Annotated in this window: 116 protein-coding genes, 1 tRNA gene, 2 pseudogenes and 1 riboswitch (2 of these 120 cut by a window edge); of the genes and pseudogenes, 75 read left to right on the top strand and 44 right to left on the bottom strand. The window is 39.6% G+C overall.

Features of this window, described 5'->3' with window-relative positions; all coding sequences use genetic code 11:
- Positions 1-679: the 5' portion of a vanadium-dependent haloperoxidase gene (locus tag HPC67_RS02405; protein WP_246569582.1), read on the bottom strand. 206 nt of this gene lie to the left of the window's left edge; only the first 679 of its 885 coding nucleotides appear in the window; the start codon lies at positions 677-679; its stop codon lies off the left edge, out of view.
- A 184-nt stretch (positions 680-863) separates the two neighbouring features.
- Here HPC67_RS02405 and HPC67_RS02400 point away from each other — a divergent pair, with 184 nt between their 5' ends.
- The 4 genes from HPC67_RS02400 (at position 864) to HPC67_RS02385 (ending at position 4,031) form a co-directional block, all read left to right on the top strand.
- Positions 864-1,397 carry a P-loop NTPase family protein gene (locus HPC67_RS02400; RefSeq protein WP_217585833.1) on the top strand — a complete coding sequence of 178 codons (534 nt, stop codon included), beginning with the start codon at positions 864-866 and terminating at the stop codon, positions 1,395-1,397.
- A 249-nt stretch (positions 1,398-1,646) separates the two neighbouring features.
- Positions 1,647-2,414, top strand: coding sequence for a 2,4-dienoyl-CoA reductase (fadH, locus tag HPC67_RS02395; RefSeq protein ID WP_217585832.1), 768 nt, complete (start codon positions 1,647-1,649; stop codon positions 2,412-2,414).
- Between the two features lie 214 nt (positions 2,415-2,628).
- Positions 2,629-3,189, top strand: a complete 561-nt coding sequence (locus HPC67_RS02390) for a hypothetical protein (RefSeq protein ID WP_217585831.1) — start codon at positions 2,629-2,631, stop codon at positions 3,187-3,189.
- Positions 3,190-3,320: 131 nt separating this feature from the next.
- Entirely contained in the window at positions 3,321-4,031 is a 711-nt protein-coding gene (locus HPC67_RS02385) for a metallophosphoesterase family protein (protein WP_217585830.1), read from the top strand.
- A gap of 132 nt (positions 4,032-4,163) precedes the next feature.
- Here HPC67_RS02385 and HPC67_RS02380 read toward each other — a convergent pair whose 3' ends face one another.
- Positions 4,164-4,772: an alpha/beta hydrolase gene (locus HPC67_RS02380; protein ID WP_217585829.1), complete on the bottom strand. Its 609-nt coding sequence runs from the start codon at positions 4,770-4,772 to the stop codon at positions 4,164-4,166.
- Positions 4,773-4,884: 112 nt separating this feature from the next.
- Between HPC67_RS02380 and HPC67_RS02375 the strand changes: the two genes are divergently transcribed.
- The 3 genes from HPC67_RS02375 to HPC67_RS02365 all read left to right on the top strand — a co-directional run bounded on the left by HPC67_RS02375 (position 4,885) and on the right by HPC67_RS02365 (position 6,820).
- Positions 4,885-5,343 carry a MarR family winged helix-turn-helix transcriptional regulator gene (locus tag HPC67_RS02375; protein ID WP_217585828.1) on the top strand — a complete coding sequence of 153 codons (459 nt, stop codon included), beginning with the start codon at positions 4,885-4,887 and terminating at the stop codon, positions 5,341-5,343.
- A gap of 5 nt (positions 5,344-5,348) precedes the next feature.
- A complete protein-coding gene (locus HPC67_RS02370) occupies positions 5,349-6,314 on the top strand; it encodes a ring-cleaving dioxygenase (protein WP_217586237.1) in 966 nt (321 codons plus the stop codon).
- Between the two features lie 89 nt (positions 6,315-6,403).
- Positions 6,404-6,820 carry a YuzC family spore coat inner layer protein gene (locus HPC67_RS02365; RefSeq protein ID WP_217585827.1) on the top strand — a complete coding sequence of 139 codons (417 nt, stop codon included), beginning with the start codon at positions 6,404-6,406 and terminating at the stop codon, positions 6,818-6,820.
- A 61-nt stretch (positions 6,821-6,881) separates the two neighbouring features.
- On the opposite strand, the gene HPC67_RS02360 is transcribed toward HPC67_RS02365, so the two are convergent.
- The gene (locus HPC67_RS02360; RefSeq protein WP_217585826.1) at positions 6,882-7,502 is read right to left on the bottom strand and encodes a DUF3298 and DUF4163 domain-containing protein; all 621 of its coding nucleotides are present in this window, start codon (positions 7,500-7,502) and stop codon (positions 6,882-6,884) included.
- Positions 7,503-7,580: 78 nt separating this feature from the next.
- Complete coding sequence (locus HPC67_RS02355) at positions 7,581-8,930, bottom strand: MATE family efflux transporter (RefSeq protein WP_217585825.1); 1,350 nt, start codon at positions 8,928-8,930, stop codon at positions 7,581-7,583.
- A gap of 197 nt (positions 8,931-9,127) precedes the next feature.
- Between HPC67_RS02355 and HPC67_RS02350 the strand changes: the two genes are divergently transcribed.
- Both HPC67_RS02350 and HPC67_RS02345 read left to right on the top strand, forming a co-directional pair.
- Positions 9,128-9,817, top strand: coding sequence for an NAD(P)H-dependent oxidoreductase (locus HPC67_RS02350; protein ID WP_217585824.1), 690 nt, complete (start codon positions 9,128-9,130; stop codon positions 9,815-9,817).
- A 79-nt stretch (positions 9,818-9,896) separates the two neighbouring features.
- Positions 9,897-10,079, top strand: a complete 183-nt coding sequence (locus HPC67_RS02345; protein ID WP_217585823.1) for a hypothetical protein — start codon at positions 9,897-9,899, stop codon at positions 10,077-10,079.
- Between the two features lie 149 nt (positions 10,080-10,228).
- Here HPC67_RS02345 and HPC67_RS02340 read toward each other — a convergent pair whose 3' ends face one another.
- Complete coding sequence (locus HPC67_RS02340) at positions 10,229-10,801, bottom strand: hypothetical protein (protein WP_217585822.1); 573 nt, start codon at positions 10,799-10,801, stop codon at positions 10,229-10,231.
- A 48-nt stretch (positions 10,802-10,849) separates the two neighbouring features.
- Positions 10,850-11,053 (bottom strand): annotated as a pseudogene (locus HPC67_RS15710) (IS1595 family transposase); the annotation flags it as partial.
- A 192-nt stretch (positions 11,054-11,245) separates the two neighbouring features.
- Here HPC67_RS15710 and HPC67_RS02335 point away from each other — a divergent pair.
- Complete coding sequence (locus HPC67_RS02335) at positions 11,246-11,650, top strand: VOC family protein (RefSeq protein WP_217585821.1); 405 nt, start codon at positions 11,246-11,248, stop codon at positions 11,648-11,650.
- Positions 11,651-11,829: 179 nt separating this feature from the next.
- Positions 11,830-13,029 (top strand): DUF4317 domain-containing protein, encoded by a 1,200-nt coding sequence (locus HPC67_RS02330; RefSeq protein ID WP_217585820.1) that lies wholly within the window; start codon positions 11,830-11,832, stop codon positions 13,027-13,029.
- Positions 13,030-13,124: 95 nt separating this feature from the next.
- Here HPC67_RS02330 and nagE read toward each other — a convergent pair whose 3' ends face one another.
- From nagE to HPC67_RS02315, 3 genes are all read right to left on the bottom strand, one after another.
- On the bottom strand, positions 13,125-14,582 hold the full coding sequence (nagE, locus tag HPC67_RS02325) for an N-acetylglucosamine-specific PTS transporter subunit IIBC (protein ID WP_217585819.1): 1,458 nt from the start codon (positions 14,580-14,582) through the stop codon (positions 13,125-13,127).
- A 92-nt stretch (positions 14,583-14,674) separates the two neighbouring features.
- Positions 14,675-15,496 (bottom strand): PRD domain-containing protein, encoded by an 822-nt coding sequence (locus tag HPC67_RS02320; protein WP_217585818.1) that lies wholly within the window; start codon positions 15,494-15,496, stop codon positions 14,675-14,677.
- A 28-nt stretch (positions 15,497-15,524) separates the two neighbouring features.
- The gene (locus HPC67_RS02315) at positions 15,525-16,025 is read right to left on the bottom strand and encodes a PTS sugar transporter subunit IIA (RefSeq protein WP_217585817.1); all 501 of its coding nucleotides are present in this window, start codon (positions 16,023-16,025) and stop codon (positions 15,525-15,527) included.
- 299 nt (positions 16,026-16,324) lie between these two features.
- Here HPC67_RS02315 and HPC67_RS02310 point away from each other — a divergent pair, with 299 nt between their 5' ends.
- Positions 16,325-17,155 carry a metallophosphoesterase gene (locus tag HPC67_RS02310; RefSeq protein ID WP_217585816.1) on the top strand — a complete coding sequence of 277 codons (831 nt, stop codon included), beginning with the start codon at positions 16,325-16,327 and terminating at the stop codon, positions 17,153-17,155.
- Between the two features lie 385 nt (positions 17,156-17,540).
- Here the strand turns inward: HPC67_RS02310 and HPC67_RS02305 are convergent, their stop codons facing one another.
- Positions 17,541-17,963 carry a S1 domain-containing RNA-binding protein gene (locus HPC67_RS02305; protein WP_217585815.1) on the bottom strand — a complete coding sequence of 141 codons (423 nt, stop codon included), beginning with the start codon at positions 17,961-17,963 and terminating at the stop codon, positions 17,541-17,543.
- 220 nt (positions 17,964-18,183) lie between these two features.
- Between HPC67_RS02305 and HPC67_RS02300 the strand changes: the two genes are divergently transcribed.
- Positions 18,184-20,370 carry an MMPL family transporter gene (locus tag HPC67_RS02300; RefSeq protein WP_217585814.1) on the top strand — a complete coding sequence of 729 codons (2,187 nt, stop codon included), beginning with the start codon at positions 18,184-18,186 and terminating at the stop codon, positions 20,368-20,370.
- A 39-nt stretch (positions 20,371-20,409) separates the two neighbouring features.
- A complete protein-coding gene (locus HPC67_RS15835; protein ID WP_281417488.1) occupies positions 20,410-20,532 on the top strand; it encodes a hypothetical protein in 123 nt (40 codons plus the stop codon).
- A gap of 144 nt (positions 20,533-20,676) precedes the next feature.
- Here the strand turns inward: HPC67_RS15835 and HPC67_RS02295 are convergent, their stop codons facing one another.
- The gene (locus HPC67_RS02295) at positions 20,677-21,282 is read right to left on the bottom strand and encodes a C39 family peptidase (protein ID WP_217585813.1); all 606 of its coding nucleotides are present in this window, start codon (positions 21,280-21,282) and stop codon (positions 20,677-20,679) included.
- A 134-nt stretch (positions 21,283-21,416) separates the two neighbouring features.
- Here HPC67_RS02295 and HPC67_RS02290 point away from each other — a divergent pair, with 134 nt between their 5' ends.
- From HPC67_RS02290 to HPC67_RS02230, 13 genes are all read left to right on the top strand, one after another.
- Complete coding sequence (locus HPC67_RS02290) at positions 21,417-21,860, top strand: hypothetical protein (protein WP_217585812.1); 444 nt, start codon at positions 21,417-21,419, stop codon at positions 21,858-21,860.
- Between the two features lie 528 nt (positions 21,861-22,388).
- Entirely contained in the window at positions 22,389-23,795 is a 1,407-nt protein-coding gene (locus HPC67_RS02285) for a cytochrome ubiquinol oxidase subunit I (RefSeq protein ID WP_217585811.1), read from the top strand.
- Positions 23,779-24,795 (top strand): cytochrome d ubiquinol oxidase subunit II, encoded by a 1,017-nt coding sequence (gene cydB / locus HPC67_RS02280; protein ID WP_217586236.1) that lies wholly within the window; start codon positions 23,779-23,781, stop codon positions 24,793-24,795. The genes HPC67_RS02285 and cydB overlap by 17 nt, the downstream gene beginning before the upstream one ends.
- On the top strand, positions 24,795-26,543 hold the full coding sequence (cydD, locus tag HPC67_RS02275; protein ID WP_217585810.1) for a thiol reductant ABC exporter subunit CydD: 1,749 nt from the start codon (positions 24,795-24,797) through the stop codon (positions 26,541-26,543). Before cydB ends, cydD begins: the two co-directional genes overlap by 1 nt.
- A complete protein-coding gene (gene cydC / locus HPC67_RS02270) occupies positions 26,540-28,261 on the top strand; it encodes a thiol reductant ABC exporter subunit CydC (protein WP_217585809.1) in 1,722 nt (573 codons plus the stop codon). Before cydD ends, cydC begins: the two co-directional genes overlap by 4 nt.
- A 76-nt stretch (positions 28,262-28,337) precedes the next feature.
- Complete coding sequence (locus tag HPC67_RS02265; protein WP_217586235.1) at positions 28,338-29,246, top strand: EamA family transporter; 909 nt, start codon at positions 28,338-28,340, stop codon at positions 29,244-29,246.
- 222 nt (positions 29,247-29,468) lie between these two features.
- The gene (locus HPC67_RS02260; protein ID WP_217585808.1) at positions 29,469-30,905 is read left to right on the top strand and encodes a DUF5667 domain-containing protein; all 1,437 of its coding nucleotides are present in this window, start codon (positions 29,469-29,471) and stop codon (positions 30,903-30,905) included.
- A gap of 157 nt (positions 30,906-31,062) precedes the next feature.
- Positions 31,063-31,791: a sigma factor gene (locus tag HPC67_RS02255; protein WP_217585807.1), complete on the top strand. Its 729-nt coding sequence runs from the start codon at positions 31,063-31,065 to the stop codon at positions 31,789-31,791.
- A complete protein-coding gene (locus HPC67_RS02250; protein ID WP_217585806.1) occupies positions 31,788-32,954 on the top strand; it encodes an anti-sigma-I factor RsgI family protein in 1,167 nt (388 codons plus the stop codon). Before HPC67_RS02255 ends, HPC67_RS02250 begins: the two co-directional genes overlap by 4 nt.
- A gap of 146 nt (positions 32,955-33,100) precedes the next feature.
- Positions 33,101-33,829: a DUF421 domain-containing protein gene (locus tag HPC67_RS02245; RefSeq protein ID WP_217586234.1), complete on the top strand. Its 729-nt coding sequence runs from the start codon at positions 33,101-33,103 to the stop codon at positions 33,827-33,829.
- Positions 33,830-33,846: 17 nt separating this feature from the next.
- The gene (locus HPC67_RS02240; protein WP_217585805.1) at positions 33,847-34,212 is read left to right on the top strand and encodes a DUF4363 family protein; all 366 of its coding nucleotides are present in this window, start codon (positions 33,847-33,849) and stop codon (positions 34,210-34,212) included.
- A 158-nt stretch (positions 34,213-34,370) separates the two neighbouring features.
- Complete coding sequence (locus HPC67_RS02235) at positions 34,371-35,627, top strand: MFS transporter (protein ID WP_217585804.1); 1,257 nt, start codon at positions 34,371-34,373, stop codon at positions 35,625-35,627.
- Between the two features lie 62 nt (positions 35,628-35,689).
- Positions 35,690-36,115, top strand: a complete 426-nt coding sequence (locus tag HPC67_RS02230) for an OsmC family protein (protein WP_217585803.1) — start codon at positions 35,690-35,692, stop codon at positions 36,113-36,115.
- 83 nt (positions 36,116-36,198) lie between these two features.
- On the opposite strand, the gene HPC67_RS02225 is transcribed toward HPC67_RS02230, so the two are convergent.
- Complete coding sequence (locus tag HPC67_RS02225; protein WP_217585802.1) at positions 36,199-36,576, bottom strand: carboxymuconolactone decarboxylase family protein; 378 nt, start codon at positions 36,574-36,576, stop codon at positions 36,199-36,201.
- Positions 36,577-36,771: 195 nt separating this feature from the next.
- On the opposite strand from HPC67_RS02225, the gene HPC67_RS02220 reads away from it, so the two are divergent.
- Positions 36,772-37,959 carry an exonuclease SbcCD subunit D gene (locus HPC67_RS02220; protein WP_217585801.1) on the top strand — a complete coding sequence of 396 codons (1,188 nt, stop codon included), beginning with the start codon at positions 36,772-36,774 and terminating at the stop codon, positions 37,957-37,959.
- 18 nt (positions 37,960-37,977) lie between these two features.
- Positions 37,978-41,070: an AAA family ATPase gene (locus HPC67_RS02215; RefSeq protein ID WP_217585800.1), complete on the top strand. Its 3,093-nt coding sequence runs from the start codon at positions 37,978-37,980 to the stop codon at positions 41,068-41,070.
- A gap of 49 nt (positions 41,071-41,119) precedes the next feature.
- On the opposite strand, the gene HPC67_RS02210 is transcribed toward HPC67_RS02215, so the two are convergent.
- Positions 41,120-41,278 carry a hypothetical protein gene (locus HPC67_RS02210; protein WP_217585799.1) on the bottom strand — a complete coding sequence of 53 codons (159 nt, stop codon included), beginning with the start codon at positions 41,276-41,278 and terminating at the stop codon, positions 41,120-41,122.
- Between the two features lie 243 nt (positions 41,279-41,521).
- Between HPC67_RS02210 and HPC67_RS02205 the strand changes: the two genes are divergently transcribed.
- Positions 41,522-42,361: a glycine betaine ABC transporter substrate-binding protein gene (locus HPC67_RS02205; RefSeq protein WP_217585798.1), complete on the top strand. Its 840-nt coding sequence runs from the start codon at positions 41,522-41,524 to the stop codon at positions 42,359-42,361.
- Positions 42,362-42,581: 220 nt separating this feature from the next.
- Complete coding sequence (locus HPC67_RS02200; protein ID WP_217585797.1) at positions 42,582-42,905, top strand: DUF4870 domain-containing protein; 324 nt, start codon at positions 42,582-42,584, stop codon at positions 42,903-42,905.
- A gap of 55 nt (positions 42,906-42,960) precedes the next feature.
- On the opposite strand, the gene HPC67_RS02195 is transcribed toward HPC67_RS02200, so the two are convergent.
- From HPC67_RS02195 to HPC67_RS02180, 4 genes are all read right to left on the bottom strand, one after another.
- On the bottom strand, positions 42,961-44,547 hold the full coding sequence (locus tag HPC67_RS02195; protein ID WP_217585796.1) for a peptide chain release factor 3: 1,587 nt from the start codon (positions 44,545-44,547) through the stop codon (positions 42,961-42,963).
- 232 nt (positions 44,548-44,779) lie between these two features.
- A complete protein-coding gene (locus tag HPC67_RS02190; RefSeq protein ID WP_217585795.1) occupies positions 44,780-45,994 on the bottom strand; it encodes an NAD(P)/FAD-dependent oxidoreductase in 1,215 nt (404 codons plus the stop codon).
- Positions 45,987-46,400 (bottom strand): (2Fe-2S)-binding protein, encoded by a 414-nt coding sequence (locus HPC67_RS02185; RefSeq protein WP_217585794.1) that lies wholly within the window; start codon positions 46,398-46,400, stop codon positions 45,987-45,989. The genes HPC67_RS02190 and HPC67_RS02185 overlap by 8 nt, the downstream gene beginning before the upstream one ends.
- On the bottom strand, positions 46,390-46,662 hold the full coding sequence (locus HPC67_RS02180; protein WP_217585793.1) for a (2Fe-2S)-binding protein: 273 nt from the start codon (positions 46,660-46,662) through the stop codon (positions 46,390-46,392). The genes HPC67_RS02185 and HPC67_RS02180 overlap by 11 nt, the downstream gene beginning before the upstream one ends.
- A 208-nt stretch (positions 46,663-46,870) precedes the next feature.
- On the opposite strand from HPC67_RS02180, the gene HPC67_RS02175 reads away from it, so the two are divergent.
- Both HPC67_RS02175 and HPC67_RS02170 read left to right on the top strand, forming a co-directional pair.
- Positions 46,871-48,046, top strand: a complete 1,176-nt coding sequence (locus HPC67_RS02175) for an NAD(P)/FAD-dependent oxidoreductase (RefSeq protein ID WP_217585792.1) — start codon at positions 46,871-46,873, stop codon at positions 48,044-48,046.
- A gap of 131 nt (positions 48,047-48,177) precedes the next feature.
- Positions 48,178-49,083, top strand: a complete 906-nt coding sequence (locus tag HPC67_RS02170; protein WP_217585791.1) for a DoxX-like family protein — start codon at positions 48,178-48,180, stop codon at positions 49,081-49,083.
- Positions 49,084-49,110: 27 nt separating this feature from the next.
- On the opposite strand, the gene HPC67_RS02165 is transcribed toward HPC67_RS02170, so the two are convergent.
- The 5 genes and pseudogenes from HPC67_RS02165 to HPC67_RS02145 form a co-directional block, all read right to left on the bottom strand.
- Entirely contained in the window at positions 49,111-49,317 is a 207-nt protein-coding gene (locus tag HPC67_RS02165; RefSeq protein WP_217585790.1) for a capping complex subunit for YIEGIA, read from the bottom strand.
- Complete coding sequence (locus tag HPC67_RS02160) at positions 49,317-50,228, bottom strand: YIEGIA domain-containing protein (RefSeq protein WP_217585789.1); 912 nt, start codon at positions 50,226-50,228, stop codon at positions 49,317-49,319. The genes HPC67_RS02165 and HPC67_RS02160 overlap by 1 nt, the downstream gene beginning before the upstream one ends.
- Positions 50,229-50,397: 169 nt before the next feature.
- Positions 50,398-50,478 (bottom strand): annotated as a pseudogene (locus tag HPC67_RS15970) (YjcZ family sporulation protein); the annotation flags it as partial.
- Between the two features lie 90 nt (positions 50,479-50,568).
- On the bottom strand, positions 50,569-50,676 hold the full coding sequence (locus HPC67_RS02150; RefSeq protein ID WP_217585788.1) for a YjcZ family sporulation protein: 108 nt from the start codon (positions 50,674-50,676) through the stop codon (positions 50,569-50,571).
- A gap of 120 nt (positions 50,677-50,796) precedes the next feature.
- Positions 50,797-50,901, bottom strand: coding sequence for a YjcZ family sporulation protein (locus HPC67_RS02145; protein WP_217585787.1), 105 nt, complete (start codon positions 50,899-50,901; stop codon positions 50,797-50,799).
- 178 nt (positions 50,902-51,079) lie between these two features.
- On the opposite strand from HPC67_RS02145, the gene HPC67_RS02140 reads away from it, so the two are divergent.
- Positions 51,080-51,373 (top strand): tudor domain-containing protein, encoded by a 294-nt coding sequence (locus HPC67_RS02140; RefSeq protein ID WP_217585786.1) that lies wholly within the window; start codon positions 51,080-51,082, stop codon positions 51,371-51,373.
- A gap of 52 nt (positions 51,374-51,425) precedes the next feature.
- Here the strand turns inward: HPC67_RS02140 and HPC67_RS02135 are convergent, their stop codons facing one another.
- Positions 51,426-52,205 carry a DUF2268 domain-containing putative Zn-dependent protease gene (locus HPC67_RS02135; RefSeq protein WP_217585785.1) on the bottom strand — a complete coding sequence of 260 codons (780 nt, stop codon included), beginning with the start codon at positions 52,203-52,205 and terminating at the stop codon, positions 51,426-51,428.
- A gap of 174 nt (positions 52,206-52,379) precedes the next feature.
- Here HPC67_RS02135 and HPC67_RS02130 point away from each other — a divergent pair, with 174 nt between their 5' ends.
- The 4 genes from HPC67_RS02130 to HPC67_RS02115 all read left to right on the top strand — a co-directional run bounded on the left by HPC67_RS02130 (position 52,380) and on the right by HPC67_RS02115 (position 55,760).
- Complete coding sequence (locus tag HPC67_RS02130; protein ID WP_217585784.1) at positions 52,380-52,733, top strand: YppG family protein; 354 nt, start codon at positions 52,380-52,382, stop codon at positions 52,731-52,733.
- A gap of 182 nt (positions 52,734-52,915) precedes the next feature.
- Complete coding sequence (gene desA / locus HPC67_RS02125; protein WP_217585783.1) at positions 52,916-53,968, top strand: Delta(5) desaturase DesA; 1,053 nt, start codon at positions 52,916-52,918, stop codon at positions 53,966-53,968.
- A gap of 50 nt (positions 53,969-54,018) precedes the next feature.
- Complete coding sequence (locus tag HPC67_RS02120) at positions 54,019-55,146, top strand: sensor histidine kinase (RefSeq protein ID WP_217585782.1); 1,128 nt, start codon at positions 54,019-54,021, stop codon at positions 55,144-55,146.
- Positions 55,147-55,157: 11 nt separating this feature from the next.
- Complete coding sequence (locus HPC67_RS02115; RefSeq protein WP_217585781.1) at positions 55,158-55,760, top strand: response regulator transcription factor; 603 nt, start codon at positions 55,158-55,160, stop codon at positions 55,758-55,760.
- A 131-nt stretch (positions 55,761-55,891) separates the two neighbouring features.
- Here HPC67_RS02115 and HPC67_RS02110 read toward each other — a convergent pair whose 3' ends face one another.
- Positions 55,892-56,572 (bottom strand): peptidylprolyl isomerase, encoded by a 681-nt coding sequence (locus tag HPC67_RS02110; protein ID WP_217585780.1) that lies wholly within the window; start codon positions 56,570-56,572, stop codon positions 55,892-55,894.
- Positions 56,573-56,831: 259 nt separating this feature from the next.
- Here HPC67_RS02110 and dsrO point away from each other — a divergent pair, with 259 nt between their 5' ends.
- The 5 genes from dsrO to tatA all read left to right on the top strand — a co-directional run bounded on the left by dsrO (position 56,832) and on the right by tatA (position 63,017).
- Positions 56,832-57,716, top strand: a complete 885-nt coding sequence (gene dsrO / locus HPC67_RS02105; RefSeq protein WP_217585779.1) for a sulfate reduction electron transfer complex DsrMKJOP subunit DsrO — start codon at positions 56,832-56,834, stop codon at positions 57,714-57,716.
- A 13-nt stretch (positions 57,717-57,729) separates the two neighbouring features.
- Entirely contained in the window at positions 57,730-59,001 is a 1,272-nt protein-coding gene (gene nrfD, locus HPC67_RS02100) for an NrfD/PsrC family molybdoenzyme membrane anchor subunit (protein WP_217585778.1), read from the top strand.
- Entirely contained in the window at positions 59,001-62,102 is a 3,102-nt protein-coding gene (locus HPC67_RS02095) for a molybdopterin-dependent oxidoreductase (RefSeq protein WP_217585777.1), read from the top strand. Before nrfD ends, HPC67_RS02095 begins: the two co-directional genes overlap by 1 nt.
- 99 nt (positions 62,103-62,201) lie before the next feature.
- Positions 62,202-62,792 (top strand): molecular chaperone TorD family protein, encoded by a 591-nt coding sequence (locus tag HPC67_RS02090; RefSeq protein WP_217585776.1) that lies wholly within the window; start codon positions 62,202-62,204, stop codon positions 62,790-62,792.
- Between the two features lie 33 nt (positions 62,793-62,825).
- Positions 62,826-63,017, top strand: coding sequence for a twin-arginine translocase TatA/TatE family subunit (gene tatA, locus HPC67_RS02085; RefSeq protein ID WP_217585775.1), 192 nt, complete (start codon positions 62,826-62,828; stop codon positions 63,015-63,017).
- 51 nt (positions 63,018-63,068) lie between these two features.
- Here tatA and HPC67_RS02080 read toward each other — a convergent pair whose 3' ends face one another.
- On the bottom strand, positions 63,069-63,755 hold the full coding sequence (locus HPC67_RS02080) for a Crp/Fnr family transcriptional regulator (protein WP_246569576.1): 687 nt from the start codon (positions 63,753-63,755) through the stop codon (positions 63,069-63,071).
- A gap of 235 nt (positions 63,756-63,990) precedes the next feature.
- Between HPC67_RS02080 and HPC67_RS02075 the strand changes: the two genes are divergently transcribed.
- Positions 63,991-65,811: a MotA/TolQ/ExbB proton channel family protein gene (locus tag HPC67_RS02075; protein WP_217585773.1), complete on the top strand. Its 1,821-nt coding sequence runs from the start codon at positions 63,991-63,993 to the stop codon at positions 65,809-65,811.
- A complete protein-coding gene (locus HPC67_RS02070) occupies positions 65,801-66,490 on the top strand; it encodes an OmpA family protein (protein WP_217585772.1) in 690 nt (229 codons plus the stop codon). The genes HPC67_RS02075 and HPC67_RS02070 overlap by 11 nt, the downstream gene beginning before the upstream one ends.
- A 21-nt stretch (positions 66,491-66,511) precedes the next feature.
- Here HPC67_RS02070 and HPC67_RS02065 read toward each other — a convergent pair whose 3' ends face one another.
- Positions 66,512-67,300 (bottom strand): helical backbone metal receptor, encoded by a 789-nt coding sequence (locus HPC67_RS02065; RefSeq protein ID WP_217585771.1) that lies wholly within the window; start codon positions 67,298-67,300, stop codon positions 66,512-66,514.
- A 184-nt stretch (positions 67,301-67,484) separates the two neighbouring features.
- Here HPC67_RS02065 and HPC67_RS02060 point away from each other — a divergent pair.
- The 11 genes from HPC67_RS02060 (at position 67,485) to HPC67_RS02010 (ending at position 80,997) form a co-directional block, all read left to right on the top strand.
- Positions 67,485-67,558: transfer RNA gene (locus HPC67_RS02060), tRNA-Pro, on the top strand.
- A 174-nt stretch (positions 67,559-67,732) separates the two neighbouring features.
- Complete coding sequence (locus HPC67_RS02055; RefSeq protein ID WP_217585770.1) at positions 67,733-69,127, top strand: DHA2 family efflux MFS transporter permease subunit; 1,395 nt, start codon at positions 67,733-67,735, stop codon at positions 69,125-69,127.
- 169 nt (positions 69,128-69,296) lie between these two features.
- Complete coding sequence (locus HPC67_RS02050; protein ID WP_217585769.1) at positions 69,297-70,442, top strand: MFS transporter; 1,146 nt, start codon at positions 69,297-69,299, stop codon at positions 70,440-70,442.
- Positions 70,443-70,674: 232 nt separating this feature from the next.
- A complete protein-coding gene (dacB, locus tag HPC67_RS02045; protein ID WP_343327791.1) occupies positions 70,675-72,204 on the top strand; it encodes a D-alanyl-D-alanine carboxypeptidase/D-alanyl-D-alanine endopeptidase in 1,530 nt (509 codons plus the stop codon).
- Positions 72,205-72,375: 171 nt separating this feature from the next.
- Positions 72,376-73,785, top strand: a complete 1,410-nt coding sequence (locus tag HPC67_RS02040) for a vWA domain-containing protein (RefSeq protein ID WP_217585768.1) — start codon at positions 72,376-72,378, stop codon at positions 73,783-73,785.
- Between the two features lie 221 nt (positions 73,786-74,006).
- Positions 74,007-75,221: an NAD(P)/FAD-dependent oxidoreductase gene (locus HPC67_RS02035; RefSeq protein ID WP_217585767.1), complete on the top strand. Its 1,215-nt coding sequence runs from the start codon at positions 74,007-74,009 to the stop codon at positions 75,219-75,221.
- Positions 75,222-75,449: 228 nt separating this feature from the next.
- The gene (locus HPC67_RS02030) at positions 75,450-75,701 is read left to right on the top strand and encodes a hypothetical protein (protein ID WP_217585766.1); all 252 of its coding nucleotides are present in this window, start codon (positions 75,450-75,452) and stop codon (positions 75,699-75,701) included.
- A 77-nt stretch (positions 75,702-75,778) separates the two neighbouring features.
- Positions 75,779-76,654, top strand: coding sequence for a VanW family protein (locus tag HPC67_RS02025; RefSeq protein ID WP_246569575.1), 876 nt, complete (start codon positions 75,779-75,781; stop codon positions 76,652-76,654).
- 138 nt (positions 76,655-76,792) lie between these two features.
- Positions 76,793-78,571 (top strand): M3 family oligoendopeptidase, encoded by a 1,779-nt coding sequence (locus HPC67_RS02020; protein ID WP_217585765.1) that lies wholly within the window; start codon positions 76,793-76,795, stop codon positions 78,569-78,571.
- An 86-nt stretch (positions 78,572-78,657) separates the two neighbouring features.
- A riboswitch (TPP riboswitch) is annotated at positions 78,658-78,761 on the top strand.
- 107 nt (positions 78,762-78,868) lie between these two features.
- On the top strand, positions 78,869-79,441 hold the full coding sequence (gene thiT / locus HPC67_RS02015) for an energy-coupled thiamine transporter ThiT (protein WP_217585764.1): 573 nt from the start codon (positions 78,869-78,871) through the stop codon (positions 79,439-79,441).
- Positions 79,442-79,575: 134 nt separating this feature from the next.
- A complete protein-coding gene (locus HPC67_RS02010; RefSeq protein ID WP_217585763.1) occupies positions 79,576-80,997 on the top strand; it encodes a hypothetical protein in 1,422 nt (473 codons plus the stop codon).
- An 82-nt stretch (positions 80,998-81,079) separates the two neighbouring features.
- Here HPC67_RS02010 and HPC67_RS02005 read toward each other — a convergent pair whose 3' ends face one another.
- The 7 genes from HPC67_RS02005 to HPC67_RS01975 all read right to left on the bottom strand — a co-directional run bounded on the left by HPC67_RS02005 (position 81,080) and on the right by HPC67_RS01975 (position 84,796).
- A complete protein-coding gene (locus HPC67_RS02005; protein WP_217585762.1) occupies positions 81,080-81,937 on the bottom strand; it encodes a DUF421 domain-containing protein in 858 nt (285 codons plus the stop codon).
- 14 nt (positions 81,938-81,951) lie between these two features.
- Positions 81,952-82,155, bottom strand: a complete 204-nt coding sequence (locus HPC67_RS02000) for a DUF1657 domain-containing protein (protein WP_217585761.1) — start codon at positions 82,153-82,155, stop codon at positions 81,952-81,954.
- Positions 82,156-82,163: 8 nt separating this feature from the next.
- Positions 82,164-82,514, bottom strand: coding sequence for a stage V sporulation protein AE (spoVAE, locus tag HPC67_RS01995; protein ID WP_217585760.1), 351 nt, complete (start codon positions 82,512-82,514; stop codon positions 82,164-82,166).
- Complete coding sequence (spoVAD, locus tag HPC67_RS01990; RefSeq protein WP_217585759.1) at positions 82,511-83,527, bottom strand: stage V sporulation protein AD; 1,017 nt, start codon at positions 83,525-83,527, stop codon at positions 82,511-82,513. The genes spoVAE and spoVAD overlap by 4 nt, the downstream gene beginning before the upstream one ends.
- The gene (gene spoVAC / locus HPC67_RS01985; RefSeq protein WP_217585758.1) at positions 83,527-84,006 is read right to left on the bottom strand and encodes a stage V sporulation protein AC; all 480 of its coding nucleotides are present in this window, start codon (positions 84,004-84,006) and stop codon (positions 83,527-83,529) included. Before spoVAC ends, spoVAD begins: the two co-directional genes overlap by 1 nt.
- Positions 84,007-84,023: 17 nt before the next feature.
- Positions 84,024-84,482, bottom strand: a complete 459-nt coding sequence (locus HPC67_RS01980) for a YhcN/YlaJ family sporulation lipoprotein (protein ID WP_217585757.1) — start codon at positions 84,480-84,482, stop codon at positions 84,024-84,026.
- A gap of 107 nt (positions 84,483-84,589) precedes the next feature.
- Positions 84,590-84,796, bottom strand: a complete 207-nt coding sequence (locus tag HPC67_RS01975) for a DUF1657 domain-containing protein (protein ID WP_217585756.1) — start codon at positions 84,794-84,796, stop codon at positions 84,590-84,592.
- 222 nt (positions 84,797-85,018) lie between these two features.
- On the opposite strand from HPC67_RS01975, the gene HPC67_RS01970 reads away from it, so the two are divergent.
- The 5 genes from HPC67_RS01970 to HPC67_RS01950 all read left to right on the top strand — a co-directional run bounded on the left by HPC67_RS01970 (position 85,019) and on the right by HPC67_RS01950 (position 91,441).
- Positions 85,019-86,299, top strand: a complete 1,281-nt coding sequence (locus tag HPC67_RS01970) for a molybdopterin molybdotransferase MoeA (protein WP_217585755.1) — start codon at positions 85,019-85,021, stop codon at positions 86,297-86,299.
- Positions 86,300-86,303: 4 nt separating this feature from the next.
- Positions 86,304-87,326 (top strand): GTP 3',8-cyclase MoaA, encoded by a 1,023-nt coding sequence (gene moaA / locus HPC67_RS01965; protein WP_217585754.1) that lies wholly within the window; start codon positions 86,304-86,306, stop codon positions 87,324-87,326.
- Positions 87,327-87,340: 14 nt separating this feature from the next.
- On the top strand, positions 87,341-87,751 hold the full coding sequence (locus tag HPC67_RS01960; protein WP_217585753.1) for a YwpF family protein: 411 nt from the start codon (positions 87,341-87,343) through the stop codon (positions 87,749-87,751).
- A 324-nt stretch (positions 87,752-88,075) separates the two neighbouring features.
- Positions 88,076-89,437 carry a TrkH family potassium uptake protein gene (locus HPC67_RS01955; protein ID WP_217586230.1) on the top strand — a complete coding sequence of 454 codons (1,362 nt, stop codon included), beginning with the start codon at positions 88,076-88,078 and terminating at the stop codon, positions 89,435-89,437.
- 18 nt (positions 89,438-89,455) lie between these two features.
- The gene (locus HPC67_RS01950; protein WP_217585752.1) at positions 89,456-91,441 is read left to right on the top strand and encodes a sensor domain-containing protein; all 1,986 of its coding nucleotides are present in this window, start codon (positions 89,456-89,458) and stop codon (positions 91,439-91,441) included.
- 81 nt (positions 91,442-91,522) lie between these two features.
- Here HPC67_RS01950 and HPC67_RS01945 read toward each other — a convergent pair whose 3' ends face one another.
- From HPC67_RS01945 to lepB, 3 genes are all read right to left on the bottom strand, one after another.
- On the bottom strand, positions 91,523-92,671 hold the full coding sequence (locus HPC67_RS01945; protein WP_217585751.1) for a S1C family serine protease: 1,149 nt from the start codon (positions 92,669-92,671) through the stop codon (positions 91,523-91,525).
- Between the two features lie 18 nt (positions 92,672-92,689).
- Positions 92,690-93,847, bottom strand: a complete 1,158-nt coding sequence (locus tag HPC67_RS01940) for a zinc ribbon domain-containing protein (protein ID WP_217585750.1) — start codon at positions 93,845-93,847, stop codon at positions 92,690-92,692.
- 308 nt (positions 93,848-94,155) lie between these two features.
- Positions 94,156-94,686, bottom strand: coding sequence for a signal peptidase I (gene lepB / locus HPC67_RS01935; protein WP_217585749.1), 531 nt, complete (start codon positions 94,684-94,686; stop codon positions 94,156-94,158).
- Between the two features lie 247 nt (positions 94,687-94,933).
- Here lepB and HPC67_RS01930 point away from each other — a divergent pair, with 247 nt between their 5' ends.
- From HPC67_RS01930 to HPC67_RS01920, 3 genes are all read left to right on the top strand, one after another.
- A complete protein-coding gene (locus HPC67_RS01930) occupies positions 94,934-95,119 on the top strand; it encodes an aspartyl-phosphate phosphatase Spo0E family protein (RefSeq protein ID WP_217585748.1) in 186 nt (61 codons plus the stop codon).
- Positions 95,120-95,296: 177 nt separating this feature from the next.
- Positions 95,297-95,431 carry an FbpB family small basic protein gene (locus tag HPC67_RS01925; protein ID WP_343327790.1) on the top strand — a complete coding sequence of 45 codons (135 nt, stop codon included), beginning with the start codon at positions 95,297-95,299 and terminating at the stop codon, positions 95,429-95,431.
- Positions 95,432-95,661: 230 nt separating this feature from the next.
- Positions 95,662-95,982 (top strand): hypothetical protein, encoded by a 321-nt coding sequence (locus HPC67_RS01920; protein WP_217585746.1) that lies wholly within the window; start codon positions 95,662-95,664, stop codon positions 95,980-95,982.
- An 18-nt stretch (positions 95,983-96,000) separates the two neighbouring features.
- Here the strand turns inward: HPC67_RS01920 and HPC67_RS01915 are convergent, their stop codons facing one another.
- The 4 genes from HPC67_RS01915 to HPC67_RS01900 all read right to left on the bottom strand — a co-directional run bounded on the left by HPC67_RS01915 (position 96,001) and on the right by HPC67_RS01900 (position 99,000).
- On the bottom strand, positions 96,001-96,480 hold the full coding sequence (locus HPC67_RS01915; protein WP_217585745.1) for a YkyB family protein: 480 nt from the start codon (positions 96,478-96,480) through the stop codon (positions 96,001-96,003).
- An 88-nt stretch (positions 96,481-96,568) separates the two neighbouring features.
- Entirely contained in the window at positions 96,569-97,447 is an 879-nt protein-coding gene (locus HPC67_RS01910) for a metallophosphoesterase (RefSeq protein ID WP_217585744.1), read from the bottom strand.
- A 343-nt stretch (positions 97,448-97,790) separates the two neighbouring features.
- Positions 97,791-98,690: a cation diffusion facilitator family transporter gene (locus tag HPC67_RS01905; protein ID WP_217585743.1), complete on the bottom strand. Its 900-nt coding sequence runs from the start codon at positions 98,688-98,690 to the stop codon at positions 97,791-97,793.
- Between the two features lie 10 nt (positions 98,691-98,700).
- Positions 98,701-99,000 (bottom strand): ArsR/SmtB family transcription factor, encoded by a 300-nt coding sequence (locus tag HPC67_RS01900; protein ID WP_217585742.1) that lies wholly within the window; start codon positions 98,998-99,000, stop codon positions 98,701-98,703.
- Positions 99,001-99,201: 201 nt separating this feature from the next.
- Here HPC67_RS01900 and cbpB point away from each other — a divergent pair, with 201 nt between their 5' ends.
- Positions 99,202-99,651 carry a cyclic-di-AMP-binding protein CbpB gene (gene cbpB, locus HPC67_RS01895; RefSeq protein ID WP_217585741.1) on the top strand — a complete coding sequence of 150 codons (450 nt, stop codon included), beginning with the start codon at positions 99,202-99,204 and terminating at the stop codon, positions 99,649-99,651.
- Between the two features lie 90 nt (positions 99,652-99,741).
- Here the strand turns inward: cbpB and HPC67_RS01890 are convergent, their stop codons facing one another.
- Positions 99,742-100,581: a mechanosensitive ion channel family protein gene (locus tag HPC67_RS01890; RefSeq protein ID WP_217585740.1), complete on the bottom strand. Its 840-nt coding sequence runs from the start codon at positions 100,579-100,581 to the stop codon at positions 99,742-99,744.
- Between the two features lie 224 nt (positions 100,582-100,805).
- Between HPC67_RS01890 and HPC67_RS01885 the strand changes: the two genes are divergently transcribed.
- The 5 genes from HPC67_RS01885 (at position 100,806) to HPC67_RS01865 (ending at position 106,481) form a co-directional block, all read left to right on the top strand.
- A complete protein-coding gene (locus HPC67_RS01885; protein ID WP_217585739.1) occupies positions 100,806-101,348 on the top strand; it encodes a peroxiredoxin in 543 nt (180 codons plus the stop codon).
- A 97-nt stretch (positions 101,349-101,445) separates the two neighbouring features.
- Positions 101,446-101,898 carry a TlpA family protein disulfide reductase gene (locus HPC67_RS01880; protein WP_217585738.1) on the top strand — a complete coding sequence of 151 codons (453 nt, stop codon included), beginning with the start codon at positions 101,446-101,448 and terminating at the stop codon, positions 101,896-101,898.
- A gap of 173 nt (positions 101,899-102,071) precedes the next feature.
- Entirely contained in the window at positions 102,072-103,820 is a 1,749-nt protein-coding gene (locus HPC67_RS01875) for an ABC transporter ATP-binding protein (protein WP_217585737.1), read from the top strand.
- Between the two features lie 15 nt (positions 103,821-103,835).
- Positions 103,836-105,677 carry an ABC transporter ATP-binding protein gene (locus HPC67_RS01870; RefSeq protein ID WP_217585736.1) on the top strand — a complete coding sequence of 614 codons (1,842 nt, stop codon included), beginning with the start codon at positions 103,836-103,838 and terminating at the stop codon, positions 105,675-105,677.
- Positions 105,678-105,815: 138 nt separating this feature from the next.
- Positions 105,816-106,481 (top strand): potassium channel family protein, encoded by a 666-nt coding sequence (locus HPC67_RS01865; protein WP_217585735.1) that lies wholly within the window; start codon positions 105,816-105,818, stop codon positions 106,479-106,481.
- 54 nt (positions 106,482-106,535) lie between these two features.
- On the opposite strand, the gene rnjA is transcribed toward HPC67_RS01865, so the two are convergent.
- The 3 genes from rnjA to def form a co-directional block, all read right to left on the bottom strand.
- Complete coding sequence (gene rnjA / locus HPC67_RS01860) at positions 106,536-108,203, bottom strand: ribonuclease J1 (protein WP_217585734.1); 1,668 nt, start codon at positions 108,201-108,203, stop codon at positions 106,536-106,538.
- A 3-nt stretch (positions 108,204-108,206) separates the two neighbouring features.
- Positions 108,207-108,416, bottom strand: a complete 210-nt coding sequence (locus HPC67_RS01855; RefSeq protein ID WP_217585733.1) for a DNA-dependent RNA polymerase subunit epsilon — start codon at positions 108,414-108,416, stop codon at positions 108,207-108,209.
- Positions 108,417-108,929: 513 nt separating this feature from the next.
- Positions 108,930-109,481: a peptide deformylase gene (def, locus tag HPC67_RS01850; RefSeq protein WP_217585732.1), complete on the bottom strand. Its 552-nt coding sequence runs from the start codon at positions 109,479-109,481 to the stop codon at positions 108,930-108,932.
- Positions 109,482-109,800: 319 nt separating this feature from the next.
- Between def and HPC67_RS01845 the strand changes: the two genes are divergently transcribed.
- The 5 genes from HPC67_RS01845 to lpdA form a co-directional block, all read left to right on the top strand.
- A complete protein-coding gene (locus HPC67_RS01845) occupies positions 109,801-110,475 on the top strand; it encodes a YkyA family protein (protein WP_343327789.1) in 675 nt (224 codons plus the stop codon).
- Positions 110,476-110,897: 422 nt separating this feature from the next.
- The gene (pdhA, locus tag HPC67_RS01840) at positions 110,898-111,941 is read left to right on the top strand and encodes a pyruvate dehydrogenase (acetyl-transferring) E1 component subunit alpha (protein WP_217586228.1); all 1,044 of its coding nucleotides are present in this window, start codon (positions 110,898-110,900) and stop codon (positions 111,939-111,941) included.
- A gap of 3 nt (positions 111,942-111,944) precedes the next feature.
- Positions 111,945-112,922: an alpha-ketoacid dehydrogenase subunit beta gene (locus HPC67_RS01835; RefSeq protein WP_217585731.1), complete on the top strand. Its 978-nt coding sequence runs from the start codon at positions 111,945-111,947 to the stop codon at positions 112,920-112,922.
- 17 nt (positions 112,923-112,939) lie between these two features.
- On the top strand, positions 112,940-114,232 hold the full coding sequence (locus tag HPC67_RS01830; RefSeq protein ID WP_217585730.1) for a dihydrolipoamide acetyltransferase family protein: 1,293 nt from the start codon (positions 112,940-112,942) through the stop codon (positions 114,230-114,232).
- Between the two features lie 6 nt (positions 114,233-114,238).
- Positions 114,239-115,343: the 5' portion of a dihydrolipoyl dehydrogenase gene (gene lpdA / locus HPC67_RS01825; RefSeq protein ID WP_217585729.1), read on the top strand. The gene runs 305 nt beyond the window's last position; only the first 1,105 of its 1,410 coding nucleotides appear in the window; it begins with the start codon at positions 114,239-114,241; its stop codon lies beyond the right edge, outside the window.

Here is a 115,343-nt window from a genome sequence, read left to right as displayed (position 1 = left end):
TAATGAAATGTCCTATTTGTCGTCCCAAACTGAGCCCTTCGTCATTATCAATCGGAAAGTGAACCCCCGCATACAATCTTGACTTTGCGTTTTCTTCAGCAAGTTGTTTTAAATGACGCGCTTCACCTGGGAAGAAATAACTGAGTATCGTTTCTACATAACCAGCGACAGCCGCATGCCCCGAAATATATGTTGGAAACCGCGGTGTACATACAACCGTTTCTATGCTTTGATCATACTGTATTGGTCTTGCGACATTCCATAAATATTTGTAATGCCATACGATGACAAAAGTATCGTTAATACCGGTATGAACAGCAGCTAAAACACGTGCAGCCCTTGTAGGTGTTAAATTATAAGTGTCAATTAATCGATCGACAACAGGTGTCCATTGCTTTGTTGCAGCGCCAGTTCCCCAATAAATGGCAATATCCCTTTGATGTGGTGTTAAATGCTTCAATGTACGATTGACGGCTCTAAGCTGACGGTACCAATCAATTGTATCGGGAGATTGGATATCAAAGTGGACTGGACGGCCATCAGGGCCATTAAATGTATCTTCGTCCTTAGTGAAGTAATACATCGGCCAAGAACCCGCGAGAGGATCAACAGGATCGTTAGGCGGCTGCTTTTCCCCACCATAAACGGTTTCGGACCATTTTAAATACTCATGACTCATGATTACGCACCCCTTATTTTAATGTATATAACTATTGAATGCAGAAAGTAGGACATTCGTAATAGACAAACGTCTAAAAAAGACCTATTCATAAAAAGCATCTAAATAAAGGTTCGAAGGGTGATCATGTTGTTGTGTAAACAAATAGAATGTGGTTTTTAATCTATTGGAAGTGGGTGTAGAAATGAAAAAAATCATGGTAATTGGTGTGTCAGCTGGGGCAGGCAAGTCAACGTTTGCGATGAAATTAGGTGAAAAGCTCGGAATTCATGTTTACCATCTCGATGCGTTATTTTGGAAGCCTGGTTGGGTTCAGACGATGGACGAAGAATTTGCAGAAGCCCAAACACACATTATAAAAAATGAACAGAAGTGGATTATTGAAGGAAATTATAGCAGCACATACTCTATAAGGGAAGAACAGGCCGATACGATCATTTATCTTGAATTACCGTTGTGGCTTTGTTTGTATCGCGTTGTAAAAAGGTTTATCACGTATAGAGGTCAGACACGGCCGGACATGGCGGTAGGGTGTTCAGAAAAGCTCGATTGGACATTTATTAAGTTCATCGTTACGACATACAGACGGCGTAAGAAGAATATGGCTGAAAGGTGTGTTGCCTTTGAGAAAATGGGAAACGAAAGAAGGGCGTACAGACTCAAAGGTAGAAAAGAAGTTCAGGAATTCATTCAAACGATAGATGGTCTGATTGAATAGAAGAACAAAAACGATCGTAACAGACAATTTTTTATGTTACAATAACGAATGAATACTCATTCATTATTAGTTTGGAAGACGGTTGCCAATATCGGTGGCGAGTCTATCTCACTTCAGTGATCAGTCTACGAAGCTACCGATTTACATCACGATATGACTCATATGACAATCTAGCAGGGAAACGATCACTCATGACTTAAACACAATGCTATTAAATGATGTTTATTTAATCAAAGGGGGATCTTGAGTATGAAAAATGAAGTCGTTATTGTAACAGGTGGTTCAAGTGGAATGGGAAAGGCGATGGCTAAACGATTCGCTGAAGAAGGTGCAAATGTTGTTATCACTGGACGAGATGAAGGACGGCTACATGAAGCGAAGCATGAAATGGATCAAACTGCAACGGGTCAGATCATAACCGTTCAAATGGATGTTCGAAAGCCTGAGGACGTTGACCGAATGGTGCAAACAACAATCGAACAGTTTGGGACAATTGATCATCTTGTCAACAATGCTGCTGGTAATTTTGTTGTAGCTGCTGAAGATTTATCCATTAATGGTTGGAATTCAGTTATTGATATTGTCTTGAATGGGACATTTTATTGTAGTCGTGCGGTCGGTCATTATTGGATCGAAGCGAAAAAGCAGGGTCATATTTTAAATATGGTGGCAACGTATGCTTGGGATGCTGGAGCAGGAGTCATCCATAATGCTGCCGCTAAAGCAGGCGTATTAAGCATGACGCGAACGCTCGCTGTTGAGTGGGGCGGGAAATACGGAATTCGTGTCAATGCGATCGCTCCCGGTCCAATTGAACGGACAGGTGGTGCGGAAAAATTAGCGCTTTCGAAAGAGATGGCGGAGCGAACACGCTTGTCTGTTCCACTGAAACGTTATGGCACACCAGAAGAGATTGCGGGACTGGCATCTTTTCTAATGTCTAAAGACGCAGCATACATTAATGGTGAAGTGGTCACAATGGATGGGGGCCAATGGCTTAATCAATTTCCATTTTAAATCAGATACTAGTAAATCGTCATCGCATCTCTGTAGCTTAATCAGAGATGCGGTGTTTTTTTTATTCACTTGCAAAGGTAAAGCCATTTCCATCAGACTCATAAAGTGTTAGAATAATATTTAAATATGCTCATTTTAAAGCAATTGACACCTATAAGAATACACATAATTAAAACAGATGATCTAATGTATTTTTGTAAAAAGGGGTGTTCCAATGCTAAAATTATTTAAATATGCCTGTCTTATTTCCCTTTTATTGATTGTTGGTTGTACGAATGATATTGGGCATGACGATGATGCCATTGCTGCTGTTGTAAGAGGGGAAGAGATTACAATCGGCGACTTACGTTTTTTGTATCCTGATGAAAAAGTTCTTGAAATGATTGAAGGAACGGTTAAAGTGGAGTTGGTTACCCAGGAAGCAAAACGATTGGACCTTGATATTTCTGACCAAACAAAGAATCGAGTTGAACAATTTGGCTTTTTACCGCCAGGGGATGTAGAGACACCGTGGGCAAATGACGTCCGTCAATTTGCTGAAGCGCAGGCGGAAAAGTTGGACATGGACCCTGACGCTTATTATGAGCAGTACGTGGAAATAACGTCAGAGCAGAGTGCATATATGACGGCTTATATTGAAGGTAAACTCGACATCTCAAATATAGATGTGGACAACTCAGACGCATTCAATGAAAAAGCCAATCAACTATTAGATGATTTGATGAAGCAATATGAGGATGAGATCGACATTCGAATAAAGCAGTCTAAAGATTAGACGTTTAATAAGGCGATCATTAACACTTCACAATCATTCACGAAATACAATCGATGTGTTTTGAATTATAAAAACAACAAAAATATCGTCTTGTTAAATTTTGCAAGCAAGACCATAAGGGGATTTTTTCAATGGACAAAAAGAGAATACTTGTAATGAGTGACATTCACGGTGCGTTAAAGCAACTTAATGCTCTTTTGGACAAGGTGTCATACGACCCTAATGTCGATCAGTTAATTCTATTAGGCGATTACGTTGATCGTGGGCCGGATTCATGTGGCGTATTAAACAAAGTAATGTCATTAAAAGATGAGGGTGCAATCGTTTTACGGGGCAATCATGATGACATGCTTGTGGCGGCTGTAGATGGAGAGCCAAGTGCATGGGACAGATGGATGAGAAACGGTGCAGAAAAAACCCTCTTAAGCTATGACGCTACAATGACGGACGAGCTAAGTCTGCCTAAGTCAGACGCATTTCAAGCACATGTTGAATTCATAAAAGGGCTTGACTACTATTATGAAACAGACAGTCATATTTTTGTTCATGCAGGGGTAGATCCAGAGCTCCCGATTGATGAGACGGATTCCCACGAGCTTGTCTGGATTCGTTCAAAATTTCACGATGGCTATCATGGTCAAAAAACAGTTGTATTTGGTCATACGCCTACGCCAAATTTACATGACGACAGTGAAAAATATGATGTTTATTTTGGTGAGAACAATATCATCGGTGTTGATGGTGGTGCAGTTTACGGTGGCCAGCTCAATTGTCTCGAGCTGTCAGGAAATAAGATGTATTCCGTAAAGTCAAATCAGAATGAAACGTCTACTGTAGGATAACGAAAGAAAGAGTGATACTAGATTTTTTATCCCTATACCTAAAATCGCCCAGGCTTTAAGTTAGAACTGCCCCCAATTGTTAGACACAATCTAATCAATAGGGGGCAGTTTTTTAGTCTAGAGCTTTCAAATTCAATTACTTAAACCATTGTACCATAGAGTCGCCGCTTGAATGTCTTCCTGAGTCAGTTGGTGTCCATGATAAGACCAGTGAATGTCAACTTGAGCACCAGCCTGTCTTAGCAGTTGAGCAAGTTCATCTGTTTCTTCTGGCGGACAGAGGGGGTCGTTCTTTCCTGCGCCAATAAAAACAGAGATTCCCGTTAAATCAGGCAGCTGAACATCTCTTAATGGTACCATTGGACGAAATAGGATGGCACCATGTAAAGCATTGGGTTTCAAAAAGAGCAGACTTGCGGCGATATTCGCGCCGTTAGAATAACCGAGGGCAATAACATGTTCTCGATCGAACTGATGCTCACTTGCTTTGTGATTTATAAAATCATACAATTCCTCTGTGTGTTGCTTGAGGTCGGCTTCATCAAATACACCTTCTGCCAGCCGCTTAAAAAAGCGTGGCATCCCATTTTCTAGAACATTGCCGCGCACACCTAGTACAGCTGCGTCTGGATCGATTTTCTCGGAGATGGGAAGAAGATCTGTTTCTGTACCACCTGTTCCATGTAAAAGGAGCATTGTTGATTTATTTGAATCAGTACCTTTGTAATAAATGTATTTCATGTTTTTAGGACCTCCTATAATTGAATGTGTCTTAACGTAAAAACAAGATTGTTGACGTTCTATCGGTTTAGTTATAAACTAATACTAACATAAAGCTTAAAGAGGTGGCAAGATGGTAGATCAACACATTAACAGACTGTCAACACGAGAAAAACGACTTGGCCTCATGCTATGGTTTCGTCTGTCACGATTTTACAATCGCAGTATCCGACAGACGAACGACTTTTTGAAGGATGTTCAGCTGAGTGCTGCCCAATTCGATGTACTCGCTCAGGTTGGTGTTCATAAAGAAATCACACAACAAGAATTGTCACACAAATTATTCGTGACAAAAGGTAATATTACGCAGTTATTGGTCAAAATGGAGAAGGCAGGATTGATTCAAAGGAAGAAAGAGTGGCGTACGAATTATGTCTCACTAACCAAACAGGGGAAGGTACTTTACGATGAGGTCGTTCCACGCCAAGAAATGTTTCAGGCGGAACAATTTTCTGGACTATCAGAAGCAGAACAGGTTCAGCTTCTTAATCTATTAAAGAAATTACAAAAAACACCAGAAGGGAATGGGTGATGAGGATGGAACTAAAGGGAATTCATCACGTGTCAGCATTAACAGGTGATGCACGAAAAAATTATGATTTCTATACGAATGTTCTTGGCATGCGGCTCATTAAGAAGACGGTCAATCAGGATGATATATCTGTTTATCATCTCTTTTATGGCGATGAGGTTGGTCATCCGGGAACTGAACTCACGTTTTTCGAAATTCCGATGAGTGCACCTAATTATGACGGAAACAACAGCATATCGAATATCGCTTTGCGCGTAGCAGATGATGGTGTTTTAGAATATTGGACACAACGTTTGGATCATTTTGGGATTAAGCATGAAAGAATTAAGAAAATAGCTGGCCATAAAACATTGGCATTCCGTGACCCAGAAGGACAGCGACTTTCACTTGTGTCGGATGAATATAATTTAGGTGTAGAAGGTGGGATGCCATGGGATAAGAGTGTCGTCCCTGTTAATCAAGGGATACTCGGACTTGGACCAATTAAATTGACGGTACCAAACAGTAAACCAACTTCCGACATCTTAGAAAATCTTCTCGGATTTAGAAAAGTGAATAATGATCAAGCTGAAAAACAGGGGATTACGATATATGAAACCGGGAAAGGTGGACATGGTGCGCAGGTTCATTTAGAAGAACGGACAGATTTATCGAGTGAACGTCTAGGCAAAGGTGGCGTCCATCATGTTGCTTTTCGTGCTGCAGACGAACTGGAGTTAAAGCAATGGATTACAAAGCTTCAGGACGCAAGAATTCCGAACTCTGGCTTTGTCGATCGCTTCTACTTCCGCTCACTCTATTTTAGAGAACCGAATGGCATTTTGTTTGAAATTGCCACGGATGGTCCTGGCTTTGCGACAGATGAGCACATCGAACATCTTGGTGAAAGTTTGGCTTTACCGCCTTTTCTAGAAACTAAGCGTGAACAAATTGAACAAAAGCTAAAACCACTTCATACGAAACGCAGTTAATGTAAAGTGCTAGATAATTGTTGGACTAAGCACGCTGAACATCTTTACACATACATTGTATAAAAGCTTCAACATGGAGGTTTAGCGTGATGTATGGTTCATTTTACGATGGTTATATGCCGGATCAGGACTCACATCATTGGTTGCCACATAGGTATTTAATGCCTGAATTGTATCAACCACATTTCTCTAATCCGCTTCATCGAACGCCCTATCCCGAGGTTGATGCCAGTTTGTTTCATGAATCAGCTGTTGCCTTTAAAGGCCTCATGTCTGATGCATCTAAACTGATGAATGCATTGGCAACGAATGACACGTTGGCATATAACATAATGGATGCTGCACAAAGAAGTGATATGGAAACTGTAAAGACATTAATTCAATCAACAGGCGTTAAAAAGGACGTGGAAGTAGATTTTAATCCTGATGGTATAAATATGGAAATGGTCTCTACCATTTCCGGAGTCAACTGCTGTAAACTCAATATGGTGTTGAGATGGCGTTGATGGAAATGTTCTTATGAAACAGGCACCCTTAATGAAAAGTAGGGTGCCTTTGCCTTTTGACTTAATTTGCTGCCATACGTTCAAGCAGTCCATTCGGAGGAATGAGCGATTCTAGTTTATAAATTGGAATTGGAAACGTCGGTGCTCCGACATACCGTGGTGAAATCGTAATCGGTTGAAAAAAGATCACGAGTGCTTGATCAACGATGTAAAATTCCTGATCAGGCCCAATTCCGGTAAAAGGTTCAATGACTGGAATTTGGCGCTCGATAATTTGTTCTTGAACGAGCTCCGACAGCTGGCTGATATAATCGGTTCCAGGCTTAAACAATTCTTTTAACTCATAGTGTTTGCCTGTTTCCAAGTCAAAGGTGAGTGGCATTAAAATGGTAAGCCCATTTGCGTAATAAGGTGCAATGGCATAATTCGTAAGCACGAGGCTGAGCACATTACGTTCATTTGCTTTTACTTCAAACGTGCCAATCATCTCAGCAAACATTTGCACATTTTGTCTCGAATACTGCTCTTGAATCAGGTTAATCGTTTCCTGATAAATGCGTTGATTAACCGTGTCTTCAATCATTTTATTTGTCAATCCACTCACTTGAGGAAAGTAGATCGTCATGCCTTGTTGTGAAAACACTCTTGTCTTGATAACAGCCGGTAGAGGTGGTGTGGTCATATGATCCCTCACTTTAAACGATAGTCCTATTATCGTATGCAAAAATGAGGAATATGTCCTTGACGTTAATTCTCTGTATTATAATTGACGAGACAAGGTGTTCCTTTGCATAATGTTCTTTCGAGCAAAAACGATTAATAAGATAGCTACAATTCCTTCAGCAGCTGGAAGTGATAACCAAATACCATTGATCCCAAATAGAAATGGTAACACAAGTAACATAATAATCAGCAACAGGAATCCGCGAGAGAGAGTAATCCAATTCGCCGGTGTAGTTGAGCCGATCGACTGATAATACGTCATATAAATAAAGTTAATGCCCATAAACAGATAGCCAACGAAAAACAATTTGATCCCTGTCGTGGCTAAATTTGCGATGTCTTCGTTTGCGACACCAAATATATCTACAAGCATATCTGCTCCTAAATAACCGATAGCGATGAATAATAATCCGAGGGCTAACGCTGTCGCCTCAGACAGTCTGATGGTCGTTTTGATTTTGTCTATTGCCTTTGCGCCGTAATAATAGCTGATCATCGGTTGAATCGTTGAGCCGATGCTGAGGAATGCGAGAAACATAAAGACGTGTAAATAGTTAATGACAGAAAAGGCTGCCAGTCCATTTGTCCCTACATGGTAAGCAAGCGCCACATTGTACCCCATTACAAAAACCCCCATACCAGCCTCAGATAGAAAGCCTGGAAAGCCAATTTTAAGGATGGACGTCATGCTTTGCTGATCCCATGTCAATCGTACCAGCTTTAAACCAGAATCCTTTTTGAAAAAATGAATCGTATAAATGAGTAAACCGATCCCTGTCGCAATTGTCGTTGCCAACGCCGCACCAGTCACTTCAAGGTGGAGGATGAAAATCATCCAATAATTAAGACCAATATTAATAACCGCTGTCGCTACTAAGCCGATCATCGCCAATTTTGGAGCGCCATCATTTCGGATGAAGATGCTAACGACAACCTCAAGGGCAAATATAAGCCCGGAGAAAAGGAGTACTGTCATATAATCGAGTACATATGGAAGTGTCTCAGCATTCGCACCGAAGAGTAAGGCTAAGCGCTCGATATTTAAAATGGATATCCCTGTCGTTGTAATGGTAATTAAGAAAACGAGTAGTATCGATAATGTGAAAATATGCTTGGCGCGTTGTTCGTTTCCCTCTCCCATTGCCATAGAATAAAGCGTGCCACCGCCTAGACCAATCAATAAAGCAATGCTAATAATGATTGAAAAAACAGGCACAGCAATGTTAACACTGGCGAGTGCCGTTGATCCGATGCCATTACCTACAAAGATGCCGTCAATGACGATGTTCACTGACATGAGCATCATGCCGATTAACGTGGGAATAAAATATTGAAAAAAGCTTTTTGCAGCTGATTGTGTTCCTAACTTCTCATTGACGTTTGCCATTTTAATTCTCTCCAATAGATTAAAAGTATGTTTCTAAATTATAACAGGTTTGAAAGGGTTACGTTGTAAAGTAGAAGACAATTTTAAACAGTGATGGCCGTCCGGCGATTCGTTTGCTTGCTCACGGACATATGAATGTTTTATGATGGTGTTGGAATTAAAATTTTTAAAAAATAGTATAGAAAGTGTGTTCATATATGAAAACGTTAGTGATTATATCACACCCAGATATTCTTGAATCAGGTAGCCAGCAGTTTTTACTGAACGCTGTTCCAAAAGAAGGCGTCACTGTGCACCATCTAGAAACGGCTTATCCAGACGGCAAGATTAATGTGGAAAAGGAGCATCAGCTTTTAGAGACGCATGATCGCATCATATTTCAATTTCCTTTTTATTGGTACTCGTCACCGGCATTTTTAAAGCAGTGGCAGGATGAGGTGCTCGTTGAAGGGTTTGCACATGGTAAAGCAGGCGGTCGACTCGTCGGCAAAGAGTTCGGGCTTATTTTTATGCTCGGTGTCCATGAACGTGAATATCAGGCAGGGGGAAGGGAACTGTTTACCATCAGTGAATTAACACGTCCTTTCCAAGCTGTCGCACATAAGACGGGGATGATCTATCTTCGTCCACTTACCGTATATCAATTCGCTTATATGAATGATGAGGAAAAGATGGACTTGTACATACAGTATCAACAGAAATTGACCAATAAAAATGATAGTAGCTTGGCAGCTCGAGAAGACTGGATGGTCGAGCAAATTAATAAACTTGATACAAAAGATCTTGAGCCAGAAGCAGCAGATATTTTAAAGCATGCGGCTGAATTAATGACGACTAACCGGACAACGATTGATGAACTCCAAGTCGTCATGGATCAGATGTGGTAAGTGAATGTTTAACTTTCCGTCTTATTAAGAGATGTTAGAAAGCAGTTTTAGGTATTATAAAAAAGGCAGGCGTTAATAAATGGAAAAGAATGAATGGATACTTGGCGAGCTCGATCGTTTGTTTATCGAACAAAAAGATTTTCGTCACCTAGCGTTAATCAAGGCAGCTCGCGATATTATAAAAGAACAAGACAAACGCATCTGGCAAATGGAAGGCGAGCTTGACGGCACACTGTGGAGCCCTAAGAGATGGGATGAGTAGAAAGTGTGGCTTTACGGGAAAATGGAATGTAATGCAACAAGATCCCCCCTGTTATTTAATGAGGTGGTCTTGTTTGTTTTGGCACTGTTAAAGTTTAATGTAGGTAAATTGCTTATAAAATAGGCTTCCATTTTTAGGAAGCCTGTTAATTATATTGAATTAGCTATTTTAACTAATTCTGTTTTTAATTTCTCTTTATCCTCACTAAAATACAATAGTTCTAAATTATATTCCTTTTCTTCATTGAACCAATGTAATTTTGCGCCGTTCATTTCCTCGATATATTTAATTAAACCTAAAATATCGTCCGTTATTTGAATTTCCTTGTAATCATTCATATCAGAATACCTGCTATAATATCTATCGAAATTTGCCACTGTATAATTCACATTTGGAATTGCTGGCTGAGTGATAGAACCTTCTTGCCATTTAGCATCTTCCTCTACTGAGGGATAGCTGATTGATACTGAAATTCTTTCCTTACTTTTTTCCCAACCAGTTATAACCACTTTTGTTTCTTCGTTATCAAATGGAAAATATGAAGGATATTCCATTTCAAAAGGTATTGCTTTTTCCGCAATTTCCTTTTCTACTTGTACATAAATTGTATTTATATCTTCTTGTTCCACTTTTAAGTTTTCAGTATCCAATTTCGTTTCATTAGATGTACAAGCACTCAAAAAGAAGAAAATGAATAGAGCCAAAGCACATTTTTTATACAAGTTTACACCCCTCTATACCATAAAATTGTTACTTTGTTAAATTCACCTCTATGTGGCGAATCTTGATAACCTAAGTGTATCATAGGTTGCTGTATTTGGTATAAATTTCCTTTTGTAATCAGCTCATTCATTTGTGACTTCGTTTTTTTGATGTTGAATAGTTTTTAATACTTGAAACCAAGCAAGGTCATTGATTAAGTATTTGGTTGCAACTCCGTTAAATTGTTGTATCCATCCTTTAAGTCTTTGATGTCGAAATTAAATTATCAACAACTAACTTTAACAGAGCCTTTATTTAAGAAAAAACGCAAAGTATTGATGAAACATATATGTTCATATATTATGAAAATTATAATGGTACCATATTCAACTATGAACTAATACGAAGTCCCACACTGACATTAAAGTCGATAAAAAATAATAATGAGAGGGCGTAAAGGACTCATGAAATTTCCAGACTTTTCAGCGGTACAAGTTAGAGTTGCACGGCCAACCGATCAATTAAATGAGGTCGTTAAATTTTATGAACAAGGTTTTGGATTAAAAAGGTTAGCGGAATTTTCAGGACATGATGGATATGATGGTGTTATTCTAGGCATACCTGATGTTCAGTACCATCTTGAATTTACCCAACACATAGAAGGAAGTCCTTGTCCAGCGCCTACAACTGACAACCTTTTAGTATTTTATATGCCAGACGGAAATAAAGTAGACAAAATTGCGGATCGATTAAGACGAATGGGGTATGGAGAAGTAGAACCAGAAAATGGTTACTGGAAGGAAAAGGGAAAGACAATAGAAGATCCTGATGGTTGGAGAATTGTATTAATGAATACGGAGGGGATTTAGATTGGAATATGATTTTTTTGATAGGTGCTTGATTAGCAGGAGGCTTAGCAGCATTGGGCTATTTTATTGGTGATGGCCTAAAGAACTTTCGAAGCCTAAACCATTCACCTCTCTAATTATGATAGAATAAAAGAATGTGCACAAAAGCATCTATTTAAGAATTAGAGGTGGAATGAGCGTTGAACAAGAAGGATATTGCCAATATTCGTAAGCAATTCAAAGTGAATAACGATCTCTTAAAAGTGAATGACATATTTAACGTATACATCATGAAGGAATCCAGTGAGATATACCATCAGCAAACCTCGTCCTTCGAATTGCTGGAGGATGAACAGAAAGAGCTGTTTATGAGCAATTTTAAAAAAGTGTTGACGGGTCAGTTGGATCAAAAGTTATTTGATTTAAAGTTTCAACGTGATGTCGAAAATAGCAGTCAATTAATCTTGCATCAAGGGCTCCTAAGTGATGATACAGAAGAATGGACAGGACATATGCTGCGTCTTGTTGAAAAAATGCTGCATGAAAAGCAGTATGAAATGGATATTGTTGTGACCTTTATCCGAGGTGAGTACATGAAGCCGATGAAGCGTCGCAATGAAGAAACAGAACAAAGCGAGCGAGATGCTGTTTATTCACATCCGTTTATATTATGTAGTATGAATCGAACGCAGGATCCGAAAAAAGAATTATTATTTGACTATATTGAAAAAGAATTCAAGTATAATTTTGTCGTTGATCCTGTTATTAATTTGAAAGCACCGATATCAGGATTTCTGTTTCCGACAATAAGGGACCATGCAGCAGATGTCAATCATGTTCTTTATTCGGCAGGCAAAGCGAATGAACTGAATTATCATTTTATAGAGGATGTCTTAAATGCATCAGATATTATGACGGCTGAAGAGGACAAGTTTGTATTTGAGGAAATTGTGAAGAATGTTGCCGGCGATCAAATGAATACGGCAACACTATCGAACGTGTACGATGAGATTCATCGAGTGATAGAAGAGCATGAAGAGGATGAAACAGATGATGTATCTAAGCTCGATTACAGGGATGTCGAACAGGTCTTAAAACATAGTGGCATAGAAGATGTTGACACAGAAAAGGTTGAAAAGGCTTTTAAGACAGTGATTGATGATGAAAATTATGAGTTAAAAGCAGAAAATATCGTACCGAAATATACGTCCAAGTCGATTAAAATACAGACGAAGGTAGCCGATATTAAGGTGAGTCCGCAAGACTTAAGATACGTCCGTCAGGTTCATTTAAATGGAAAGCTATGCTTGATGATCGAAGTGGAAGAAAACACGGTCATTGAAGGGTTTGAGATGATTCCAGAGGCTCTATTTGAAAAGGCGAAGAACGATGATGTATAACGCTTAAAACTGGCATAAATCGTAGAACACAGACAAACAAGCAGCTCACCCAATTTGGGAGAAGCTGCTTGTTTTTATGAAGCCATCTGTTAATCCTATTCTTTGCGGATTTTCATAATTTCATCGGCAACGAATTGGACTTGTGTGCCAACAATAACTTGGATACTTGTTTTACCGACAATATGGACGCCTGGGACGCCGGTTGCTTTTATCCGTTGTTCATCGACAGCATCCATATCCTTTACCTCAAGACGGAGGCGTGATACGCAGTTGTCAACAGATACGACGTTATCATCACCACCAAGGCCAGCATAAATTTCAGCAGCCATTGTGGAGAAATTATTTTGACCGTTTTGTTGCTGAGCGTCAGATTTTGAATCTTGTGTCTCATCATCATCGATATCATCGTCACGCCCTGGTGTTTTTAGGTTGAATTTGACGATGAGGAAGCGGAATAGGACATAATATATAACGGCAAATACGAGCCCTTGTAGGAGGAGCATATATGGCGCATTTGCGATAGGATTTGTAAAGCTGAGTGTATAGTCAACAAAGCCAGCGCTAAAGCCAAAGCCTGATGTCCATTGGAATGTAGCAGCGATAAACACTGACAACCCAGTTAAGAGTGCGTGAACAACATAAAGTGCTGGGGCAAGGAACATAAATGAGAATTCAAGTGGTTCGGTAACCCCAGTGAAGAATGAAGCAAAGGCAGCGGCCAACATAAGCGATGCGGCTTGCTTCTTACGCTTCGTTTGAGCAGTGTGGTACATAGCGAGTGCAGCGGCAGGCAAGCCGAACATCATAATTGGGAAAAATCCAGCCTGATAGCGTCCAGTGATTCCTTTTGTACCTTCTCCGGCAAGGAAGTTACCAATATCATTAATTCCAATTGTATCAAACCAAAATACGGAATTCAGTGCATGGTGTAAGCCAGTCGGAATTAATAGTCTGTTGAAAAAGCCGTATAGACCGGCGCCAGCTGCGCCTAAATCACTAATGAATGTACCAAATGAAACGAGTCCAGAATAAATGATTGGCCAGACGAAAAATAAGACACCTGCACCAACAACCATTGCAGCTCCAGACATAATTGGCGCGAGTCGTTTGCCGCTAAAGAAGGCGAGTGCGTCAGGGAGTTTTACTGTACTGAATCGATTGTACATCATTGCGGAAACAACACCGGTAATAATTCCGATAAAGACGTTTTCGCTTTTACTAAAGGCAGCATTCACACTTTCAGGATCAATGCCTTTTAATGCGGCTACTGTATCGATAGAAATTAAATTCGTTACGACGAGATAACCGACAAGTCCACTAAGCGCAGCCGCACCGTGCTTGTCTCGAGAAAGGCCAATTGCAACACCGACAGCGAATAACAAACCGAGCGCTCCGAGTATTGATGTTCCTGCATTTAATAAGAATGAGCCGACAACATTTCCCTCGGAAAAGCCAAGTATCCAGTTACCAAGTCCTGCGAGAATGGCAGCCGCAGGTAGAACAGCAACAGGTAGCATCAAGGCGCGGCCGAGCTTTTGTAACGATTTCATCAATTTGATCTCCTCCTTTTTTATGAACAAATGTAATGGATAACCGATGGTGTATGCGGTTTCAATGTGATATAAGGGCAATTATCATGAATCGGTTAACCTTGTCTCAAGCGTTCGATATGAAGCGTAATATAGCCAAGTTCTTCTTCTGGAAAATCAATCTCGTAAGCTGCGAAAATCTCATTTGCCATCGTTCGCGCACATTGATGCGATGTTTGATATTTGGATTGAATCATCTGTAGCATATCTTCATCCATGACATGATTGTGAAACTGCTTTGTACGGGTAAGCGCAAAATGCAGATGCATAATAAGTCGCTCATACGCAATGTCATCCTCGTGAACAGAAATGCCTAAGCACGTTTCAATGCGCTCTACCATTTCACTAACGATCGTCGTTTGTCTGACGGTTTGCCGGAGATCACCTCCTTTAAGCTTCATCATATGGATGTGAAGAGCAATGAATGCAGCTTCGTCAATGGGCATTTTAATCTGTGTTTGTTCTTCGATATGCTTGATTGCCCATTGGCCAATCGCGAATTCTTGCTTGTATAATATTTTAATTTCTTGAAGCAGCTTGTTTTTAACATGAATACCTTCTTTTAAACGTTCAATGGCGAAAGAGACGTGGTCAGTGAGCATAATGAGAATATGTTCGTTGATTCTCGTACCCAATTCTTTCTCTGCATGTCGGATAATATCCTCAGAAAGCATAAAATGCTTTTCAGGAATACGTTCTAACAGCTGTTGCAGCTTTTCGTGTTCTTTTAAAACGAATAGCTTTTCTACAGTTGATCTGACGACAATATCCTGTTTTTGTTTATTAAACCCAACCCCAGGCCCGAGTGCAATTTTCTCTTGATCGTTGTCCATAACGATGACAGCATTATTATTTAAGATCTTTCGAATTCTCAACATAAGCACACCCTTATTGATACACGTTAGTTTACTTGAAGTTGACAGACATGATGATCGTGTCTTGATTCTGGCTATTCGATTCATCTGCATGCGTAATGTCAGCGTTGATGTCTTTGCTGTTCGTAATAATGATTGGTGTTATGACATCGGCTGCATGCTTTTGAATATAATCTAGGTCAAAGTTGATAAGCAGATCGCCGGTTTTAACGTGATCACCTGTATGAACCAATACGTCAAAGCCTTCTCCATTCAATGCGACGGTTTCTAAGCCGATGTGGATTAAAATTTCAATCCCGTCGTCAGTTTTTATTCCGATGGCATGTTTCGTGGTCGGGATTTGAATTACCTCACCATTAACAGGTGCTCGCACTTGCCCATCAGAAGGGATGATCGCAATGCCGTCCCCCATCATTTTTTCACTAAAAACTGGATCGGGGACCTTTTCTAGTGGAACAATTTGACCATTCATTGGTGCATATATATTCGTGCTCTCTTTTTTGTTATGCTTGGAAAATAGATGTTTAAACATGGTGGTGCCTCCTTTATGACATGTATAATTGTGTTATTATGATCCAAATTTCGTTTTTAATGAGAGGGTATATTTTGTCCTATATTAATACCGTTATTAAAGATAAAAAAACATGGCAAATGCAAAAATACATACGAGATGAATTTTCGATTTACCATGCCTGATCGCGTCAGTCACATGACGACGTTTATTTAATTGTCTAACCACAATTTACCATATGAAAGTCCGGTTTGCAAGTTCCTTAGTTAGAAACATTATATGAGAACATTCATGTATAATGAAACAAATGAGGTGAGTATATGAAAAAAGGGACCATATATGGGAGGCTGTTTGCGCTTTCTATCGCCAGTAGCCTATTGAAAGTTGTGCATGATACATGCTTTTTTAAAACAAACCATCTAAAATTCACAACGAATAAGATGCCATATTCTTCTTCAATACGAATCGTGCAAATCAGTGATCTGCATAACCGGATGTTCGGCCATAATCATGAACGATTGCTTGAGGCAATTCATAAAAGCCATCCAGATGTTATCGTCCTCACGGGGGATTTGATCGATAGAAAAACGCGATTATTAAATCCAATTTATCGAATGATAAGGCAGTTAACAAACGCATATGAGCACGTTTATTTTGTGACGGGAAATCATGAATGGGAGCATTTTGCATATGAAACGTTTTTAAACGGGCTAAAAGAGCGGGGGGTAAGGGTTCTTGACGGTAAGTATGTTCAATTGACGAAAGATGGTGTCACAATAAATGTTGTCGGTGCGGGGTATGAGCTAGAGAGCATGGATGATGTTGGTCACCTTGATACCCCTAGTATGCATTCTATGTACACGATTGTATTAGCACATATGCCAGATGGACTTCGGATAGCAGATTGTCTAAAGGCTGATTTAATGTTATGTGGACATACACATGGTGGGCAAATTCGTTTTCCGTTAATTGGTGCAATGGTAGCACCTGGTCAAGGGTTGTTTCCAAAACAAGCGAAAGGTGTCTTTCCGCTTGAGCATGATCGTTTTATGTATATCGACAGTGGACTTGGCACAACTCATCTGCCCATTCGTTTTATGAATCAAAGTCAGTTCAGCGTCATTGATATTCATGGCGATCGTTTAGATTGATGTAAAAACCATTATATGCGTTTCTACGATCAATCTCATAAAAATTAGCGTGACTTTTATTTGTCCTTAATGGTATAATGAAACGGCGATGAGCTGATTCACATAAGACGCGGGACAAATGCTTTTGATGTGATGTGAACACATCGTCCTCCGCCGTGAATTTCAAAAAAAAGAGCATCCTAACCAATTTTTATTGGCGGATGCTCTTTTTGATGTGCATAAAGCCCCTGCTAAAAGAAAATAAATATAAAAATGCTAAATGGGCGCTTAATGCAGCACCATCACCACGCTCATGTTTTGATCATAATAAGAGAGCACGTCTCTAACACCATGAAGCAACATGAGAGCGTATGACATTTGTTAATAGGCTTATGGCAAGACATGTTTAGCCGCGTCTACCGCCTCGTCCACCACGTTTACCTTCTGTATTGCGCTTTAGTGATGACAAGTTCTCTTCGCTTGATTTTAAAAACTTAGCCATTTTATCTTCAAAGCTCTCTTTTGGCTTGAACTGTCCTTTTGGTCGATAATTACCGCCTTGTTTACTACGGCGCTCTGGGCGCGGCCGCTCAGGACGATCAACCGTTTTCTTTATAGAAAGCGCAATCTTACCTTCTTTTTCACTTAAAATCTTGACCTCAATTTGATCTCCAACTGTGAGATGATCATTGACATCCTTTACAAAACTATCCGCAACTTCACTAATATGCACGAGCCCTGTTTGGCCATCAGGCAATTCTACGAAAGCGCCGAAGTTTGTAATCCCAGTTACTTTACCTTGTACTTTGCTGCCGATTTCTATTGACAAAAAAGTTCCTCCTCAAAAATATTGACGACTTATTATAGCAAGTAAACGCGAAAAATACAATGCAATGGCATTATGAGTCATTATTTTTTGGGAAAATGTATATGCCTACCTTCATGATATTAAAATCCATCATTGACTTAATTGACATTAGGTGTTCATCTTCCGTTCATATTCATCAGCTAACCTTTGGGTATCAGAATATAAAAAGGTGATGAATGTGATGCTTAATTTAATTCGACAGTTTGTCAAACATACGAGCAGTAGGAGAGGGGTTAAAATTACACTCACTTTATGGGTGCTTGCTGTTGTCGCTTTGAGTGTTTTGGCCCCTTCCGCAAAAGAATATGAGCAAAATAGTGAAGAAGTGAGTGTTTCTGCTGACAGACCTTCAGAAATTGCTGAACACCTAAAAGAACAGGAATTTCCGAGTGATGATGGCTTAACGGCTTTGCTTGTATTTCATAAGGATGATGAATGGTCCACAGAGGATCGCTTGAAACTAGAACAACTTAGTGAATGGTTAGCTTCTAATAATCGACCAGAACACATAGCCAGTGCCCTTATGTTTCATCAATTTCCAGATCATGTACAGAATCAAATGTTTTCAGAAGACATGACAACACTATTATTTAATGTGACGTTAAAGCAGGACCTTAGTACAGAACAAGTCCACGTAACGTTAGGACACATCTCAGATAAAGTAAACGAATTGAATATTGATAACGTTGAATTTGATATTACAGGTCCAGCAGGAATTACGGCTGATACGAAGTCTTTATTTCAAAATGGTGATTTTGTTTTAATGATTGGTACGATTGTGCTCATATTTGTGCTCTTAATCGTTATATATCGGTCACCAATACTTGCGGTCACACCATTGATCATTGCAGGGCTTGTGTATGGTGTTGTTGATCGATTATTAGGTCTTGCTGGTAAATATGGATGGTTTGCCGTTGACGGTGCAGCGGTTTCAATTATGCTTGTATTATTATTTGCGGTTGTGACTGATTACAGCTTGTTTATATTTTCAAGGTATCGAGAAGCACTTCAAAAAAATGAGTCGAAATATACAGCGATGTCAGAGGCGATTTATCACGTATCTGAACCGATTTATTTTAGTGGTGGAACGATTCTTCTAGCAATGCTGACATTGTTTGCGACGGTTTTTGAACCGTATCGTGCGTTTGCACCTGTTTTTTCCATTGCGGTGATCGTCATTTTGGTTGCAGGTCTTACGTTGATACCAAGCGTATTTGCGCTGATGGGAAGGCGAGCGTTTTGGCCGTCAATTCCTAAGATTGAAAAGCATGATAAAGAGGGGCGTCATACATTTTGGGGAGCAGTTAGTAGAATTGTTAAAAAGCGCCCCGTATTCATAGCGACTGGTTTAATTATATTGATGGGTATTGGTGTGTTCAATGTCACGAAGATTGATTTTTCCTTTAATCTATTAAAATCATTTCCAGAAGAGATGTCATCACGACAAGGGTTTGAACGACTTGAAGCGCATTATCCAGCAGGACAGTTAGCGCCTGTTGATGTGCTTATACAATCTGAGGAAGATCTCAGGGAAGATCCTTCCTATTTAAAAAATGTCGCTTCTTTAATTGGTAACTTAGAAGCACGTCGTGCGGTTAGCTCCGTTTCTCCCCAGTTATCTGAAGATGTCATAAATGGTAGTACGGATGTTCCACAGGCATTTTTGTCGGATGATGGACATGTGATAAAGCTTCGATTAACGCTGAATTCAAATCCTTATGAAGCAAAGGCTTTGGACTTTGTGAAAAAGATGCGTGATACAGAAGGGGATATTTTAACAGCGAGTGGCTTTTCGACTGAGCATGTTCAGCTTCACTTTGGTGGTCAAACGGCACAGCAGCTTGATGTACGAGAGTTGAATGAGCGAGATATGATCGTCTTATTTGTACTCGTTATCGTTCTGATTACACTTGTGCTCGGATTTCAGACACGTTCTATTTTACTCCCTACATTAATGGTAGGAACAATTCTTCTATCATATGGGGCGACACTTGGTTTTAGTTGGTGGATAATAGAACACTTTATGGGCTACGATTCAATCAGCTATCGGATTCCAGTTTATACATTTGTGTTTATGGTAGCACTTGGCGTTGATTACAACATCATGCTCGTTTCTCGAATTAGAGAATATGCCCATACATTGTCTTGGAAAGATGCTGTTAGTGAAGGTGTCAAGAAGACGGGCGGTGTCATTTCATCAGCAGGTCTGATACTAGCTGCAACATTCGCTGTTTTAATGACACAACCTTTGCAGGAATTGTTTTTGTTCGGGTTTATGATGGCATTTGGAATATTGCTTGATACATTTATTATTCGTGGTTTCCTCATGCCATCACTACTGCTCATTACCCATAGAAGCAGTAAATAAACGAATACAAACGAGGTTGGGACAAAAAGGTTTGATCAAATGAAAATTGAACAATACGACCGCTCCGGAAATATACTTCTCTACCGACAACCAGGACGGTTTAGTGTCGATGTTGGTGCAGGACGCACCGTATTTAATCGACCGACAAACACGATGTTTTAGTGGCGACGTTGATCATGAAGGCGTGGCGATTGTCGTCGCGGTTTTGGCCTTCCTACCGCAGGAGTCTACGTATATTTCCGGAGCTAATGTTAAACGATGATTCGTCTTGCGTTAAATTTTAGTATTGTCCCAACCCCGTTCTTGTTATCGCTGAAGTGTGACGGCGCGTTTTCCTAAAGAGGCCCAATTTTGAATGAATAGATCGCGATCATAATGCTCACATTTACCAGTGTCTGGATCATGGACGATCACGTCATCGTTGCTATAACCTACAATGACGACAGCGTGCTCATTGTTGTACCAATCAATTGTTTGACCATGAGGATCTTCCCAGGATTGAGCGTAATATGTCTCACGTTGTTTTAAAGTCGTCCAGACCAGGATTGGAGTGCCGCCTTGAACAATGGTAAGCAGGTCTTGAAATTCTTTTCCTGTTAGATTGATAGCCTTTCCTGGGTAATATATATTGATGACCTGAAGAATGGGTTGTTCAAATACACCAAAGCTCCCATCATCCTCATATGGATTTCCAACGAATGCTTCATTTGGATTTGCACCGTACCATTTGCCGTTCTGTAGATGGACACGATCGCCTTTTTTGAGTTGATCCACAACCTCAAATTTATCGACATCAACGCCTGCCCACCGAAGGAGCATTGACAGTGCTGTTGCTTCACAGCCTGTTGGCAGTTCAGGATATTGATAATCGAGTGGCACATTTGGAATAAGCGTCTCTTCATTTTGTGTCAAGTAAATCCCTCCTTATATTTTCCAATCTAATCTTTAATATTTGCATTGCATCGTCACATATTTAAGGGACAACGTTTATTCAGTATGTGAGTGGGATACATTATTAATAAAATAATGTTAAAGAGGCGGTGCTGATGATGCTAAGATTAAATGATACAAGTCACTCTATGTATGGTATGACACATCGAAGCTTTGACCGTGATACCTATATGAATCAATTATCCAATCAGAGTTGTGAACCATACATCAAAGTAGATGTTTATAAAATGGACGACCACGTTATAATAGAGTGCTTTGTTCCGTATGACATTCAAGAGAAGCATATTGCCTATAGTATTAATGATAAACAACTTCATTTAGCTATACCAGTTAGACGGATCGAATCACATGATGATCACCTAGATAAGACGAAAGGAAGCTTTCTTTTAAATCAACAAATTAAGCTTCCGTGTTTAGTGGAAGAGGAAGAAAGTATGCTCCTTTTTCAAAATGCGCACCTCAAAATGAAACTTCCAAAACGGAAACCGATATACAGACCAGCGTTTCTTTTTCTAATCCAAAATTGGTTTAAATTGTAATAAAATATGTGTTGACTTTTCGTCTAAATCATTTTATAACTCGATAGCTATCGCTTAGAAATAGTTTTGCGAAGGGAAAATGTGACATTTTTCCTTTTTTAGCACGCAATTGGACATTTTATCCTGTTTTATGAGAAAAGTAGGTTATAATTAAATAGAATACGAGTTTAGTATACCAGTCAGTTATGCTTAGGTTTGCAGGTGCCACAATTAGGTATATCAGTAGAAAAACGTTCTATCTATGGCTATATAATAGAATCCATCATGCGGTTGTGAACGCTTACGCTGTTAGTGGCATTTACACAAAGATGATAATGAAACATTAGTTAAAAAAGTAAAAAAATGATTAATTAACCGTTTTATTGTGAATTAACGAACAATCGACAAAAAGTTGTCACTAAACCGCCTTTAGTCTGTAACGGTTTTTAACCTAAGCACGTGGTTTATGTTGTATGCTTGATGTGGTCCATTTTGAGTCGATATGAACTCTGTTGATTTTAATATTTTATATATAAGGGGGTAACATGCATGGATCCATTGATTATTGCAAGGTTACAATTTGCATCCACGACGATTTTTCACTATTTCTTCGTTCCGGTATCTATTGGATTAGCGTTTACAATTGCCGTGATGCAGACGATGTATGTCGTGAAGAAAAAAGATGTTTACAGAAAGATGACCAAGTTTTGGTCCGTATTATTCCTTATTAACTTTGCAGTTGGTATTGTTACAGGTATTCTACAAGAGTTTCAATTTGGAATGAACTGGTCGACCTATTCTCGTTTTGTTGGTGATGTGTTTGGTCCGTCACTTGCAATTGAAGGGCTTTTGGCGTTTTTCCTAGAATCTACATTTATTGCGGTGTGGGTGTTCGGTTGGGATAGACTTCCGAAAAAAGTTCACCTCGCCTCAATATGGCTTGTGTCGATCGGAACAACAATTTCTGCTTTTTGGATTTTGTCGGCGAACTCATTTATGCAAAATCCAGTAGGGTTTGAAATGGCTGGAGAAAGAGCACAAATGAATGACTTTGTAGCCATCTTGACAAATCCGCATTTGTGGTCACAATTTCCGCACGTTCTTATGACATCGATTGCGACAGGTGCATTTCTCGTTGCTGGTATTAGTGCATGGAAGCTAATCAGAAAGCATGACGTTGAGATGTTTAAGCGTTCTTTCCGTATTTCAATTATTATCGGTGCTTCTACTGCGTTTATGATGCTCTTTACAGGTCACTGGCAGGCACAATATCTCGTAGAATCACAGCCTATGAAAATGGCTGCTGCTGAAGCGTTATGGGAAACAAGTGAAGACCCTGCACCATTTACAGTATTCGCCAATATTAATACAGAAGAAAAAATGAATGAATACGAACTACAAATTCCTTATTTGCTAAGCTTCTTGTCATATAACAAGTTTAGTGGTTCTCTGGAAGGCTTAAATCAGCTCCAGGCAGAATATGAAGCTGAGTATGGGCCAGGTAACTATATTCCACCAGTAAAGACGTTATTCTGGGCGTTTAGAATTATGACAGGTGTCGGTAGTTTATTATTACTTGCTGCATTATATGGTGGCTATGTATCACGTAAAAATAAGCTCCCTAAAAACAATTTATATATGAAAGCTATGCCTTGGGTTATTGCGTTACCGTTTATTGGAAACACAGCGGGCTGGATTATGACTGAAATGGGACGTCAGCCATGGGTTGTATTCGGTATGATGAAGACGGAAGATGCTGTATCACCATCTGTTACAGCTGGTGAAATGCTATTTTCTTTCATTTCCTTTACAACGATCTATGCAATCCTTGCGATATTGACGATTTACTTGTTTGCACGTCATATTAAAAAACCGGTTTTCTTAGAGGAAACCCCTCATAAGACGAATGATCCGTTTGAGACAGAAGCAGGAGGTGCAGATCATGTCACTGGCTGAGTTTTGGTTCATCTTAATTACGATTTTGTTTATCGGTTTCTTTGTACTAGAAGGATTTGATTTCGGTGTTGGTATGGTGTCCCGCTTTCTAGGAAAAGATGATAGAGAAAAGCGCGTATATATCAATACGATAGGTCCATTTTGGGATGCGAATGAAGTATGGTTGATTACAGCTGGTGGTGCGATGTTTGCGGCATTTCCTCACTGGTATGCAACGATGTTTAGTGGTTTTTACATCCCTCTCGTATTTATGTTGCTTGCACTGATAATACGGGGTGTGTCGTTTGAATTCCGAAGTAAAGAAGAAAGTTATAAATGGCGTAATACATGGGATTGGGCGCTCACCATCGGAAGCTTCTTGCCGCCGATTCTATGGGGCGTTGTGTTGGCAAACTTTATGACGGGTATGCCAATTAATGAGAACAAAGAAATGGTCGGAGGGTTCTTACAGTTTCTTCATCCATTTGCTTTGCTCGGCGGTGTTATGCTGCTATTTCTCTTTCTTGTACACGGATTGCAGTTTATTTCGATCCGCACCACAGGTGATTTGAATGACAGAGCGAAAGCATTGAGCAAAAAAGTCGCTCCAATTGCGCTTGTATTGTTCTTGGCATTCATTATCACAGGGTATTTCGTGTCTGACGTATTTACGTATCACGGACAAACGTTTGTCGTTCTGCCAATTATGGGATTTGTCGCCTTGCTATGGGGCCTTAGCTCAAAGTCAAGTGTTGGAGAACGGGGACGCTTTGCTTTGACAACTGTATCAATTATACTGTTAACAGCAAGTATTTTTATCGGGATGTTCCCGAGAGTTATGATCAGTTCAATTTCTGATGCTTATAGCTTAACAGTGTATAATGCAGCATCAGGTGCATATACGTTGAAATTGATGAGTTACTTCTCTATAGCCCTTTTACCATTTGTTCTCGGTTATCAGGCGTGGAGCTATTACATCTTTAGAAAACGATTGAAAAAAGAAGACGAGTTGGAATACTAATGAAACGAACACGTAATAGAGGGTTACCTCGATACGCTGGGTCCGGCTTACTGCACGGACTCTTAATCCCACTAACAATTATAGAGGTGGCTGCCATTATTGCCCAGGCTTTTTTCCTGGCCCGGGCAGTCACCTTCTTGTTTAAAGGCACGCCCATCGCTGAAATATGGTCCGATGTTGGCTTTTTTTTCCTTGCCTTTATTTTGCGCTATATGATCACACACGTTCAAACAATGCTAGCAGAACGGTTTGCTGCGAAAACAGCGCGCATGCTCCGTAACGAGTTAATGCGTGCCTATTTTGGCAGCCATCTCTTTTTCATTCAGCAAAAAGGTGTCGGGCACCTTGTGACCCTAACAATGGATGGTGTTGATCAGGTCAAAACATATGCGGAAATTATTAGCATTCGTATGATTAAAACATTTATTGTACCTGCGGTTATAGGTGTGTATATTTTTACACTTGATGTTGCATCAGCCGTAATTCTTGTCGTTGCTGTCCCAATCCTTATCATGTTTATGATTTTACTTGGGAAAGCGGCTAAAGCGATGGCGGATAAGCAATATGAGACATATAAACGGTTATCCAATCATTTTATTGATTCACTGAAGGGATTGGAAACCCTCGTTTTTTTAGGGCGAAGTAAAAAGCACGCTGAAAAAATAAACCAGGTGAATACAGATTATCGTACTGCAACGATGCGTACGTTAAAGGTTGCCTTTTTATCGTCGTTTGCGCTTGATTTCTTCGGAAGCTTATCAATTGCCTTTGTCGCAGTTGGTTTAGGTTTAAGACTAATAGAAGGAAGTGTTGATTTGCTTCCTGCTTTAACAATATTAATTTTAGCACCAGAATATTTCGCGCCGATCAAACAAGTCGGAAAAGATTATCATGCAACGTTAGATGGCCAGGTCGCTATGGCAGAAATCGATGGGTTAATCGCTGATCAGGGTCAAAATAAAAATGACTTACATCAACACACTCCGTTGGCTGAGTTGTCTGAAGCGTCTAGCCGATTGAATGCAACGTTGGCATTCGATGATGTGACCGTTGAGTTGAATGGTAATCATCTTTTGAATCACATGTCTTTCGAGATGCAGAAAGGCTGGATAGGTATTATCGGACCGAGTGGATCAGGGAAGTCCAGCTTAATAAGTGTGTTAGCAGGAAGGCTTCAGCCAACGTCTGGAACTATTCGGATTGGTGATGATGAACGCGCTGCTCTTGATTTCCCTGAATGGTTCGATCAAATCGCTTATATTCCTCAGCAACCGTATATTTTTCCGGTGTCACTTGCTGATAATATTCGTTTTTATGCCCCAGATGCAACGGATGAACAGATTGAGGGTATTGTCGGTCAAATAGGTTTAGCGGATTTTGTCAAAACCTTACCTAATGGAATTCATGAACACATTGGTGAAGGCGGACGTATGTTAAGTGGTGGTCAGGAGCAGCGTGTTGCAATTGCACGGGCACTCCTATCAGATAAACCGATTATTTTACTCGATGAGCCTACAGCGCACTTAGATGTTGAAACAGAGTATGAGATTAAGCAGGTCATGCGTGACGTATTTGCTCATAAGCATGTTATTTTAGCAACGCACCGTTTGCATTGGATGAACGAAATGGATGATATTTATATGCTTGACGCAGGACAAATTGTCGATCATGGCACACATCAAGCACTTATAGAAAAGCAAGGTGCCTATTATGAGTTCATCCATTGGAAAGGTGGTCGGAAATTATGAAGACATGGATTACACCGTATATGATGCATTATAAAGGGCGGATCGGTATTAATATTTTGTTTGGCGTGCTCGGCGTTGCATCAGGAGCTATGCTCTTGTTTGTTTCGGGATACTTAATTTCTAAGTCAGCACTACAGCCGCAAAATATTATGCTCGTATACGTACCGATTGTTGCGGTTCGTGCCTTCAGTATCTCGCAGGCCGTCTTTCCGTATTTACAAAAACTCGTTGGGCATAATGTCGTCTTGAGGATTCTGTCGCACTATCGAAATAAATTATATGACATCATAGAGCCACAAGCACTCGTCTTAAAGAGTCGGTTTCAAACGGGGGATATTTTAGGAATCGTCGCAGAGGATATTGAAAAGCTACAGGATTTCTATATTCGTACACTATTTCCAGCTGTGACAAGTGTGGTCGTTTATGGCATTATCATTAGCGTGTTTGGCTTTTTCGATCTTCCTTTCATGGTGCTCATGTTGGCCCTATTAGGTATTATCGTATTCCTAGTTCCATTATTCTCCTATTTCATTATGAAACGACATCATGTCGCGATAAAACAAAAGCGTGCGACATTGTATCAGCATATTACAGATGCATTGTTTGGACAATTAGATTGGATGGTTAGTGGTCGAAAACAGGAATTATTTGCAGATGTTGAGACGGATAACGATACACTTCTAGCACGTGAAAACAACGTACACAGATGGCACCATTTACGAGATGCGCTTATGAGGTTCGTATCAGGAGGTATTGTTGTTCTGACGATGATTTGGGTTGATGGTCAAGTGAACGAAGGCGCCATGTCAGCTACTGTCATTGCTGCATTTGTTCTTATGATGTTTTCAGTAACAGATGCGCTTATGCCTACCAGTGATGCTATAGAAGAAGTGCCAGCCTATGTGGACTCGCTGAAGCGGATGAATAATCTGCACGTACCAACAATGAACGAGCAAGATGAAGCCGTAGTGGAGCATGATCTATCACCACATCCTGTAATTCATCTTAAAAATGTTAGTTATCACTATGATGCTTCTGAGGATCAGGTGATCGATGATATGACGTTAACGATTCAACCTGGACATAAACTTGCTCTGCTCGGAAAAAGTGGTTCAGGAAAATCAACTTTGCTTAAATTGGTTTCAGGCGTTTTGACACCAAATTCAGGTCACATCCAGCTCGATTCGACTGATATGAATGCAGCTTATTTATCAAAGTATGTGTCTGTTCTTAATCAACAGCCACATTTGTTTAATACGACGATTGCGAATAACATTCGTATCGGCCGAGCTGACGCGACGGAAGACGAAATTATTAGCGTGCTTGATCAAGCACAATTAATGGACTTAATTCAGACGTTGCCACATGGTATTCATACACAAATGGAAGAAATGGGTAAACGTTTTTCAGGCGGGGAAAGGCACCGAATTGCTTTTGCACGGCTCTTAATTCAGAATACACCTATTATTCTTCTTGATGAGCCAACAACGGGTCTTGATCCATTGACTGAGCAAAACTTATTAGAAACGATGCTCGGCGCAGCGAAGGATAAAACAGTTATCCTCGTGACGCATCACTTGGCAGGCGCTGAGCTTATGGACGACATCATGTTTGTTGAAAATGGTCGAATTAAGCTATACGGCTCACACGAACAGCTGTTAGAAACGAACGATTATTATCGAACCTTGTATCAAATGGATTCTGGTATTCACGGATAGGTATCCCCATGATATAATAACGATCTGTGTGGTGCTAAAAAGCACCACAGGTCTAATGATATGGGGGTCTTATATGATGTGGTTTTTATTTTCTATTTTGACGGCGCTAGCCTGGGGCGGCGCTAATCTCTTTTATAAAAAAGGGACTGATCCCGATGACAAGCTTAGCCATCTCAAAATTGTTGTGATGGTTGGACTTGTCATGGGGATTCATGCTGTTTTGTATATGATTGTAAAGGATGTTGCTTTTGATCCGTTTGATATGGTGCGCTATTTTCCTGTGTCTGCCCTTTACATATTGTCAATGACGATCGGTTATATTGGATTAAGGTATATTGAATTATCGATTGCTGCACCAGTACAAAACTCTTCAGGTGCTGTTAGTGCGGTGCTATTATTTATTTTCTTTCCGAGAGAACTCAGCATGCTAGATATAATGGGCGTCATTATTGTAACGGTAGGTGTTATTGGGCTTGCCGTTCTCGAAAAACAAGATGAAGTCCAGGCAATTCAAAAGCAATCAGGACAGATTGATAAGAAATACCAAATTGGTGTATTAGCAATTACATTTCCTATCTTATACAGCTTAATTGATGGTCTTGGTACATTTGCTGACGGTATTTATTTAGATGAATTAGAATTAATTAGTGAGAGCTCTGCATTGATTGCTTATGAATTAACGTTCTTCATTTGTGCGGTATTAGCATTTGTTTACATTAGGGTTATAAAAAAGCAACGGTTTAATTTATTTGTGGAGCGTGACAAAGGGTATGCCGCAATATTAGAGACAGTCGGACAATTTTTCTATGTGTTTGCGATGGCTGGAAATGCTATTATCGCGGCACCGCTTATTGCCGCCCATGGTATATTCTCAGTTATTTTATCTCGAATCTTCTTGAAAGAAGTCTTGTCAACAAAGCACTACATTATGATCGGTGTTGTAATGGCAGGAATTATTATTCTTGGTGTTACAGATGCACTTTAAGATGACGATCTGATTTACTAATAGGTTAAAAGCGATATGCTATGCCGTTGGTAAAATGTTAGATGCATATGCGAAAATCACGTGCCGCTTGATATCGTCAAGCGAACACGTGATTTTTTTGTTTGACGAAAATATTTTTTGAACGACCCCCTTAAAATGGAATCAATGATCGTATGACTAGTAGACAAGCATTTGTATTTACATAAAAAGGAGTGTCATAACATGAAAGTCAATTTAAAAAACATCGTAGCAACAACTGTATTCACAGGAACGTTACTCACAGGTCAAGTTGTCTACGCAGATACACAAGCAAACGATCCAGCATCTGAAGAAGACACGGCGAATGCCGAGACAACAACTGACGCAGGTATGACTCCCGATAGTCCGTTTTATTTTATTGATAAGCTAGGAGAAAACATTCAACTTTTATTCACATCTGATACGCAAAAAGAATCAGAGCTTCTCTTAAAGTTTGCCAATGAACGGTTATTAGAAGCTGATCAAATGGTAGGGCAAGAAAAGGATAAGTATTTAACTAAACTAATAGACGATTATTTAGGCAAGTTAGAAAAAGCTCAGGAATCAATTGCTGAGATCGTTGTATCTGATGATGTAGAGGATACTGTGAAAGAAGATTTAACAGGTCAATTAGAAGACTCAACGACGGTTTCTGATGAGGTTACGGAAAAATTAGAATCAGAACAAAGTGAACAGCTTGATGAAAAGAGACAGGAGGCATATCTTGTTGCAAACGTCGTTAAAGACCTTGACGTTGAAAAAGTAAAGTCTCTTCGTGAACAAGGCTTCGGCTTTGGTGAAATTGTAAAAGTTATTAAGCTTGCTGAAGAATCAGGTAAGACAGAAGATGAAATTGCTTCTATGCTTAAAGACGGTACAGGATATGGCGATTTGGCTAAACAACTCAATGTCAACATCGGAAATATTATGAAAAAAGTCATAAAAAATAAAGAAAAATATATTGAAGATATGATGGAAGAAGCTCAAAAATCTGGTGATGAAGAAGCCTATAAAAAGCTTGCCCATTCAATGAACACTATAAAACGGAAAAAAGTAGAGTTTGATATTGTTGAAGAATTTGCTGAAATTGAAGAAGAATTATTAGAAGATATAACTGAAATTAACGAGAAGCTTGCAGCTGGAGAGATTACACAAGAAGAGGCAGATGAAAAAATTGCTGAGCTCAAAAGAGAAGCAGAGGAAGATATTGCTGATCTAGAAGAAGATGTCCGCGAAGATATGGAAGATGCAAAAGAGGACGCTGCAGAACGCGCTGAAGAAAAGGCTGAACGAGAACGCGAGAAGGCTGAAGAGGCCCGTGAACGCGCTGAAGAAAAAGCCGAACGAGAACGTGAAAAAGCTGAAGAGGCCCGTGAACGTGCAGAAGAGAAAGCTGAAAAGGCTCGTGAACGCGCCGAGGAAAAAGCTGAACGAGAACGTGAGAAGGCTGAAGAAGCCCGTGAGCGTGCAGAAGAAAAAGCTGAAAAAGAACGTGAACGTGCCGAGGAAAAAGCCGAACAAGAACGTGAGAAAGCCGAAGAAGCCCGTGAGCGTGCAGAAGAAAAGGCTAAAAAAGAACGAGAAGATGATCAGGACGAAGATCAAGACGAAAATGATGATAACGACGAAAACGATGACTAAATCATATGGGAGCCCCACTAGTGGGTTCCCAGTTTCATTTAGTTCAAGTCTATGATGATAAAACCGAAATTTTTGTATCATATTTGAAAATTTTCTTTACCCCCTTTGTCGAAAGATGTAAAATTATAACACATATATTTGATCGGGGGCAGCATGAATGCAGGAAACAGATACATGTACCTATGTTTCCATGGCAGCAGATGGAGATGAATTCACAAGAGAAAAGCTTATCCGGCACTATCGACCTTATATATTAAATGTTGTAGGACAAATATGTAAGCGGTATGTAAACTGGAGCGACGAAGAGTCTAGTATCGGTTTAATTGCTTTTAATCGCGCGATTGACACGTATGATCAATATGCTAGAAAATCGTTTTTAAATTACGTGTATATGTTAATCAAGCATGATTTGATTGATTATTTTAAGCGTGAACAAAGACGGATGAATGTGCCGTTGGAAATAACGAGTACCGATGGCGAAGAAGTGATAAACGTCTATGATAAGGAACAAGCAATTGATACATATCAAGCATCAGTTGAGAAACAGGCACTTGTTGAGGAAATTCTTGAACTAAGTGCGGTTTTAGAAAACTATAATATTGCATTTGAATCTCTTGAAGCTGATTCACCAAAGCATACGGACTCCAGAGAGAGGCTTCATGAGCTCGTTGCTATTTTTATGACGCATACGGATCTCGTCGATATGTTTCAGCTTAAACGTCAGCTGCCGATTAAGCCTTTTGTAAAACGAACAGATTATAAGCGCAAGTTTCTTGAAAGGCATCGCAAATACATTGTAACGCTTATTATTTTAAAGCTACATCCGGAATGGACGAGATTATCAGAATACATAATTGATCATGGTGAGAAAGGTGGGAGAATATGAAAAAGCGAATGAATGAAGGAATCGTCGTTAAAATAACAGAAGCTCATATTGTTCTTTTAACAGATGGCCGCTTTCGAAATATTCCCCGCCCAGAGTACGATGTACCAATGATTGGGGAAACATACACATATAATGAAGCAATTCAACCAAGTTGGACGGCATATAAGAAATATGCTGTTATGGTGTCGGCAATTATGATAGCCCTTATTGGTTATGTGATGCTTGCCAACGTGTATCAGGAAGAGTCGTATCTCGTTGCTGTTGATATTAATCCGAGCATTGAAATTTATACAACCGATCAGATGCGTGTGAAGCATATTGAGTATTTAAACGAGGATGGTAAAGCCGTCGTTCAAGCCCTAGAAAACAAAAAGGGTCAGCTTGAAGATGTTCTGGACGACATTGTTCAAATTGCTGTTGAGAAAAAGTATCTATCAAAGCAAAAGGAAAATCTAATCGCATTAACCGTCGTCTCTTTGAAAAACGGGAAAACGCCTGATGAGGTGGGATTGATGCATTCCATAGAAGCTTCTCTGGCGTCAAATGAAGTTTCATCAAAGATTACGATAAAAAATAGTGATAAAAAAGCACTTGGTGAAGCTAGAGCAGAAAATTTATCGATTAATAAATATGAGCTTCTAAAAGAATTAAATACAGGTCAAACACATTGGGATGCGGATGATGTTCGCGATAAACCGATGACCGATCTTGTAGAAGAAAAGAAACGCGTTCCCGATCCTAAACGAGATGAACAACAAACAAACAGACCACCAGAAAAGCCAAAAAAAGATTATGATAAAAATCCTCAAGATTCAAAGTCAGAACGTCCAAATACAGCCCCTCCTTCAAACAGTTCAGGGAAAGGGCAAGTCAATCCACCCTATAAAGGTCAAGATGACGACCACGATGATGATTTAGAGGATATAGAAGAAAAACGCCGTGAAGAAGCAGAGAAACGGCGTGAAGATGCTGAGGAAAAGAGAAAAGAACAAGAAGAAAAAAGGGAAGAACAAAGGAAAGAACGTGAAGAGGCGGAAAAAGAACGACAGGAAGAATTAGAAGAAGCAAAGAAAGAACGAGAAGAAGCGGAAAAAGACCGTAAAGATGAAGAAGATCATAATGATAATGATAATGATGATGATGAGAATAACGATAACGATTAATAGTGTTTTTTAATCCGATGATAAAGAGACAAGCTCAATAAGGGCTTGTCTTTTTATGTGATAGTTTGTCAAAACGATGAATGATAAACTGTTCGTTTATGGACATACTAAGCTCTAACTTTGCAAAGGAGGTATCGGTTGTTTTGATGAATGAAGCGCTCGTTGTCATTGTCAGAGTGATCATCGCCTTTTTTTCCTTATTAATTTTCACAAGGTTGTTGGGAAAGCAAGAGGTAGGGCAGTTAACCTTTTTTGATTACATCAACGGGATAACGATTGGATCAATAGCAGGCACTTTAGCAACTGACTTATCATCAAAGGCATGGGCGCATTGGATCGGTTTAACCGGTTTTGCAATTTTAACAGGCTTACTGCAATTTATTACGATTAAAAATCGCTATTTAGGAAAAGTGCTTGATGGTGAACCGACAGTTGTGATTGAGAATGGTAAAATTCTTGAAGATAACTTAAGAAAAATGCGGATTAAATTAGGGGAGTTTATGATGCTTTTACGCGATAAAGATATATTTGATATTACTGAAGTAGAATATGCTATTTTTGAAGTCAACGGTAGACTGTCCGTACTAAAAAAGGGGGAGCATCTTCCTGTTACTCGAAGTGACCTTCAGATTTCAAGTATGCCGACAGGACTTGCGACTGAAGTCGTACAAGAAGGTGTTGTATTCAAGCAAAATTTATCACAGCGCAAAAAAGACATGTTTTGGTTAAAACAGCAATTACAAGCACAAGGGATTGAAGATGTACAAGATGTGTTATATGCGCTTATCTTACCCAATGATCGCCTATATGTGGATAAATATGATGACAGCATAGGTGATAAGTCTGATATCGGTGATTATGAAGGTCCTTTTTAATATAAGAGGTGATGAATATGAAGAAATTTATGTTGTATGTTGTGCCAAGTGCCATGCTGTTCTTATTTGTTGTTGTGATGAACAGTGGATCCATGCTGAAAAAGCCATATGGACAAGATGACCGTGTTTATGAGGCTGTCAAGCAGCTGGAGACACATGTTAAGGAAGAACGCTGGGAGCATGCAGAGAAGGACATACAATATATCGAACGTGCGTGGAAAAAAGTTGTGAACCGTATTCAATTCAGTGTTGAAAAAGATAACATGGAGGAAATTAGCCAAACGATTTCCCACATGAAGGGTCAAGTTTATATAAGAGATGATCAAGCCATTTTTGAGCATATTTACTATTATTATGATTTATGGGATCGGCTAGCAAAGTAGTTCTAATATGATCATTAATCATGGCGCTGCAATTTCTAATGTGTATCCTCTATATAATTGGTGTAGACAAACAAATGTTACAACCAATCTATTTACAATATGTACGTTTAGCGATACTATTATTTAGGGACACGAATTAATGAGGCGGCGACACATATATGCGTTTTTTTCAAGAATGGATTCAACACGTCAAAACGTACAATCAAAATATAAAATTAGCCCTTGTAGCGAATGTTTTTTCTCAAATTGGCCTCGGCATGTTTATGGTCATTTATAATTTTTATATTCGTGAGCTTGGATTTAATCAAGATGTTAATGGAGATATTATTGCTTTACAGGCGTTAGCCATGGCAATAATTTTAGTACCTGCGGGCATTATAAGCGATCGGATGGGGCGCAAACGCGTCATGTTGTATGGCACAGTGTTGTCTGGTGTAGTGCTTATATTTAGAAGTGTCATAGACCTTGAATCTTGGTTATTAACAGCTGGTTTTGCCACAGGTTTGTTTACAGCCTTTCTACAAGTATCAACAATACCGTGGCTTGCGGAAAATTCCGATGCTAAACAACGGGTGCATCTGTTTAGTTTACATGCTGCCCTTATGACAGCATCTCAAGTGATTGGTAGTTTGCTAGGTGGTTTTTTAACAGATTTCTTTTCACTTGTGACCTCTGATTTAGCGAGTATTCGTTATACGCTAATCGTTGGTAGTGTATTCTATCTCCTAGCATTCTTGCCAATTGTTAAAATGACTGAACGGCCACGGCCAAAAGTAGATAAATCGGTAAAAGTGCGTCCAGTGTTATTTTTTAAGGCACACCGTACTGGTTTTAAGATCATAGCTTTGTTTGCTTTTGCGCAAATTCTAATTGGATTTGGAAGCGGACTCGTCATTCCTTATTTAAATTTATATTTTGCTGATCGGTTTCAAGCATCTAATTCTATGGTCGGTTTAATCATATCCCTTGGTCAAGCTGCTACAGCTGTTGCAATGTTTATCGGTCCGTCTGTTGTGAGGAGGATTGGTGAAGTACGTGCTGTCGTTATTCTGCAGCTGTTATCATTACCATTTCTATTCCTAACAGCCTTCACACAGAATTTATGGCTAGCGACACTCGGATTTCTATTTCGACAGGCGCTCATGAATGCAGGTAATCCAATTCAAATGTCGCTAATGATGTCTCAAGTGGATGACTCGGTTAAAGGATTAGCCAATTCAATTAACCAAATGGTCTTTCAGCTTGGTTGGGCATTGATGGGGCCAGTTTCAACCGGGATTGTTTTAAAGTATGGGGCTTATTGGGGATACGCCAACGTGTTCTCAATTACTGCGATGCTATACTTAACCGGTTCGCTTTATTTCTTCTTTGTGTTTAAAAAGCTAACATCCACCACTACACGTCCTCAAGCATGATTTTATGTGTTTTGTTTAAAATACGATATGATAGATCTAAGACTTTCGAGGAGTGATATGTCATGGAATTAACTGTTAAATGGGAAAACGGTATGGCGTTTTCAAGTGAAACCCCATCTGGTCATACAGTCCGTATGGATGCGAATGAGACTGTAGGAGGCCATAATACGGGAGCACGGCCAACTGAAATGCTCCTAAACGGTGTAGCTGGATGTACAGGGATGGATATGATATCGATCTTAAGAAAAATGCGCATCGAGCCTGATGCGTTTCATATGGATGTAACGAGTGAACGTGCAGAGGCGCATCCGAAACGATTTACAAAGATCCATATCGAATATGCCCTTGAAGGCGATTTACCTGAAGAAAAGGTTGTTAGAGCAATTCAATTATCCAAAGATAATTATTGTACAGTTTCTAACTCACTCAATGCTGAAATTACTGCAAGCTATTCTATTAATGGCCACAAGAGTAACCGCATTATATAGGGTGCTCATGATAATATAAACGAACAGCTATCGGCATGTAACGGAATGGAATTCGTTGTATGCCGATAGCTGTATGTAAAGCATTAATGTAAGTTTTGATTAAAATGGTCGAATGTGTCTAGTGCGAGGGTGACGCCTTGTGAAAAAGCCGCGCCACCACCAAGTGCGGCACTGACAGCAATGGTTTCCATAATTTCTTCCTCTGTAGCCCCGTGTTCAACCGCGCCTTTTGTATGATAAATGATGCAATAGTCATCTTTTGCATAAATGCTCATGCTGAGTGCGGTAAGCTGTTTATGCTTTTGACTAATAGCGCCCTCTTTAAAGCATGCCTCGGTAAAATTAAAGTACCCTTCTGCCACTTTAGGTAAATGTGATTCAATACGGCTTGATCCTTCCTTATAATCATAAATAGATTGATCAAAATAATTAACTGTTTGATTGTCGTTTTGTATATCCATTTACAAGCCTCCAGATGTCAATGTTATCCTGTATTAATTTGTGGAGATTAATCGTCTTCCATACGTGGCAGATGATGGTAAAGGGCATTTTTCTAATCCCAACAAGGTGTATAATACGTTATACTTAAACGAGACAAGCTTTTTGAACAACATACTCTATGATTCAACAACATAAAGAGCGAAAGGATGTGCCAGATGAAAATATTTCACACAGCAGATTGGCATTTAGGTAAACTTGTACAAGGTGTGTACATGACAGATGATCAGAAAAATGTTCTAGATCAATTCATCCACGCTGTAGAGCAAGAACAACCTGACGTCGTCTTAATTGCGGGAGATCTGTATGACCGAGCTGTCCCGCCGACTGATGCTGTCCATCTCTTAGATGAAGTGCTGGAAAAGATCATTATTGAATTAAGAACACCTGTAATTGCGATTGCAGGCAATCACGATAGTCCAAGTCGATTGCATTTCGGAAGTCATATTATGGAGAAGAATGGTCTTTTTTTAACAGGTCGATTCAGTAAGGATGCGAAGCCTGTTGTTTTAAAAGATAATCATGGTGACGTTCATTTTCACCTCGTACCTTATTGTGATCCGAGTATTGTTCGCCACGAATTTGCGCTTGAAGACATTCGTTCGCATAATGATGCAATGCGCACAGTTGTTCAAAATATAACAGAAAAAATGGATCCTAAGGCGCGCCATGTGTTTGTCGGCCATGCATTTGTAACGCCACATGGTGAACCGGAGGCAAATACGAGCGAGTCAGAGCGACCGTTGTCTATTGGAGGCTCAGAGCATGTTGACGCTCATCTTTTTACACCATTTCATTATACTGCGCTCGGCCATTTGCATCAGGCTCATTATGTTTTAAATGAGACGATTCGTTACGCGGGTTCACCGCTTAAATTTTCTAGTTCAGAGGTTCATCACAATAAAGGATATTTAATCATTGAAATGGATGCTGAAGGTCATGTGGACGTAGAAAAACGAGCACTTGTACCACAACGAGATATGCGAATTATTGAGACAACGATCGGAGAGCTGCTGCAGCATGAAGGAAATGATGATTATGTATTTATCCGTTTGACTGACGAGACGCCTGTTTTATCGCCAATGGAAAAAGTGAGATCCATATATCCAAATGCAATGCACGTCGAAAGGGCTACAAGTTTACCTTTAGAAAATAAAGCGAATCACGCTTACGAAAAATCGCGTACGCAAATGGATGAATTAGAATTGTTTCGTGCCTTTTACAAAGAAGTAGAGGGAAAAGAGGTCTCACAGGAAATGGAAATGATTTTCAAGGAAGTGCTTGATGAGTTGCTTGTAGAGGAAGACGTTATCGTAGAAAATCGAAAAAATGTTACAACAACATAAAGAGAGGAGGATGTAGGATTGAAACCACTGAAATTAACGATGACAGCATTCGGACCGTATAAGGATCAAGAAACAATCGATTTTACGCAGTTAAAAGATAACCGTTTGTTCGTCATTGCAGGAAATACAGGCGCTGGAAAGACAACGATTTTTGATGGCATTTGTTTTGCGTTATACGGATCAGCGAGCGGACAGGATCGTGACAAAATTCAAATGCTAAGAAGTGATTTTGCCGATGATGATATACATACGTCGGTTGAGTTAGAATTTATGATTAAGGGACGGACGTATCGGATCCTACGGCAGCTCGGTCATGTCAAACAGGGTAACAAATCTAAAACTGGTGAGCGATATGAATTTGTTGAACAGAAGAAAACGGGTGAAATACCATGCGTGGATCGGCAAATCGTTTCTGAGATCGATAGAAAAGTAGAAGCCTTGATTGGACTGACAAGAGAGCAATTTATCCAAATTGTGATGCTGCCACAGGGCGAATTTCGCAAGTTGCTCACTTCGAAAACAGAGAATAAAGAAGAAATTTTGCGACGTTTATTTAAAACAGACACATACAAGCAGATTACAGAAAAATTACGAATTAAAAAAGATGAAGCATTGGCGTCATTTCAGCGTACAAAACAAACGTATGACCATTATGTCAGTCAGATCAAAGCTGTATTGCCATGTCGTGACAATAGTTCATTAACTGAAGTATTGAATTCAGAGCATATTAATGTAAATCAAATTGTTAAAGCCCTTGATGCAGAATTATTGTATTACCGGGATAAAATTCATGAAGATGAGAAGCGTTACCAAACAGCCTACAACGTCCATCATCAAAAGCAGGCTGAATTTCATCAGGCTCAAACAATCAATGAAGCACTCTCGGAATTAGAAGAGAAACGGACACGATTGAACGCGTTAAATGATGAGAAGCCTCTCTATCAGGAAAAAGAAAAAACACTTGAAACGGCAAAGCGTGCCCGACAAATTGAACCTTACGAAAAGCAATTGTTAATCCGACGTCAAGCAGAGGAAGTTAAAAAGAATTCAGTTAAGGCTGCCGAGCTTGCAAAAGCACAATGTGGTCAAAACCTTAAACAAGCAGAAGCAACTTACGAGAAAGAGCAAAACAAACAAACGGAGCGCGATTCTACAAGACGTCAAATTGAGCGTCTCCGAGAGTTCATTCCTGTTGTTGAGGCGTTTGCTCAAACTGAAAAAGAATTGAACACATTGCACGATACAAAACAAGAGAAAGAGAAGCATTTACAACAGTTGAATGCTGATTTGAATACAGCCCAGGTTACGTTAGAGAAAACGAAGGCATCACTAAACACGTTAGAACAAATACCTGAACACTTATCTGATAAAAAAATCAAACGTAATGAACTGAGAGAGCAAGCAAAGGTACTGCGTGACTTTATCGACATGCAAACAAAGCATCGTCAATTAACTGAAGCACAGCTCGTTAAAAGAACAGCTTTTGAGAAAGCTAGACGACAGTATGAACGTTTAGAAGCAGGGTGGCTGCAAAGTCATGCAGAGCTATTGGCAAGTAAGCTTCATGCAGGAGAGGCATGTCCAGTATGTGGAAGTAGGGCACATCCACATAAAGCAGATACGGTGAGTGAAGGTGTGTCCAAGAACAGCTTGGAACAGGCTAAGAAAGAATTCGACCTTTGTGATGAACAATTTCGGAATGCAAAAGCAGATCTCCATGCTACATCAGAGCTGTTGAAGGAAAAGCAGTCAGCAGTACGGGTGTACGTAACTGATGAGAATGAGGCGTCACGTACGTACGATGAGTTAGTCGTCATTGGAAAACAACTCACTCAAGACATTATCGAACTTGAAGCGGCACAAAAGAAGCGCATTACTTTAAAACGTGAAGTTGAGCAGCTAGAAAACCAATATAAAATGCTACAGGAAAAATCAAAAGGAGCTGACAAAGCACTTCAACACGTGCAATCAGACTATCAAACGAAGCTGGCACTTTATAAGGAGCGTATCAATCAAATCCCAGAAGCATATCGGAAGGCGGATGACCTCAATCAAGCGATTTCAAATACTGAACGTCATCAAAAGCAGCTTGAAGCGCTTTGGGAAAAGGCTCAAAACGAGTTGCTAAAAGCTCAGCAAGCTTTAACAAAGGCAGAATCTGATCTGCTGCATTATGAAAAACAAGTCGAAGAAACGACTCAGGATCGCTTAGGTGCTGAAAAGCAATTTAACGACATGCTGCAGCAACGCGGCTTTATAGATGTGCAGTCTTATGAGCAAGCAAAGTTACCAGAAGATCAATGTAATGAAATGGAGCAATCCATTAATGTCTATAAGCAAAGCTGTGTGCTATTAAAAGAGCAAACAGCTGAGCTTGCTCAAAAGCTTGAAGGTCAGGAAAAAGTGGATCTTGTGGCACGACAAAATGAATTGCAAGAGCTTTTGGCCGCATATGAAACAGCATTTAAAGCTTGGAAGCAATCTGAGGATTACTACCGAGAAGCACAAAAGCTGCTTGACCATATTACTGAGGCGAATAGCAATGTAGAGAAAGCTGAGCAGCAGCTCGCACGCTTGACTGATTTATATAATATAATCCGAGGTCAAAATGCCCATAAAGTATCGTTCGAACGCTATTTACAAATAGAGTATTTAGAGCAAATTATTGCAGCAGCAAACGAGCGGCTACGTTATTTGTCCAGTGGTCAATTTTATTTGATGAGAAGTGACCGCCAAGAATCTCACGGACGTCAAAGTGGGCTCGGATTAGATATATATGATGCGTATACAGGGCAAAACCGTGATGTTAAAACATTATCTGGTGGGGAGAAGTTTAATGCGTCTTTATGCCTCGCATTGGGCATGTCTGATGTCATTCAAAGCTTTCAAGGTGGCATTTCGATAGAGACGATGTTTATTGATGAAGGCTTTGGAACGTTGGATGAGGAATCCTTACACAAAGCCATTGATACGCTCGTTGATTTGCAGCAAACAGGACGGACAATTGGAGTTATTTCACACGTACAAGAACTTAAGACGATATTTCCAGCAGTTTTAGAGGTTGTAAAGATGAAGGAAGGCGTAAGTCGCACTCAGTTTAAGGTTCAATAATGTGCGAAGATGGGATCATGCTGTTTGTGCATGATCCCTCACATACATATTATGAGCGACCGTGACGTTTGTTTTTCTTGTTATTAAGATTAAGAAACTCGGTGTCCTCTGACATTTCAACGGCATATCCTTCGTGCTGTTTGTTGAATTTGTTGCGGTTGTTTTGTCTGCCTTTATCTTTATTACGATTCTTATTTTCCTCTGACATGTGTAACCCTCCCATATATAGTGTGACATGTTTCTTTATTTTGGTTTAAATATAGGATGATATACACCAATGTGTTTTATTTTATATTGAAACCTGTTTGTGTTAGGATTGTTCATTGTACTGTTAGACTTTGGGGTGAAATTTGTCAGTACAAAAAAATTTGAAAGAGTGGTCATTATTTTTATAAAGAAACAATTTAAAGCAACATCGGTAAAATTACTTATCGTCACAGGATTGGCATTTATGTTATTACTCGTAGGATGCAGTGATAATGACAACAATAATGTCAATGGAGACGCGAATTCAGAACAAACAGCGATTAAAATTGGACTTGATCCATATGATTATGCAACGGTTCCAGCTTATTTATCAAAAGAAATTCTTGAGCAAGAAGGCTTTGAAGTTGATATTACAGAAGCACAGGTTGGTATATTATATGAAGCATTAGCCAATAAAGAAATTGATGCTTTTATAGATGTATGGCGACCAAATCTTCATGAATCCTATTTGGATAAATATGATGATCAATTTGAAACGGCTGGTACATTGTTTTCTGATATGCCTTTAGGTATTGCAGTTCCAACATATATGGAAGACATTAACACAATAGAAGATTTAACGGACAGCGCCGATTTGTTTGATGGTGAGCTGTATGCGATTGAGCCAGGTAGCGGTATGGCACAAACGACAGAAAAAATGGTTGAAACATATGACATGACTGGCTTTACCATTAAGAACAGCACGACAGCTGCTATGCTTTCTCAGGTGGAACAGGCAACAAAGAACGAAGAGCCAATCGCATTTAATGCTTGGCGCCCACATCCGATGTTCGTGCGCTATGACATTAAATTTCTTGAAGACCCACGTCAATCATGGAAGCTAGATGACGTAGAGATTGGGGTAACGCCAGAGTTGAAAGATGATGCACCAACTGCATATACACTATTTTCGAACATGTCGTTATCACTCGATATGGTCGAAAAATGGCTAATATCGATTGATGAAGGTTCGACACCTGAAGAATTAGCTGCTGAATGGGTGGAAGACAATCAAGATACAGTTGATCAGTGGCTTGAGAAGTAGCTTGTAAAGCAATAATTTATAATGTATGTGTCATTCACCCCGCCGTGCTTAAAAGATAAAAAACGATGAATAACAAGGCAGACGCGTTTTCTCTATCTCGCGTTTGCCTTTTTAGATGGTGTCTTAGTAGATTGGATTTATTATGAATATTCAACCCGCAATATGACGAAGTGTGTTATAATTTGATAGGAAAACGTTACATAAAAAAGGAGGGGTGAACATGTCTGTTAAAGATGAACGCTTATATGCAATGCTTATTTATTTAACAAGTTTTTTTACAACGTTTATCGGTCCATTAATTATTTGGATCATGAAGCGTGAGGAGTCTGAATATGTTGATTTTCATGGTAAACAATATCTGAACTTCTTAATATCCTACACAATTTATGGGTTTGTTAGTGCAATACTTATTTTTGTAATTATTGGTATTTTTATGTTAGTCGTTCTCAGTATTGCCTATTTCATATTTACGATCATTGCGCTTCTGAAAGCTTATAATGGTGAGAAGTATAAAATACCGCTCGTTATTCAGTTTTTAAAATAATGTGATTGAAAAGCAGCCCAGTCTTTTAGGCGTCACTTCAAGACCGGGCTGCTTTTTAGTGGGATTGATCATATTGATTTGTTTCAAACAAGTCAATTAATGCGATTTTGGGATGTTTGTCCTTGAACCATCTTAAGGAAAATTCGTTTTTAAATAAAATGACGTCATTACCGTCACGATCTCTGACGAGCATATTTCGTTCGTCGAATAAAGCTGGGTCAGCATCCTCTGCTGCAATCCAGCGTGGAATACGTTCTCCAATAGGCTCCATAACAACGTCGACATTGTATTCGTTTTTCATGCGATGGCGAAACACGTCATATTGCAACTCGCCGACTGCGCCAAGAATATGTGTTTCTGTACTTCTCTTTTTATAAAGCTGGATGGCGCCTTCTTGGACGAGTTGTTCGATCCCTTTCGTGTACTGCTTCGACTTCATGGCATTTTTCGGTGCGACAGTCTGGAATATTTCTGGTGGGAATTGAGGCAGTTCATCATACGTTAAAGCTGTTTTACCACCATATAACGTATCACCAATCTGGTACACGTTTGGATCATATATGCCGATGATATCCCCAGCATACGCTTCTTCAACCGTATCACGCGAGGAGGCGATAAATTGCTGTGATTGAGCCAGCTTAATGGCTTTTCCGGTTCGTGATAGCTTAACGGTCATACCTCTTTCAAAAACACCTGAGCAAATTCTTAAAAACGCCACTCTGTCGCGATGTGCCGGGTTCATATTTGCTTGGATTTTAAATATAAAGCCAGAGAAGTCTTCGTGATCAGGCTGGACTAATTCTTCAGTCGCTTTACGTGGTGCAGGTGGTGGCGCCATTGATATAAATGTGTCAAAAAACGTTTGCACACCGAATGGCGCGAGAGCACTCCCGAAGAATACAGGTGTTTGTTCCCCGGCTAGAATAGCATCCATCGAAAAGTCATCACCAGCTTCTTCAACGAGTGCCAATTCATCCTGACTTGCTGTGAAGGTGGCGTTTTTGGTGAGCGTATCATACTCTTGGTTGTCTAACTCTGAATAAGGAATGGTCGTTTCCTGTTCGTTTCCGGTATATTGAATAAATTGTTTGTTATAACGGTCAAAAATACCGAGGAACTGTTTTCCCATACCAGCTGGCCAGTTCATCGGATATGTTTCAATATCCAACACGTCTTCAATTTGTTCCAGTAAATCGAGCGGTTCTCGGCCTTCACGGTCAAGTTTGTTAATAAATGTAAAAATCGGAATGCCACGCATACGACACACTTTAAATAACTTAATCGTTTGGGCTTCAATGCCTTTTGTCGCATCAATGATCATGACGACACTGTCAACAGCTGTCAATGTCCTGTATGTGTCTTCACTGAAGTCTTCGTGTCCTGGCGTATCCAAAATGTTGATGTGATAATCTTTATATGGAAAATTCATCACGCTTGATGTAACTGAAATACCACGTTGTTTCTCAATGTCCATCCAGTCAGATGTGGCAAACTTGCCAGATTTTTTACCTTTAACTGTTCCCGCTGAACGGATCAAATTCCCAAATAAGAGCAGCTTCTCTGTCATTGTTGTTTTGCCGGCATCTGGGTGTGAAATGATGGCGAATGTACGCCGGCTGTTTACGTGTTCTTGTAGACGCATAAAAATCCCTTCTTCTATATCAAATTCATTATAATTTAGTGTGGCGGTATAAATGTTGTTCATGTGTGCGACAATCGGTCTACATCGGCACGACTCCTTACGTGGTTTATCATACGTTTAAACATAGCATGTAGCAGACTGGCACGTCAATATTCACACGTAGACTTTACAATGAAAAGACCTGCTTCTCTGGGGAAATCAGAAAAACAGGTCGACACAAAATGGCTTGTCATTATTGAGTTTGGGTATGTTCAACAAAAGCTTCTGCCACTTTTGCACGTCCTTCATGAATGTCTGGGTGAAATTGGATGGATGCTGCTTTGCGTGTCTCTAATACATTTGCAATAGCGTTGTCAATGCCGTGTTCAATGAGTTCAACCGCATCCATGACGCTTTTCGCAATCGATAAGCCAGCCACCTCGCCTTGTGCACGTGCTACTTTTGCACTTTCAATCCCAGTAATATTACCAGCAACATAGAGACCATCAAGTGGTGTTTCCATACGATCATTATGGACAGGGACGTGGCCCCCAAGTGATTCAACATATTGGAATGGACACCCCGCAACTGCGGCAAGCTCAGTTAATGGATAAAGGCCGCCTGCAATACAGACGAAATCAACATCTACTCGTTCCTCGGTCCCCTGTATTTCTTCGCCATCTGGCGTCACACGACAGACGGTTACCGCTTCGACGTGTTCAGTCCCATGAATTTCTTTAACAGCTTTACGTACATGAATCGGCATGCCCCACATTTTTACACCACCACGAGGATAAAATTGAACAGCAAGGTGGCGTATCCAATTCATTTTAGCAAAGGTACTACCAAATCGTAAAAAGGCAGACGGTGCCAAGTGAGCAATGCGAACAAGACCGTCCATAACTTTTTTCGGATGTGCATGCTCTGCAGTAACACTGCTTTTAATGGGAAGCATCATACTATGTAAATCAATCCCAGCTAGCTGCAATTCACGGGCAATAGCCGCTGACAGAACATTGACACCGACAATTATTCCTTTTTGACCGACACGAACCCGGTGGACGTTCGTCATTACCTGCGCCGCTCCAATTGACATCACACCAGGTAACGTCCATCCTGGGACAGGAGCAGCAGATTCAGCGGCACCTGTAGCAATGAGTAATTTTTGGCTTTCAAGAATGCCCTCGTTTGTATGAATGATATAACCGTTATTTGTTTTTTCAATATGGTGTGCTGAAACACCGCAACGAATATCTGTGTTAAGATCTGTTGCTTGTTGGAGAAGCGCGTCTGTTTCCTTAATACCGTTCCACCATTCACCATTTGGTTCTTGGTGAAGCTGTCCGAGTAAGCGTCCCCCTGGTTGAGGGAACTCGTCAATCACAACGACATTCAAGTCCCATTCCCGACATTTAATCGCAGCTGACAAGCCTGCAGGTCCGGCACCTATAATGATGACATCATGCATCTGAATCACCTGCCTCATGCGCTTTCTGTTTTTGAATGAATTCTGTGTACGTGCGTGGAAGCTCGTCTACATCATGTTCCGAGTTTAGTGGAACAGGCTCAGTTTGACCACTTGTTACAACCATGCCGTCTTTGAGTGGTGTCAAGCATGCACGTACACCAGATACACCGTTAACTGTTGTCCGGCATTCGAAGCAATGGCCAATATTACAATAAATGCCTCTAGGGGTACCACGCTCCTCATGAACCCGCAGCTGACGTATACCATTCGCGAGGAGAGCCGAAGCGATCGTATCACCTTTAAAGCCTTTATATGTATGCCCATCAAATGTAAATGTCATAATGTCCCGCTCGTTCATCGCTCCAAGAACTGGGTGATCTATAATACGCATCTGTTTATGTGTCATTTGTCCGACCTCCTAACGTTGCCAATGTGACCGGGCGTACAGGTGGCTGTACTTTTAAAGGGATTTGATCGCCGGGCTTTTCACCTGTTATATCCTCTAACACTTTGTCAACAGCAGGTCTGCACGTTCTCCCGCCACAATACCCCATACCCGCTCTTGTGCGGAGTTTAATCTCTCGGGCTGTCGCATCGTATTGTTCTGCGGTATCTTTAATGTCTCCTAATGTTACTTCTTCACATCTACAGATGATCATCTTATCCATTCGATTTCCTCCTTATCTCGAACACTTTGAAACGGCTTACATTTTTAAATACACAATCATTGACAACTGATTCATCGCTATTCTAACATATAAGTTAGAAAGGGATTAATGTTTTGTATGAAAAAAATGATTTTAATGGTAATAATATTGTAAATGGTTTGTGTGTATGCTTGTAAATGTACATTGGTGGGGGTAGGGAGGAAAAAAGATGACGATAAAATATAACACAGATGTGGCCATTATTGGCGGTGGTATTATGGGGTGTGCCATTGCTTATTATGTTTCAAAGGCTGGATATGATTGCATTTTAATCGAGAAGGGCGATATCGCAAGTGGAACATCTTCAAGATGTGATGGCAATATTACGATCGTTGATAAAGACCCTGGATATGACAGTAAAATGTCGCTCGTTAGTCAGGAATTGACGATTGATCTGGCCAAAGAATTGGATATTCCATTTGAATATCGCCCACTAGGAAGCATTCTCGTGTGTGATAATGATGCTGAAATGGAAGCGGCCATTGACTGGGTAAACATTCAAAATGAAGCAGGTCTCAAATTTAATGTTTTAGATCGCTCTGATATAAAGCAGGAGTCGCCTTATTTTGCCGACGATATTCCTGGTGGTTTGGAATGTGAAACAGATTCACTCATTAATCCTTATTTGTTTTGCTATGCTTTGATTGATAAAGCGAAGCAGTACGGTTTAAAGCTGTTTACTCAAACAGAGGTTAAGAACATCACGAAAGCCGATTCCTTTTCAATTGAGACGCCAAATGGCGAGTTTACAGCGAAAAAGGTTATCAATGCTGCGGGGGTGTGGGCGCCGTTTATTGGTGAGATGCTCGATGTCGATATACCAATTAAGCCTCGAAAAGGGCATATTATGGTCGGTGCACGCCAAAAGCCGGTCATGATGCGTAATGTGATGGAGTTTGGTTATTTAATGAATAAATTTGAACGGGAACGCATCGCTGATCCTGAAACGTTAGAGCACGGTGTTGCACTCGTTCTTGAACCAACAGAAAGTCAAAATTTTCTCCTTGGCTCAAGCCGGCAATTTGTCGGATATGATGGTCGGGTTGATATTAATGTTATTCGAACAATGGCGAGACGGGCCATGCGTTTCTTCCCAAAAATGGATGATTTTACGATGATTCGCGCCTATACAGGATTTAGACCGTGGACTGAGGACCATTTACCAATTGTATCTGAAGTGAACGCGATTCCGGGCTTCTATATTGCGGCTGGACATGAAGGAGATGGGATCAGTCTAGCTACTGTTACTGGTAAGCTAATTGCACAAATGATGAGCGACGAGGAAACGATTATTCCTGTTGATCCTCTTAGCTTCGAGCGGTTTCAAAAGATACCAAGTTCATAAAGCGGGCAGTAAAGGCGCATGGTTCTAAACTTCTTTTAATATGGACCCATGTGGCTTTTATTTGTCTACCAGCTTTGATGGTTGTTTTCATTAACACGGTTTCAATTCACTTCAAAAAGTAGGTGTTTTAAATGAGGCAACAGCCTATTTATGTAGAAACGTCGATTAAAGGTAATATGGATGCATTGTGGGACAAGACACAAACACCCGAGCTACATGAACAGTGGGATTTGCGATTTTCATCTATCACATATCTGGACAATGCAGATGGTGTCCAACATTTCACTTATGAAAGGCGACTCGCTCCAGGCATATACATTAAGGGATGGCGGAAAACAGTCGGCTACCATAATTCAGATGAAGGTACGCGAACGTCATCGCTTCATTTCGGAACAGACCAAATAACGTCTCCAATAAAGGAGGGGCGAGGATACTGGCAGTACACACCTAATGAAGACTCAATTACAGTTGTTACACAGTATGATTATGAGCCGGGTTATGGACGCATTGGAAAATGGGCTGATCAGCTCGTATTTCGACCGTTAATGGGCTTTGCGACAGCGCTTAGCTTTGATGTTTTAAAAGGCTGGGTGGAAAGAGGAGAGGCACCTGCTTTGCAATATCGGCGTTTGTTCACGCACTGGCTTCTTGTCGGTTTGTTTTTCTTTGTGTGGGCGTATCACGGTCTTGTTCCAAAGCTGTTATTTATGCATCCATTAGAAATATCGATGATACCTAATGTCTTGTCGATGACAACTGAACAACTGGAGCTTCTTGTGATCGGTGTCGGGGTATTTGAAATTCTCGTTGGCATGTTATGGCTCTTCTATCCTCATAAGCGTCACTTATATATATTTCAAATCATATTATTTACTGGGCTTCTTGGTGGTGCTGTCGTTGCTGATCCTAGTATTTTAACGTATCCATTTAATCCGCTTAACTATAATATTGTTCTCGTCGTCGTATCTATAATTGGTTATATGAATCTATCCAATCTACCATCGGCAGGAAATTGTCTAAGAGAGCGGAAAGATTGATGTCAATTTATCAGGATCTTAAAAGCCTCAAACACGTATGATCATAAAGTCGTCATTCGTTAATTGAACAACATCTGCTTTTAATGCTTTAGCTATATCGGCAGTCATTTCAGTGGCTGCTGTATCATTTTGTGCGTGTAATGCCAAGCAGTTACTTGCAATAATCCGATCTCTATTCGTCGTAACATAAGCTAAAATTTTAAAATCTGGTTTCATGGAAGCTTCTCTCGCCATTAGCTTTCCTCTCCTTTTGATACACTCATAACAGTATGAGATTTTTTTGCGCTTTCGAGAAGCGGGCATTTTTTCACAGCTTCTATGAAGGCGTCTATATCTTGTTTAATCGGAATAAGTGTAATAACGATACGTCCATCTTTGTAATCCTTCCGAGTGAAGTGATATCGTTTATTTCCAAGTGCACGTGTCGCTTCAAATAAAGCGGCCTGTCTTTGCCCGAAATGATCCAAATTGATACGAAAGTGTTGTTCGTTTGGCGTTATGACGACTGCTAGACCTTCCTCATGAAACATTGCTTGAGCATTTTCTGTCCCTAACAAATTGCTGATAAAAATATCATCGACATATAGGTTTGATCCATCAATATTAATGGTGCCTTGTTCGACGTCTGCAATATCTCCAATTGTTTTTCCTTTGGTGAAATATTTTAATCCGCCAGCAATGAATAATGCAATCATAAAACCGAAGATAGAGTTGATCCAAATATTAAATGGTAGAGTGGTCATCGTTATGGAAACCGTTAATGCTGTGATAAAAGCATTGTAATTACGGGCTTCGAATGTTTTAGAGATTCCATCGATGTATGCTTCTCCGCGATATGTATATTCAGTGTTCTCAAGATCATTAAGACTATCTCTCTCCATCTTTCTAATGTCGCGAAATTGCTGTAATGCAAGGGTTAGAAATGTAACAGCTACAAAGTTTTTACTGATTAAAGCAGGGACAGCAACGGCTCCGAGTGCTGCTGCAACAAAGCCTGTTACAATATGAATAAAATATCCATTCGGATAGCTCGGGTATTGTCGATAATCTTCTTTTAAAACCCATACCCTTGCAAGTGTACCTGCCACAATAGCAACAATGATTGTATTTAAATCTTCTGCTGATAAAACTGATTGATTGTCCATATTGGTATATCCTCCCTTATATATGTTGTCCTTAAATGTTATTTTTATGAACCTAAATCAGCTTGTCCTTTGAGGTGGAATCGTTTTCTGGAGCGTGCACAATACAGAAATGGGAAAAAAACAATACTGACTGCCGATTGGGCAGCCAGTATTTCACATTGAGCGTGTTCTATAACCAGGCAGCGCCTACAATGATCAGCAGGATGAACAACACCACAATTAACGCGAATCCACCGCCTGGATATCCACCGCCATAAGCTGGCGCTCCATAACCATAGCCACATCCACATTGACCCATTCCGTAACGCATAAAAAACCCTCCTTTTAATTTGGATTCAATTTAATAGCCATAACCACCAACGTAAGCTGTACCTACGATGACTAGTAAAATAAACAACACGACGATTAAGGCAAAGCCTGCACCATAACCTCCATATGATTCACCCATTTAAACCACCTCCATGAGTATGTCTTTAGTAATATATGCATGTAACCCGTCATGGGAATGGACACAGTCCCAATTTACTCGATTTGGGCATGTGCCCTTCTTATTAAAATCGGTTGTCACTTAATAGCCGTACCCTACAAATGCAGCTCCAACAATGATGAGCAAGATGAACAATACGACAATCAAAATGAAATCATTTCCACCACAACCTGAATATTGACTCATGCTGAACCCTCCTTATATAGTGCTTACGATTACTATACGTATGTGAGTAAAATATGTATGGGTGTTTCCCTAATTTAACGAAATCTAAATTAGATTTTTTCCACCTCGTGCAAGGACCTACGCAAACACATTGCAATCGCATAGGATGTTATATGGTTGTCAAGCAGGAGGTGAGAAAATGTCTGTACAGCACTATCACCAATTGTGCCGACGTCACAGAGGGCGTGCGGTAGAAATTAGAACGAGAAACGGCGCAGTTTATCGTGGAATCATTGAGGATGTGAATGAACGAAAAGTGTATCTTAGAGAAGTCAAGTCCGGGAATTTAGGTGGTTTTGGCTATGGGTTTTACCGACCATATTATGGTTATGGAAGACGTCCATATCCAGTCGCGCGCGGCTTTGGTTTCGGCTTCGGAATAGCACTGGGAGCGATTACAGGATTGGCTCTTCTACCATTTTTCTTTTGGTAATGTACGTAGCTAAAAAGCCAACGTTTGAAATGTTGGCTTTTTAGTGATGCAATTATGACATCTTAAGATGACGTGATGCTATTTTATCAGATGCTGTTTTTAATATGCTTGGCCAAGACATGTTTGATGCTTTGATATAACTCTTAACGGTGTGATAGCCAGCACAATATCCAGCCATAGGTGGATGAAAATGTGAGCCGTACAATAGTTGTTCAAACTTCGAATCATGTCTTGTTATATCCTTATGCGGTACAATAATCGTGTTCAAAATTTTATCGAGTTCTGTTTTGCTATAAAGGGCCGTCCATTTAGCGACATAGTTCTCACCGACATACTCACGGACGGCATTTTCTGCTAGACCTTCCATAATAATGCGATCTAACAATGTAAAATTATCATCTTTATCGTAATGCTTTAGTCGACATACATGATTGTATTCGTGTGTAAATAATGCTTGGATTTCTTCTTTTGAATTGTGCTGTGATACGAATAAAAATAGTTTGTCTTTAAAGGACAGACCTGATTTTGCATTGAAATCTCGTTTTAGGTGTGGATTGTCTTCATCAGATGGGAATATGAAAATGGGGACATCAGGACCATCCCATGCTTTGCTGAGTCTTTCAAACTGTGATGTGATGATCGTCCATATGTCAATCTCTCGCAAATGTTTGAGTGTTTTTTTGTGAATAGAACGATACAAGCCGTAATTTACTAAATGATCATAGATGGCCCGAGACGATGCATTCGGAAAATAGGAAGTCAAACGATCACACACTTTAACTGGGTCGTAGTGATCTTCTTTCAACCATAAATCTGTACGAACAATGCTCATATAGTCACCTCATATGAATAAACGGTTGGTTATAGCGTATGAGGCACAATTTGAAAATGTCACATAAGAGCTAGGGAATTTATAATAATGATCTAGGACAGATACATGATCGAAAATCCTAAATGATGAATACGATATATTAGATGTAATGTTAGTTTTATAAGGAGGTGTAAGATGATGTTTCCAATTAATCAAAGACCACCACGCACAAATCCAAGGGGGCAGATGCGCCCAGTAGCACCGCCAAGACGTCCGTTAGGCCCTCCTGTTAATCCATATGCTAAACCAATATCTAATCCCTATAAAACGGGAGCGTTCCAAAAGCCTTTTATAAATGGAGGTCCTTTTCAAGGTGGTGCGCCTGCCGTGAAAAGCTCTGAAAAAAAGGGCGTTGGCAATTTAACAGCTATGTTTCAAAACCCTGACGGCCAATTTGATATAGATAAAATTATGACAACCGCACAAAACATTCACAAGATATATAACGATATGAGTCCAATGGTGTCCCAATTTATTAAATCAAAATAAGAAGTGATGAATATTAGGCCGACTTTCGAGACAGAAAGCCGGCTCTATTTTGCTTTTTCAGAAATGGAAGTTGCATATATGACAAATGTCATATATGCAAACTGACACGTGTGACTTTTAATATATCCACTATAATTTTATGATAAAAGGAACCAAAAAAAGATGTACAGGAGGCGTATCCTTTGAGCCGTCAAAAACAAGCTGAATTAAAAAAATCTGCCGCACCATATGCGACCTCAAATGTAAAAGTGAGTATCAATCAATTAATCAATTCGATTGGTCCTTTTATACTATTGTGGTTCATTGCGTATCACAGCTTAAGCGTATCTTATTTCTTAACACTTCCAATCCTCGTAATCGCTTCTGGTTTTGTTATACGCATATTTATCATTTTTCATGATTGTACGCACCAATCATTTTTTAAAAGTAGTCAAGCTAACAGGATTGTTGGTACAATAACAGGGATCATTACATTATTCGCTTTTGAAAAATGGAAACGAAACCATGCCATACATCATGCAACAAGTGGAAACTTGGACAAGCGTGGCACTGGAGATGTGTGGGTGATGACCGTTAATGAATATGCCAGTGCATCTTTCGGGAAACGTATGTTATACCGGTTGTACCGTAATCCACTGATCATGTTTGGATTTGGACCATTGTACCTTTACTTGATTTCGAATCGCTTTAATCGACCTGGAGCTAAGCGTAAAGAGCGCATGAATACGTATCTCATTAATGTTTCCGTTATAGTCATTTATGGACTTTTAATATGGATGATTGGATGGCAGTCTTTCTTATTAATACAGCTGCCGATTTTGTTCATTGCAGGTGCACTTGGTATATGGTTGTTTTATGTCCAACACCAATTTGAAGATTCCTATTTTGAAAATGAGGATGAGTGGAATTTTGTCAAAGCAGCTGTTGATGGCAGTTCTTATTATAAGCTGCCAAAAGTATTACAATGGCTAACGGGGAGTATCGGCTTTCACCATGTTCATCATCTTAGTCCACGTGTCCCGAATTACAACCTTGAACAAGTTCATAATGCAACACCACCTTTAAAGCAGGCAACGACAATTACGTTATTATCCAGCTTGAAGGCGATTCGCTTCAGATTGTATGATGAACAGCACAAAACGTTTGTCAGCTTTCAAGAAATGAGAGCCATTTCGAGAAGAAGACAGCTGCATATTAAACTCAAGAAGAGAAAAACAGCGCTTCAACAAAAATAAGCTATTGTGTAAGTGAAAATCGATTACGAGCGCCAGGGGAGATCCAATTAATGCAAAAGCAAAGATGGTACCATATCATTCCGAAAAATACCGGTTTAAGCATTTATGCATGGGTTGCCTTTTGCTTATTACCATTTTATTTTGTATTTAAAACGGCTTCTCTTCCAGGTATTATTTTCGGTTTAATTATGATTTCTCTCTTTTTTACAGCATATCGGCTATCGTTCATTTCGAATGGATGGCCCGTTTATACGTCTGTTGGAATTGAAATGACAATTAGTATTTTGATGACCGTGTTGCTAGGGTACGTATACTTCTCGCTATTTCTAGCCTTTTACATTGGTAATGTCCAAAAAAAGGCAGCCTTTGTATCATTGTATGTTACACATCTTGTAACGACGCTCATTGCTGTTGGGATCGGTTTTTTCACACAGACAGATGTATTCTCATCACAACTCCCATTTATCATCCTGAGCATCATCGGTGTGATGTTTTTGCCAGTTAGCTTATTTAGTCGTAATAAGCGAGAACAATTGGAGAGTGAATTAAGAGACGCTCATGAAAAGCTATCTGATATGGCTGTGTTGGAGGAAAGACAAAGGATTGCCCGTGATTTACATGATACGTTGGGACAGAAGTTATCGCTTATTCGGCTTAAAAGTGAATTAGCTGAAAAGCTCGTTCAACGAAATGCAAGCCGTGCACAAGAGGAAATGGCTGATATTAATGAAACGGCTCGAATTGCGTTAAAAGAAGTCCGTGAATTAATATCAGATATGAAAGGCTCTAAGCTTAATGAAGAGATTGAGCAAATAAAAAAGTTATTGCAAGCTGCTAACATATCTTATGAGATCGAAGGCAATCTCGTTTTAGAGCATACACCATTACTTGTTGAACATGTACTCACAATGTGTTTGAAAGAAGCGGTCACTAATGTTGTCAAGCATAGTGGGGCGGAATCATGTCTTATTTCTGTTACACAGTCGTGTAGTGAGGTTGAATTGTTGATCAAAGATGATGGAGAAGGACTGATTGACCGTGGTGCCACATTGAACAGAAATGGGATAAGAGGTATGCAAGAGCGACTTGGTTTTGTGAATGGGACCCTCAACATCAGGACTCAGTCTGGAACGCATGTAGAGATCAGGGTTCCGAACGTTGTTAAATATTCAACATAGGAGAGATAATCATGATTCGGATTGTGATCGCTGAGGACCAACAAATGCTCCTTGGTGCGCTCGCGTCATTACTGAGCATGGAGAATGATTTTAAAGTTGTTGGGAAGGCTGTGAACGGAGAAGAGGCATTAACGCTCGTTCATCAACATCAGCCTGATGTTTGTATTATGGATATAGAAATGCCAGTCAAAAGTGGGCTTGATGTCGCGGAACAATTAAAGGACCAGCCATGTAAAACGGTTGTGTTAACGACATTTGCTCGAGCAGGTTATTTTGAACGGGCGCGTCAGGCTGGTGTGAACGGTTATTTGTTAAAGGATAGTCCTAGTGAAGAATTGGCTGAATCCATCCGAACAATTATGACCGGTCGCCGCGTATACGCGCCAGAACTCATTGATATGGCGTTTGAGCCTGGCAGTCCATTAACTGATCGAGAAGAGGAAGTTTTGTATTTAATATCAGAAGGAAAAAAAACAAAGGCAATCGCGCAAACCCTTCATTTAACGAACGGAACTGTTCGAAATTATGTGTCATCTATCCTTGATAAATTAGAGGTCGACAGCCGAATCAAAGCCGTTTCAACGTATCAACAAAAAGGGTGGTTTAAAAAATAGAATCTGTCTGTCTCCATTTACCCTCACCAAAGCCATACTTCAAAGACTTGTCTTTATAAAGTATTGATACAAAAAGAGCTGTCTCACCCAAGAGGCAGCTCTTTTAGATTGCTGTATAACCGTTGTATCTGTTATAGCGTATCAGGTTCAGGAATGTCATGACCGTTTCGATCAACCGTAATCGACTCAATTACTTGATCCTCAAGCGGTTTATCTGTTTGGTCGCGGTCGACGGACACAACTTCATCAACCGATTCCATTCCATCTATGACTTTTCCGAAAGTTGCATAATCCCCATCAAGGTGGGACGCGTCCTTAACGACAATAAAAAATTGGGAGCCTGCTGAATCAGGATGTCCTGCACGTGCCATTGACACAACCCCACGATCATGTGCCAAATCGTTTTTAAAATCATTTGATGAAAATTCACCTTTGATCGTATAGCCTGGTCCACCAGTTCCATTGCCTTTAGGATCACCGCCTTGGATCATAAAGCCAGGAATGACTCTGTGAAAAATGAGGCCGTCATAAAACCCATCTTCAGCGAGTGATACAAAGTTGGCTACAGTGTTCGGGGCAACATCCGGATATAATTCAATTTTGATTTGGCCACCGTCCTTCATTTGAATCGTCGCAGTAGGAAGGTCGTGTGATACTTTGTTGCCATCTTGGTCATCATTTTGATCACTATTTTCTTCGGTGTCTCCACATGCAGCAAGTATAACAAGCAATATTCCAGTAATGAAAACAAGCCATTTTTTAACGTTCAATTTTAGATTGTCCTTTCTATTAATACATATTTTGCCTTCCATTATAGCATGTTGACAGCAACAATGCGCTTCTGTCTTCTATCATTTTGACGCTTTATTTCTCCATATTATCATTCTAATATTCGTGAGCAGATTATTTGACAAGGCTATCATTTTTACACGTATCACCTATAAATCACTTATGTTGATCGCTGTTGTGACAATTTATTGAAGGACGTTGGTTTTGTAACAAAAGTCACATATTTGCGAGAGAACAGTCCTTTATACTTGGGTTAATCAAATAGATAAAGAGGTGAAGTGGATGCTCAAACAAATGCTTGAAAAAGATTGGGATAGAGTTGCAGATGGCATGGTTCCGAATGCCAAAGAGGAACTTGATCAGTCTCCTTATAGCACGCAGCTAGGGATGAGCATGGCTGATGATGCCCGTAAGGTCGTTGCAGGAAATATGGACATTCAATCGTTTCACAAAAAATATCATTCATCATTACTTGGTGAATTCGGTGACCTATTTACACAAGAGCCTCCAAAAAAAGATGGATCTTCAACAAAAGGTGTTAAATGGGGGATGGTTATAGACCTTCAAAAGTGTGTGGGATGTGATTCATGTACCGTAGCATGTAAATCAGAGAATCGGACCCCGCCTGGCATATCCTATAACGTTGTTCTTGAAGAAGAAGTTGGTGAGTTCCCGAACGTAGCAAAGGTTAACTTACCTATGCCGTGCATGCACTGTGATAACCCGCCTTGTGTGCAGGTGTGTCCAGTTAAAGCAACATTTAAGCTGGAAAACGGGATTGTCACAATTGATAATGACCGTTGCATCGGCTGTCGCTATTGCATTATCGCTTGCCCTTATGGTGCGCGCTCTTATGACTTTGGCGAAAGCTATGAAGATGAAATGTTAAGCTTTAATGATGTTACAAGTCCAGAGTATGGCATTGAACGTGGAGAGCGCGGAACTCGTAAAACACCAATTGGTACCGTACGGAAATGTAATTTCTGTCTCCACAGATTAGAACGCGGCGAAGAACCTGCCTGTGTTGAAACGTGCATTGGTGATGCAAGATTTTTCGGTGATTTAAACGACCCGAATAGTACAGTATCCAAATTGGCGAACAGTCCAAGAGCCTTCAGATTAAAAAGTGATCTCGGTGCGGGCCCTAACGTTATTTATTTGAAATAAGGAGGTGTGCGAAATGGAAGCTTATGCAAAACAAGAGTTACAAAAGGGACAAAAAAGTTCAGCTGCATTTAAATGGTGGATTGGTAGCTTAGTCGTATTGTTAGCGGTTGGCGGCTACTTTATTATCGAACGTCTCGTCTTTGGTCTAGAAACAACTAACTTATCATCCATTACACCGTGGGGTGCTTGGATCGCATTTTATATTTTCTTTGTCGGCTTAAGTGCTGGTTCATTTTTACTGTCATCACTCATTTATGTTTTTGGGATGTATCAGTATGAACGAATTGGTAAGATGGCACTTTTTACCGCTGTTGTATGTATGATTGTTGCATTAACGTTTGTATTAATGGATTTAGGACGACCTGAACGCTTTATGAATGCAATGGTCTTTTGGAACGTTATTAGTATTTTAGCATGGGAAATTCATTTTTACGTCGTTTATATTACGCTTTTAGTCGTAGAATTGTATATTGCGATGCGTGAAGATCTCGTACGTCTGCGACCAGCGAATAACATACGTGGTAAGATTGCGCGTATGCTTACGTTTAAAAACAGTACAATTACGGAAGAAACGAAAAAACGTGACCATCGCTGGATGAAAATTCTCGGTATCTTTGGGATTCCACTCGCCATTCTCGGTGTTCATGGTGGAACAGGTGCATTATTCGCCGTTGTAGGGGCTAGATCAGCATGGAACACAGGTTTATTTCCAATCATATTTGTTGTTTCGGCTATGGTATCTGGTACGGCATTATTACTCGCCATTTATATTATTAAAACAAAAGTAACGAAAGCACAGATAGACCGCAAGATGGTCATTTCACTTGGGAAAATGATGATCGCCTTTTTATTCATTGATCTCTTACTGCAGTTTTATGAGTACCTCGTTGGTGTTTATGGATTAGAACCACACCACTTGCATAATATGGCAATTCAAATGGGGGGGCCTTACAGCTGGTCATTTTGGGGCGTACAAATGTTCCTCGGTGCCGTTGTCCCAATATTTATCGTCTTTTATAAAAAGACTTCTGAAAATATTAACGCCATTTTAATAGCCGCTATCCTTGTCGTTATAGGGATTATTGGTGTTCGCTTTAATATTGTTGTACCTTCGCAAATTGTTCCTGTTTTCGAAGGGATGCCAGCGGGAGATTATTTCCCTACCCTCAATGAGTGGATGGTTAGTGTTGGAATTGGCGCAATGGGACTATTGATCTTCACAATCGGAGATAGGCTGTTGCCACTCGAGGAAAAACCTGAAAGTCTTGAAGGGGAGGGATCCTAGTGGAAGATAAATCGATGTCAAGACGTAAGTTTATAAAGGCGCTCGGTGCTTTTGGAGCTGTAGCAGCCGTCGGACCAGCATTTATTGGTCCTATCAAACAAGTCTTTAATGGTGTTTGGTATGATGAAGGACATGGCGTTGGAACAGATTATCAGGATTACGGTGCCGAGGATGTTATTTTTTCTACCTGTGAACAATGCAATACGTATTGTACAATCAAGGCTTATATAACATCAGGAAAAAAAGAAGGCCCATACTCAACGGTTATCCGAAAGCTCGCTGGAAACCAATATAGTCCTTTAAATATGGTTCCATTCGGCGCTATCGCTTATGCCACACCTATAGATGAAGCAGTAAAAGGTAATGGAGATGTAAAGCGTGGCGGACGCGGTGCACGTGGTGGCCGTATCTGTTTGAAAGGTCAAGCAGGCATTCAGACCGCTTACGATCCATATCGTGTTAAACATCCACTCAAACGAGTTGGACCTAGAGGTAGTGGAAAGTGGAAGGTCATCAGCTGGGAAGAAGCTTATGATGAAATTGTTGAAGGAAGTAAAGATCTCGGAACACCAGGCTTAAAGGAACTCTCTGCTTATGTACCTGAGGAAGGCGTCATGGCAGACTGGGAAAAAGTTAAAAAAGGTACTATGACACAAGCAGCATTTGATCAAAAATATAAAGATGTGCTCGTTGATACGAAGCATCCTGATTTCGGTCCTAAGGTAAACCAGGTGACATTTATGGTCGGTGACCGTCGTGATTTTGTCCAACGGTTTATTTCAAATAGCTTAGGAAGTAAAAACTATTATCACCATGGTGGCGTATGTGGTATCAGTTCAGTAATTGGTAATGTGCGCTCTTATTCAGGACAGAAAAAGAAAAAGCGGCAATATGCTGATATTGATAATACCTTGTTCTTACTCGTTTGGGGAACGAATCCTATGGTCGCAAATAAAGGACCAACATGGCTCGCTCCTAAAATAACGAACGCCATACAGAACGGTATGCAAATGGCAGTTGTTGATCCACGTTTTAGTAAAACAGCTGAAAAAGCTCAAATTTGGGCACCAATAAAGCCGGGTACAGATGCGGCACTTGCATTAGCAATTGGTCGCACCATTATTGAGAAAAATTGGTACGATGAAATTTACTTAACAAATCCAAACGGCAAAGCAGCGGCTCAAGATAATGAACCAACATGGAGTGATGCGACGCATTTGGTTAATTTGAGTGATCCAAAGCGTCCAAAGCTTCGTGCGAGTGATTTAGGCATTGGTACAGAAGAGCAATTTGTCGTAATTGAGAATGGTCAGCCAGTTCCTCACGATCAAGCAATGGAAGGGGAGTTAGAGGTTGATAAGACGATAAAAGGGTTTAAAGTAAAATCATCCTTCCAATTGTATAAAGAGCGTACAATGGAAAAGACGATCGATGAATATAGTGCGATTACGACCATTCCAAAAGCGCAAATTAAACAGATCGCTAAACAATTTACATCCTACGGAAAACGCGCTTCAATTCTTTCTTATCGTGGTCCGGCAATGCATGTGAACGGCTATTATACACAGCGTTTAATTGCGAGCTTGAATCACTTGATCGGCAGTTATGATTGGAAGGGCGGCAACATCACAACAGGTGCATTTTATCAGGAGTTTGCTGGTAAATATGACTTGAATACGGTGCCTAATGGTAAAAAGCCGTGGGGGATTCCAACTGGTCGAAACGGTGTTAAATATGAATCGACAAGCTTGTTTGAGAAAGATGGCTATCCGGCAAAGCGTCCTTGGTTCCCGTACAGCCCACAAACGGTTGGGGATGTCTTACCAAGTGCATTACATCAATACCCATATCCAATTAAGGCACTTATAACACACCGGATGTCACCAGTTTTGTCGGCACCAAATGGTCAAATTCAAGAGCAGGTGTTGAAAGATCCGGATCTATTACCACTATTTGTGGCATCAGATGTTCAAATCGGGGATTCAAGTAAGTATGCTGATTTCATCTTGCCAGATACTGTGTATTTGGAGCGTTGGGGCCGAGAGGCAATATATCCGAATATCACAACGAAGCTAGCAAGTGTATATCAACCTGTGACACGTGTATTCCCAAATGTACGTTCATTTGAGAATAGCATCATAGAATTAGCAAAGCGGATGGGCTTACCAGGGTATGGAGAAAATGCTTTCGCTGATGGCAGTTCTCTTGATATCGAAGAGGATTATTATATCAAGCGGGTCGCGAATATCGCTTATGATGGAACCCCTGTCCCAGATGCAAATGCCCGTGAACTTGAGGTGTTTTCAAGAGCGCGCAAAAAAGCACTTGGTAACTACTTTGATGAACAGCGTTGGAAGCAAGCTGTAAAACCAGAAGAATGGAAGAAGGTTGTGTACGTCCTCAACCGTGGTGGTAGATTTGAAGAAGCCGGTAATGAGTACGTCAACAATAATCATATAAAATATAGCTTCGGTGGCCAAGCGAATTTTTACGATGAAGGTGTCGCAGCTGGTAAAAACTCTTATGATGGCCAATTTTTTGAGGGCATGCCATTTTATGAAGAAATTAAATCATTCAATCGTAAACCGATACAACCAAAACAGCCGTTACAATTTATTAACTGGAAAGCACGGAATATGGGAACGTATCGAAATGTGAGCTCAGCTTGGTTAAGAGAAGTGAGAGCAGACAACTATATTTGGATGAACAAAGTTGATGCAAATAGGCGCGGTATCAAAACCGGTGATACGGTCCGGATTTCAAATGAGAGCATTACGTTAGAAGGAACAGTGTATGTGACAGCGGGTATCGCACCAGGTGTTGTTGGTAGCGCGTATAATATGGGTCAAAAAGGCTACGGTGTTGAACGCCATACAATAGATGGTCAAAAACAAAAAAGTCTACCAACCTACAACCATACATCGTTCAAGTTTAAAAAACCGATGCATGAAGATGATGGTTATCCAGGTGGGCGGGGAGAAGGATTCCCTGTTAACAAGCTAACTGAGCTAGATTCAGCTTTGAAAGATGGTGCCATTTACGATGAAATAGGTGGTGCGCCTGGACAGCTAGATATGTTTGTTGATATAAAGAAGGTATAAGGAACGTTAAACTGTGACAGTTGTTCTTTGCGGGCGAAAAGCTATATGAATATGTTTTTCGCCTGTAGAGCAATTGCCACATCAAGGGGGTGCATGCGCATGGAATTATCAACGCTTGAGGAAACATACGGCAAGCTGTTGTTAAGCGAATTGTTTACAAGTGTATGGTTCGGACATTGGGATGACTATGAAGCTGTTATTGGCCGACTACCTGAAGAACTCGTCGCTGAATTACCATTTCATGAGCATTATAATCGCGAAGATACAGCTTTATGGCGTGATAATTATTTTCAAGTCCCGGGAGACTATTTTATTCCACCTTATTTATCTAGTTATTTCGGAAAAGGTGAGGAAGAACAAGAGCAGGCTAAGCAGGATGTTCTTTGCCTCATCGGCGAATTCGACAAGCTTGGATTTTACTATCCACTTGAACAGGGAGAGTTTCCGGACCACTTTGGAAGCGTCACAGCCTTTTTAACAGCAGCTGTTAAAGAAGAAATAAAGGCATTAGAAGCAAATGATGAGACTCTGGCTGAAAAGTTGCTAACCATGCAGCACAATGTGTATGATACTTACATGAAGCAAGGCATTGAAAAAATGCTCGCTCATGGTGAAACGAAATGGGCTGACCCATTTTTTAAAGAATTTCTCCCATTTTACGGTGAGAATATGAAAGATATCCATGGTTAATCGTCTTTTAAATAAAAAAGAGGAGTGATGAAGATGGGTGGCATAGCAAGTATTGGTGTACCTAGTATGATTTTGATTCTTGTATTAGCGTTAATTATTTTCGGTCCGTCAAAGCTACCGGAAATCGGGAAAGCTGCTGGTAGTACATTAAAAGAATTTAAGAAAGCAACGAATGAAGTGATGAACGAAAGTGAACAAGAACATAAAGACCAATCAAAATCTTAATCAGTAAAAGCCAGAGCCATCCAAAAGACAAAGGATGCTCTGGCTTATTTTTTAATGAATGGAGCATAGGTGGATAGGACAATCTCCACAGTTTATTTCTCTTTTTAAGTAATCGATATCATGGATGGTTATGTATCCTTTTTCTGTAGTAATAATATGAGCACGTCTTAGCTCACTCATCAACCGATTCACACTTTCACGTGATGTCCCACAAAAATCTGCCAAGGTTTGATCTGTCAAACGCATATTAATAAAAACACGATCACCATTAATTTGTCCATAACTATTAGCAAGTCGTATTAAAGTAGAATAAAGAGCCCCTTTCTTTCCAAACATGACGAGGTCTCTGAAACGTGTTTGATCACGACGTGCATAGTCGCTCATCGCTTGGAGGAGCTGAAGTGCAAGATTGCTATTATCTAGTAATTTATTTTTTAGCTTTTCCTTTGATATTACAGCAAGTTTGCTGCCCATGAGCGTTTGTGCGTTTTGAATGTAAGGGACATGGTCATCGTCTAGCGAAAGCTCTCCAACGAGGTCGCCAGTAGAGCATAACCGCAACGTCAATTCACTACCATTATTAGATAGTTTACTAATTTTTATTTTCCCTGATTTCAAAAGATATAATTCCTTCACCGGATCGCCTTCGTGGAATAGATATGTGTTTTTCTTAACATGTATCACATCATCCGCATCCTCAAAAAGCGTCGATAGCTCAGTTGACAACTGGGTTTTCATGCTAGGCACCACTCCTTTCATTTTTTAATTTATTTTATGTATTTACTGTGACATTCTTTCTTACAAAAATTGTAGCATATTTTGACGATGAAGGGCTAGACAAAAAACTATGATGTGTGTTCATTTATAATTAACGTCCCATACACATGAAATAAACAAGCTTAGAATACATATGTCATAAGTGTGCACAGTCTCGATGAACTTTAATTGTGGACTTTATATGGGGGGACGAATCATGGTTGAATCGATCATTACATTTATTGCTGGAGAACAAAAGGCGGAACAAATTTTAGCAAACTCGTTTATTGAGATGATATTTTTCATTTTGTTCAGTTTGTTTGTTGTGTCAATATGTGTTCATTTTATTGTGTTTACAAAGCTGCGTCACATTCGCAACAGTCCTAATTTCATGGATGTAGAACCAATTTCGCGGTTTAAAGATCAATTTACAGAAGGTGATCAGCTTAATGTAATAAAGGCAGAGACGTTCGTACAGAAGCAGTTTTCTGAGTGGCGTTTGTTAGGGATTCCAGTTGTGAACCTGATTAAAATGACTCACATGATGGTATCTGTATTTATTTTGATCGGTGTGCTTGGGACATTCATTGGATTAACGATTGCACTTGGAAGTATTGATGCAGGCGGGGACCAGTTGGTTGAAAATGTTGCAGCTGTATTAGCAGGTGTTGATGTTGCCTTCTATACAAGTATTGTTGGGATGACATTTTCTTTAATTATGACCTTGCTCATAAAAGTATTTAACACAGAGTATTTGCTCACTGATATGATGTTAAGGGTCGAGTCTGAGTTAGAGTCAGGAACAGAAAGTGGGATAAATGATCTCATTAACGTTTCTGAACGCATTGAAGCATCTATCGTTGATTTAAATACATCAAATCAACAGGCACTTGGTGAAATTGTTTCCGCTTTTTCGGGTTTTAAGGAATACACGACAGGATTGCAGCAATCTGCAAAAGATTTAGCACAGTTTAATGATGGTCTCACTCGTAATTTGGAAGAATTCGAAGCTTTATTTCAGCGGATGAAGGAAGTGACAGACGGGTTTAGTGAAGGGACAAAAGCGCTCAATCATAATTTTGCTTCTTTATTTTCCTATTTTAAAAAGACAGATGCCAAAAACGAACGTATGACACAAGCGTTTGAAAACATTCAAGATAAGGCTGAAGATACTGCTCAAGTACAAAAAGAGACATTAGAACGCTTTCAAACAACAGCTACTGGCCTACAAGCGTTTATGTCTTCGATTGTCGACAATCAAACAGCAGTGAAAGGGTCTTTTGAACAGATTCATAAAGAAACACAGACACTCGTTAATCAAATGTCATCTCATACAAAAACACTGCAACAAGCGCTTGGTAATGATGTCACGACGCAATTAAGAGGTGTTGTATTAAATCTTGAGGCAGTTAAAAGAGGCTTTGAGTATTTGAGTCCTGCTTTGAATAAGTTACCGGACACGCTTGCAGCCATTAATCAGACTCAGGATGATTATCGTCATTTGTTAGGAGAACGGTTTGAGGAGTTGAAGACATTTAACCGTTCATTGGCGGATCACCTCGAAGCCTATGGAAATCAAACACGGGCGTTTGAGAATAAATATGAGCAAGCAACTCAGTCGAATGAACAATTTGTACGTCATTCCCAACAGCTCATTCAACAAATCAATGATATCATGACGGCATTGAATGAAACGTTCAGTCGACGTGAAAATGACGTGAATTCAAGTTTGTTTGCATTAAAAACAACGATGTCAAAATTTCCTGAGCAAATGGAGGACGTGCTTACAAAACAAATGAACAGTGTTATGAGAGGTTTAACGGAATCAGTGGATCAATTAACAGGTGAAATGAGACGAGAATTCAAGCAGCTGCAACGAGCAACAGAAGAAGCCCAAACGGCGAATACAAGATACATGCAGCAATTGCTTCAGGAACTCATTCAAGAAGTTCAATTGTTCAATGAATCTTTTAAAGCTAATCGCAATGGAGAAGCGCGTTTAGGTCTTAATGAAGGGCGTGGACGCTATGATGACTAAATACACACGCCTGTTTAAACAAGATCAAAATGACGGTCACTTTTGGCCATCTTTTACAGACCTACTGACGACGATTTTGCTTTGTTTTATTTTAATTTTTATAAGTATGATGATCATCAAATCGTTACAAATAGAAGAGATGAAGCGAACGATCGATCAAATTATGGGTGTACGTGCCAAGCTCATTGAAGATCTGAATGCCGAATTTAGTGGGTCTGAGCTCGGAATAGAGGTTGATGAAAAAACCGGGTCTATCATGTTCGATACAGAAATATTATTTGAGTACTCAAAGTCTGATCTTAAGCCGAAGTCCTTTGAGTTTTTAGATGAATTCGTGCCGCGATACTTAGACACACTTCTCGCGAGTGGCTATGATGATTATATCGCTGAGATTATAATTGAAGGTCATACAGATCGGAATGGGACGTACTTATACAACTTAGAATTGGGCCAAGAGCGCGCGTATAGTGTCGCATCTTATATTCTAAGTGATGACTTCCCTTATAAACATATTCAAGAACAGATCAAACAAAAATTAACTGTTAATAGTAAATCCTATACCAACTTCAGGACTGATGAACAAGGAGAATATAGTGCTAAAGCATCACGACGTGTTGAATTTAAATTTAGATTGAAAGATGAAGAAATTCTAAAGAAAACGAGAGATTTACTCGAGTAATAGGGACTCGATAGCTGTTAACTAATCGTTCAGCGTTCTTAAATGTTTTTTAAAGTATTGGACGGCCTGTAACATCTTAGCACCATACCAGAGCATCTCGCCGTCTACAATAATTGGTGTGACGTTAGGTAAGATGCGACGAAACGCGTCAAGATGTTGATCACGAAATGGAAAAGGTTCTGTTGCTAGGAAAACATAGTCAAGTGCGGCCGATTTTAGATCCTGTTCTGTTACAATCGGGTACCTTGAATGGAGCGTCGTAAAAGGATTTACAAATCCCATATTGTTGAGCATCGATTGGATATATGTTTCTTTTCCGACGACCATATATGGATCTTGCCAAATCATATACGCAACACGATATCCGTTCGTTTGAGGTAAGGATCGAAATTCGGCTTTAATCGTTTGGACCAGTTGATCGGCAGCTGTTTGATGATTTGTAATCATACCTAGGTCTTGAATCATTCGGTAGGCATCGTTCACCGTTTGGATTTCGAATACGAACACGGGAAAATGTGCTGCAAGTGTATCAACGATCTCTTTCGTATTCTCTTCTTTCTCTGCAATGATGAGGTCTGGCTGTAACGATTTGATGCGTTCTAATTTAATATCCTTTGTCCCTCCAATGTTTGTCACATGCTTGACGTCATCTTCTTCAGGATATTTACAAAAACGTGTCCTACCGACAATGCTGTCTCCTAATCCAATATGGAACATTGTTTCTGTAATAGCTGGACAGAGTGAGACGATGCGTTGTGGGGGATATGTATATTGAATTGGACGGTTCAAATGGTCGACGATGCTCTTCATAACGATTGGCCTCCTAAACGAGTTTATGAATAATCTTCAGTTTAACGGAAATGCTGACCGCTGTCACGGTACAAAACTGGTTTATGATCAATCGTTTAGTGTTGCTTAACAGAGGTAGCATCATAGGTGAGTAGATACGTTGTCTTTTCCCGATCGTTCTATTATACTTAAATCTAGCGCTGAACGGGATGTAGCTCAGCTTGGTAGAGCACTGGCATGGGGTGCCAGGAGTCGCAGGTTCAAATCCTGTCATCCCGATTTCCAAAACCACTTACCGATCATATTGTTCGGTAAGTGGTTTTATTTCATATGATTGTATGAGAGGAATTTATTGTTCAATACATTTAATCTGCTTAGTCATTGTGGTAAAATGATTTAATTGCTAAGCTAAAATGAAGCTTAGGTATAATCATTCTAGAAAGAAGGTACATCATGGTCGAAAACGAAACGTCAGTCCAACCTATTAATAAAGTACCGATCATGATTGTCATGATATCAGGTGCATTTGTCGCGATATTGAATCAGACTTTGCTTGGGACAGCCATTCCTCATATTATGCAGGATCTTGACCTTGGTGAGAGTGTTGTTCAATGGCTACAATCTATTTTTATGCTCGTAAACGGGATCATGATTCCGATTACAGCTTTTTTAATTGAACGTTTTACGACGAGACGCTTATTTATGAGTGCAATGACCTTGTTTGGCTTAGGTACGCTCGTTTGTGCCGTTGCACCTAATTTTTCGTTCTTACTCGTAGGTCGCGTCTTGCAAGCGTCAGGTGCGGGTATTATGATGCCGCTTATGCAGACGATTTTATTTCTTATTTTCCCTGTCCATAAACGAGGAACTGCAATGGGTATGTTTGGAATGGTGATTGCATTTGCACCAGCTATTGGACCGACTCTTTCTGGCTGGATTGTCGAGCACTTCCCTTGGCGCGCATTGTTCTATGTTATTCTACCAATTGTAGTCGTTGATTTAGTGATCGCGTATTTTATGCTTAAAAACGTTACTAAACAAACGTTTCCAAAGGTCGATATTCAATCGATTATTTTATCAACCCTTGGCTTTGGAGGTGTGTTATACGGATTTAGTACGGCAGGTAGCATGGGGTGGTCAAGTGCACATGTCGTCGTTTCAATGAGTGTAGGCTTCATCGCACTTGCATTGTTTATTACACGTCAATTACGGCTTGATACGCCGATACTTGAGTTTAGAGTATTTAAGAATTCAGTATTTACATTAACGACTGCATTAGGTATGGTTTCTTTTGCAGCGATGATTGGTGCAGCCGTTGTATTACCTATCTTGATGCAAAATATGCTCGGATTTACAGCGCTGCAATCTGGATTGATGTTAATGCCAGGTGCTGTTCTGATGGGGATTATGAATCCTATAACAGGGCGTTTGTTTGATAAATATGGCGCAAAATGGTTATCCATCATCGGCATGACCATTGTAACGGTCACAACATTTATGTTCGCCATATTGACGACTGATACAACATTTATGTATTTAACGGTTGTTAACACCATTAGAATGTTTGGCATTTCGATGGTAATGATGCCCGTTACAACAGCTGGTTTAAATCAACTATCATCAAAATTAATTCCTCATGGCACAGCGATGAACAATACGATGCGCCAAGTATCAGGTGCCATTGGAACGGCCTTGCTCGTTACCATAATGGTCTCACAGGCAAATCCTGACACAGGTGTTGCTGGTGCGATACATGGCGTGAATGTTTCCTTTATCGTAGCCGGGATCTTTTCAATCATCGGCTTAGTCATGACATTCTTTATTAAATATCCAAAACAAGAACACTAATCGATCTGAAATAGCCAGTGCATGCAATGTAGGTTGTTGGTAAATATAGTTGGCATAAAAAATGTCACGAGTTATTCACAAATACAGGCAGAGCTAGATAAGAAATGATCGTTTTATATTTCTTCTAGCTCTGCTTGTTGTATAATATGGGGGAATGTGAGGGTGGAAGATGAGTCGAATTTTATACTTTATTATTGTCGTGTCATTTTTAGATACATTTATACAGCTTCCTATTATTACGCCATATGCGATGGACCTCGGGGCGTCTTATTTATTAACGGGGGCCATTGTAGCCATTTATTCATTGGCCAATATGATTGGTAATATTTTTGGTGGTCATTGGATTGATCGATTTGGACGTAAAAAAATGCTTTATACTGGTATGTTTTCAGTTGCGATTGTGTTGCTGTTTTATCCATTAGCAGAAACAGGTATGCAGCTTTTTTGGGTTCGGTTTTTTCATGGCCTCGCAGGTGGTGTGTTAATTCCAGGGGCTTTCGCTTATGTGGGCGATCAGTCGAAAAATCAAAAAAGAGGTCGAGTAATGGCACTGACCGGTGCATGTATTGGAACAGCTGCTATTGTCGGGCCTGCACTAGGCGGAGCCCTAGCATCGATGGGCAAGGTGGATTATGTCTTTTACCTTGTTGCAGTTTTATTCGTCATTACCGGTATTCTCATCGTGTCGTTTGTTCGTGATAGTGTGATGACAACAGATCGCGGAAAAGCATCGTTTTCCCATTTTATTCCGTTATTAAAAAAATTGCCGATTCTTCAAGCGTCACTTGCGGCGTTGGCACTTATGATTAGTAATGGTACGTTAGCATTTGCGCTACCACTCAAGGTAGGTGATATGGGGTTAACGTCCGCTGCGACTGGAATGCTGTTGAGTACGTATGGAATCGTTACATTGATTGTTTTTCTGACACCGCTTAATCGAATGTACGATAAATACTCGCCAATTGCGCTCGTCGTTAATGGCATCGCCATAATCGGCTTTGTTCATACGATGCTGAATATCGTCGCGGTTGCTTGGGGTGTTATTATGCTCATGATTGTTTATGGCGTAGGGTTCGCTCTTGTCTTTCCGTCTATGAACAAAATTATTGCTGAGGCATCGTCTAAGATAGATCGTGGCAAAGCATATGGGATTTTCTATGCATTTTTTTCACTGGGCGTTATTGCTGGGTCTTTTGTGTCAGGCGCAACAGCAGAGGCGTTTGGAAAACCGTTTTTATCTAGTGCTGGCACAATGCTCATTGTTGTAACCGTACTGTTGTTTATTTCCAAAAAACAACAGTCCCATCAGTCTTAATCATACATGTACGAAGAATGAACCTATCGTCGCAACCTTACGATAGGTTCTTTTTTGTGTAGAATATTACTTGTTATATGATGAGCGTGCATGGCTCTTTTCAACATTTAACAATGAGCGATTTATAGTGATGTATGCTTTTGGTCACACTGTTAACGTTGGTACTCTTAAGACATGTTTTTCATTACAATCTAATAACTATTAAATAAGACCTTCAATGGAGGAACTCAGTGTGAAAATCATTTATGCAGGCATGTTCATCATTCTATTGTTCATATTATATATGTTGGTTCCGCCGAATGAGTCATCAACTTTTACTGATGAGGAGGAGGGGGAAAGTGTGACTGAGGACGGGGATAACGTCCATGTAAGTTCGTCGTCAAATGGACTTGAAAATCGAATTGAAGCGGTTTTAAACGAAGAAGAAGCTTTAAAAGGCGCAATTGCCGGTATTAGTATCCGTTCTGGCACGACTGGAGATATACGGTATGATCATTTTGGCGATTTACGGCTACATCCAGCTTCCAATATGAAGCTATTAACAGGAGCGGCAGCTTTATCTGTCCTTGGGGAGGATTATCGTTTCTCCACACAGCTACTGACCGATGGCGTCATAGATGAACACACGTTAAAAGGTAATCTCTACATAAAGGGCAAAGGTGATCCCACCTTAACCGTCTCAGCGTTTAAAGACATTGCTTTAGAACTAAAACAGAAGGGCATCACGCATATATCAGGTCATATAATTGGCGATGACACATGGTATGATAACGAGCGATTATCACGAGATTTAAATTGGAGTGATGAAACATACTACTATGGTGCACAAATTTCAGCGTTAACGGCATCTCCAAATGAGGACTTTGATGCTGGGAGTGTCATCGTAAGCGTACATCCCCAAAATGAAGGGGAAAGCCCATCTGTCAAAATTGTTCCACAAACGAATTATGTCCAAATTGAAAATCAAGCTATAACGACAAACTCAGACACAACCGAACCCAATGTGACGATTGAACGGACACATGGGACGAATCAAATTATGATAACAGGTGAAATTCCGAGTCAATCACGTGGTGTTTATGAATGGGTTTCTGTATGGGATCCAACTCAATACGCACTTGATTTGTTTCAGTCAGCATTACAAACGCAAGGCGTGTCGTGGTCAGGTACGGTTGTCAAGGGGAAAGCACCTAAGAACGCACACATCTTGTTCGAACGACGATCCAGTCCGCTTTCTGAATTGCTCGTACCATTCATGAAATTGAGTAACAATACGATTGGAGAAATGCTTGTTAAAGAAATCGGGCGCTATAAGCACGGAGAGGGATCTTGGGAGAAGGGGCTTTTAGTACTTGAAATGGAAATGAATCGGATGGGGATGAATTTAGATACAATGCTGCTAAGGGATGGATCTGGTATATCACATATTAATATGATCCCAGCAAATGACATCACATCACTTTTATACACCATACAGCAGCAGAGCTGGTTTCAAACCTTTAAACATAGCTTGCCAGTAGCAGGACGAGCTGATCGAATCATCGGTGGAACACTGCGCTATCGAATGGGAGGCTTTAATGTTCAAGCAAAGACAGGCACGATTTATGGCGTGAGTACCTTGTCGGGTTATGCTGAGACAGCGCAAGGTGAACCAATCATATTTTCCATTCTCTTAAACAATTTACTTGATGATGACGATGGTCCGGATATCCAAGACAAACTTATAAAAACAATTTTAAATACTGACATCGTTAACCAATGACTGTGGTTTTGATAAATGTGTTTTCAGGGGGTATTCATTTCGCTATTGTGTATATGGTATAAAAGTCTTTATATAACAAATATAACATGCTTATAATAGGTCATTTGTAATATTGACGTTTATGATCATTATGTTCTAATAGTGTTAAACGGTATAAGTGGAGTGATTAATATGAAAAATGTAGCATTATTAGGCATAGCCATGCTCATAATTGTCTTAGCAGCGTGTAAGGATGAAGATGTTGAGAATCATGATATATCACAACCAACTAATGACACGGAAAGCACCGAAAAAGATAACAGACCAGTAGAAGAAGAGCATAACGCTAACGAACAGCCTCTCATAGAAGCTGATACAATCGATATAACGTTAGATACTTTAAAACAGCAGTCAGGTGGCACACTTGTGTCCGATGTTGAACTTGAGGAAGAGTTATCAGACAGTATTCTGGCTTCACTTCAGTCAGAACTCGTTTCATTAATGAATCAAACAAAAAATCCAAACGCGATATATGATGGTCTTGTTGGTTTATTAGCGAGCCCACATTATAAAACACATATTGAAAGCGTTGAACAATATGACCCAGGATTTGAAGATCCATACTTACCAGATCCTCGTACAGAAACGACAGAAGGTGAAAGAGCTGCACCGAATAAAGCGATTATTTTACTAGATGCCAGCTCTAGTATGTTGTTAACCGTTGACGGGAAAGTGAAAATGGACATTGCTAAAGATGCTGTTCGACGTTTTGCTGAAGTTATTGGACAGGATAGTGAGCTTTCACTCGTTGTTTACGGTCATAAAGGTTCCGAATCAAAAGACGATCAAGCATTATCATGTGAAGGGATCGAGGACGTGTATTCAATGGGAGCTTATGATGCAGATACATTTAATGCATCGCTAGAAACATTTGAAAGTAAAGGCTGGACCCCACTTGCTGGAGCTATTGAAGAAGCAGCTGATATGAGTCGTGACTTTTCTGAAGATGTGACTGTCTATATCGTTAGCGATGGTGTGGAGACATGTAATGGCGATCCAGTTCAGGCGGCAGAGAGGTTTACAGAAAGTGCTGACACACGATCAGTTAACATCATTGGCTTTGCTGTTGATGATACAGCCGAAGCCGAGCTAAAAAAAGTATCTGAAGCAGGTAATGGGAAGTATTATTCTGCTAATAATGAAGAAGAGCTTCAAGGTACGATTGAAAAAGAGTGGCTTCCATCACTTATAGACTTAGCATGGGCCCATACGAAAGCACCGGGACCCTGGGAAGTGTTAGGAAAACGAGATGCATTAGATCAGAAGGTCAGTCAAGTTACACAAATACGTAAACGAGAAGATTCACACTTGCATACGGCGTACACAATGATTCGCGATGAAGAGATATTGGATGAAGAAGCGCTGAATACATTAAAGAACCTCTTATCAGAAAGAAATGAATCTATTAAAGAGATTATCAAAACACTTCGATCCGAAAAGAGAGACGATATTAACACACAGGCAGAGGACATTAAAAAGCGTGTTGCCGAATGGCAAGATGAGATGTATAAACGAAGAGAAGAACGGCGCAACAACAATTAAAAAGGGCAGGGCATTATGAGGATCCGCTATTTATTAAGCCCACCTTTACGCAATTACAAAATAATTAACAGGAATCATAGCAGAATTATGGCTCTCAAGAACTTTTTTTGCTATCATTAAACATGTAATTAAATGTAAAAAAGATAAAAAGATCATTAATCTGGATGTGTAACACAATATGTGCGAACTGAAGGATGACAAAGGAAGGGAGCTTGCACAAAATGAACGCTAGCAAACCGAAAATTGTAGTGCTTGGTGCTGGATATGCTGGTATGATGACAACAAAGCGCTTATGTCAGCAGTTGCAGCCCGAAGAAGCAGATATTGTGCTTATTAACAAGCATAATTATCATTATCAAACAACTTGGTTACATGAGGTAGCCGCCGGAACGATTAATCATAATCTCGCACGCATTATGATCAGTGATGTTATTAATCCTAACCGTGTAAGATTGATTTATGATTCTGTTGTTAAGGTAAACAAAGAGGAGCAATTGGTTGAATTAGAAAATGGTGAAGTTAGCTATGATTATCTCGTATTCTCACTCGGCTTTGAAACAAATACATTTGGCATTAAAGGTATGGACGAGCATGCATTTTTCATTAATGACATCGATACGTGCCGAGAAATAGATAGTCATATTGAATATCAATTTGCTAAATACCGAAATGAAGAAAATGCTAATGATGATAGTTTAGCCATTCTTGTTGGCGGAGGCGGATTTACTGGTATTGAATTATTAGGTGAACTCGTAGAGAAGGTTCCAAAGCTTTGTAAAAAGTATGATATAGATCGTAATAAAGTTCGCATCATCAATGTTGAAGCTGCACCAACCATCTTACCAGGATTTGATAAGGATCTCGTTGCCTATGCGAAAGACTCACTTCAATCACGTGGCGTTGAATTCATGGAAAACGCAAAAATACAAGAATGTACAGAAGACGGATTTATCGTCGGTGATGACCATGAAGAAATAAAAGCTGGTACAGTCGTCTGGACCGGGGGTGTTAAAGGAAGCTCCGTTCTAGGTGAATCAGGATTTGAATTGACAAAAGGTAAGGTTACTGTCAATGAGGATCTACGGGCACCAGGTGAAGAAAATATTTTCATCTTAGGGGATTGTGCTTGGGTTATGAACAAAGAAGAGGGGCGCCCATACCCACCTACTGCTCAAGCAGCAATGCAGCATGCGGATACATGTGCAAACAACATCCGTGCTTTACTTCATGATGAGCCATTAAAGGCATTTAAGTTTTCTGATAAGGGTACGGTAGCTTCCCTTGGTGTCACTGATGGAATGGGAACGGTATTATCTGGAACAAAATTATATGGTAAGCCAGCTGCAACAATGAAGAAAGTGGTTGATAACCGTTACTTATTCTTGCTCGGTGGACCGAAGCTCGTGCTGCGGAAAGGCAAGTTCCGCCCGTTCTAGATGATTCATAATAGTTTGCCAAACAATGTGGCATGAGGAGGAGTATACAATGAAAAAAGGTAGTTTATATGCCATTCTGATGGCTCTGGCATCGGTTGTTGGCTATGTGTACGCCAGTCGAAAGATTGAGGATACCAGAGATTTTCGATAAGTAACCTGTACAGGCTGTTCTGCACAATGTGACGGAGCAGCCTTTTTATTTAATTAATGGTAAGGGGGGCGTGGTGAATGAGCCTAGGATTGATTGTGTTTCTCATAATATTATTCATCATTGCAGTTGGTGGAACGCTTTATGCGTTTAAACAAGAAGAAAAGAAGATGGAGCAATATGAAGCAAAAGGAGATACACCTACTGATGAACTTGAACGCTCGCATGCGTATGAGACCGAGTCATTAAAAAGTAATATCCCGTTGCAAATTGTAATTTATAGCTTGACATTAATCATTACGATTATTGTGTTTGTTTGGTTTATTTTATAGTGTAGCCGTCTGAATAGCATGCATGAATTATAGCTAAAGTTCTTATACTAAGTGAAATATGATTGGGAGGATAGGCTATGAAGCATGCTTTATCAATCATGACGATAATGTTTTTATTATGGTCGTTTACTCAGACAATAACTGCTGCACAAATTGATGTTTTTTATAAGGAAGATCTCATTCGAACGGTTGATGGTGACTACTTTATGATAGATGGAACAGGTGGGTTGATTCTAGACCGCCATAAGCTTCATGCATTTATACAGACACTTGAGGAACATGTCTACAAGCAACCAAAAAATGCAACCTTAACAAAAAAAGGACATATTAATTCTGAAGTTCCAGGTATCCGGATTAATCAGGCATTATTCATGAGACGATTTTTGGAGCATATGTCCTTGAATACGCATACAGAAATGACGATCCCCACGGAAGTTATTTATCCAAGGGTTGACAGTGAATTACTTGATCAACTTCGTCGAAATAAACTAGGCGAATATACAACACATTTTAAACATCAACATAAGGAACGGAGTCATAATATCGACTTAGCAGCACAAGCGATCAACAATCATGTCGTATTTCCCGGGGAATCATTCTCTTTTAATGAGGTGGTTGGTAAAAGAACGGAGGAAAGAGGTTATATGCGTGCTCCGGTCATTGTAAAAGGAGAGCTTTCTGAGGGGATAGGAGGCGGCATTTGTCAGGTGTCATCCACATTGTTTAATGCAGTTAGCTTAAAGGGGATCCAAATCGTTAAACGATATTCCCATAGCCGTGACGTACCTTATGTTCCGCCAGGTCGAGACGCAGCAGTAAGCTGGTGGGGCCCAGATTTTGTCTTCAAAAATCGCTATAGTCAACCTTTGTTAATACGTGCCGCTGCTAAAAACGGGACTTTACACGTGCAAATTTATTCCACACCACATGTAAAGGTAAAAGGAGAAAATTGATGTGACTCAATATGCTTATATATAAAAGCGCATTGGTCATATCCAACATGGAATAATAAACCGAACTTGGTATATCATTATGAGTCATTACCTGTATAATAGAATAATAGGACTTTAACTAAGGGAGGAATCAATGGAATGGGCCAAACATATGAACAAACGTGGGATCTAGAGACGATTTTTGCTGGTGGTAGTGATTCAGAGGCATTACGTACATACATTAGTAATATTGATGAAAAAGTCATCGACCTTGAAAAAGCGATTAATGACTTTGAGTCTACTGTTGCTGACGCCACTCACCTAATTACTATAATTTCAAAATTCGAGGCAGTGATGAAGCAATTTCGTGAAGTATCTGCGTTTATAAGCTGTCTCAGTGCACAAGATGTGACGGACAAAGGTGCAACGATACTCGTTGGAAAACGTAGCGAACTTGGGGCGAAAATGGGTGAAATTTCAACGATGTTTGATCAAAAGCTTGTCGCTGTAAAAGAATCGGACTGGAACAGTCTTCTTGAACACCCAAAATTAAAAGAGGTGGATTTTGTTCTTAGTGAACGTCGAACACAAGCAAAAGAACAACTTCCTGCTGCTCAAGAAGTGCTCATTAATGATTTGGCGGTAGATGGCTATAACGGCTGGGGGCAAATGTATGATGCGATCGTTGGAAAAATGACTGTTGACGTTGAAGAAGATGGTGATGTGAAATCTTATTCCGTCGGTCAAGCAGCTAATAAACTGAGCCATCCAAATAGATCTGTCCGTCAGCATGTGGCTAAGAAACTAGATGAAGCATGGTCTGGTAATGCTGATTTGTTTGGTCAGACGTTAAATCATTTGGCTGGTTTTCGCCTGCAAACCTATAAGCATCGAGGATGGCATAACGTACTAAAGGAACCGCTGGAAATTAACCGAATGAAACAAGAAACACTTGATGCAATGTGGGGGGCAATATCGCGTAACAAACAACCATTTGTTGATTTTCTACATAAAAAGGCAGAACTGTTAGGTCTTGAAAAGCTTAGCATGTTCGATATTGGCGCTCCTTTGTCAAAGACGAATAAAACCTATTCCTTTACAGAAGGCGCAGAATTTATTGTTGAGCAGTTTAAGGCGTTTAGCCCGAAAATGGCCGATTTTGCTCAAATGGCATTTGAAAACAGATGGATAGAGGCAGAAGATCGTGCCGGTAAACGTCCGGGTGGTTTTTGTACGAGTTTTCCTGCTAGTGAACAGACACGTATTTTTATGACGTATTCTGGGACAGCGTCGAATATTGCGACACTTGCTCACGAGCTAGGTCACGCGTATCACCAGCACGTTATGAATGATATTCACGGGCTAAACCAACGGTATGCGATGAATGTTGCTGAAACAGCGTCTACGTTTGCGGAGATGATTGTTGCCGATGCGTCAGTACAAAATGCGACATCACCAGAAGAAAAACAAGCATTGCTAGAGGATAAAGTGCAACGCAGTGTGGCGTTTTTCATGAATATACATGCACGATTTTTGTTTGAAACACGTTTTTATGAGGAAAGAAAGCAAGGTATGGTGTCTGTCGATAGACTGAATGCGTTAATGGTTGAAGCACAGAAGGAAGCGTATTGCGACGCGATTGAGGATTATGATCAGAATTTCTGGTCTTCAAAACTACACTTCCATATTACCGGCGTTCCATTCTATAACTTCCCGTATACATTTGGTTATTTGTTTAGTCTCGGTATTTATGCGTATGCAAAAGAAAAAGGCGGTAGCTTTGAAGATGCTTATATTGCCCTTCTTCGTGATACAGGTCGTATGACAGTTGAAGACTTGGCGATGAAGCACTTAAATGTTGATTTAACGAAACCTGATTTCTGGGAGAATGCCATTAAGCTATGTGTTGCCGATGTTGAAGCCTTTCTTGAAATGTAAATCATTAACGTTATCTTTAACAATTGGTAAATTTGTTAAGGATTCGATCGTATGATACACTAAGTTTAACGAAAAAAGCGAATAATCAAGCCTTCAGGGGGAGCCGTATGGCTGAGAGTGAGCGTGAATGTGCTCAGACCCTTCGAACCTGTTAGTTAGTACTAGCGTAGGGATGGTGGCTTTTTTGATGGAATAAGAAGTAGTGTGAGCGGTTTCCCATCAGGAAGCTTCCCCTTGGCACTGCTTTTTTTGTGCTTTCTCATAAAGAGAGAGTTATTAAATGGGGAGGAGAACACAATGCAATCAAGGCGTATTTTGTTTTTAGTTGAGGTTGCCATGCTCACGGCTATGGCATTAGCTTTGGATATGATCCCGTTTCTAAAGTTTAAGATTTGGGCAATGGGTGGCTCAATTTCGTTGGCGATGGTGCCCGTATTTATTGCTGCCTTTCGCTGGGGACTTAAGGGTGGGCTTTTGACCGGATTTCTTTGGGGTATTCTTCAAACAGTGGTTGGAACACCATTTATTGTACACTGGGCTCAGGCTATTATTGATTACGGGCTTGCCTTTACGGTAATTGGCTTTGCAGGCTTGTTTGCGAAACGTATTCAAAGAGCAGTTAAAGCTGGTGATACCCAGGTTTATTTATCGGTGATTACGTTAGGGGTTTTTGTCGGGTCGGCTCTACGTTTTGTAGCCCATTATATAGCAGGCTTAATCTTTTTTGAATCTGCTATTGAGGGACAATCAGTCTGGGTTTATGCGTTTCTTTACAACATATCCTATATGGTTCCATCGTTTATCATATCGGTTTTTGTTGTGTATTTTCTTTTTAGAACACAGCCAAAAACATTGTTAAGAATGGTGTAAATAAAGCTACCGCTCACATGAAAAAGCAGTTCAAAGTGAACTGCTTTTTCACTTTATAAAACAGTGTTCGATGCACCGCTTAATGAATGTAAGCATAGGCTATAACCATATTAGAAGAGAAAGAAGGCGATCATGTGGAATTAACCCTTTCTCATTGGCTATATGGTTTGTTTACCTTGGCGATTATTGTAACGATGGTTTGGCGTAAAGGTGTTGTATTTCCGACATTATTGGGGACCTTTGTCATTGCCTGGGTTTATAAAGGTAATATGATTGATGGATTGACAGCGATTTTTAATGCTAATCTCGTCGCTGCAAAAGAGTTATTTAATATCTTCTTGATTATTACGTTTATGCTTGCCTTACTACATTCAATGCGAGATCTTGGTGCAGATCGACGCATGATTCAACCGTTACAGAGGCTTATGGTGAATGCACATGTGTCTTATGTTATTTTAGCTGTTGTCACGTACGTCATTTCTCTGTTTTTCTGGCCAACACCAGCGGTACCACTTATCTGTGCATTACTCGTTCCAGCTGCTGTTCGATCGGGCCTTCCAATTATGACGGCTGCTGTTGTTGTAGCTTTATCAGGTCAAGGAATGGCGCTTTCATCTGACTATATCATGCAGGTTGCACCAGGTTTATCAGCAGCATCCGCGGGTGTTGAAACAACAGTTGTAGCGGACAAAGCGCTTATACTATCGCTCGTTGTCGGTATAACGGCTATTATAGCCGCATATTTGCTCTATCGTAAGCAGATGCGGACGAAGGGGCACGTCCTTAATGAACAGGAATTGGAAAATTTACAAACAACAGAGACAATCACTCACAAACCACAAACAAAACACCATGATTTTTGGAGTAAATTGTTTGCCGTAATCGTCCCGTTATCACTATTGCTCGTCGTTATTTATATGATGTCTACAAAATTAAGTTCAGGGCGAATGGGCGGTCTTGAAGGAGGCGATGGTGCTGCTTTTGTAGGTGGGGTCGCTGTTGTATTGTTGTTATTGTCAACAGCAGCATTTGGTAAACAACATGCACTCGATTACATTACAACGCATATCACGAACGGGTTTGTTTTTGCCTTTAAAGCGATGGGGCCAGTCATTCCGATCGCAGGGTTTTTCTTCTTAGGGAGTTCTGATTTCTCAGGTGACATTTTAGCAATTGAAGCCAATGCACCTGCATTGTTGTTTGACCTTGTGCAATCAACACAAGATATTCTTCCGCAGAATGCGTTTTTAGCAGCTTTCAGTATACTCATTATTGGAATGATAACTGGATTAGATGGATCCGGATTTTCCGGGCTTCCATTAACGGGGGCATTGTCTGCTTCGTTGAACAGTGGTGGACTTGATGCAGAAACGCTAGCGGCGATAGGTCAAATGGGTTCAATATGGACTGGAGGCGGCACACTTGTGGCGTGGTCATCGATCATTGCTATTGCAGGATTTTGTGGCGTATCAGTCATGGAATTAGTTCGTAAAAACTTCTTTCCAGTTTTAATAGGCTTATGCTTAGCAACAGTAGGGGCAGTTATATTTCTATAACAAGATAAAGCGTAAATGAATAAAGGGCAAGAAGGGGAGTGGTGAAATGCCCGCCCATCTTGCCTGATTATAGATGTATAAGTTATTGTAAGTAGCGTTTTACTAAATCGATGGCATCTTGAACATCTTGACTGTTTTTTTCATAAAGTGTTTTTGATGCTGGGCGATCGGTTTCAAGAGCGAATAATTCAAGATCGGCCTGGCACTTTTTTAACGTAGCGAGTAGAAGTGGCTTTTCAGTTGGCTGGGCAACCGTTAGTTGATCGTCATACAAATCAACTGTGAGCTGACCGTCTGTATCGGCTTGGGCGAGAAAGACATTGTCTAGACTTATGTTCATTTTATCAAGCTCAGTCTCAAGCCAGTTCAAACTTAGAGATAGGTTGGCTAGTGGTTCAAGTAAAACGTTTCCATCCATGATGATTGTTTCAGGTTCTTTTTCTGGTGCCAGCTGCAATTGAAGATCTTTTGGTGTGAGCGGCTGGTTTTCTTTTTTAGGTAATACGCTTACGGATCCAGACGGTTCTAATAGAGCAAACTCGACATCAGCCGTTCTAAATATATCTTTCTTTCGCAGACTTTGTAATAGATCATCTGCAGAAAAGCCTTCTTTTTTTAAGTTATCCTCCATAATTTTACCGTCTTGTATGAGAACGGTACTTTCGCCCTGAGTGAAATTACGAAACGTTTTACTTTTTAAGGCGACAATGTCGACGAGGTAAGGCACAATAAACCATACGAGCATCGCAATAAACGCATTTATAAGATTGGCATCTGTATCAAAAGAATGAATGGCGACGATGCCCCCAAGTACAATGCCAGAGATATATTCAAAAATACTCATTTGAGCAAGCTGCTTTTTTCCGAGCCATTTCGTTAGAAAAAATAATACGACTAGCAGGAAAAGAGATCGCAGTATGACGTTCAACCATTCGGGCATAATCACCATCCTCTCTATGATTTATATTGCGGCTCCTCATTACTAATCATCATGACTTGTTTTTGAATATCGTCTTTAACGTGAGATAATATTGTTGCTGCTTGTTCATATGCGTCTTTAGCATCTTTATCACGCGTTTTTTGTGCTAAAGCACGTGTTGAGGCTTCAGCGCTTTTTATGGATGACAAGCAGCTTTTAACCTGACTACCGACAGTCATATCATTAGTCACCCTTTCGGTTTAAATAAAATAGCTCCAATGACACCAAAAATAATTGCAGCAGATATACCAGCGCTTGTAACTTCAAACATGCCTGTTACCACGCCAATTAGTCCGTGTTTCTCTGCTTCAGCCATAGCGCCATGTACGAGGGCATTGCCAAAACTTGTAATTGGAACAGTCGCACCTGCACCTGCAAAATTGATTAATGGATCATACAGGCCAAATCCATCTAATATTGCCCCAACGACAACCAAAGTTGTTAGGGTGTGGGCAGGTGTTAGCTTAAAAACGTCAAACATAATTTGTCCAATCATACATATGAGTCCGCCAACAACAAAAGCCCAAAAAAAAGTCATAATTGATCACGTCCTGCTTCAATTGATACAGCATGGGCAATACATGGAATGGAATCATTTTGTTGGATCGACAAAGGGGAGTGTAATGCACCTGTAGCAACGACTAACATCCGTTTGATAACCCCTTTTTGCATTAAGTTAAGATAGTGACCATATGTTCCAATTGCTGCACAGGCAGCTCCACTGGCGCCTGCCATGACAGGTTGATCTTTTGTATAAATCGTTAATCCACAATCGACATATTGCGATTCGGTCACATTAATACCTCTTTCATTTAATAAATCACGAGAAGTGCGATGCCCAATTTCACCGAGATCACCGGTAATAATTAAATCATAATAGGATGGATCGATTTTCCGATCTTTTAAATGGGCGATGATTGTATCAACAGCAGCCGGCGCCATTGCACCTCCCATATTAAAGGGATCACTCATTTCCATATCGACAATTTTTCCAATTGTAGCGGAGGTGACGACAGGACCAGAACCTTCTTTACCTAATAATGCGCACCCTGCCCCTGTAACGGTCCATTGAGCGGTCGGTGGTCTTTGACCGCCATACTGAGTAGGATAACGGTATTGTCTCTCCGTAGCAGAGCGGTGGCTTGAGCTTCCTGTTAAAATATAATTTGCGCCACCACCATTAATAATTAATGCACTAAGGGCAAGACTTTCAGTTGTTGTTGCACATGCGCTAAACACGCCAAGATAAGGGATTCCGAGCGTTTTCGCAGTATAGCTTGTTGGGGTGATTTGATTAATTAAATCCCCACTTATAAAATACTGAATTTGTTCTTTTTCAAGGCGAGTTTTTTTGACCGCGATTTGACATGCTTCTTCCATCATAGTTTGTTGAGCTTTTTCAAATGAAGCTTGTTTAAGCCACATATCTTCGTGTAATATATCAAAGTCTTGTTGAATATTTCCTTTTGCTTCATAGGGACCACCTACTACACCAGTCGACAAAATGACGGGACGTTGATGGAAAGACCAAGTGCGTGATCCAGTCATCATTATAATCCACCCCACTCAACGAGGATCGTCTTAATTAAGGCAATCATAAATGCAGAAAACACGCCATAAACAATAACTGGTCCTGCAAGTTTAAGCATATTGCTACCAGTACCAAGAACAAAGCCTTCTGTTCGATATTCAATTGCAGCCGATATGACAGAATTCCCGAAGCCGGTAACAGGGACAGCAGACCCAGCACCAGAGAATTGACCGATTTTATCATAAACACCAAGCCCCGTAAGTATCATCGTAATAAATATAAGTGTGGCGACAGTTGGATTGCCAACTGTTTCTTCGGTGAAATTAAAATAATATATATATAATGTAGAAATGATTTGGCCGATTAAACAAATTGATCCACCAACTAAAAAAGCTTTAACACAATTGGTAAAGACGGTTCGCTTCGTTTCACGTTTATCTTGAAACGCTTGATAGGTTTGTGCAGCAGGTGGCACATTTTTTTTCTTTTTGTCGGCCATGTTGATCACCTTCTCATTTAAGTTTTTTTACGCATGAGTTTAATTAATTTTTGAATTTTAATTTCGAGTTGTTGTTGGGATATTTGCTTATCTTTAATATGTTGTTCTAAACGATCGATTTCAATGACGAGTTTTTTATCAGTGGATAGTTCGACAATCATTTCAGGAAATTCATCAATAATGGCTTCTGAATATTTCTTTTTATACGTTTCAAGCTTAAAACGTTTATTGTGATCGATCTCGACCGCAATAATAACGGTTTTTGGTGTATTGACAGCTTTTATCGTATTAATTTCATCGAATTCACTTAACTTTTTTTTGACTTCATTGGATATATGTTGATCTGTTCCATCTGATACGCTCAACGGTGTGTATTGGACATCAGTGCCACTACGCCCAATTTCATTGGGTGTAGAACAGCTTTGAAGAACGACCATTAACGTACACCATAAGATGAGAAAGAAGCTGTTCTTCATATTATATGACCCCCCGTTTTTGATTGGAGGCTGGGTTAGAATATGGGTATATTCCCTTTGAGACAATCGACGTATAAAACCTCAGATTTGACCCAGCCTCACAAAGTTTATAGCCCCTTGTATTGTGGTTCTTCCTGCTCAATTTGCTTGATACGAGGTTCAACGGTATCTATGATCGTCTGTGTTTGCTGTGCCGCATTTTCGTACAATTGCTTGGCTTGCTTATTTTCCGTTTGAAGTGCAAATTGTTCTAAACTGGCCTGCGCACTTTTTAATCCAGCGAGTGTTTGCTTGACTTGTGTTCCGACAGTCATGATATGTGCCTCCTTTTTTACGCGTTGGTACATATGTTAGCATTTAATGTTTCATTAAAAATATACTCTGTAACCTTTGCCTTATTATGACAATACATAACGTGTAATTAAGTCGAAAAACTTACAATAACACTCAGTCATATCAATTTTGACCTGTTTTTGGTAAACTGATCGTATATACAAATATAAGGCAATATTTTTCACGAAAGGCGGTTTAAGCAGATGATTAAAATAAGACAACCGATTGATGTACAAGAAGCGGTTGCAAAAGTCATGACATATAAACGAACTGCTCATTTTGAAAACGTAGACATACAGATGTGTGATGACAGGTATTTAGCAGAGGATATTGTTGCAACTCATGCTGTACCTTTATTTGACAAGTCGCCTTACGATGGATTTGCGCTGAAAGCTGCTAATACGGCAGGTGCTAGTCCTGATGCCCCGGTAACCTTTCAAGTCGTGGATCATATTGGTGCAGGTCATCTTCCTCAGGCCGCATTGCAATGTGGACAGACAACTCGAATTATGACGGGAGCACAAATTCCTGAAGGAGCAGATTGCGTTGCAATGTTTGAACATTGTGATTCATATGAGAAGAATGGCCATACATATATGACGATCACGAGAGAGCTGTCATCTGGTGACAATATCGTCAGAAGAAGCTCTGAAATGAATGAGGGCGATCTTTTAATTCGAAAAGGAACGAGAATCAACCCGGGGGTAAAAGCGATCTTAGCTACATTTGGCTATCACCAGGTAAAGGTGGCTACTCGTCCGCTTGTCGGTGTCATTGCAACTGGAACAGAGTTGCTTGATGTTGAAGAACGATTGGAGCCGGGCAAAATCCGTAATTCCAATGCGTATATGGTTGCATCGCAAATTCATCGCGCTGGTGCGCGTTATAAATATTTTGGACAATTACCTGATGAGCTGGAGCCGAGCCTAACATTCATATCAAAAGCGCTTGAAGAAGTGGACTTATTAATAACGACTGGTGGCGTTTCGGTAGGTGATTATGATTTAATGCCAGCTATTTATGAACGTCTTGGGGCACGTGTATTGTTTAACAAATTAGCAATGCGTCCAGGTAGTGTGACGACTGTGGCAGTAAAAGACGAGAAGATATTATTTGGATTATCAGGAAATCCTTCAGCTTGTTATGTAGGATTTGAGTTATTTACGAGACCAGTTATCCGTCACCGTCTATTGAGCCCAACACCTTTTCATAAACGCGTAAAAGCGACACTTGCAGAAGATTACCCTAAAAGTAATCCGTTTACACGCTTTGTTCGGAGTTATATTGAATATGAAGATGAAGGATTGACCGTTCATTTAGCGGGAATAGACAAATCAAATATTGTATCATCCTTACCAAATACAACGTGTTTAATGGTATTGCCAGGCGGGACTGAAGGATATCAAGCAGGTGATAAGGTTGATGTTCTACTTCTAGAAGATATGACTGGACAATGTGAATTTGAAAGCAATAAGGAGGCATGATTAAGTGCAAGCCCATCAATCGCCTATAACAGATGTTTTTGGCAGACCACTAAGAGATTTACGCATTTCTGTAATTGATCGTTGTAATTTAAGGTGTAACTATTGTATGCCTAAAGAAATATTTGGAGATGATTATCCGTTTCTACCGGAGCATGAGTTGTTAAGCTTTGAAGAAATGACGCGGCTGGTACGAACGTTCGCACAGCTCGGAGTTGAAAAGGTGCGCATTACGGGTGGAGAACCACTCATGCGAAAAAATCTAGACGCCTTCATTGCTGATTTAACAAATATATCGGGAATAAAGGATATAGCGCTGACGACGAATGCGTTTTTCTTGCCGCGACAAGCGAAACGGTTGAAAGCGGCTGGCTTAAAACGGGTCAACATCAGTCTTGATGCAATTGAAGACGACGTTTTCAAGCAGATTAATGGTAAAGGTGTCGTAACGCTACCAGTTTTGAAGGGTATTGAAGCTGCCCAACAAGCAGGCCTTGAAGTTAAAGTGAACATGGTCGTAAAAAAAGGTATGAATGAAAGTCAAATCCTTCCAATGGCGCGTCATTTTAAAGGGCAAGATGTCATTCTCCGGTTTATAGAATTTATGGATGTCGGAAACCATAACGGCTGGGACTTTAATAATGTTGTTTCAAAACAGGAGATCATTGATACGATACATCAAGAGATGCCACTTGAAAAGGCAGAAGAAAATTACTATGGGGAAGTTGCTTCCAGATACCAATATAAAGATGGGCAGGGCGAAATTGGTGTCATCTCATCTGTGACGGATTCATTTTGTGGGACGTGTACCCGATTACGCCTTTCTGCTGATGGGAAATTGTATACGTGTTTATTCGCCTCATCCGGTTATGATATTCGTTCTAAGCTACGCGCTGGAGTAGCGGATGATCAGTTAACAAAAAGCATAGCTGAGCTTTGGTCGTTAAGGAGGGATCGATATTCAGATGAACGGTCAGAATTAAAAAGAACGAATCGGCCAAAAATTGAAATGTCCTATATCGGTGGTTGAATGGAGGTTGGTTAATGAAAACGTTTAAGCTCAAAAGCCTGACGGTGATGGAAACGGACGGCGATGCCTTTGTACACCATGAAATTGATTTTATGGATGGTTTGATCATTAATCGAGAAGATGAAGAAAACCGCTGGGTCATTGAGGCCTATACGACAAGAGCTTATCGTGAATTATTTAAACGACTACAAACGACTGGTGAAGATCTTATGATAGAAGTACGCATTACAAATGTTACGAATCCACCAGCTACCTTTATCACATCTATTATTGGTGTTAATGACATTAGTGATCATATGAACGTCTTATTCATGGGTACGATTATAGATCAAAGAAAACAATCGGTTGAACAACATCTCAAAGCACTTATTGATGCAGGCTATCAAGGGGACATACTCCTCGAAAAAATTAAACAATCCTTATAAATATGATGAGCGTATTATTAATACAACGAAAAAGTCACTTGAATTGCAAGTGACTTTTTTGGTTTAACGTCATAATCGAAAGTTAGTTATGTATACATTGTCATTTGACGTATTGAGAAACCATATTTTTAAAAAATGATCACGTTATTTATAAGATATAAGCATAACGTAGCAGCTAGTTGTCTAAAGAAGTAAATTGTCGAAAATACAGGCATTAATTAACACAGCCTGTTATAATGATATTAACAAATGAACCATTTCGTTCGATATATTTAGTAGCAAAGCTTTTATATGAAGTTGTTTGCTGTAAGGAGTCGTCGCATGATGTTTTTTGGCCATCCGGTCCTGCGCAAGATAAGGACATTGTCAGCCTTTCAAATGATTATAGTCTTTTATATGTTTGCTGTTGTTGTATCTACGGCTCTATTGTCTCTACCGATTGCTTATCAAGAGGGTGTTGAAGTCCCTTTTATTGACGTATTATTTACAGCTGTGAGTGCCATCAGTGTAACTGGCCTTACGACGGTTTCAACGGTTGACACATTTAGTACAGCAGGTATTTTTATTCTTGCTTTTGTTTTACAGCTAGGTGCAGTAGGTGTCATGGCGATGGGCACGTTTATTTGGCTTATTTTAGGTAAAAAAATAGGTCTGAAAGAACGGCGCCTTATTATGACAGATCAGAATCAAACACGCTTTTCAGGTATGGTTATGCTGATTAAACAATTATTCATTGTTTTAGGTATTATTGAATGTGCTGGTTTTTTAATTCTAGGTACCTATTATTTGCAATACTTTCCCCCGAGTGACGCATATTTGCACGGTTTTTTTGGGACGATAAGTGCAATTTCAAATGGTGGTTTTGACATTACGGGGTCATCACTTATGCCTTTTAAAGATGATTATTTTGTTCAATTTGTTAATATGCTGCTCATTATTTTTGGTGCAATCGGTTTTCCCGTATTAATTGAGGTTAAAGACTATTTATTTGCAAAAAAAGATGAACGTAAATTTATTCGTTTTAGTTTGTTTACGAAATTAACGACAGCGACATTCTTTATTTTAATTGTTGTTGGTGGAATCATTATTTATTTATTAGATATGAAGCATTTTTTTGCAGGACGCTCATGGCATGAATCGTTTTTTTATGCATTATTTCAATCCATTACAACGCGAAGTGCTGGTTTGTCTACTATGGACGTTAGTCTTTTAACAGAACAAAATCATTTGTTTATGTCATTTTTGATGTTTATAGGGGCTTCGCCAAGTAGTACGGGAGGCGGAATTCGCACCACCACCTTTGCCCTTGTTGTAATTTTTATTATTACGTATGTAAGAAGTGGACAGAGTATTAAACTATTTAAACGGGAAGTTTATCAAGAAGATTTGCTCAAAGCTGTTACAGTGTTACTTGTAGCCTTGGTCTTTGTGTTCGTGTCACTCATGTCAATCTCTATCGTTGAGCCTTTTTCCATCATAGAGATTTTATTTGAGGTGACATCTGCATTCGGAACAGTTGGTTTATCTCTTGGGATAACGAGTGATTTAACGTCCTACAGTAAAGTCGTTTTAATGATTCTCATGTTTATTGGTAGAATCGGAATCATTACGTTTTTATTTACATTTAAGAATCATAAGAAACAAGGCAATTACCGGTACCCTAAAGAAAAAATCATAATAGGATAAATGTTGGGAGTGTAGGTCATGACGCCGAAGAAAATCGATTTGCCAATACACAAACACATATTAAATCGATTGAAGGAACCTATCGCATTTGTGAACGCTGACGGTCTCATCATTGGTGGAAATTGTGCTGCTTTAGCACTTCTTGATTTAAAAGAGTGGGATAATCAATCAATTACGTCATTTATAAATTTTGATATGATCAAGCAACATCTTGATACACATACACTTTTAAATTTATATACGCAACCAGATAAAATTTTAGATGTTAAATCGGTACAAATCGATGCCCATACATATTGCATAATCATAAATGAATTGTCGCTACAAGAACGAAAAGCAGAAGTAAAGGCCTATATAAGTGAATTGGATCGAACGCATATTGAAGGAATGGTGGTATTAAATAACACACAAATTATTGATGCGGATGAAACCTTTGTTCATATGTTCGGCTATTCATTGAAAGAACTTAAAATGATGGACTTATCTGAGTTGGTACAGAATAGGTGTGCACCTGTTCAAAGTAATCCGTTATCAAATGCCCATAAAATTGGCACGTGTGATTTGATTGGTGTAAAAAAAGATGGTACAACATTTTATGCTAAGCTGAATGAGAAAACGTACATTAATGGGCAAAATGGACAATCAACAAGGATTGCTTTAATTAAGGATATCAGTGAGCAAGTAGCAAATGAGAAGCAGATCGAATATATGGCATATTATGATGAACTAACAGATATGCCAAATCGGAATTTTTTTATTGAAGTTTTAAAACAAACAATTGAAGAAGCAGAGAAGACTGGAGAAATCATTGCCATTTATTTCATTGATCTTGATTATTTTAAAGAAATTAACGACACACATGGCTATGCTTTTGGTGATGAACTGCTTCGCGCTTGTGGCAACCGATTAAAAACGCTTTTACAAGAGGGACGATTTATTGCAAGAATGGGTGGGGATGAATTTCTACTTATGCAACGTCAAGTTGACAATGTTAAGGGCGTTTCAGACTTTGCAGAGGCCATCATTAAGGAATTTGAAAAGCCGATTAATATTAGAGGCTACGACATTTACATAACACTAAGTATTGGAATTAGTTTATACCCTCAAAATGGGCAAACGGCAACCGATTTAATCAAGCACGCGGATTCTGCGATGTACGTTATAAAAGAGAAACATAGAAATCATTACAATTTATTCGATTCTTCCATATCAGAGAATTTCAAAACGATGCTGACGATGGAAAATGAAATGCGTAAGGCATTACGAGAGCATCAATTCAGATTACATTATCAACCACAGAAAAGCTTACGTTCTGGACATATTATTGGTATGGAGGCGTTATTGAGGTGGGAGCATCCAGTTAGAGGGATGGTTTCTCCAGGAGAATTTATACCATTAGCGGAAAAAACGGGTTTAATTATTCAAATTGGAGATTGGGTGATTGCGGAGGCATGTCGACAGAATAAGCAATGGCAGGATGAAGGGTATAAACCAGTTATTGTGAGTGTAAACTTATCTGCAAGACAATTTCACCAAAAAGACCTTGTCGAAAAAATTGAACGCGTACTTACTACTACTGGACTAGAGGCACAATATCTAGAACTAGAGATTACGGAAAGTATGGCAATGAGTCATGAATCTTATATACTTGACACAATGAAACGTTTACGTGAGCTAGGAGTGCACGTTTCAATAGATGATTTTGGTACGGGTTATTCATCTTTAAAATATTTGAGCCTCTTTCCAATTACGAAATTAAAAATTGATAAAATGTTTATAAATGGTAAACAGGAACAAAACAAGGCAATTGTGAAGTCAATTATTCATATGTCACATTCTTTAAATATGAAAGTGATTGCTGAAGGTGTTGAAACGAGTGAACAGTTGAGTTTTCTCGAAAAAGAAAAATGCGATGAAATGCAAGGCTTTTATTTCAGTAAACCGCTGCCACCAAAAGATATTAGCAACCTATTCGATACTGCTACATTAAGTCAATCACATTAAAGTATATCTATAAAAACAGACTAGCATGTATGGACTCCAAAAGTAGGGAGACACATCATCTAGTCTGTTTTTATGCTTTAATTATTCGCTAGGTTTTTGAGTGGTGCGGTTTGACTGCAAGATTTTAAGTTGTTCATTTTCAAAGCCAATAACGAATTCGTACGTATATTGCGTTTTAACTAATTCGTCCTCTTTCGGTTTTTTGCTGTTAATGGATACTTCAGCAGTTGCTTGAACAAGGTTATCATCAATAATCTTTGTTGTTACTTTATCAAATGTGAGCTCAGCTAATTGCATGTAGTCTTTTCTAAAATCTGGATACGAGGTATTTTTCTGAATACCACTACCTAGAATCGTATAAGCTCCTACGTAATCACGCATAGAGAGACTATCAAAGAAATATTCCAGTAAATAATCTGCATCTGTCATAAGTTGATCAGGATCAGCTTTATGAATGATATCTTCGGTGCTGGCAAAATCAAGCTGATCAGTTTGCGCTTCATTTGACCATTGTCTCAGTTGGGGGATGACGTCATCTATCGGTATACTAAAACCAAGTGTCCCGTCTTCAGTTCCAACAGAGTTGATTCCAATCACTTTTCCCGATTCGCGATCAATTAATGGCCCACCACTATTACCATGTGTAATTTGGGCAGAAATTTGATATGCATTTCGATAGTCATAACCATCTACTGTAAAGTTGCGTTCTGTTCCGGATATGATACCCAATGTAACAGTGTTTTGAAATCCGTGCGGGCTCCCAAGAGCCATAACTTCATCTCCAACTTGGGCTTTCTTTTCTTCAATTTCTAAATGGACCTGACCTGCGAGCTGCGGTACTCTTATGAGAGCAATATCCGTTTCTTCACTAATGCCGACAATTGCGGCTGGATATATTCTCGCATTGGCGGTGCGTACGTATATAACATCAGCATGTTTTACGACATGAGCATTGGTAACAATATCGCCCATTTCATTATATAGAAATCCGGATCCCGTAATGGTTTCATTGTCACTCCTACCTTCAATGAGCATAACATTTTTTTCTGCTTCATGAATAATAGAGGTAAGATCTCGACCGTCATTTTGTTCATTAATTTCATTAACGATAGGACGTTCCACAACGACCGCCTTTGTGCTCCAAATTTGATATATAAAATAGATTGATAAAAGCCCTATCACTAATATGAGTATAGCTGTAATAAAAGGTCCTTGATGCTTTTTTAGCATAGCTTCAACTCCATCAGGTTAATTCGTATACCATTTAATGGTGTCTACTTTCACACGAATATCGTCGCCTTTATTTTGTATGTCATAGTGGGTGAATTCAAATTGTCCTATTTCGCCCGGATACAATACATCAGGATAGACATAAACATGATGTGTAGAAAATTGTTCTCCATTTTTGGTTGTCAAGGCATATTCAACAGATATTGAATTGATCGGGATGGTTGCGACACTTTTAACCTTTCCCTCAATGAGCAGATTACCTTGCTCGTCATTTTTGGCTGAAACGGAAACGAGCTCAATTGCATCATTTTCATTTATTTGTTGTTCTTCAACAGCTGTATTGATTGCTTGCTCTATGCGTTCCTGTTGCATTGTCTCAAATGCAGTTTGCTCTTTTTCGATCGTAGTTTGTAAACTGAGCAATTTCTCTGATTGAGGGGCATACTTTAAACCATCCTCCACAATTACAGTCGCATCTTTGAAATGGTTGTTATTAATTTGTTCACTTGCTTTCGAAAATGTAAAATCAATAATCCGCTCTCGAATATCTTTTGTCATAGTTGCTGCTTCTTCATTGGCGATGGCTTCTGCATCCCATAACAATATTTTTAATTCATCAATCGTTGGGTCTTGCTGAAGCTCATGTTTGAGTTGCAACGTTTTAACTTGGTCTCTTTGCTTAGATACATAATCAATGAGTTGAGCAACAGCTTCACCGCTGAAATTATCTAATTGTCGCTCGGTTTCATTAACAAGCGACAGTGCACGTTGAAAATCATTGTCTTGAGCTGCATCATGTGCTTTTTGAATGTCTGTCTCTATTGTAAGAGCAGACTGGGTGAAGCTAAGTGCGGCTTGTGCTTGATTAAAATTTGGATGATATTGCACAGCATCTTGAAACAGGTTACGTCCTTTTTCATAACTGCCCTTTTCAATATGGGCTACACCTTGTTCATATAACGACAGTGCTGTTTGTGTTTTATGTTGTAAAATCACATAAGATAAGCTTATCGCAATGAGTATAACTAAGATTAAACTCAGTGGTATATACCAATATTTATCAAAAGACTTTTGTTTAAGACGTACGTCCATGTCATCAGGGAGGTTTTTACCGCATTTAATGCAATAGGTTTCATCTTCCATTACATGTGTGCCACAATAAGGACAGTGTGCCATTGTTTAACCTCCTAGTTAAAAGCTAATTGCGTAATTTCGATTAAATTAGATTAATAGTCTGCCTCTATTTTAACATATCTTTGCTTTCATTAGGTATGTAAAATTGGTATGATAGAAAGGTGATTCATGGTTAAATTTTCTTATATAGATCGTAAAAGGGGGGACTACTATGTGGGAAATTGCATTTGGGGTCGTTTGTCTAGGTGTTATTGTATTGAATATCGGTTACTGTATATTTGATAATGAAAAATAAACAAGGGCAGCGACAGTTTTGTCGCCGCCCGGTTATTATTATATGAAGAGATGGTCTATCGTGTCATTCCCCATTGGTCAAATGGATAGTATATGAATTCCGATCGCCCGATAATGTCATTTTCTTTTATGAGCCCCAAACCATTTCTACTATCGCGACTCTTGGCACGATTGTCACCCATAACAAAATAACTATCTTCTGGGATATGAATAGGGCCAAAATTACCCGTGTTATTGATCGCTTCTTCTTCAATAAATGATTGCTTAAGTGGTTCGTCATCGATATATAACATATGATCGTTCATTTCAATTGTTTCTCCTGGGAGACCAATTACGCGTTTGACGTAATTTTTGGTTGGATGCTGAATGATTACGATGTCACCACGATCAGGAACATCAAATAAATAGATAAACTTGTTAAATATAACCCGCTCACCGTTTTTTAACGTCGGATCCATGCTTTCGCCTTCCACAACAGAGGTCGCAAATACGAAAGTTTGTAATAACAATCCGATAACGACAGCAATAAATATGGCCTTACCCCATTCTAACCATTCATTTTTTTTCTTATCTTTCCTCTTGTTCACGGAAGACACCCTTTCTCTATGCGCTTATTATCATAATAGCATAGCTTTAAACGTCTTACTAATAAATTTTCCGTAAAGCAGACTGGTTATAGGTGTTGGGTGCCGTAACACTCTAAAAATGAACCAATTTTGTATGAGCGGAAAAAAATGAACAGACTTCCACACAAAACAAACACACGTTCTTGTATATTGTGGAATTTTTATACAATTCATGATAAAATTAGAGCAAGTTTCCCAAAGGAGATGTATGTTAATAATGACAAATGAAAAACGATTACTAATAGAAATTGAGGAGCTGCGCACAGTAATGAGCCAAACTGTTTCTGATCAAGGATTGTCTTGTCCTGAATCAATCCGACTGAGCCAGCAATTGGACAGCCTTATGAACTTATATGAAAAAGAGAGACAAAACGGAAAAAGGAAGATTAATTAGTGTAAAAGCATATATAATTTATGCGCAACAATGAGTGAGGAGTCATTCATTAATCGCATCAACCACAGAATTTACATAATCATGTAAATGAATTGTAATACAATTTTCTAACAATTAACATTTTTTGGTGCGCGTCTTATGTTATAATAGAGCTACTTATTAAAAGGAGTGATGATGATGCACCCCAAATATAAAACATTTCAAGAACTTGTAGACGAAAATAGGAATGCTTTGTTACAAGATGAAAATGAATTAGATAAAATTGAAATACGCTTAGAAAAAAAAGCAGCTAACGATATGCAAGATCGGTAAAAAAGCAGATATGAGTGTCATAGTAATGGAGAGGGAGGTGAATGATACCTCTCTTTTTTTGTTATTACTGGAATTATTTATGAACGCGCATTATAACGCAACATACATGGTGCTTCATTAGTAGCATACGGTATGTTTGCGATTTGTGATTTGGGGCATAATAGATAGAATAATGTATACAAAGGTAGTTGATCGTTGTGTTCATAGGGACATTTATAGGGTTTATAAATATGAGGCAGCTGTTTATTTTAGGAATAAAAGAGGAATATATTTATGCGGGTATCGTGTTATTATGTTTAGTGGTGTGTTATTTTTTTGTTCAACCACTTGTTATTTGGCTCGTTAAGGCAAGGGCGGATGCTGCGTTGTCTTATTTATTGAGCAGTTTAATGATTCTTGTTTTATTGTTGTACGTACGCCCAGACTTAAATACAATGGCACCTGAATCTCTCCTTAAAATCGTTCTTCAATGTATGGGTGCTTTTGGGGGCGTTGTTTTGGTGAGAAATGTTTATAGACGTCGTGTTAGCAAACAAAAAAGGAGCATTTGAATGCTCCTTTTTTAATAATCAATATCGCGAAGAGTTTGCAGGAGGCCACTTCATCTTACCGAGAGATGACGGCGTAAAGTAACGGGATGTGTATGATTTTGTCTTTGTTTGCTCTCTTTGTGATGGTGGCGACCAATCCAGATAGCGGTAGATAATTTTCTTCGCGTGAGATAATGACATTTTTGTTTGAGGATTACGGTAGTTTTCATCTAGGTGTCCGAGATGATCAAGCTCCTGAAAGTCATTTCTCGTTGGAGGCATGTGAAAAAAATAGTTACCAATCTTAACGAGTAACGTCGAGTGTTGATTGCTTAATTTGGGGTTGTTAGAAAAATGAAGTCCAACTTTCTCTGCTCGTTGTTCCTGAAGCAGCTGGTTAATGGCTTCTTTTTTTATTGTGTATAGATGTTGAGGCTGTGGAGCCGTTTTAGCGTGACGATTAACCGTAAAAATCGCTTTTGCTAAGTCATCAACTGGTATGTTATGGCGATCGTGCATAACTCATCCTCCCTTCATAACGTTACTTCTATCCTATCGTAAAGCTTGTCTACATTCAACAAAAAAATCACTACTGTTCAGAAAAATATTACATGTCTCCGCTGTCTTCTTGAGTTTTACCGCTTTTTAGCGTAAACACATGAATTTCTGGACGACAAAAAAAACGAAACGGCATGCGGGTTGTACCCACGCCTTTATTCACATAAAGAGAAAAGTGATCATTTGGAAAATGATAGGTACCATGAATGTATTTTTTTGCATAGATGGGTGTATAAAGGTGGCCAATAAAAGGTAGCCGTATTTGCCCACCGTGGCTATGACCTGATAATTGTACATGCACTGAAGAATCTTTAACGTTCTCTGCAAAATCAGGCTCATGCGCAAGGAGTACGGTGAAGTTTTCAGAATTGCTCCCTTGAAGTGCTTGCATTAAATTAGGATTACCGAGAATCATGTCATCAACACCTGCTAGAATAAAAGATTCGTCTTGTTGATTGATAACTGTATGTTCATTTTGCAATAACGTAAATTGAGCATCAGACATGACACGTTTAACGATGTCAGTACCATATCCGCCATGGTCATGGTTACCATATACCCAATATTTCCCTGATGGTGCTTGTAATTGTTGTAGAGCATCAGTGAGATCATTGCTCCAATTGAAGCTATCAGGGTCATCAACGAGATCACCTGTAAATACGATTAAATCAGGAGATAAAGCGTTGATCTGTTGCACGAGTTCTTTAAATGCTGCCAAATGATAATGAAACCCGATATGCGTATCTGAAAACTGGATGATTTTAAAGTCGTTGAATGCTTTAGGAATTAAGTCTGATTGTATGGTTTCTCGCTGAATGTGAAGCCAAAAAGGTTCAATTGCATTTGCGTAATAATATGTGCTACCACTAAGGCCGACGATGAACGCACTGCCACCAAGCATTCTTTTTAGAAATGTTCTTCGATTCATACGTGCAATTTCCTCTCAAATTAAAATAAAACAGGACTCTAACTGTGTATTATAGCATTGATCGGAGGAAGAAATGAATTATTTTTACGAATGGAAGCACATTAAAAGAATGAGGCTGGGACAAAAGAGGTTTAATCAAATGAAGAGCCGAACAATACGACCGCTCCGGAAATATACTTCGCTTTCCGCGGGCGGCTGGTTAGCCTCCTCGTGCTAACGCACTGTGGGGTCTAACCTATGCCTTCCTCCCGCAGGAGTCTGCGTATATTTCCGGAGCTAACGGTGAGCATTGTTCGTCTTTTGAGTTAAACTTTAAGTTATGTACCAACCTCATTCTTTTCAATTAATGACATGTATCACAGTTACTTTCAGCTATCCCCATGCTTTCAATTTGGATGGTACTATGATGAATATCAAAATTTTGTTTTAGCATTTGCTTTGCTTCAAGCAGGACAGAATCTCGGTTTGTGTCTGTTTCAACTACTAAATGACAGCTTAAGGCATGGAAATCAGATGTAATGGACCATACATGCAGGTCATGTGGGTTTTGGACACCTGGTATACGTTCTAATTCGAAATATATCTGGTTGATGTCAACGTTCGTCGGTTTCCCTTCCATTAAAATGTGGGCAGCATCCTTTGTGACGCGAAAGCCAGAAATGATAATAAGGGCAGCGACGATGATGCTGGCAATAGGATCTGCTAAGTTCCAACTAAAGAAATAGATGAGTAAACCGGCTATGATGGCACCGACTGAACCGAGTAGATCACCAAAGACATGTAATAAGGCACTTCTCACATTCAAATTGTCTTTCGAATCGCCACGCATGAGCATCCAAGCTACAATGATGTTCACTAAAAGGCCAATACTTGCAATGATGATCATGCTGGCACTCACATTAGGTGGGTCTAAAAAGCGTTGGTAAGCTTCATAAAAAATATAAAGCGATATAACAATTAAGGTGACACCATTAATAAAGGCAGCAATGATTTCTAATCGCCGATAACCGTACGTTTTGCTTAAGGTGGCTTTCTTAGCACCGATTTTAAATGCCAGTAAACTTAAACCGAGAGAGGCGGCATCACTGAGCATGTGACCAGCGTCAGATAATAACGCAAGACTATTTGTGATCAAGCCGCCAATGGCTTCTACAATCATAAACGAAAAGATAATCAAAAAACTCCAAAAAAGCACTTTTGTATTATCCGTATGATGATGGTGGTGATCGTGGTTATGACTCATATAAACCCTCCTATGTGTGTTTGACATGTTGAATCGTTTGTTCAAGCAACGTTAAAACGTGTTCATCGTCAGGTGAGTAGAAGTATGTCGTTTTTTCGCGACGAAATTTCACCAATCTCATCTGTCTTAAGTATTTTAATTGGTGTGATACTGTTGATTGTTGCATATTAAGACTATGAGCAATTTCATTTACAGAACACTCTTTATGTATAAGTAAATGTAATATTTTTATACGTGTTGGATCAGATAGCGCTTTAAAGGTTTGAGATACATAATCAATTTGGGTGTCTTTCAGTGATTGATAAGACATAAAATACCTCCTTGTATATTATAATATGATCATTTATTCATATTATAGTGGAGAAGAGATTAAATTTCAATGTCTCTGTATCTAAATGTGTTTATAGATCATAAACTATGGTAGACTGGAAGTTGAGGTTAAGAACTCCTTTTGGCATCTCTTTTTAAACTGGTTGTTCTGTAGGTATAGGAATAAAAAGGAGCGATATGTATGAATACGATAGAAGATAAAGCGTTGGATGATATTGTTGTTAGTGACTTGATGATCCCATCAGAAAAAGTTGCTCATGTACAATTAAAAAATCCATTGGAACACGCTTTGCTCGTTTTGGTAAAATCGGGCTATTCAGCTGTGCCGGTTTTAGATCCTTCTTATAAACTTGTTGGAGCGATTGGAAAAACGGTTATTTTAAATCAAATACTTGGCATAGAGCAATTTGAAATTGACAAGCTATCGACGATGCGCGTTGAGGAAGTCATGCATACGGATATTCCAACTTTATCTGGTGATGAACGTTTTGTAGATGGCTTGAAAAAACTAATTAATCATCCATTTGTATGTGTAACTGATGAAAACGACTATTTCACGGGGATTTTAACGCGGCGTGCTATTTTAAAAGCTGTTCAGCGTGATTATTTTAGAGACCAGCAGCATTCATAAAACGATAAACGATTATGTGATCGGGGCGGAATGAATTTCACCCCAATTGTTAGATACAGCGATCTAACAATTGGCGGTGTTTTTTAATGATTACGATGTCTTTTCTATATATACTTGGTGTGGATATGGGATGTCAATGTTAGCTGCATCCAGAGCTTCTTTAATGCTTTTTCTCATATCGCGCTCACAAGCCCACTGCATGCCATTCTCAGTTTGTCCCAAAATGCGTAAGACAATGTCTGAGGAACCAATAGTTTGTACACCAAGAACATCAGGTCCTTCCTTGAAACGATCGTCCGTTCTGTATTGTGCGCAGACATCTTCTAGCACTGTAATCGCTTCATCCAAATTTGCATCGTAACTAATGCCAATATCAACAAGTGCTCGCATATTTCCACGACTGTGATTAGCGACCCCATCAATCAGGCGATTTGGAATGTAATTTAGCGTGCCATCAAAGCTGCGGATTTTTGTTGTTCGTAGTCCGACTTCTTCTACAACCCCATCATACCCTGACGTTGTCACATAATCGTCTATTTCCATTTGTCGCTCTAACAAAATGAAGAATCCTGTTACAACGTCACTGACAAGGCCTTGTGCACCGAAACCAATCGCAAGTCCAATGACGCCTGCACCTGCCAAGAGTGGTGCAACGGGAATATTCATTACAGTTAAAATGGTTAATATTAAAATGAAAAATAATGCGTAAGAAAATAGGTTTAAGAGAAGCTTTTCAAGTGTTCTAACGCGACCATGTGAAATTTTTTCAGTCCGACCAGCTTTATGAATGCTCGATTTAATGATTTTGTTACCGATAGGCTTGATAATGAAATAGGCAATGATGACGAACATAATTTTACTGACAGTCGGCAAAATGAATTTAATCAAGCCAATGAAATCTAAATTTAAAATATAATCCAATATAGTCATACATGAATCCCCTTCCTTTGTGGTACATTAGTAAATAACCATCTTAACAGGTTTGTAAACCTATTTCTACAATCTTTTTATGAAGTACATAGTGGATACATTATGTAGAACGTCAATTTAACGACCTGCTAGATTAGAGTCGTTATTATTGAATAATTTATAGTCTGTGTTATAATTTTAATCAAGATGCTAATTAAAACAATTATTATTTGGAGGTATTACATATGGCAGAAAGAATGGTAGGTAAACAAGCTCCACGCTTTGAAATGGATGCAGTAATGTCAAATAAGGAATTTGGTAAGGTCAGTTTAGAACAAAATATGAAGGAAGATAAATGGACCGTTCTGTTTTTCTATCCAATGGACTTTACGTTCGTATGTCCAACAGAGATTACAGCAATGTCTGATCGGTACGATGAATTTGAAGATCTTGATGCCGAAGTGATTGGTGTATCTACGGACACGATCCATACTCATAAAGCTTGGATTAATACACCGCGTGAGGATAATGGTCTTGGCGATCTTCAATATCCACTTGCAGCAGATACGAATCATGCCGTCTCAAAGGATTACGGCGTTCTTATTGAAGACGAAGGTATCGCGTTGCGTGGTTTATTTATTATAAACCCAGAAGGCGAATTACAGTATCAAACTGTATTCCACAACAATATTGGTCGTGATGTCGATGAAACATTACGTGTCCTTCAAGCATTGCAAACAGGGGGCTTGTGCCCAGCGAACTGGAAACCAGGTCAAAAAACGCTATAAGAATAAAGTTATTATAAGGATAAACCTGCTTGACGTCATCGTGAGCAGGTTTTAATCCTGTTTCATCATATCATCTGATAAAATGGGAGGGTACATCATGAAATTAAGAGATGAAATGCCAGAATTGAATGGTGCAACCAAATGGTTGAATAGTAGTCCGCTTACGAAGGATGATTTACTGGGTGACAAACCGACACTCATTCATTATTGGTCTGTAAGTTGTGGCTTATGTAAAGAGGCAATGCCAAACGTAAATGAATTTCGCGATGAATATAAGGATGAGTTAAACGTCATCGCCGTTCATATGCCAAGATCAGAAAAGGACCTTGATCTTGATCAAGTAGAAGCTGTTGCCAAAGAACATGATATTTCGCAACCAATTTTTGTTGATAATGACCATACGCTAACGGATGCATTTGATAACCAATATGTTCCAGCATATTATGTGTTTGATAAAGATGGATTACTTCGCCATTTCCAAGCTGGTGGGGGCGGAATGAAAATGCTCCGTAAACGTGTTAACCGTGTACTTGGCAAACCAACTAAATAAAGCGTTCATTAGACAGGCTGCTGTGAAGTGATGACTTCGTAGTAGCCTTTTTAGTGCGATTAGAAACGATTCCTAAAAATGTTTTGAAAAAAGTAAGTATTACGTGTAGCTTTTTATTTCGGTTTCCGTTATATTATATATTATGAATTCAACAACATGAAGGAGGTGGGGGTTTGGATACGTTCAAAAAACTCAAACAATTTTATTGGCCTTACAAACGGTTTTTCTTCCTTTCCTTGTTCTTTTTATTGTTTGTAACGGCAATTACAGTTGTTTACCCGATTATTATCCAGCTTACCATTGATGAAGTCGTTTTAAGGGATCGCTATCCTCTTATACCCTATATTGCACTTGTATTTTTAGTGTTAATGATTATAAAAGGCATTGCAACGTATTTTCATCAATATTTGGGAGACTTGTTTGGCATAAAATCTGTTTATACATTACGAGAATCGCTTTACGAAAAACTTCAGATCTTATCGTTTAAGTACTATGATAATGCCAAAACAGGTGACCTAATGTCACGCTTAACAGCTGATGTTGATGGTTTCCGTTTTTTCCTCTCACTCGGATTTGCTGAATTAATACGAGTTACGACGCTGATTTTATTTAGTTTGGGCGTTATGTTTTATTACTCTGTTCCTCTCGCAATTGTAACGATGGCTGCTATGCCGTTTTTAGCAGTTGTTGTGTATAAGTTTGATCAACGTGTCCACCCAGCTTTTAAAAGCATTCGGAAGTCGTTTGGTGAACTAAATACACGCGTTCAGGAAAATATCAGTGGTATTAACACTGTTAAGTCATTGTCACGAGAAGGTTTTGAGATTGATCGGTTTTCTGGCCGTAATGATACGTATAGACAAAATTACTTAACCACAGCGAATATTTGGGCTAAATATTTTCCGTTAATGGAGTTCATAGGTAATGTCTCCGCTGTTTCTTTGCTTGCTTTTGGTGGATATCTCGTCATGAACGGGAGTTTAGAGCTCGGGGAGCTCGTAGCATTTTTTAGTCTTGTGTGGTACATTCTCGGTCCATTAATGAATCTTGGATTCATTGTAAATATGTTTTCCCAATCGAAAGCTTCAGGAGAACGCCTACTGGAAATCTTAGAAGCGAAAGAAGATATCATTCAAAAGACGGATGCCGTTAAAGATCCAATCAAAGGGCATGTTACGTTTAAAGATGTAACCTTAACATATACAGTCGAGGACGATTCGGCCTTAAAGCAGATCAGTTTCGACGCGCCACCAGGGAAGACGATAGGATTGATTGGCTCGACTGGCTCAGGAAAAACAAGTATTACACAATTGATTACGCGTTTTTATGAACCAGAAAAGGGCGATATATTAATTGATGGACGTCCAGTGGAGCATTATGAATTAAAAACGTTACGTCGTCAAATCGGGTTTGTATTACAGGAACCGTTTTTATTTTCTACAACCATTCGAGAAAATATTGCTTACGGTAATCCTGATTTATCTAATGAGCAAATCATTGACGCTGCCAAACGCGCTCAAGCACATGATTTTATAATGGAAATGCCTAAAGGCTATGATACGCTGCTAGGTGAAAGAGGTATGGGACTTTCAGGTGGTCAGAAACAGCGTATTGCAATTGCAAGAGCAATTTGTATTGATCCGAGCATTCTCATACTGGATGATGCGACATCAGCTGTTGATATGGAAACAGAATTTAAAATACAGCAAGCTCTAAAAGAAGTTATGAAGGATCGAACAACGTTTATTATTGCGCATCGCATATCTTCATTAAAACATGCTGATGAAATCATTGTATTAGAAGATGGCATGATCGTTGAACGTGGAACACATGCCGAGTTAATTAAGCATGAGGGCCCATATAAACGTATTTATGACATTCAATATCAAGACCGAGATGCAATTATGCAAACAGTAAATTAAAAAGGGGGGACCCCGTTGACCAGCGAAAAAGAACAGTTTAAAAAGGGCCGTCACTTAAAACGTTTTTATTATACAGTAGATCAGGCGGTCGAAAAACCATTTAACTGGAAGCAAATGTGGCGTTTGCTCATTTACTTAAAACCATATTCGAAGACGTACTTACCAGGCGCCATCATCGCGATGCTCATATCAACTGCTGTCAGGTTGGCGGTACCGATTATTATAAGTAAGGTTGCGATTGATGTTGCCATTCAAAATCAAGATCCGACCTTACTCACCTATTTGGTCATCATAATTGGTGTGCTTTACTTATTCAGCTATATTGGTAATATTTATAGAATTAAATGGGTTAATATATTAGGACAAAATGTTATATATGATTTACGTCAACATTTATTCAGCCACGTTCAGCGGTTATCACATCGATTTTTTGATTCGCGTTCAGCTGGATCAATCATTGTTCGGATTATGAATGATATTACGTCGCTTCAGGAATTGTTTACAAATGGTATTATTAATCTGTTGATGGACATCGTTACACTCATAAGCATAATTGTTATTTTGCTCGTGCTTAGTCCCAAACTTGCACTGGCAGTCATGGTCATCATTCCGATTATGTTTTATATTTCTACAAAATTGCGGCGGAAAATACGCAGATCGTGGCAGAATGTCCGTATACAGCAGTCTAGACTGAATTCACACTTAAATGAGAGCATCCAAGGTATTCGAATCACTCAGTCTTTTTCACAGGAAAAAGAAAATGAAGCGTTTTTTGAAGGCGTAAACGGAGACACGTATGCGAGCTGGCAGGAAGCGAGTAAAAAGAGTGCAATGTTTCGTCCTTTTGTAGAATTGAGTAATGCTGCTGGTACAGTCATTTTAATTACTTATGGTGCATATTTAATTCTGCTGGGAGAAGGGAATGGCGGTATTGAAATCGGCACATTTGTAGCGTTTGCGTTCTTCCTCGGAATGTTTTGGGAGCCGATATCTAGACTTGGACAAATGTACAATCAGTTATTAATGGCGATGTCTGCTTCTGAGCGTATCTTTGAATTTCTAGATGAAGAACCAAACGTTGGTGAAAAGGAAAATGCGCTCCAAATGACTGATATGAAAGGGCAAATTTCATTTGAAAATGTCCAGTTTTCATACGATGCAGAACGCATTGCGCTTCATGAAGTATCGCTTGAAATTAAAGCCGGTCAAACAATTGCCCTTGTCGGTCATACAGGAAGCGGAAAGTCAACAATCGCAAATTTAATTAGTCGTTTTTATGATCCGACAAAAGGTCAGGTTAAAATTGATGGTCATGATTTACGTGATGTGAACTTAGCAAGCTTAAGGCAAAATATTAGTGTGGTGCTTCAGGATACGTTCATTTTTTCTGGAACGATTATGGAAAATATTCGCTTTGGAAGACCAGACGCATCTGATGAGGATGTAATAGAAGCGTCTAAGGTTGTTGGCGCTGATGACTTTATACAGCGACTTGCTGATGGTTATAATACTGAAGTAGAAGAGCGGGGGAGCATTTTATCTGCAGGTGAAAGACAATTGATGTCATTTGCTCGAGCGTTATTAGCAAATCCGCGTATTCTAATATTAGATGAAGCGACAGCGAGTATTGATACTGAAACCGAAGTAAAAATACAAACCGCTTTAAAACGACTGCTTCATGGAAGAACAGCGATTATCATTGCCCACAGATTATCAACGATACGAGAGTCGGATAATATATTCGTTCTTGAAAATGGTCACATTCTAGAAAATGGAAGTCATGCTGAGCTTATGGACCAAAAAGGCGAGTATTTCTCTTTAGTGAAATCTCAATTTGAAATGTTAGATGCGATTTAAGTATACGCCCCGATTATTCGGGGCTTTCTATTTTACAAGCAGTTATTGCATATCAAGTTGATGAGAAATCCATATCTATTCATATAGGGGACAGGTATGATAAACTATAAACAAATATAGGTGTATGGAGGACAAGGAATGAAACGGGAATTCGCGGTCATTGGACTTGGTCGATTTGGTGGCAGTATATGTCGGGAGCTAAGCAAAGAAGGCATGGACGTATTGGCTATTGACAATGACGAAGATAAAATTAATGAATTTAAAAACATCGCAACGCATGCTGTTATTGCTGATTCAACAGATGAGGCATCATTAAAGGAACTTGGCATCAAAAATATCGATCATGTCATCGTTGCGATCGGTGATAACATCCAAGCAAGTATTTTAACAACTGTTATATTAAATGATCTAGGTATAAAGAAAATTACTGTGAAAGCTCAAAATGATTATCATGAAAAGATATTAAATAAAATTGGAGCCGATCAAGTGGTTCATCCAGAGCGTGATATGGGGAAACGTATTGCGCATAGCATCATTTCGAACAATATACTTGACTACTTAGAGTTATCAGATGATCACAGCATCGTTGAAGTTAAAGCGAGTAAGCAAATGGTCGGAAAAACATTAGTAGAACTTGATATTCGTGCTAATTATGGTTGTAACGTTGTTGCCATTAAGCAAGGAAGAGATATTAATGTATCTCCACTCGCTGAAGCTGTATTAAAAGAGAATGATATTTTAATCGTTATTGGTGCAGATCAAGACATTTCACGATTTGAAAAGCATCTCGTTATCGACCATTAACCGAATTAAAAAGGTGACTGTCATTTATTAGACAGTCACCTTTTTGATTGGTACTTATACTTCCATAATAATGGGTAGGATCATTGGTCGACGCTTCGTCTTTCCGTATAGGAATGGCGCAATCGTATCTGTTATTTCATTTTTAATTTCTGACCATTGTGTCGTTCGACGTTCCATCACTTTGTTAAGATGGTCGGAAACGAGTTTTTGTGCTTCGTTAATTAAGTCCTCTGACTCGCGCATGTAAACAAATCCGCGTGAAATGATATCAGGACCAGATGCGATCTTGAATGCTTTCATATCAATGCTGACAACAACGATTACGAGGCCTTCTTCAGATAAAATACGGCGATCACGTAATACGATGTTTCCGATATCTCCAATTCCACTACCGTCGACATAAATGGAGCCTGATGGGATTTTTCCTGCAATCATGGCGTTGTCCTTGCCTAAAGCAAGTACGTCACCGTTATCCATGACGTATGAATGTTCTGGATCAACGTCACACGATGCTGCTAACTTCACGTGTTCTTTAAGCATACGATATTCACCGTGAATTGGCATAAAATACTTTGGTCGCATCAATCGGAGCATAAGCTTTTGTTCTTCTTGGCTACCATGTCCTGATGTGTGAATATCACTTAAACGTCCGTGAATGACATCTGCACCTGCACGATAAAGTTTATTAATGGTTCTGCTGACACTAACTGTATTTCCCGGGATTGGTGATGAAGAAAAGACAACTGTGTCACCAGGAATGATCTGAATTTGTCTATGCGTTCCGTTGGCGATTCTTGATAAAGCAGCCATTGGTTCCCCTTGTGAGCCCGTACATAGAATTGCAACTTCATTTGCAGGTAAACGATTAATTTGATTGGCGTCAATAAATGTGTCTTTTGGTGCTCGGATATAACCAAGTTCTTGACCGATTGTGATTGATGAATCCATGCTACGGCCAAAAACAGCAATTTTACGGTTATGCTTAACAGCCGCTTCAACCACTTGTTGCAGACGGTATATATTAGATGCGAATGTTGCAAAGATCAGTCGACCGTCAATTCTGCTGAAAATGTCATCAATGCTTTGACCGACGACACGCTCTGACATCGTAAATCCAGGAACCTCACTATTTGTGCTGTCTGATAATAGGCAAAGCACGCCTTCTTTACCTATTTCTGCCATACGCGCTATATTTGCTGGTTCGCCAACTGGGGTAAAATCAAATTTGAAATCTCCCGTTTGAACAATGTTGCCGGGAGGGGTTTTGACAACGATACCATATGAGTCGGGTATGCTATGTGTTGTTCTGAAAAATGAGACAGATGTTTTACGGAACTTGAATACATCGTCTTCTTGAATTGTGTGTAATTTAGCTTTTCTCAACAAACCGTGTTCTTCGAGTTTGTTTTTAATTAATCCTAATGCGAGTTTTCCTGCGTAGATCGGTATATTAATTTCACGTAGCAGGTAGGGAATCCCGCCAATATGATCTTCGTGACCATGTGTGATGAACAGACCTTTAATTTTGTCTTGATTTTGTACCAAGTAAGTGTAATCCGGAATAACATAATCAATTCCGAGCAATTCATCCTCCGGAAACTTAATGCCTGCATCAATTAAAATAATTTCATCCTGAAATTGAACACCGTAAGTGTTTTTACCAATTTCCCCTAAACCACCCAATGCAAATACAGCTGTTTGATCATTTTTTACAAATTTCATATGTTACACATTCTCCAGCTGGAAATCAGAATTTTGTTGTTCGTATGCAAGGTGGTTATCGTCTAATGGGTGGATGAATTCAATGTTATAGTGACGATCAATTATTTTTTTTCGGACCTCTGCCTCGGATGTAGCCTCTACGTAAATGCTTTTAGTTCTTTCGCGAACAGGAATTTCATCGGGAATTTCCTGAAAGTATACTTTATAAATCATTTCATCTCTCCTATCTCTTCCAAATCGTTATCAATTGAATACCTTCATACAACATAAGTAAACAGGCCGCTTAAATCCATCAGGCTTGTCCCTATTCCCTGAAAAGTTGGATTCAGCGTTGTGATTGTCTACATATATTCATGTAAGGCAGTGATTATCTCTAAAATACTTGATATAGGTTCTACTGTGAATCTTTTTCGAAAGTTGTTGGTACCCGACCTTTACCCCAAAAATCTTTCCAACGTTTTTTCAGCTTTTCCCTTAGGCGTTTTAACATGGGAACAGCATCTCCCTTCATCGATTTAAGAAAAGCATAAAAACATTCGACCGATCCAATCCCTATTAAGTATAGTATAATATGAAACGGTTAATTTTAAAATAAAAATGTTTTTACGGTGTTAAACATATGTCGTATGCTTTCATTCAATCATTGCTCCTATTTTAAGCGTTATTACTTAAACTTATGCAGTTAAACGTTTTTTTTGGTCGGGGTGTGAAGGGAACCAATTGCGATTACTCAATTTCACGGGCGCCTTCAGGAACGTGAAATGGATTGTCCTTATGAATATGATCATAGAACATGATGCCGTCTAGATGGTCAATCTCATGCTGTACAACAATCGCAGCATAGTCACGTAACCTTAGTTTTACAGGCTTCCCCAATTCATTAAAAGCTTTAACGGTTATGCGAGCGTATCGTGGAACATAGCCTTCAACTGCTCGATCTACTGATAGACATCCTTCGCCCCCAGCTAAATAGGCTTTTTCAACAGAATGACTCACTATTTTTGGGTTCGCAAGTTGATAGCTGTACTCGCGGTTTTTGGCATCCGTAAAATGTACGGCAATCAGTCTTTTCTCGATCCCGAGCTGAGGGGCAGCTAGGCCGACTCCAGATCGTAAGTGATATTTTTTTGCTATGTCTTCATCTTGGCTATTGACTAAAAATGTCATCATTGATTCTAAAAGCTGTTTATCGTCATCTGAAAGAGGGACATCCACATTTTTTGCGACATGACGCAAAGCAGCATGACCTTCGCTAACGATATGGTCCATTGTAATCATTTTACATGAGCACTCCTTTAACATTAACTTATGACGCTTGTATTTGATTGACACGGGGTTGCGTTCCGCATTAAACATAGAAGGCTTGATAAACCAATATATATTTCTGACGTCAGCATATAATTGGAATCGTTCCATTCAGTTTCTTTATTATATAGGAAAAACATCATTAACGTTATTATCTTAACATATATATGTCAAATGACTCACTATTAATTGGTGAAAAATACATAAATTAGATGTTTGACCAATTGAATCATTCTACTTGGTCGATTTTTATGATATACTTTTTTCAGTTGGAATTGAAGGAGGAGAAAACGTGCCGTTCAAACGAACAGTTCTTTTACTTACTTTCATAATGATTGGAGTTCTTTCGGCATGCACAGGCGCATCCACAACAGAGCAAATATACGATCATTTGGAAAAAACAGTTGAATTAGAGGCTGGCTTTGAAGAACAACAAGAGCCTATTATTGCACTGGAGCGACAAGAGCAAGCTATTTATAAACAAATTATCGAAATTGGTATGGAGGATTTTGATAAAATTAAATCACTGGCTGATGAAGCTATTGACTTGATTGACAAACGTAGGGAAAAGATTGAATTAGAAAAGGAAAGTATTGAGAAGGCCAAAGAAGAATTTTCAAAAGTAGAAGCGCTTATCGATGATATTGACGATGAAGGGGTTAAGTCGAAAGCACAAAATATGCACGAAATCATGACAGAAAGATTTTCTGCATACAATGACTTGTATGACGCTTATACAGCTTCTCTCGATCAAGAAGAACAGCTGTATAAACTTCTCAAAAAAGAGGATCTTGAGCAAGACCAGTTAACAGAACAAATCAACAACGTCAATAAAAGTTATGAGGAAATCCTGACTGCTAATGATGCGTTTAACGAATATACGGTTGAATATAACACGTTAAAAACCGCTTTTTATGAAGCTGCTGGAATTGATGTTCAACAGGAAGAAGATAACAATAACGAATAATATGATTTTGTAAAACCGAATCGATCTTGATTCGGTTTTTTAGTTATGTTCATGTTCTTGAAAATGTGTCTATACTAATACAGATATTGTCATTTAATATAACAGTTTGTGCTGTGTGTAAGTTCACTGTTTTAGTTGAACGAAATAAATATTTCATTCAATAAAGCAAACTGTTTGACCGGATGGTTTATTATGGTTAGAATCAAAATAGATGAACATTGTACTAATGAATTTTGTCTTTAGGAGTATTACAGATTCAATTGTGAGATGAACAGCGGATCTTCTAGGGCAAAGACAAAAGAAAAATGTACAGTATTTAATCTAGTTTGGGAAGGATAGTAAAGAAGAAAATAGCAAGATATAGAAAGGAAGAGGTGATCATCTTGAAACACGTATTGAATTCAGTTGAAGAGCAGTTTGAAATGTTTCAGATTCTAAATGAGGATGGAGAAGTCGTCAATCAAGACGATGTTCCAGCATTGTCCGACGATGAACTGAAGGAGCTCATGAAACGCATGGTTTATACGCGTATTCTTGATCAGCGATCAATTGCTTTAAACAGACAGGGGCGCCTTGGATTCTATGCACCAACAGCGGGACAGGAAGCATCACAATTAGCTAGTCAGTTTGCTTTGGAGCAGGATGATTTTATTTTACCTGCATACCGCGATGTTCCACAGTTAATTTGGCATGGTTTACCACTTTATCAAGCGTTTCTATTCTCACGTGGACATTTTCATGGTAACCAATTCCCAGAAGGGGTCAATGCTTTAAGTCCACAAATTATTATCGGTGCACAATATATTCAAGCGGCAGGTGTTGCGCTTGGCCTTAAGAAACGTGGTAAAAAAGCTGTCGCAGTCACTTATACGGGTGATGGTGGTACATCTCAGGGAGACTTTTATGAAGGGATTAACTTTGCAGGTGCTTATAACGCACCAGCGATCTTCTTTGTGCAAAATAATCATTTCGCCATTTCGGTTCCAGTAGAAAAACAGACCGCTGCCAAAACACTTGCACAAAAAGCTGTTGCAGCAGGTATTGAAGGGATACAGGTTGATGGTATGGATCCACTTGCTGTTTATGTCGCAACAAAGCATGCACGAGAGCGTGCGATTAACAATGAAGGACCGATGCTTATCGAGACGGTGACATACCGCTATGGTCCACATACAATGGCTGGTGATGATCCAACGAGATATCGGACGGATGACTTGGATAATGAATGGGAGAAAAAAGACCCACTCGTTCGCTTCCGGAAGTATCTTGAAGGCAAAGGACTCTGGTCAGAAGAGCAAGAGAATAGTGTTATTGACCAGGCAAAAGAAGATATTAAAAAAGCAATTAAGAAGGCAGATAGTCAGCCGAAACAAAAGGTGACTGACCTCATATCCTTTATGTATGAGGAAATGCCGCCAAACTTAAAAGAACAAATGGAAGACTATATAGAAAAGGAGTCGAAGTAAATCATGGCACAAATGACAATGATCCAAGCAATTACTGATGCTTTACGCACTGAGTTGAAAAATGACGAAAACGTGCTTGTGTTTGGAGAAGATGTTGGCCAAAATGGTGGCGTGTTCCGTGCAACTGAAGGGTTGCAGGAAGAATTTGGTGAGGATCGTGTATTTGATACACCACTTGCTGAGTCAGCCATTAACGGTTTGGCAGTAGGCTTGTCCTTGCAAGGATTTCGTCCCGTGCCGGAAATCCAATTCTTCGGCTTCGTATATGAAACAATGGATCAAATTAGTGGTCAGATGGCACGCTTGCGTTATCGGTCTGGTAACACAGAAAATATGCCAATTACCATTCGCTCACCGTTCGGTGGTGGTGTGCATACTCCTGAGCTTCATGCTGATTCATTGGAAGGCTTGATTGCTCAACAGCCAGGTATTAGAGTTGTAATTCCATCAACACCATATGATGCTAAAGGATTGTTGATTTCATCCATTCGCAATAATGATCCAGTCGTATTTCTAGAGCATATGAAGTTATACCGCTCATTCCGTGAAGACGTACCTGAAGAAGAATATACGATTGACTTGGATAAAGCAGATGTTAAACGAGAAGGAAAAGATGTGACACTCATAGCTTATGGCGCTATGGTTCATGCATGTTTAAAAGCAGCTGACGAACTTGAAAAAGAAAACATTCATGCAGAAGTCATTGATTTAAGAACTGTATCACCAATTGATGTCGATACAATTGTTGAATCTGTTAAAAAGACGAATCGAGCCGTCGTCGTTCAAGAAGCACAACGTCAAGCTGGGATTGCTGCGAATATCGTTGCGGAAATTCAAGAACGCGCCATTCTTCATCTTGAAGCACCCGTGTTACGTGTGGCTGCTCCAGATACAGTCTATCCATTTTCCGAAGCAGAAGAAGTATGGCTACCAAATTATAAAGACATCATAGAAAGTGTTAAAACTTCAATTAATTTCTAAGGATGGAGGTCATCAATATGGCATATCATTTTAAACTGCCAGATATAGGTGAGGGGATCCACGAAGGTGAAATCGTCAAATGGTTCGTCAAAGAAGGCGATGCAGTTAAAGAAGACGACGTTTTATGTGAGGTGCAAAACGATAAAGCGGTTGTAGAAATCCCGTCCCCTGTTGATGGAACTGTGCAAAAAATCCATGTCGGTGAAGATACAGTAGCTGAAGTGGGTGATAAGCTAATTACATTTGATGCAGAAGGCTATGAATCAGAGGAAGATGATGAAGAAGAACAAGAATCTGCTCCTCAATCAGCTGAAACAGCAAACGAAACTTCAAAGGCAACGAATGAAACAGGCCAAGAAAAAGCAAATAAAGATGAGGAACAGCGTGTTATTGCGATGCCATCAGTTAGAAAATATGCCCGCAATCACAATGTTAACATCCAAGAAGTTACTGGTTCAGGCAAAAACGGAAGAATTCTGTTAGAGGATATTGATCGTCATCTCAGTGGTGAAGCACCACAACCGGTGGAGGCTGATCAAGTGCAGGAGGAAGCGGATGCTAAAACTCAAGAGTCGCGCTCAACTCAGACAGCATCGGTACAAGGCACATATCCAGAAACTCGGGAAAAAATGAGTGGTATTCGGAAGGCAATTGCCAATGCCATGGTAACGTCTAAAACAAAGGCACCTCATGTTACGCTGCATGATGAAGTTGATGTGACAGAACTTGTTTCCCATCGTAAAAAGTTCAAACAAGTTGCCGCTGACCAAGGCATTAAGTTGACATACTTGCCATACGTCGTTAAAGCACTTGTATCAGCATCTAAGAAATATCCGATTATTAATGCTGCAGTTGCTGATGAGACAGATGAAATTATTTATAAACACTATTATAATGTTGGTATAGCCGCTGATACGGATAAAGGCTTGCTCGTACCTGTTGTTAAAGATGCTGATCGTAAGTCAATCTTTGATATTTCCAAGGAGATTGGTGAGCTGGCAGAAAAGGCCCGTGACGGAAAGCTTGCACCTGACGAAATGAAAGGTGCGTCAAATACAATCACCAATATCGGATCTGCTGGTGGACAGTGGTTTACACCTGTTCTTAATTATCCAGAAGCAGCGATTCTTGGTATCGGACGTATTTCTGAGAAGCCGATTGTACGTGATGGTGAGATCGTTGTAGCCCCAGTATTGGCTTTATCACTTAGCTTTGACCATCGTATCGTCGATGGTGCAACGGCACAACATGCCTTGAATCAAATTAAGCGACTATTGAACGATCCACAACTTATTATGATGGAGGCGTAATATACTATGGTAGTAGGAGATTTTCCGATTGAGACAGATACGTTAATTGTCGGAGCTGGACCAGGTGGTTATGTTGCAGCAATTCGAGCAGCGCAGCTCGGTAAAAAAGTAACCATCGTTGATAAAGGTGAATTAGGCGGCGTATGCTTGAACGTAGGCTGTATCCCATCAAAAGCATTGATTCAGGCTGGACATATGGCTGATCATGCACATGGTAATGCAGATATGGGTATCAAAACAGAAAATGTAACAATTGACTTTTCTAAAGTTCAGGAATGGAAAGCTGGCATTGTTAATAAACTCACCTCAGGTGTAGAAGGTCTTCTTAAAGGTAATAAAGTTGATATTGTAAAAGGTGAAGTATACTTCGTTGACAAACATACGGTTAAGGTGATGGATGAAAAAACATCACAAACGTATACATTTAATGACTGCATTATTGCTACAGGATCAACACCGATAGAAATTCCCGGGTTTGCTTATTCAGACCGTATTTTAGATTCTACAGGGGCTTTAGCACTGAAGGAAATTCCGAATAAAATGGTCGTTATTGGTGGCGGCTACATCGGTATTGAGCTTGGAAGTGCTTATGCAAATTTAGGAACAGAAGTAACGGTTCTTGAAGGTACGAAGGATATCTTAGGTGGGTTTGAGAAACAGATGACTCAGCCTGTAAAAAAACGACTAAAGAAAAAAGGCGTTAAAATCGTAACACAAGCGATGGCAAAAGGCGCTGAGCAATCAGAAGAGGGCGTAAAGGTTACGTATGAAGCAAAAGGTAAAGAAGAAACAATTGAAGCGGATTATGTTCTTGTAACAGTAGGACGCACACCAAATACAGATGAAATTGGCCTAGAACAAGTTGGAATTGAACTTGACGAAAAAGGTCTAGTTAAAATTGATAAACAGTGCCGTACTAATATTGACAACATATATGCAATTGGTGATATTGTAGCTGGCCCTCCATTGGCACATAAAGCGTCATATGAAGGTAAGGTAGCAGCAGAGGCAATTGCTGGTGAAAACTCTGCCATTGACTACATCGGCATACCTGCCGTCGTATTCTCAGATCCAGAGCTTGCCTCTGTCGGCTATACGGAAAAAGAAGCAA

It is taken from the genome of Lentibacillus saliphilus (assembly GCF_019093865.1).
Lineage (GTDB): Bacteria > Bacillota > Bacilli > Bacillales > Amphibacillaceae > Lentibacillus_B > Lentibacillus_B saliphilus.
The sequence above is the reverse complement of the archived record's forward strand: the minus strand, read 5'-3'. Positions and strand labels throughout refer to the sequence as shown.

Excerpts from the sequence above, each read along its gene's own strand:
- HPC67_RS02055 (WP_217585770.1), top strand. The coding sequence starts at position 67,733 with ATGGTCGAAAACGAAACGTCAGTCCAACCTATTAATAAAGTACCGATC.
- HPC67_RS02365 (WP_217585827.1), top strand. The coding sequence starts at position 6,404 with ATGTATGGTTCATTTTACGATGGTTATATGCCGGATCAGGACTCACAT.
- HPC67_RS02180 (WP_217585793.1), bottom strand. The coding sequence starts at position 46,662 with ATGGATAAGATGATCATCTGTAGATGTGAAGAAGTAACATTAGGAGAC.
- HPC67_RS02235 (WP_217585804.1), top strand. The coding sequence starts at position 34,371 with ATGCGTTTTTTTCAAGAATGGATTCAACACGTCAAAACGTACAATCAA.
- HPC67_RS02115 (WP_217585781.1), top strand. The coding sequence starts at position 55,158 with ATGATTCGGATTGTGATCGCTGAGGACCAACAAATGCTCCTTGGTGCG.
- HPC67_RS02005 (WP_217585762.1), bottom strand. The coding sequence starts at position 81,937 with ATGCCCGAATGGTTGAACGTCATACTGCGATCTCTTTTCCTGCTAGTC.
- HPC67_RS01950 (WP_217585752.1), top strand. The coding sequence starts at position 89,456 with ATGACGCCGAAGAAAATCGATTTGCCAATACACAAACACATATTAAAT.
- HPC67_RS01910 (WP_217585744.1), bottom strand. The coding sequence starts at position 97,447 with ATGAATCGAAGAACATTTCTAAAAAGAATGCTTGGTGGCAGTGCGTTC.
- HPC67_RS02260 (WP_217585808.1), top strand. The coding sequence starts at position 29,469 with ATGAAAGTCAATTTAAAAAACATCGTAGCAACAACTGTATTCACAGGA.
- HPC67_RS02030 (WP_217585766.1), top strand. The coding sequence starts at position 75,450 with ATGAGCCTAGGATTGATTGTGTTTCTCATAATATTATTCATCATTGCA.
- HPC67_RS02080 (WP_246569576.1), bottom strand. The coding sequence starts at position 63,755 with ATGAAAACCCAGTTGTCAACTGAGCTATCGACGCTTTTTGAGGATGCG.
- HPC67_RS02065 (WP_217585771.1), bottom strand. The coding sequence starts at position 67,300 with ATGAAGAGCATCGTCGACCATTTGAACCGTCCAATTCAATATACATAT.
- def (WP_217585732.1), bottom strand. The coding sequence starts at position 109,481 with ATGATTACAATGGACCATATCGTTAGCGAAGGTCATGCTGCTTTGCGT.
- HPC67_RS02110 (WP_217585780.1), bottom strand. The coding sequence starts at position 56,572 with ATGGAAGGCAAAATATGTATTAATAGAAAGGACAATCTAAAATTGAAC.
- HPC67_RS01905 (WP_217585743.1), bottom strand. The coding sequence starts at position 98,690 with ATGAGTCATAACCACGATCACCACCATCATCATACGGATAATACAAAA.
- tatA (WP_217585775.1), top strand. The coding sequence starts at position 62,826 with ATGGGTGGCATAGCAAGTATTGGTGTACCTAGTATGATTTTGATTCTT.
- HPC67_RS01925 (WP_343327790.1), top strand. The coding sequence starts at position 95,297 with ATGCACCCCAAATATAAAACATTTCAAGAACTTGTAGACGAAAATAGG.
- HPC67_RS02290 (WP_217585812.1), top strand. The coding sequence starts at position 21,417 with ATGATGCTAAGATTAAATGATACAAGTCACTCTATGTATGGTATGACA.
- HPC67_RS02165 (WP_217585790.1), bottom strand. The coding sequence starts at position 49,317 with ATGGCGAGAGAAGCTTCCATGAAACCAGATTTTAAAATTTTAGCTTAT.
- HPC67_RS01915 (WP_217585745.1), bottom strand. The coding sequence starts at position 96,480 with ATGCACGATCGCCATAACATACCAGTTGATGACTTAGCAAAAGCGATT.
- HPC67_RS02345 (WP_217585823.1), top strand. The coding sequence starts at position 9,897 with ATGGAAAAGAATGAATGGATACTTGGCGAGCTCGATCGTTTGTTTATC.
- HPC67_RS02230 (WP_217585803.1), top strand. The coding sequence starts at position 35,690 with ATGGAATTAACTGTTAAATGGGAAAACGGTATGGCGTTTTCAAGTGAA.
- HPC67_RS02350 (WP_217585824.1), top strand. The coding sequence starts at position 9,128 with ATGAAAACGTTAGTGATTATATCACACCCAGATATTCTTGAATCAGGT.
- HPC67_RS02240 (WP_217585805.1), top strand. The coding sequence starts at position 33,847 with ATGAAGAAATTTATGTTGTATGTTGTGCCAAGTGCCATGCTGTTCTTA.
- HPC67_RS02195 (WP_217585796.1), bottom strand. The coding sequence starts at position 44,547 with ATGCGTCTACAAGAACACGTAAACAGCCGGCGTACATTCGCCATCATT.
- cbpB (WP_217585741.1), top strand. The coding sequence starts at position 99,202 with ATGAATACGATAGAAGATAAAGCGTTGGATGATATTGTTGTTAGTGAC.
- cydD (WP_217585810.1), top strand. The coding sequence starts at position 24,795 with ATGAAACGAACACGTAATAGAGGGTTACCTCGATACGCTGGGTCCGGC.
- HPC67_RS02360 (WP_217585826.1), bottom strand. The coding sequence starts at position 7,502 with ATGACCACACCACCTCTACCGGCTGTTATCAAGACAAGAGTGTTTTCA.
- HPC67_RS01865 (WP_217585735.1), top strand. The coding sequence starts at position 105,816 with ATGAAACGGGAATTCGCGGTCATTGGACTTGGTCGATTTGGTGGCAGT.
- HPC67_RS01980 (WP_217585757.1), bottom strand. The coding sequence starts at position 84,482 with ATGAAGAACAGCTTCTTTCTCATCTTATGGTGTACGTTAATGGTCGTT.
- HPC67_RS02390 (WP_217585831.1), top strand. The coding sequence starts at position 2,629 with ATGCTAAAATTATTTAAATATGCCTGTCTTATTTCCCTTTTATTGATT.
- HPC67_RS01940 (WP_217585750.1), bottom strand. The coding sequence starts at position 93,847 with ATGGCACACTGTCCTTATTGTGGCACACATGTAATGGAAGATGAAACC.
- HPC67_RS02145 (WP_217585787.1), bottom strand. The coding sequence starts at position 50,901 with ATGAGTCAATATTCAGGTTGTGGTGGAAATGATTTCATTTTGATTGTC.
- HPC67_RS02120 (WP_217585782.1), top strand. The coding sequence starts at position 54,019 with ATGCAAAAGCAAAGATGGTACCATATCATTCCGAAAAATACCGGTTTA.
- HPC67_RS02265 (WP_217586235.1), top strand. The coding sequence starts at position 28,338 with ATGTGGTTTTTATTTTCTATTTTGACGGCGCTAGCCTGGGGCGGCGCT.
- HPC67_RS01955 (WP_217586230.1), top strand. The coding sequence starts at position 88,076 with ATGTTTTTTGGCCATCCGGTCCTGCGCAAGATAAGGACATTGTCAGCC.
- HPC67_RS02130 (WP_217585784.1), top strand. The coding sequence starts at position 52,380 with ATGATGTTTCCAATTAATCAAAGACCACCACGCACAAATCCAAGGGGG.
- HPC67_RS01885 (WP_217585739.1), top strand. The coding sequence starts at position 100,806 with ATGGCAGAAAGAATGGTAGGTAAACAAGCTCCACGCTTTGAAATGGAT.
- HPC67_RS02075 (WP_217585773.1), top strand. The coding sequence starts at position 63,991 with ATGGTTGAATCGATCATTACATTTATTGCTGGAGAACAAAAGGCGGAA.
- HPC67_RS01830 (WP_217585730.1), top strand. The coding sequence starts at position 112,940 with ATGGCATATCATTTTAAACTGCCAGATATAGGTGAGGGGATCCACGAA.
- HPC67_RS01975 (WP_217585756.1), bottom strand. The coding sequence starts at position 84,796 with ATGACTGTCGGAACACAAGTCAAGCAAACACTCGCTGGATTAAAAAGT.
- HPC67_RS02170 (WP_217585791.1), top strand. The coding sequence starts at position 48,178 with ATGAGGCAACAGCCTATTTATGTAGAAACGTCGATTAAAGGTAATATG.
- HPC67_RS02070 (WP_217585772.1), top strand. The coding sequence starts at position 65,801 with ATGATGACTAAATACACACGCCTGTTTAAACAAGATCAAAATGACGGT.
- HPC67_RS02385 (WP_217585830.1), top strand. The coding sequence starts at position 3,321 with ATGGACAAAAAGAGAATACTTGTAATGAGTGACATTCACGGTGCGTTA.
- HPC67_RS01930 (WP_217585748.1), top strand. The coding sequence starts at position 94,934 with ATGTTAATAATGACAAATGAAAAACGATTACTAATAGAAATTGAGGAG.
- HPC67_RS02050 (WP_217585769.1), top strand. The coding sequence starts at position 69,297 with ATGAGTCGAATTTTATACTTTATTATTGTCGTGTCATTTTTAGATACA.
- HPC67_RS01890 (WP_217585740.1), bottom strand. The coding sequence starts at position 100,581 with ATGACTATATTGGATTATATTTTAAATTTAGATTTCATTGGCTTGATT.
- HPC67_RS02355 (WP_217585825.1), bottom strand. The coding sequence starts at position 8,930 with ATGGCAAACGTCAATGAGAAGTTAGGAACACAATCAGCTGCAAAAAGC.
- HPC67_RS02310 (WP_217585816.1), top strand. The coding sequence starts at position 16,325 with ATGAAAAAAGGGACCATATATGGGAGGCTGTTTGCGCTTTCTATCGCC.
- thiT (WP_217585764.1), top strand. The coding sequence starts at position 78,869 with ATGCAATCAAGGCGTATTTTGTTTTTAGTTGAGGTTGCCATGCTCACG.
- HPC67_RS02205 (WP_217585798.1), top strand. The coding sequence starts at position 41,522 with ATGTTATTACTCGTAGGATGCAGTGATAATGACAACAATAATGTCAAT.
- cydC (WP_217585809.1), top strand. The coding sequence starts at position 26,540 with ATGAAGACATGGATTACACCGTATATGATGCATTATAAAGGGCGGATC.
- HPC67_RS02150 (WP_217585788.1), bottom strand. The coding sequence starts at position 50,676 with ATGGGTGAATCATATGGAGGTTATGGTGCAGGCTTTGCCTTAATCGTC.
- HPC67_RS01880 (WP_217585738.1), top strand. The coding sequence starts at position 101,446 with ATGAAATTAAGAGATGAAATGCCAGAATTGAATGGTGCAACCAAATGG.
- spoVAD (WP_217585759.1), bottom strand. The coding sequence starts at position 83,527 with ATGATGACTGGATCACGCACTTGGTCTTTCCATCAACGTCCCGTCATT.
- HPC67_RS15835 (WP_281417488.1), top strand. The coding sequence starts at position 20,410 with ATGAAAATTGAACAATACGACCGCTCCGGAAATATACTTCTCTACCGA.
- HPC67_RS01855 (WP_217585733.1), bottom strand. The coding sequence starts at position 108,416 with ATGATTTATAAAGTATACTTTCAGGAAATTCCCGATGAAATTCCTGTT.
- HPC67_RS02035 (WP_217585767.1), top strand. The coding sequence starts at position 74,007 with ATGAACGCTAGCAAACCGAAAATTGTAGTGCTTGGTGCTGGATATGCT.
- HPC67_RS01960 (WP_217585753.1), top strand. The coding sequence starts at position 87,341 with ATGAAAACGTTTAAGCTCAAAAGCCTGACGGTGATGGAAACGGACGGC.
- HPC67_RS02190 (WP_217585795.1), bottom strand. The coding sequence starts at position 45,994 with ATGCATGATGTCATCATTATAGGTGCCGGACCTGCAGGCTTGTCAGCT.
- HPC67_RS02320 (WP_217585818.1), bottom strand. The coding sequence starts at position 15,496 with ATGTTGAGAATTCGAAAGATCTTAAATAATAATGCTGTCATCGTTATG.
- HPC67_RS02245 (WP_217586234.1), top strand. The coding sequence starts at position 33,101 with ATGAATGAAGCGCTCGTTGTCATTGTCAGAGTGATCATCGCCTTTTTT.
- HPC67_RS02140 (WP_217585786.1), top strand. The coding sequence starts at position 51,080 with ATGTCTGTACAGCACTATCACCAATTGTGCCGACGTCACAGAGGGCGT.
- HPC67_RS02255 (WP_217585807.1), top strand. The coding sequence starts at position 31,063 with ATGCAGGAAACAGATACATGTACCTATGTTTCCATGGCAGCAGATGGA.
- HPC67_RS02400 (WP_217585833.1), top strand. The coding sequence starts at position 864 with ATGAAAAAAATCATGGTAATTGGTGTGTCAGCTGGGGCAGGCAAGTCA.
- HPC67_RS02185 (WP_217585794.1), bottom strand. The coding sequence starts at position 46,400 with ATGACACATAAACAGATGCGTATTATAGATCACCCAGTTCTTGGAGCG.
- HPC67_RS02335 (WP_217585821.1), top strand. The coding sequence starts at position 11,246 with ATGAAATTTCCAGACTTTTCAGCGGTACAAGTTAGAGTTGCACGGCCA.
- HPC67_RS01945 (WP_217585751.1), bottom strand. The coding sequence starts at position 92,671 with ATGCTAAAAAAGCATCAAGGACCTTTTATTACAGCTATACTCATATTA.
- spoVAE (WP_217585760.1), bottom strand. The coding sequence starts at position 82,514 with ATGACTTTTTTTTGGGCTTTTGTTGTTGGCGGACTCATATGTATGATT.
- HPC67_RS02225 (WP_217585802.1), bottom strand. The coding sequence starts at position 36,576 with ATGGATATACAAAACGACAATCAAACAGTTAATTATTTTGATCAATCT.
- HPC67_RS02135 (WP_217585785.1), bottom strand. The coding sequence starts at position 52,205 with ATGAGCATTGTTCGTACAGATTTATGGTTGAAAGAAGATCACTACGAC.
- dsrO (WP_217585779.1), top strand. The coding sequence starts at position 56,832 with ATGCTCAAACAAATGCTTGAAAAAGATTGGGATAGAGTTGCAGATGGC.
- HPC67_RS02220 (WP_217585801.1), top strand. The coding sequence starts at position 36,772 with ATGAAAATATTTCACACAGCAGATTGGCATTTAGGTAAACTTGTACAA.
- HPC67_RS02025 (WP_246569575.1), top strand. The coding sequence starts at position 75,779 with ATGAAGCATGCTTTATCAATCATGACGATAATGTTTTTATTATGGTCG.
- HPC67_RS02380 (WP_217585829.1), bottom strand. The coding sequence starts at position 4,772 with ATGAAATACATTTATTACAAAGGTACTGATTCAAATAAATCAACAATG.
- HPC67_RS02370 (WP_217586237.1), top strand. The coding sequence starts at position 5,349 with ATGGAACTAAAGGGAATTCATCACGTGTCAGCATTAACAGGTGATGCA.
- HPC67_RS01835 (WP_217585731.1), top strand. The coding sequence starts at position 111,945 with ATGGCACAAATGACAATGATCCAAGCAATTACTGATGCTTTACGCACT.
- HPC67_RS02040 (WP_217585768.1), top strand. The coding sequence starts at position 72,376 with ATGAAAAATGTAGCATTATTAGGCATAGCCATGCTCATAATTGTCTTA.
- HPC67_RS02200 (WP_217585797.1), top strand. The coding sequence starts at position 42,582 with ATGTCTGTTAAAGATGAACGCTTATATGCAATGCTTATTTATTTAACA.
- spoVAC (WP_217585758.1), bottom strand. The coding sequence starts at position 84,006 with ATGGCCGACAAAAAGAAAAAAAATGTGCCACCTGCTGCACAAACCTAT.
- HPC67_RS02020 (WP_217585765.1), top strand. The coding sequence starts at position 76,793 with ATGGGCCAAACATATGAACAAACGTGGGATCTAGAGACGATTTTTGCT.
- HPC67_RS02375 (WP_217585828.1), top strand. The coding sequence starts at position 4,885 with ATGGTAGATCAACACATTAACAGACTGTCAACACGAGAAAAACGACTT.
- HPC67_RS01920 (WP_217585746.1), top strand. The coding sequence starts at position 95,662 with ATGAGGCAGCTGTTTATTTTAGGAATAAAAGAGGAATATATTTATGCG.
- nrfD (WP_217585778.1), top strand. The coding sequence starts at position 57,730 with ATGGAAGCTTATGCAAAACAAGAGTTACAAAAGGGACAAAAAAGTTCA.
- HPC67_RS01970 (WP_217585755.1), top strand. The coding sequence starts at position 85,019 with ATGATTAAAATAAGACAACCGATTGATGTACAAGAAGCGGTTGCAAAA.
- HPC67_RS02000 (WP_217585761.1), bottom strand. The coding sequence starts at position 82,155 with ATGACTGTCGGTAGTCAGGTTAAAAGCTGCTTGTCATCCATAAAAAGC.
- HPC67_RS02300 (WP_217585814.1), top strand. The coding sequence starts at position 18,184 with ATGCTTAATTTAATTCGACAGTTTGTCAAACATACGAGCAGTAGGAGA.
- HPC67_RS02160 (WP_217585789.1), bottom strand. The coding sequence starts at position 50,228 with ATGGACAATCAATCAGTTTTATCAGCAGAAGATTTAAATACAATCATT.
- HPC67_RS01900 (WP_217585742.1), bottom strand. The coding sequence starts at position 99,000 with ATGTCTTATCAATCACTGAAAGACACCCAAATTGATTATGTATCTCAA.
- fadH (WP_217585832.1), top strand. The coding sequence starts at position 1,647 with ATGAAAAATGAAGTCGTTATTGTAACAGGTGGTTCAAGTGGAATGGGA.
- HPC67_RS02090 (WP_217585776.1), top strand. The coding sequence starts at position 62,202 with ATGGAATTATCAACGCTTGAGGAAACATACGGCAAGCTGTTGTTAAGC.
- rnjA (WP_217585734.1), bottom strand. The coding sequence starts at position 108,203 with ATGAAATTTGTAAAAAATGATCAAACAGCTGTATTTGCATTGGGTGGT.
- HPC67_RS02210 (WP_217585799.1), bottom strand. The coding sequence starts at position 41,278 with ATGTCAGAGGAAAATAAGAATCGTAATAAAGATAAAGGCAGACAAAAC.
- HPC67_RS02175 (WP_217585792.1), top strand. The coding sequence starts at position 46,871 with ATGACGATAAAATATAACACAGATGTGGCCATTATTGGCGGTGGTATT.
- HPC67_RS02250 (WP_217585806.1), top strand. The coding sequence starts at position 31,788 with ATGAAAAAGCGAATGAATGAAGGAATCGTCGTTAAAATAACAGAAGCT.
- HPC67_RS02315 (WP_217585817.1), bottom strand. The coding sequence starts at position 16,025 with ATGTTTAAACATCTATTTTCCAAGCATAACAAAAAAGAGAGCACGAAT.
- HPC67_RS02285 (WP_217585811.1), top strand. The coding sequence starts at position 22,389 with ATGGATCCATTGATTATTGCAAGGTTACAATTTGCATCCACGACGATT.
- pdhA (WP_217586228.1), top strand. The coding sequence starts at position 110,898 with ATGTTTCAGATTCTAAATGAGGATGGAGAAGTCGTCAATCAAGACGAT.